The sequence below is a fragment of the Acinetobacter sp. NEB 394 genome (assembly GCF_013374795.1).
Taxonomy (GTDB): Bacteria; Pseudomonadota; Gammaproteobacteria; order Pseudomonadales; family Moraxellaceae; genus Acinetobacter; species Acinetobacter johnsonii.
This window is the reverse complement of record NZ_CP055277.1, coordinates 1,556,377-1,671,719: the sequence shown is the minus strand read 5'-3', so window position 1 is coordinate 1,671,719 and position 115,343 is coordinate 1,556,377. Positions and strand designations below refer to the sequence as shown.

110 protein-coding genes, 1 tRNA gene, 6 pseudogenes and 1 other annotated feature (2 of these 118 only partly in view) are annotated in these 115,343 nt (G+C 41.0%); of the genes and pseudogenes, 41 read left to right on the top strand and 76 right to left on the bottom strand.

Features of this window, described 5'->3' with window-relative positions; translation table 11 throughout:
- The 24 genes from cmk to HUK62_RS07840 all read right to left on the bottom strand — a co-directional run.
- A protein-coding gene (gene cmk, locus HUK62_RS07955) for a (d)CMP kinase (RefSeq protein WP_176537565.1) crosses the window boundary here: on the bottom strand, window positions 1-663 show its 5' portion. The gene continues 21 nt to the left of window position 1, outside the view; only the first 663 of its 684 coding nucleotides appear in the window; it begins with the start codon at window positions 661-663; its stop codon lies beyond the left edge, outside the window.
- A 17-nt stretch (window positions 664-680) separates the two neighbouring features.
- A complete protein-coding gene (locus HUK62_RS07950; protein WP_176537564.1) occupies window positions 681-1,112 on the bottom strand; it encodes an SRPBCC family protein in 432 nt (143 codons plus the stop codon).
- Window positions 1,113-1,187: 75 nt separating this feature from the next.
- The gene (tadA, locus tag HUK62_RS07945; protein ID WP_004984825.1) at window positions 1,188-1,688 is read right to left on the bottom strand and encodes a tRNA adenosine(34) deaminase TadA; all 501 of its coding nucleotides are present in this window, start codon (window positions 1,686-1,688) and stop codon (window positions 1,188-1,190) included.
- 5 nt (window positions 1,689-1,693) lie between these two features.
- Window positions 1,694-2,815 (bottom strand): enoyl-CoA hydratase/isomerase family protein, encoded by a 1,122-nt coding sequence (locus HUK62_RS07940; RefSeq protein WP_058951874.1) that lies wholly within the window; start codon window positions 2,813-2,815, stop codon window positions 1,694-1,696.
- Window positions 2,812-3,525 carry a uracil-DNA glycosylase gene (gene ung / locus HUK62_RS07935; RefSeq protein ID WP_176537563.1) on the bottom strand — a complete coding sequence of 238 codons (714 nt, stop codon included), beginning with the start codon at window positions 3,523-3,525 and terminating at the stop codon, window positions 2,812-2,814. Before ung ends, HUK62_RS07940 begins: the two co-directional genes overlap by 4 nt.
- A 41-nt stretch (window positions 3,526-3,566) precedes the next feature.
- Window positions 3,567-4,163, bottom strand: a complete 597-nt coding sequence (locus HUK62_RS07930; protein ID WP_004696854.1) for a 6-carboxytetrahydropterin synthase — start codon at window positions 4,161-4,163, stop codon at window positions 3,567-3,569.
- 122 nt (window positions 4,164-4,285) lie between these two features.
- Window positions 4,286-5,236 (bottom strand): type II secretion system minor pseudopilin GspK, encoded by a 951-nt coding sequence (gene gspK, locus HUK62_RS07925; protein ID WP_176537562.1) that lies wholly within the window; start codon window positions 5,234-5,236, stop codon window positions 4,286-4,288.
- A 78-nt stretch (window positions 5,237-5,314) separates the two neighbouring features.
- A complete protein-coding gene (gene gspJ, locus HUK62_RS07920; protein ID WP_004984837.1) occupies window positions 5,315-5,935 on the bottom strand; it encodes a type II secretion system minor pseudopilin GspJ in 621 nt (206 codons plus the stop codon).
- On the bottom strand, window positions 5,932-6,333 hold the full coding sequence (gspI, locus tag HUK62_RS07915; RefSeq protein ID WP_176537561.1) for a type II secretion system minor pseudopilin GspI: 402 nt from the start codon (window positions 6,331-6,333) through the stop codon (window positions 5,932-5,934). Before gspI ends, gspJ begins: the two co-directional genes overlap by 4 nt.
- A gap of 34 nt (window positions 6,334-6,367) precedes the next feature.
- Window positions 6,368-6,937 carry a type II secretion system protein gene (locus tag HUK62_RS07910; protein WP_176537560.1) on the bottom strand — a complete coding sequence of 190 codons (570 nt, stop codon included), beginning with the start codon at window positions 6,935-6,937 and terminating at the stop codon, window positions 6,368-6,370.
- 12 nt (window positions 6,938-6,949) lie between these two features.
- A complete protein-coding gene (locus tag HUK62_RS07905; protein ID WP_004696845.1) occupies window positions 6,950-7,564 on the bottom strand; it encodes a TetR/AcrR family transcriptional regulator in 615 nt (204 codons plus the stop codon).
- Window positions 7,565-7,609: 45 nt separating this feature from the next.
- Entirely contained in the window at window positions 7,610-8,383 is a 774-nt protein-coding gene (locus HUK62_RS07900; RefSeq protein WP_176537559.1) for a TatD family hydrolase, read from the bottom strand.
- 26 nt (window positions 8,384-8,409) lie between these two features.
- Window positions 8,410-8,751 carry a PilZ domain-containing protein gene (locus HUK62_RS07895; RefSeq protein WP_176537558.1) on the bottom strand — a complete coding sequence of 114 codons (342 nt, stop codon included), beginning with the start codon at window positions 8,749-8,751 and terminating at the stop codon, window positions 8,410-8,412.
- Window positions 8,752-8,765: 14 nt separating this feature from the next.
- Window positions 8,766-9,749 (bottom strand): DNA polymerase III subunit delta' C-terminal domain-containing protein, encoded by a 984-nt coding sequence (locus HUK62_RS07890; protein ID WP_176537557.1) that lies wholly within the window; start codon window positions 9,747-9,749, stop codon window positions 8,766-8,768.
- A gap of 19 nt (window positions 9,750-9,768) precedes the next feature.
- Entirely contained in the window at window positions 9,769-10,530 is a 762-nt protein-coding gene (kdsB, locus tag HUK62_RS07885; RefSeq protein WP_176537556.1) for a 3-deoxy-manno-octulosonate cytidylyltransferase, read from the bottom strand.
- 8 nt (window positions 10,531-10,538) lie between these two features.
- On the bottom strand, window positions 10,539-11,543 hold the full coding sequence (gene lpxK / locus HUK62_RS07880) for a tetraacyldisaccharide 4'-kinase (protein WP_176537555.1): 1,005 nt from the start codon (window positions 11,541-11,543) through the stop codon (window positions 10,539-10,541).
- Between the two features lie 3 nt (window positions 11,544-11,546).
- Window positions 11,547-13,274, bottom strand: coding sequence for a lipid A export permease/ATP-binding protein MsbA (gene msbA / locus HUK62_RS07875; RefSeq protein WP_176537554.1), 1,728 nt, complete (start codon window positions 13,272-13,274; stop codon window positions 11,547-11,549).
- Window positions 13,274-13,696, bottom strand: a complete 423-nt coding sequence (locus tag HUK62_RS07870) for a biopolymer transporter ExbD (protein WP_004696832.1) — start codon at window positions 13,694-13,696, stop codon at window positions 13,274-13,276. The genes msbA and HUK62_RS07870 overlap by 1 nt, the downstream gene beginning before the upstream one ends.
- An 8-nt stretch (window positions 13,697-13,704) precedes the next feature.
- On the bottom strand, window positions 13,705-14,355 hold the full coding sequence (locus HUK62_RS07865; RefSeq protein WP_176537553.1) for a MotA/TolQ/ExbB proton channel family protein: 651 nt from the start codon (window positions 14,353-14,355) through the stop codon (window positions 13,705-13,707).
- 36 nt (window positions 14,356-14,391) lie between these two features.
- A complete protein-coding gene (locus HUK62_RS07860; protein WP_176537552.1) occupies window positions 14,392-15,279 on the bottom strand; it encodes a ParB/RepB/Spo0J family partition protein in 888 nt (295 codons plus the stop codon).
- Window positions 15,276-16,058, bottom strand: coding sequence for a ParA family protein (locus HUK62_RS07855; protein ID WP_004696827.1), 783 nt, complete (start codon window positions 16,056-16,058; stop codon window positions 15,276-15,278). Before HUK62_RS07855 ends, HUK62_RS07860 begins: the two co-directional genes overlap by 4 nt.
- A 24-nt stretch (window positions 16,059-16,082) precedes the next feature.
- Window positions 16,083-16,715 carry a 16S rRNA (guanine(527)-N(7))-methyltransferase RsmG gene (gene rsmG / locus HUK62_RS07850; protein ID WP_176537551.1) on the bottom strand — a complete coding sequence of 211 codons (633 nt, stop codon included), beginning with the start codon at window positions 16,713-16,715 and terminating at the stop codon, window positions 16,083-16,085.
- 84 nt (window positions 16,716-16,799) lie between these two features.
- A complete protein-coding gene (gene murU, locus HUK62_RS07845) occupies window positions 16,800-17,489 on the bottom strand; it encodes an N-acetylmuramate alpha-1-phosphate uridylyltransferase MurU (RefSeq protein WP_078388676.1) in 690 nt (229 codons plus the stop codon).
- Window positions 17,486-18,502 (bottom strand): phosphotransferase, encoded by a 1,017-nt coding sequence (locus tag HUK62_RS07840; RefSeq protein WP_176537550.1) that lies wholly within the window; start codon window positions 18,500-18,502, stop codon window positions 17,486-17,488. The genes murU and HUK62_RS07840 overlap by 4 nt, the downstream gene beginning before the upstream one ends.
- A 121-nt stretch (window positions 18,503-18,623) precedes the next feature.
- On the opposite strand from HUK62_RS07840, the gene lptD reads away from it, so the two are divergent.
- Both lptD and HUK62_RS07830 read left to right on the top strand, forming a co-directional pair.
- Window positions 18,624-21,083, top strand: a complete 2,460-nt coding sequence (lptD, locus tag HUK62_RS07835) for an LPS assembly protein LptD (protein ID WP_176537549.1) — start codon at window positions 18,624-18,626, stop codon at window positions 21,081-21,083.
- A complete protein-coding gene (locus HUK62_RS07830; protein WP_176537548.1) occupies window positions 21,083-22,387 on the top strand; it encodes a peptidylprolyl isomerase in 1,305 nt (434 codons plus the stop codon). The genes lptD and HUK62_RS07830 overlap by 1 nt, the downstream gene beginning before the upstream one ends.
- A gap of 112 nt (window positions 22,388-22,499) precedes the next feature.
- Here HUK62_RS07830 and hfq read toward each other — a convergent pair whose 3' ends face one another.
- From hfq to tsaE, 4 genes are all read right to left on the bottom strand, one after another.
- Window positions 22,500-23,015 (bottom strand): RNA chaperone Hfq, encoded by a 516-nt coding sequence (gene hfq, locus HUK62_RS07825; protein ID WP_004984873.1) that lies wholly within the window; start codon window positions 23,013-23,015, stop codon window positions 22,500-22,502.
- 93 nt (window positions 23,016-23,108) lie between these two features.
- Window positions 23,109-24,053 (bottom strand): tRNA (adenosine(37)-N6)-dimethylallyltransferase MiaA, encoded by a 945-nt coding sequence (miaA, locus tag HUK62_RS07820; protein WP_176537547.1) that lies wholly within the window; start codon window positions 24,051-24,053, stop codon window positions 23,109-23,111.
- A 6-nt stretch (window positions 24,054-24,059) separates the two neighbouring features.
- Complete coding sequence (gene mutL, locus HUK62_RS07815) at window positions 24,060-26,000, bottom strand: DNA mismatch repair endonuclease MutL (protein WP_176537546.1); 1,941 nt, start codon at window positions 25,998-26,000, stop codon at window positions 24,060-24,062.
- Window positions 25,993-26,469: a tRNA (adenosine(37)-N6)-threonylcarbamoyltransferase complex ATPase subunit type 1 TsaE gene (gene tsaE / locus HUK62_RS07810; RefSeq protein WP_078388669.1), complete on the bottom strand. Its 477-nt coding sequence runs from the start codon at window positions 26,467-26,469 to the stop codon at window positions 25,993-25,995. Before tsaE ends, mutL begins: the two co-directional genes overlap by 8 nt.
- Before the next feature lie 121 nt (window positions 26,470-26,590).
- Between tsaE and HUK62_RS07805 the strand changes: the two genes are divergently transcribed.
- The 3 genes from HUK62_RS07805 to HUK62_RS07795 all read left to right on the top strand — a co-directional run bounded on the left by HUK62_RS07805 (window position 26,591) and on the right by HUK62_RS07795 (window position 28,487).
- Window positions 26,591-27,505 carry a pseudouridine synthase gene (locus tag HUK62_RS07805; RefSeq protein WP_176537545.1) on the top strand — a complete coding sequence of 305 codons (915 nt, stop codon included), beginning with the start codon at window positions 26,591-26,593 and terminating at the stop codon, window positions 27,503-27,505.
- Window positions 27,506-27,617: 112 nt separating this feature from the next.
- Window positions 27,618-27,953: a type II toxin-antitoxin system RelB/DinJ family antitoxin gene (locus HUK62_RS07800; protein WP_004696803.1), complete on the top strand. Its 336-nt coding sequence runs from the start codon at window positions 27,618-27,620 to the stop codon at window positions 27,951-27,953.
- Window positions 27,954-28,046: 93 nt separating this feature from the next.
- A complete protein-coding gene (locus HUK62_RS07795; protein WP_004696801.1) occupies window positions 28,047-28,487 on the top strand; it encodes a GNAT family N-acetyltransferase in 441 nt (146 codons plus the stop codon).
- A gap of 10 nt (window positions 28,488-28,497) precedes the next feature.
- Here the strand turns inward: HUK62_RS07795 and HUK62_RS07790 are convergent, their stop codons facing one another.
- Entirely contained in the window at window positions 28,498-29,232 is a 735-nt protein-coding gene (locus HUK62_RS07790) for a pseudouridine synthase (RefSeq protein ID WP_176537544.1), read from the bottom strand.
- A gap of 136 nt (window positions 29,233-29,368) precedes the next feature.
- Between HUK62_RS07790 and HUK62_RS07785 the strand changes: the two genes are divergently transcribed.
- From HUK62_RS07785 to HUK62_RS07775, 3 genes and pseudogenes are all read left to right on the top strand, one after another.
- Window positions 29,369-29,827 (top strand): DUF441 domain-containing protein, encoded by a 459-nt coding sequence (locus HUK62_RS07785; protein ID WP_062032888.1) that lies wholly within the window; start codon window positions 29,369-29,371, stop codon window positions 29,825-29,827.
- 443 nt (window positions 29,828-30,270) lie between these two features.
- Window positions 30,271-31,403, top strand: a protein-coding gene (locus HUK62_RS07780; protein WP_227554019.1) for an IS3 family transposase whose coding sequence is annotated in 2 segments (ribosomal slippage) — window positions 30,271-30,523 and window positions 30,523-31,403 — 1,134 coding nt in all. Because the reading frame shifts where the segments join, the coding sequence is not laid out codon by codon here.
- 61 nt (window positions 31,404-31,464) lie between these two features.
- Window positions 31,465-32,574, top strand: a pseudogene (locus tag HUK62_RS07775) (MFS transporter); the annotation flags it as partial.
- Between the two features lie 212 nt (window positions 32,575-32,786).
- Here HUK62_RS07775 and HUK62_RS07770 read toward each other — a convergent pair.
- The 3 genes from HUK62_RS07770 to HUK62_RS07760 all read right to left on the bottom strand — a co-directional run bounded on the left by HUK62_RS07770 (window position 32,787) and on the right by HUK62_RS07760 (window position 37,680).
- The gene (locus HUK62_RS07770) at window positions 32,787-33,770 is read right to left on the bottom strand and encodes an ion transporter (RefSeq protein WP_176537543.1); all 984 of its coding nucleotides are present in this window, start codon (window positions 33,768-33,770) and stop codon (window positions 32,787-32,789) included.
- A gap of 101 nt (window positions 33,771-33,871) precedes the next feature.
- Complete coding sequence (locus HUK62_RS07765) at window positions 33,872-35,587, bottom strand: AAA family ATPase (RefSeq protein ID WP_176537542.1); 1,716 nt, start codon at window positions 35,585-35,587, stop codon at window positions 33,872-33,874.
- A gap of 128 nt (window positions 35,588-35,715) precedes the next feature.
- Window positions 35,716-37,680, bottom strand: a complete 1,965-nt coding sequence (locus HUK62_RS07760; protein ID WP_176537541.1) for a hypothetical protein — start codon at window positions 37,678-37,680, stop codon at window positions 35,716-35,718.
- A gap of 239 nt (window positions 37,681-37,919) precedes the next feature.
- On the opposite strand from HUK62_RS07760, the gene HUK62_RS07755 reads away from it, so the two are divergent.
- Complete coding sequence (locus HUK62_RS07755) at window positions 37,920-39,131, top strand: iron-containing alcohol dehydrogenase (protein WP_062032875.1); 1,212 nt, start codon at window positions 37,920-37,922, stop codon at window positions 39,129-39,131.
- 192 nt (window positions 39,132-39,323) lie between these two features.
- Window positions 39,324-40,295 carry an alpha/beta hydrolase gene (locus tag HUK62_RS07750; RefSeq protein ID WP_176537540.1) on the top strand — a complete coding sequence of 324 codons (972 nt, stop codon included), beginning with the start codon at window positions 39,324-39,326 and terminating at the stop codon, window positions 40,293-40,295.
- 29 nt (window positions 40,296-40,324) lie between these two features.
- On the opposite strand, the gene HUK62_RS07745 is transcribed toward HUK62_RS07750, so the two are convergent.
- Entirely contained in the window at window positions 40,325-41,500 is a 1,176-nt protein-coding gene (locus HUK62_RS07745; protein ID WP_010326873.1) for a transcriptional regulator, read from the bottom strand.
- Window positions 41,501-41,698: 198 nt separating this feature from the next.
- On the opposite strand from HUK62_RS07745, the gene HUK62_RS07740 reads away from it, so the two are divergent.
- The 4 genes from HUK62_RS07740 (at window position 41,699) to eutC (ending at window position 47,221) form a co-directional block, all read left to right on the top strand.
- On the top strand, window positions 41,699-43,210 hold the full coding sequence (locus tag HUK62_RS07740; protein WP_078388662.1) for an aldehyde dehydrogenase family protein: 1,512 nt from the start codon (window positions 41,699-41,701) through the stop codon (window positions 43,208-43,210).
- 340 nt (window positions 43,211-43,550) lie between these two features.
- Complete coding sequence (eat, locus tag HUK62_RS07735) at window positions 43,551-44,996, top strand: ethanolamine permease (protein WP_228723751.1); 1,446 nt, start codon at window positions 43,551-43,553, stop codon at window positions 44,994-44,996.
- Window positions 44,997-45,009: 13 nt separating this feature from the next.
- Complete coding sequence (locus HUK62_RS07730; RefSeq protein WP_176537539.1) at window positions 45,010-46,395, top strand: ethanolamine ammonia-lyase subunit EutB; 1,386 nt, start codon at window positions 45,010-45,012, stop codon at window positions 46,393-46,395.
- 10 nt (window positions 46,396-46,405) lie between these two features.
- Entirely contained in the window at window positions 46,406-47,221 is an 816-nt protein-coding gene (gene eutC, locus HUK62_RS07725; RefSeq protein WP_176537538.1) for an ethanolamine ammonia-lyase subunit EutC, read from the top strand.
- 66 nt (window positions 47,222-47,287) lie between these two features.
- Here the strand turns inward: eutC and HUK62_RS07720 are convergent, their stop codons facing one another.
- Both HUK62_RS07720 and HUK62_RS07715 read right to left on the bottom strand, forming a co-directional pair.
- Window positions 47,288-47,884 (bottom strand): 2-hydroxychromene-2-carboxylate isomerase, encoded by a 597-nt coding sequence (locus tag HUK62_RS07720; RefSeq protein WP_176537537.1) that lies wholly within the window; start codon window positions 47,882-47,884, stop codon window positions 47,288-47,290.
- An 11-nt stretch (window positions 47,885-47,895) separates the two neighbouring features.
- Window positions 47,896-48,663 carry an SDR family oxidoreductase gene (locus HUK62_RS07715; RefSeq protein ID WP_176537536.1) on the bottom strand — a complete coding sequence of 256 codons (768 nt, stop codon included), beginning with the start codon at window positions 48,661-48,663 and terminating at the stop codon, window positions 47,896-47,898.
- A gap of 95 nt (window positions 48,664-48,758) precedes the next feature.
- On the opposite strand from HUK62_RS07715, the gene HUK62_RS07710 reads away from it, so the two are divergent.
- Both HUK62_RS07710 and HUK62_RS07705 read left to right on the top strand, forming a co-directional pair.
- The gene (locus tag HUK62_RS07710; RefSeq protein ID WP_176537535.1) at window positions 48,759-49,322 is read left to right on the top strand and encodes a TetR/AcrR family transcriptional regulator; all 564 of its coding nucleotides are present in this window, start codon (window positions 48,759-48,761) and stop codon (window positions 49,320-49,322) included.
- A 117-nt stretch (window positions 49,323-49,439) separates the two neighbouring features.
- Window positions 49,440-50,141: a glutamine amidotransferase gene (locus HUK62_RS07705; RefSeq protein ID WP_004696772.1), complete on the top strand. Its 702-nt coding sequence runs from the start codon at window positions 49,440-49,442 to the stop codon at window positions 50,139-50,141.
- Window positions 50,142-50,244: 103 nt separating this feature from the next.
- On the opposite strand, the gene HUK62_RS07700 is transcribed toward HUK62_RS07705, so the two are convergent.
- From HUK62_RS07700 to tkt, 4 genes and pseudogenes are all read right to left on the bottom strand, one after another.
- A complete protein-coding gene (locus HUK62_RS07700; RefSeq protein WP_004696771.1) occupies window positions 50,245-50,841 on the bottom strand; it encodes a YceI family protein in 597 nt (198 codons plus the stop codon).
- A gap of 168 nt (window positions 50,842-51,009) precedes the next feature.
- Window positions 51,010-51,415, bottom strand: a pseudogene (locus HUK62_RS07695) (GNAT family N-acetyltransferase).
- Window positions 51,416-51,529: 114 nt separating this feature from the next.
- Entirely contained in the window at window positions 51,530-51,745 is a 216-nt protein-coding gene (locus tag HUK62_RS07690) for a hypothetical protein (protein ID WP_004696769.1), read from the bottom strand.
- Between the two features lie 115 nt (window positions 51,746-51,860).
- Window positions 51,861-53,849 (bottom strand): transketolase, encoded by a 1,989-nt coding sequence (gene tkt / locus HUK62_RS07685; protein ID WP_176537534.1) that lies wholly within the window; start codon window positions 53,847-53,849, stop codon window positions 51,861-51,863.
- A gap of 719 nt (window positions 53,850-54,568) precedes the next feature.
- Here tkt and metK point away from each other — a divergent pair.
- Entirely contained in the window at window positions 54,569-55,735 is a 1,167-nt protein-coding gene (gene metK, locus HUK62_RS07680) for a methionine adenosyltransferase (protein WP_176537533.1), read from the top strand.
- Window positions 55,736-55,830: 95 nt separating this feature from the next.
- Here metK and HUK62_RS07675 read toward each other — a convergent pair whose 3' ends face one another.
- Window positions 55,831-56,076 carry a hypothetical protein gene (locus HUK62_RS07675; RefSeq protein ID WP_005401120.1) on the bottom strand — a complete coding sequence of 82 codons (246 nt, stop codon included), beginning with the start codon at window positions 56,074-56,076 and terminating at the stop codon, window positions 55,831-55,833.
- A 314-nt stretch (window positions 56,077-56,390) separates the two neighbouring features.
- Between HUK62_RS07675 and HUK62_RS07670 the strand changes: the two genes are divergently transcribed.
- Window positions 56,391-56,603 carry a hypothetical protein gene (locus HUK62_RS07670; RefSeq protein ID WP_058951840.1) on the top strand — a complete coding sequence of 71 codons (213 nt, stop codon included), beginning with the start codon at window positions 56,391-56,393 and terminating at the stop codon, window positions 56,601-56,603.
- Here the strand turns inward: HUK62_RS07670 and HUK62_RS07665 are convergent.
- Window positions 56,565-57,206: a LysE family transporter gene (locus HUK62_RS07665; RefSeq protein WP_078424993.1), complete on the bottom strand. Its 642-nt coding sequence runs from the start codon at window positions 57,204-57,206 to the stop codon at window positions 56,565-56,567. The genes HUK62_RS07670 and HUK62_RS07665 overlap by 39 nt on opposite strands.
- Before the next feature lie 131 nt (window positions 57,207-57,337).
- Window positions 57,338-57,919, bottom strand: coding sequence for an FxsA family protein (locus tag HUK62_RS07660; protein ID WP_176537532.1), 582 nt, complete (start codon window positions 57,917-57,919; stop codon window positions 57,338-57,340).
- A 122-nt stretch (window positions 57,920-58,041) separates the two neighbouring features.
- On the opposite strand from HUK62_RS07660, the gene ruvC reads away from it, so the two are divergent.
- Window positions 58,042-58,587: a crossover junction endodeoxyribonuclease RuvC gene (gene ruvC / locus HUK62_RS07655; protein WP_004984936.1), complete on the top strand. Its 546-nt coding sequence runs from the start codon at window positions 58,042-58,044 to the stop codon at window positions 58,585-58,587.
- Window positions 58,588-58,595: 8 nt separating this feature from the next.
- On the opposite strand, the gene HUK62_RS07650 is transcribed toward ruvC, so the two are convergent.
- The gene (locus HUK62_RS07650; protein ID WP_125281366.1) at window positions 58,596-58,922 is read right to left on the bottom strand and encodes a hypothetical protein; all 327 of its coding nucleotides are present in this window, start codon (window positions 58,920-58,922) and stop codon (window positions 58,596-58,598) included.
- A gap of 74 nt (window positions 58,923-58,996) precedes the next feature.
- Complete coding sequence (locus HUK62_RS07645; RefSeq protein ID WP_125274206.1) at window positions 58,997-59,623, bottom strand: hypothetical protein; 627 nt, start codon at window positions 59,621-59,623, stop codon at window positions 58,997-58,999.
- A gap of 232 nt (window positions 59,624-59,855) precedes the next feature.
- Here HUK62_RS07645 and HUK62_RS07640 point away from each other — a divergent pair.
- A pseudogene (locus tag HUK62_RS07640) lies at window positions 59,856-60,798 on the top strand (IS5 family transposase).
- 220 nt (window positions 60,799-61,018) lie between these two features.
- Here HUK62_RS07640 and hemL read toward each other — a convergent pair.
- The 3 genes from hemL to HUK62_RS07625 form a co-directional block, all read right to left on the bottom strand.
- Window positions 61,019-62,317, bottom strand: coding sequence for a glutamate-1-semialdehyde 2,1-aminomutase (gene hemL / locus HUK62_RS07635; RefSeq protein ID WP_176537531.1), 1,299 nt, complete (start codon window positions 62,315-62,317; stop codon window positions 61,019-61,021).
- A 42-nt stretch (window positions 62,318-62,359) separates the two neighbouring features.
- Complete coding sequence (gene thiE / locus HUK62_RS07630; protein ID WP_176537530.1) at window positions 62,360-62,980, bottom strand: thiamine phosphate synthase; 621 nt, start codon at window positions 62,978-62,980, stop codon at window positions 62,360-62,362.
- Window positions 62,981-63,498: 518 nt separating this feature from the next.
- Window positions 63,499-63,882, bottom strand: a complete 384-nt coding sequence (locus tag HUK62_RS07625) for a DUF962 domain-containing protein (protein ID WP_005401111.1) — start codon at window positions 63,880-63,882, stop codon at window positions 63,499-63,501.
- Window positions 63,883-64,167: 285 nt separating this feature from the next.
- Here HUK62_RS07625 and HUK62_RS07620 point away from each other — a divergent pair, with 285 nt between their 5' ends.
- Both HUK62_RS07620 and HUK62_RS07615 read left to right on the top strand, forming a co-directional pair.
- Window positions 64,168-65,628, top strand: coding sequence for a CYTH domain-containing protein (locus tag HUK62_RS07620; RefSeq protein WP_176537529.1), 1,461 nt, complete (start codon window positions 64,168-64,170; stop codon window positions 65,626-65,628).
- A 396-nt stretch (window positions 65,629-66,024) separates the two neighbouring features.
- Window positions 66,025-67,485, top strand: coding sequence for a CHAD domain-containing protein (locus HUK62_RS07615; protein WP_176537528.1), 1,461 nt, complete (start codon window positions 66,025-66,027; stop codon window positions 67,483-67,485).
- A gap of 69 nt (window positions 67,486-67,554) precedes the next feature.
- Here HUK62_RS07615 and HUK62_RS07610 read toward each other — a convergent pair whose 3' ends face one another.
- Entirely contained in the window at window positions 67,555-68,187 is a 633-nt protein-coding gene (locus HUK62_RS07610; RefSeq protein WP_176537527.1) for a hypothetical protein, read from the bottom strand.
- Window positions 68,188-68,301: 114 nt separating this feature from the next.
- Here HUK62_RS07610 and HUK62_RS07605 point away from each other — a divergent pair, with 114 nt between their 5' ends.
- A complete protein-coding gene (locus tag HUK62_RS07605; RefSeq protein WP_078424984.1) occupies window positions 68,302-68,697 on the top strand; it encodes a DUF3144 domain-containing protein in 396 nt (131 codons plus the stop codon).
- Window positions 68,698-68,818: 121 nt separating this feature from the next.
- Window positions 68,819-69,883, top strand: coding sequence for an amidohydrolase family protein (locus HUK62_RS07600; RefSeq protein ID WP_176537526.1), 1,065 nt, complete (start codon window positions 68,819-68,821; stop codon window positions 69,881-69,883).
- Window positions 69,884-69,971: 88 nt separating this feature from the next.
- Here HUK62_RS07600 and HUK62_RS07595 read toward each other — a convergent pair whose 3' ends face one another.
- The 3 genes and pseudogenes from HUK62_RS07595 to HUK62_RS07585 form a co-directional block, all read right to left on the bottom strand.
- Window positions 69,972-72,749 (bottom strand): pitrilysin family protein, encoded by a 2,778-nt coding sequence (locus HUK62_RS07595; protein WP_176537525.1) that lies wholly within the window; start codon window positions 72,747-72,749, stop codon window positions 69,972-69,974.
- 146 nt (window positions 72,750-72,895) lie between these two features.
- Window positions 72,896-73,723: a PhzF family phenazine biosynthesis protein gene (locus HUK62_RS07590; RefSeq protein ID WP_176537524.1), complete on the bottom strand. Its 828-nt coding sequence runs from the start codon at window positions 73,721-73,723 to the stop codon at window positions 72,896-72,898.
- A gap of 152 nt (window positions 73,724-73,875) precedes the next feature.
- Window positions 73,876-75,264, bottom strand: a pseudogene (locus HUK62_RS07585) (L-cystine transporter).
- Between the two features lie 159 nt (window positions 75,265-75,423).
- Here HUK62_RS07585 and HUK62_RS07580 point away from each other — a divergent pair.
- A complete protein-coding gene (locus HUK62_RS07580) occupies window positions 75,424-76,029 on the top strand; it encodes a flavin reductase family protein (protein WP_176537523.1) in 606 nt (201 codons plus the stop codon).
- Window positions 76,030-76,136: 107 nt separating this feature from the next.
- Window positions 76,137-77,339 carry a YbfB/YjiJ family MFS transporter gene (locus HUK62_RS07575; RefSeq protein ID WP_218015313.1) on the top strand — a complete coding sequence of 401 codons (1,203 nt, stop codon included), beginning with the start codon at window positions 76,137-76,139 and terminating at the stop codon, window positions 77,337-77,339.
- Window positions 77,340-77,543: 204 nt separating this feature from the next.
- On the opposite strand, the gene HUK62_RS07570 is transcribed toward HUK62_RS07575, so the two are convergent.
- The 4 genes from HUK62_RS07570 to icd form a co-directional block, all read right to left on the bottom strand.
- Window positions 77,544-78,110 carry a M23 family metallopeptidase gene (locus HUK62_RS07570; RefSeq protein ID WP_176537521.1) on the bottom strand — a complete coding sequence of 189 codons (567 nt, stop codon included), beginning with the start codon at window positions 78,108-78,110 and terminating at the stop codon, window positions 77,544-77,546.
- Window positions 78,111-78,360: 250 nt separating this feature from the next.
- A protein-coding gene (locus HUK62_RS07565) for an IS3 family transposase (protein ID WP_139113547.1) occupies window positions 78,361-79,580 on the bottom strand; the annotation gives its coding sequence in 2 pieces (ribosomal slippage) (window positions 78,361-79,304 and window positions 79,304-79,580; 1,221 coding nt in all).
- Window positions 79,189-79,305 (bottom strand) — a sequence feature (AL1L pseudoknot). (Overlaps the previous gene by 117 nt.)
- Before the next feature lie 191 nt (window positions 79,581-79,771).
- Entirely contained in the window at window positions 79,772-79,945 is a 174-nt protein-coding gene (locus HUK62_RS07560) for a hypothetical protein (RefSeq protein ID WP_164996884.1), read from the bottom strand.
- A 285-nt stretch (window positions 79,946-80,230) separates the two neighbouring features.
- Window positions 80,231-81,484 carry an NADP-dependent isocitrate dehydrogenase gene (gene icd / locus HUK62_RS07555; protein ID WP_005401098.1) on the bottom strand — a complete coding sequence of 418 codons (1,254 nt, stop codon included), beginning with the start codon at window positions 81,482-81,484 and terminating at the stop codon, window positions 80,231-80,233.
- A 197-nt stretch (window positions 81,485-81,681) separates the two neighbouring features.
- On the opposite strand from icd, the gene HUK62_RS07550 reads away from it, so the two are divergent.
- On the top strand, window positions 81,682-82,470 hold the full coding sequence (locus tag HUK62_RS07550) for a pseudouridine synthase (protein ID WP_176537520.1): 789 nt from the start codon (window positions 81,682-81,684) through the stop codon (window positions 82,468-82,470).
- A gap of 71 nt (window positions 82,471-82,541) precedes the next feature.
- On the opposite strand, the gene HUK62_RS07545 is transcribed toward HUK62_RS07550, so the two are convergent.
- Window positions 82,542-83,129 (bottom strand): DUF2971 domain-containing protein, encoded by a 588-nt coding sequence (locus HUK62_RS07545; RefSeq protein ID WP_228723750.1) that lies wholly within the window; start codon window positions 83,127-83,129, stop codon window positions 82,542-82,544.
- 234 nt (window positions 83,130-83,363) lie between these two features.
- Here HUK62_RS07545 and HUK62_RS07540 point away from each other — a divergent pair, with 234 nt between their 5' ends.
- Both HUK62_RS07540 and HUK62_RS07535 read left to right on the top strand, forming a co-directional pair.
- The gene (locus tag HUK62_RS07540) at window positions 83,364-83,768 is read left to right on the top strand and encodes a transposase family protein (protein ID WP_004691434.1); all 405 of its coding nucleotides are present in this window, start codon (window positions 83,364-83,366) and stop codon (window positions 83,766-83,768) included.
- A gap of 37 nt (window positions 83,769-83,805) precedes the next feature.
- Window positions 83,806-84,198: pseudogene (locus HUK62_RS07535) on the top strand (transposase family protein); the annotation flags it as partial.
- Window positions 84,199-84,370: 172 nt separating this feature from the next.
- Here HUK62_RS07535 and HUK62_RS07530 read toward each other — a convergent pair.
- Window positions 84,371-86,602 carry an NADP-dependent isocitrate dehydrogenase gene (locus HUK62_RS07530; protein WP_176537519.1) on the bottom strand — a complete coding sequence of 744 codons (2,232 nt, stop codon included), beginning with the start codon at window positions 86,600-86,602 and terminating at the stop codon, window positions 84,371-84,373.
- A gap of 513 nt (window positions 86,603-87,115) precedes the next feature.
- Here HUK62_RS07530 and uraH point away from each other — a divergent pair.
- Window positions 87,116-87,514, top strand: coding sequence for a hydroxyisourate hydrolase (gene uraH, locus HUK62_RS07525; RefSeq protein WP_148825897.1), 399 nt, complete (start codon window positions 87,116-87,118; stop codon window positions 87,512-87,514).
- 81 nt (window positions 87,515-87,595) lie between these two features.
- Here uraH and HUK62_RS07520 read toward each other — a convergent pair whose 3' ends face one another.
- Window positions 87,596-89,299 carry a M61 family metallopeptidase gene (locus HUK62_RS07520; protein ID WP_176537518.1) on the bottom strand — a complete coding sequence of 568 codons (1,704 nt, stop codon included), beginning with the start codon at window positions 89,297-89,299 and terminating at the stop codon, window positions 87,596-87,598.
- 179 nt (window positions 89,300-89,478) lie between these two features.
- On the opposite strand from HUK62_RS07520, the gene HUK62_RS07515 reads away from it, so the two are divergent.
- The 3 genes from HUK62_RS07515 (at window position 89,479) to slyD (ending at window position 92,838) form a co-directional block, all read left to right on the top strand.
- On the top strand, window positions 89,479-90,789 hold the full coding sequence (locus HUK62_RS07515) for a D-alanyl-D-alanine carboxypeptidase PBP6B (protein ID WP_078424945.1): 1,311 nt from the start codon (window positions 89,479-89,481) through the stop codon (window positions 90,787-90,789).
- A gap of 125 nt (window positions 90,790-90,914) precedes the next feature.
- Window positions 90,915-92,216, top strand: coding sequence for an NAD(P)/FAD-dependent oxidoreductase (locus HUK62_RS07510; protein WP_176537517.1), 1,302 nt, complete (start codon window positions 90,915-90,917; stop codon window positions 92,214-92,216).
- A 139-nt stretch (window positions 92,217-92,355) separates the two neighbouring features.
- Window positions 92,356-92,838, top strand: coding sequence for a peptidylprolyl isomerase (gene slyD, locus HUK62_RS07505; RefSeq protein ID WP_004696728.1), 483 nt, complete (start codon window positions 92,356-92,358; stop codon window positions 92,836-92,838).
- Window positions 92,839-92,907: 69 nt separating this feature from the next.
- On the opposite strand, the gene HUK62_RS07500 is transcribed toward slyD, so the two are convergent.
- On the bottom strand, window positions 92,908-93,186 hold the full coding sequence (locus tag HUK62_RS07500; protein ID WP_125281333.1) for an acylphosphatase: 279 nt from the start codon (window positions 93,184-93,186) through the stop codon (window positions 92,908-92,910).
- The gene (locus HUK62_RS07495) at window positions 93,183-94,652 is read right to left on the bottom strand and encodes an NAD(P)H-hydrate dehydratase (RefSeq protein ID WP_176537516.1); all 1,470 of its coding nucleotides are present in this window, start codon (window positions 94,650-94,652) and stop codon (window positions 93,183-93,185) included. The genes HUK62_RS07500 and HUK62_RS07495 overlap by 4 nt, the downstream gene beginning before the upstream one ends.
- Before the next feature lie 22 nt (window positions 94,653-94,674).
- On the opposite strand from HUK62_RS07495, the gene queG reads away from it, so the two are divergent.
- The 3 genes and pseudogenes from queG to HUK62_RS07480 all read left to right on the top strand — a co-directional run bounded on the left by queG (window position 94,675) and on the right by HUK62_RS07480 (window position 98,403).
- Window positions 94,675-95,769 carry a tRNA epoxyqueuosine(34) reductase QueG gene (gene queG / locus HUK62_RS07490; protein ID WP_176537515.1) on the top strand — a complete coding sequence of 365 codons (1,095 nt, stop codon included), beginning with the start codon at window positions 94,675-94,677 and terminating at the stop codon, window positions 95,767-95,769.
- Between the two features lie 301 nt (window positions 95,770-96,070).
- Window positions 96,071-97,060, top strand: a complete 990-nt coding sequence (gene bioB / locus HUK62_RS07485) for a biotin synthase BioB (RefSeq protein WP_004981788.1) — start codon at window positions 96,071-96,073, stop codon at window positions 97,058-97,060.
- A 105-nt stretch (window positions 97,061-97,165) separates the two neighbouring features.
- Window positions 97,166-98,403 (top strand): annotated as a pseudogene (locus HUK62_RS07480) (IS3 family transposase).
- 50 nt (window positions 98,404-98,453) lie between these two features.
- Here HUK62_RS07480 and HUK62_RS07475 read toward each other — a convergent pair.
- A complete protein-coding gene (locus HUK62_RS07475; protein WP_004693646.1) occupies window positions 98,454-98,633 on the bottom strand; it encodes a hypothetical protein in 180 nt (59 codons plus the stop codon).
- 217 nt (window positions 98,634-98,850) lie between these two features.
- Here HUK62_RS07475 and HUK62_RS07470 point away from each other — a divergent pair, with 217 nt between their 5' ends.
- On the top strand, window positions 98,851-100,077 hold the full coding sequence (locus tag HUK62_RS07470; RefSeq protein WP_176537514.1) for a pyridoxal phosphate-dependent aminotransferase: 1,227 nt from the start codon (window positions 98,851-98,853) through the stop codon (window positions 100,075-100,077).
- A gap of 340 nt (window positions 100,078-100,417) precedes the next feature.
- Complete coding sequence (locus HUK62_RS07465; RefSeq protein ID WP_176537513.1) at window positions 100,418-101,164, top strand: IS5-like element ISAba31 family transposase; 747 nt, start codon at window positions 100,418-100,420, stop codon at window positions 101,162-101,164.
- Window positions 101,165-101,186: 22 nt separating this feature from the next.
- On the opposite strand, the gene HUK62_RS07460 is transcribed toward HUK62_RS07465, so the two are convergent.
- The 3 genes from HUK62_RS07460 to HUK62_RS07450 all read right to left on the bottom strand — a co-directional run bounded on the left by HUK62_RS07460 (window position 101,187) and on the right by HUK62_RS07450 (window position 103,101).
- Window positions 101,187-101,555, bottom strand: coding sequence for a DUF2711 family protein (locus HUK62_RS07460; RefSeq protein WP_267314097.1), 369 nt, complete (start codon window positions 101,553-101,555; stop codon window positions 101,187-101,189).
- A 143-nt stretch (window positions 101,556-101,698) separates the two neighbouring features.
- Window positions 101,699-102,550, bottom strand: coding sequence for a DMT family transporter (locus tag HUK62_RS07455; protein WP_176537511.1), 852 nt, complete (start codon window positions 102,548-102,550; stop codon window positions 101,699-101,701).
- A gap of 131 nt (window positions 102,551-102,681) precedes the next feature.
- On the bottom strand, window positions 102,682-103,101 hold the full coding sequence (locus tag HUK62_RS07450) for a GFA family protein (RefSeq protein WP_148826274.1): 420 nt from the start codon (window positions 103,099-103,101) through the stop codon (window positions 102,682-102,684).
- Window positions 103,102-103,442: 341 nt separating this feature from the next.
- Between HUK62_RS07450 and HUK62_RS07445 the strand changes: the two genes are divergently transcribed.
- Complete coding sequence (locus HUK62_RS07445) at window positions 103,443-103,877, top strand: PaaI family thioesterase (protein WP_062032408.1); 435 nt, start codon at window positions 103,443-103,445, stop codon at window positions 103,875-103,877.
- A gap of 69 nt (window positions 103,878-103,946) precedes the next feature.
- On the opposite strand, the gene HUK62_RS07440 is transcribed toward HUK62_RS07445, so the two are convergent.
- Window positions 103,947-104,405 carry a hypothetical protein gene (locus HUK62_RS07440; protein ID WP_176537510.1) on the bottom strand — a complete coding sequence of 153 codons (459 nt, stop codon included), beginning with the start codon at window positions 104,403-104,405 and terminating at the stop codon, window positions 103,947-103,949.
- 251 nt (window positions 104,406-104,656) lie between these two features.
- Between HUK62_RS07440 and HUK62_RS07435 the strand changes: the two genes are divergently transcribed.
- Window positions 104,657-104,732, top strand: a tRNA-Asn gene (locus tag HUK62_RS07435).
- Between the two features lie 828 nt (window positions 104,733-105,560).
- On the opposite strand, the gene HUK62_RS07430 is transcribed toward HUK62_RS07435, so the two are convergent.
- The 11 genes from HUK62_RS07430 to HUK62_RS07380 all read right to left on the bottom strand — a co-directional run bounded on the left by HUK62_RS07430 (window position 105,561) and on the right by HUK62_RS07380 (window position 114,805).
- A complete protein-coding gene (locus HUK62_RS07430) occupies window positions 105,561-106,214 on the bottom strand; it encodes a tRNA-(ms[2]io[6]A)-hydroxylase (protein ID WP_176537509.1) in 654 nt (217 codons plus the stop codon).
- Window positions 106,215-106,238: 24 nt separating this feature from the next.
- Entirely contained in the window at window positions 106,239-106,964 is a 726-nt protein-coding gene (gene pdxJ / locus HUK62_RS07425) for a pyridoxine 5'-phosphate synthase (protein ID WP_176537508.1), read from the bottom strand.
- Window positions 106,965-106,977: 13 nt separating this feature from the next.
- The gene (gene recO, locus HUK62_RS07420; protein WP_159127674.1) at window positions 106,978-107,688 is read right to left on the bottom strand and encodes a DNA repair protein RecO; all 711 of its coding nucleotides are present in this window, start codon (window positions 107,686-107,688) and stop codon (window positions 106,978-106,980) included.
- Window positions 107,689-107,698: 10 nt separating this feature from the next.
- On the bottom strand, window positions 107,699-107,896 hold the full coding sequence (locus HUK62_RS07415) for an NF038104 family lipoprotein (protein ID WP_004693662.1): 198 nt from the start codon (window positions 107,894-107,896) through the stop codon (window positions 107,699-107,701).
- A gap of 35 nt (window positions 107,897-107,931) precedes the next feature.
- Complete coding sequence (gene era, locus HUK62_RS07410) at window positions 107,932-108,960, bottom strand: GTPase Era (RefSeq protein WP_004693663.1); 1,029 nt, start codon at window positions 108,958-108,960, stop codon at window positions 107,932-107,934.
- 6 nt (window positions 108,961-108,966) lie between these two features.
- The gene (rnc, locus tag HUK62_RS07405; protein WP_176537507.1) at window positions 108,967-109,659 is read right to left on the bottom strand and encodes a ribonuclease III; all 693 of its coding nucleotides are present in this window, start codon (window positions 109,657-109,659) and stop codon (window positions 108,967-108,969) included.
- Window positions 109,631-110,005 carry a DUF4845 domain-containing protein gene (locus HUK62_RS07400; RefSeq protein ID WP_176537506.1) on the bottom strand — a complete coding sequence of 125 codons (375 nt, stop codon included), beginning with the start codon at window positions 110,003-110,005 and terminating at the stop codon, window positions 109,631-109,633. Before HUK62_RS07400 ends, rnc begins: the two co-directional genes overlap by 29 nt.
- A gap of 21 nt (window positions 110,006-110,026) precedes the next feature.
- Window positions 110,027-110,854 carry a signal peptidase I gene (lepB, locus tag HUK62_RS07395; RefSeq protein ID WP_151837137.1) on the bottom strand — a complete coding sequence of 276 codons (828 nt, stop codon included), beginning with the start codon at window positions 110,852-110,854 and terminating at the stop codon, window positions 110,027-110,029.
- A gap of 20 nt (window positions 110,855-110,874) precedes the next feature.
- Window positions 110,875-112,692 (bottom strand): translation elongation factor 4, encoded by a 1,818-nt coding sequence (gene lepA, locus HUK62_RS07390; protein ID WP_176537505.1) that lies wholly within the window; start codon window positions 112,690-112,692, stop codon window positions 110,875-110,877.
- Window positions 112,693-112,837: 145 nt separating this feature from the next.
- Window positions 112,838-113,314: a thioesterase family protein gene (locus HUK62_RS07385; RefSeq protein WP_176537504.1), complete on the bottom strand. Its 477-nt coding sequence runs from the start codon at window positions 113,312-113,314 to the stop codon at window positions 112,838-112,840.
- Between the two features lie 111 nt (window positions 113,315-113,425).
- The gene (locus HUK62_RS07380) at window positions 113,426-114,805 is read right to left on the bottom strand and encodes a Do family serine endopeptidase (RefSeq protein ID WP_087010843.1); all 1,380 of its coding nucleotides are present in this window, start codon (window positions 114,803-114,805) and stop codon (window positions 113,426-113,428) included.
- A gap of 229 nt (window positions 114,806-115,034) precedes the next feature.
- Between HUK62_RS07380 and nadB the strand changes: the two genes are divergently transcribed.
- Window positions 115,035-115,343, top strand: partial view of an L-aspartate oxidase gene (nadB, locus tag HUK62_RS07375; protein WP_080543904.1) — the start only. It continues 1,326 nt past the right edge of the window; the window shows 309 of its 1,635 coding nt (coding positions 1-309); the start codon lies at window positions 115,035-115,037; its stop codon lies beyond the right edge, outside the window.

Below are 115,343 nucleotides of genomic sequence, written 5' to 3'. Positions count from 1 at the left end.
GATATAAGCCGTCATAAGCTGAAATACCTCATCAATGTTCAATTCAGAACTATCAATGATGTAGGCATCAGCTGCTGGTCTGAGTGGAGCAACTTCGCGCTCCATGTCACGTTTATCACGCGCCTCAATATTAGCTAAAATATCGTTTATTTTAGCATCCAGCCCCATACCCTGCAACTGCTTTACTCTGCGTTCAGCACGAGATTGGGCTGAAGCGGTTAAATAAATCTTGGCTTGAGCCTCTGGAAAGATGGTTGTTGCCATATCTCGACCATCTGCAACCAAGCCTGGTGCTTGTGCAAAAGCATGTTGGCGATCGACTAGCGCAGCTCTAAGCTCAGGAATTGTTGCAACTTTTGATGCAAACTCACCAACTCGCTCAGTTCGAATGGTTTGACTAACATCCTCACCATTGAGCAAGACTTGTGTGCCTTGTGCAGAACTTAAAAATTGTATGTCTAAATGTTTAGCAATTTCGACACACTGACTCAGTTCGCTTGACAAAGCATCTAACAAATCCTGTTGATGCAATGACAGGCCCAACAAGCGATATAACGCTCCCGAATCAAGTAAATGAAATTGATAATGAGCTGCTATTTTTGCAGCCAGTGTGCCCTTACCCGAACCACTTGGACCATCAATTGTGATTATTTGAACTGTCATTGCTTACCCAAAGTTTGTTATACAGATTTAGCGAGTTTCGAAAAACCTAGTTTAATCGCAGATTTAAGCTGTGCAAGGATTAATTTACTTACAAAAGGTGCACGTGCCTGTAATTCAATCGTATAAGTCACTAAAGTTTTATTCGAGTCAATCGGCTCAAACTCAATAATACCCAAATGATGTTTGATGAGTGGATTTTTAATAATCTTGTATTCAATACGCTCATTCACATTCATTAATGTAATTTGCTCTTGCAACGGTTTAATTGGACCAAAACCCATACGACGTATAGAACCAAGTCCATCTGGACGTTCTGGATCTGCTGAATCTTTCACTCGCACCACTTGAACTGGTGCAAAAGCGACGTTATAGGTTGAGTGTTTAGAAAGTAAATCAAATACCTGCTCTACGGGTGCATTAAATTCTTTTTTAATCTGAATATTATTCATGGTGGTTCCAACGCCTTATTTGACAATAATTATTGTCATTTCATTTTACATGAAATTATTATTTTACGAATTCATTCATCCCTTTTCTTGTAGACGGGATAGTCGCTTTTGTTCGCGGCGCATTTTAAAAAAGTGACTGAGCTGCTGTGAGCATTGCTCATGTAAACAACCCGACTCAACCAAGAACTGATGATTATAATAGCCCGTTTCAAATAATTTACGTGCACTTATAAGAGAGCCAGCTTTCGGCTCTGTCGCACCAAATACGACTTTTGAAACGCGTGCATGCACCAAAGCGCCCACGCACATAGTACAAGGCTCAAGTGTCACATACATGACCGCATCATCAGGTAAACGATAGTTTTGTGTATTTTGACAAGCATCGCGCAGCGCTTGAACTTCAGCATGCGCGGTAGGGTCATTTAGCGTAATAGGCGCATTAAAGCCCGAACCAATAATTTTATTTTGACTCACAATGACCGCCCCAACAGGGACTTCACCTTTTGACGCTGCAATAGCAGCCTGCTCTAAAGCAAGCTGCATCCATTCACTATCTGTTTTTAAAACATCAGTCATAAAGATTAGATTACATCGTAATGTTTAAGGAGTTCATTCCAGCTTTCAATGCTCGTTGTTGGTGGATTACCAGCGAAAATACCCTTTAAGCTATTACTAGCCCCTTGTTTCCATGCTGGTGACAAGTCTTTATCCACTAAACGCGCACGCACACCCTCAACAAAGTCTGCATGACGAATTTTCCAGTCCGAAATTTGGGTTTCAAGCTCGAATACTTCATTCCAAGAATGAACCTGCTTGCCCCACTGCCATAGCAACCATGTTAATGCAGCAGTTGTTGGTGAGCCTTTTTGTAAGTTCTCACTGGCTTGACGAAGCCAATCGCTACGCGCATCACTTAAACCAACAATAGCATCATAATCATGCTCGAAGTTCACACCACGACATACACTATGAATGACATCCAAAGAGTTCTGTAATGGGCCTGGGCCTACCGGACGATGCATACTGTTTAATGTGTCATCAATGGCTCTAAAATCACCTGCTGGATAATGACTCCAGTCTATATTGATGACTTTCTCAAGTACCGTATTACGCTGCGCATCACAGATATGTGTTGCCCAACCAATACCATATGCACCTGCTGCCGTCATGATTGAACCCGTTAAGCCTGTGAACAAACCAATCGCCCCACGATCCGCTAAGAAACGCGTTGCACCCACATCTGGGTACAAACCAATATTAATTTCAGGCATCGCTAAACGTGAATGCGGCGTCACCAAACGGAATGGCGCTGCCATAAACAGACCTAAACCACCGCCCATAACATAACCTTCACCCCATACCAAGACAGGCTTAGCATAGTTGTGTAGTAACAAATCTAAAGCATATTCTTGCTCAAAGAACTGATTAGCTGTTTCAACTTCATCGTTAATCACCAGTTGACGAAGTTTACGTACATCACCACCCGCACAGAATGCTTTTGGTGTGGTTGAATCCAACCAAATGGCTTTTACTGCGTCATCACTATGAAAATCTTGAAACACTTCAAATAAAGCTGAAACAATCGTTTCATCTAAAGCGTGAAGTGATTTTGGTCTATTCAGACGAACAATGCGCCAACCATTTTTTGCTTCTTCTACAATCAAATCTGGATGGTAGTTTTTAGAAACGGGAGAATATGTCATGCGTCCAGCTGCCAATCTATAGGCTCAATGCCATGTTGTTTAAGATAATTATTGGATTTTGAAAAAACTTTACAACCGAAGAATCCACCACGGTTTGCTGCCAAAGGTGACGGATGTGCCGCCTTTAACACCAAATGCTTTTCTTGATCAATCCGTTGTCCTTTTCGCTGCGCATATGCTCCCCAAAGAATAAAAACAATATGCTCGCGCTGTTCATTTAAAACATCAATCACATGATCAGTAAAGTCTTCCCAACCTTGTTTTTGATGAGATGTTGGTTGACCAGCTTCAACGGTTAATACACTGTTCAACAGCAAAACGCCTTGCTGCGCCCACCGAGTTAAATCCCCATGTTTAGGAATATCAATTCCTAAATCTTTATTTAACTCATGGAAAATATTACGTAAAGATGGTGGTAAAGCAAGCCCCTTTTGCACAGAGAAACTGAGCCCATGTGCTTGATTCGGCCCATGATATGGGTCTTGTCCGAGTATTACCACTTTTACATTCGCCAAAGGCGTCGTATTAAATGCATTAAAAATCAGCGCATTTGGCGGATAAATCACTTTATTCGCTTTTATTTCTTTAACAAGAAACTGCTTTAACGCATCCATCTTAGTACTAAGCAAAAAGTCACTTAATCCATGTTTCCAACTGGCATCCAGCTGAATTTTATCAAGCTTGGTTTGCTGTTGTTCTGTTAAAGACATACTTGCGCCTTATTCCCTTACTGTATATTCCGTGACAAATTTCACAGTTTGACTTGCAATTCTACATTCGGATTGTGAAATTGGATACCTTCTTTTAATTTGGTATACATTTCAGTGTCCGCCCATTCCGCTTGGATTTGTTCTGAAAACTCGATCTGGCTTAAATCTAAAAGCCCCATCTGTGTATTTTCAATATCTTCAATAAAACTCTGCGCATAGCCCGTATCAGTCTCATGCACAATCACCGAGTACACCTCCACATCGCCTTCACCGTTTTGAGTCACGGTCGACGCAAGTACTTGCTGTGCAAGATAAAAGAAAATACGAGAAAATTGTTCAGCCGATGGCGAAACAGGCAGCGACACCCAGCGTGCACTAAATGTTTTACATGCTTGGATATATTCTGGATCATCGTTTTGCCAAAAACAAATCGCATGATCAAAAGAGTCATAAAGGTCTTTAATCACCCCTTTCAGCAAACCAAAGTCATAAACCATTTGACCATGATCTAATTTCGATGCTTTGAGGAGTAATTCAACTTTATAACTATGACCATGAATGGAGCGTTTACAACGATCTGATGTACAGTTGCGTACAATATGGGCATTTTCAAACTTAAATAACTTACGAATTAACATATGCCGTAATGCAATCAAACTTTCTGAGAATTGACTTTAATTATAAAGCAAAAGTTAACCTATGCTCATTTATTTTATTGTTCAATCCAATTGGTAAATCATATCAGTCTTATATTTACCCTTTAAAACGGTGACATGCTCCGATAAGCCACATATACCGCTTGATCTTTTCGCACCAAATCACTACTAAACTGACGCTTACGCTCATTCAGCAATACTTCAATTCTGGCTTTAAAATAGTTCGATTGAACTCCGAGAAAATCATTAACAGCAGCCCGCTGAGCCTCGTCTACTTGTTTAAATGGATCAACCTCCCACAGTTCATTAACATTGGAAAAATGCTCCAAATTGGCCTGTCTTTGCTTTTGTAAATTTTGAATAGCAGATACATCCAGCTTAGGATCAATGCTAGCCAACACCAGCGCAGGTGCAGTATTTATATTCACCTTTAATTCATTGCTCGGCAAAGCACTCACATAAGGTGCAATCAGTTGATAGTTGCGCCCCTCAAAACCTCGTACCAATTTCAACTGTTCAACATTATAAAAAGTACGATTTGGCGCCAAGTAACCCTGAGCTAAACTTTGATAATAAGCAGATTCAGCACCCATCGGCCCACTGACTTCATCATCTTCATCTTGCCAATCAATCACTGCTTCTGAAAGCTGTGCAGGCAATCCAACACGTACCAACAGCTTTTCAAACCAAAGTTTTGCAGCCTCATTCGGCTTTTTATCCGACTTAACTAAAGCATTTAAATTAAATTTTCCTGACTCATCTTCTAAACGCCCAGAAAAAAAACCATCTTCCACTGGAAAAGCAGGCATGGGCTTCGCCCAGGTTTCTTGTAGATGATCGACTTCTGCTGCATTTTGAGCATCATCCACCAACAACTCAGAAAAAAAAGCTTCTGCACTTTTTGCGTATAACAGAGCTTGGTTTTGTCGCATTAAATAAGCCGTACTCTCTGCGGTATTGCGCTGATGTTTCGCAATCGTAGCCGCAAGGATAGTTGCTAAAGCCACCATCACCAAAATGGTGATCAATGCAATGCCATACTGAGAGCGCTTCAAAACATCCACCTATTTACAAAGAATACATTTAAGGAAAAATGGTTTTGCATAGAGTCCGTGAGTTTCATATCCTGCAACTTAATTTTTTTGTTTTAAAAAGTCTGTATTTAATAAACTAAACACCCATTCATAACTCACTTCATTGACAGTGAGGTTTATTTTTAACCCGCGCGGTAGTATTTTTGCCTGAGTCACATCATTTTCACTCAATGCCACCTCAGGCCATTGTGCCATTTCATTGGGATTGAGTAGCATAATTTGAAATTGATCAACTGAATCAAGTAGAACACTGGTTTCAGGTTGATCATTACCTGTTTGATTTAAATTTTTATATTTATAACGGTACAGTTTTTTTTCATCTGCTTTATAAATATATTCAACTCGCTCTTCAGGCGGTATGCCTTGCATTAAAGGATCAGTCACGCCAGTTTTACTAAAGGTCAACTGACCATTTTGCAACATGACTGCGGGTTGAACCTGCCCCGCAACATTGGCAGTAATTGGTACAATTTGCACCGTGTCACGTAATACTTGTTGATATGCTTCTTGTAGCTGACCTAAGCGCTGTTCATGTTGGGTATTACGCTCTTTAATCTTGATCAGATAATCAAAAACCTTCCAACCCAAAGCTGAAAGCACAGCAAAAATCGCGATTGCCACCAATAACTCAACCAAAGTAAAGCCTGAGCGTTTTGTCATGGTTGGCTTCTATCACGATGGTTAAAAAAAACTAAACTCGTAACACCCGAATCTACTTTTCCAGTTTCAGGATTCACCACGCTCACCTGTACATTGACGCGTTGCACATTAGCACTAATCGTTGCTTGCGCTGATTTATCAATTTGCCAAGTTTCACCTTGTTGGGTGATTTGTTTAGAGGCCGTGCCTTGTAGCCAATCACGATTGATTTCCATCATCGAAATTTCATTCAAGGCAACAAATTGTGCCTTGGTACGCAAGATGGCATGGGCTGTAGACTGAGTATATTGCATACCCACTTTGGTTAAAGCGACCGCTGCCGTAGCAAAAATAGCCAGAGCTACCATCACTTCCAGCAATGTAAATCCTGAGCAAGGATTAATGAAATAATATTTCATCCGAGCGCAAGCCGGCAGACTATTCTTTAAATCTTTAGCTCGCATTTATTTTACCCAAATGATCAATTTCAATTTCTGCACCCACGGGCTCATTGGCATAATAAAATTGAATACGAACAGGTTTGGCTTCACCATTCCCTAACCAAATCAGTTTTGGTGCATTCTCTTGGGTTAAATCATCGTTTCGGGCTTGGGAAACATCATAGTCTAAAGATTGCACAGCAAAAGAAACATTTTTGGCTAACACTTGCTGCGGGAACTCATTATATTTTTGCCATTTTTGATGATTCAGCATTGTATTATTTTGTTGTTCTGTTGGTATGGTGAATTGAGGGTTTTTATATTCAACAACAGTATAAGAAAAATCAGCCACATCGGTCGCAGGATGAACCTCTAGTGCCAAAACACGTGCTTGGTCATTTGCCTCACGTGCAATTTTCTGTACATCCATGATAAAAAAATCACGGGCTTGCGCTGCTTTACGTTGATCGACCCCATTGATATTCAACATCACCAATGATGCCATAATGGCCATAATAACAATAACCACCATCAATTCAACCAGTGTAAATCCTTGAATCCTTGAAGGTGGTTTCTGTTTCATACATCCTATCCGCTAAGCAAGATATCCTGCTGCGCCCGTTTGTTTAGGCATCGCCAGAGCTTGGTCAATGTAGGCCACGCGCAAAGTATCACGCGAACCCAAATACCGTTGATAAAAACTAGAGTTCAAAATCGCAGCTGCACCATGCGTTAAAGACCAAATCGATGCCAAATAATCACGAACTGTCATTTGACTCTCTATCGACTCCAAATACCGCTCAGTCATACGAATAATTAAACGTAGACGTTGCTTTCGAATTTGATAAAGTTCAGTAAATAAATGATAGATTCCAACACCCGTGGTCGATAATCGCTCTTCTATTTGATGAAACAACACCGTACGTTCAGGATGATGCAAATGATGTAACATAAAAAAAGCAAGATGTTCAGGGAACTGTTTATCTGTATCTTTAATCATTTCAAGCAACATTTGCTCATTACGAATAATGAGCAACATATAGAGTTCATCTTTACTTTGAAAATGTTTATAAAGCGTACCTTTTGCTAGATCTAATTCCGCAGCCAATGCATCAAGGGTCATCCCTGCTTCGCCATTTTCTAAAAGCAACTGTTCAGCCACTTGGAAAATTAACGCTTCTCTTGCTCGAAACTGAGCCTGACGATCCATTTTCACCCTAGTACTCTCTTATACACTTTTATCGTTGCAATTTATTTACTTCATGTTGAGAAGGTTTTCAAAGTTCTGTGTTGTGATGAACGCCATCTCTTCTAAGGACTTATCATATACATCTGCCAAGGCTTTGGCTACATAAGGTACGTACTTTGGCTCATTAGACTTTCCTCTATATGGCATCGGTGCTAAATAAGGACTATCCGTCTCAATTAATAAGCGATCTAAAGGAACTTGCTTCGCCACATCACGCAGGTCTTGCGCATTTTTAAAAGATACAATCCCTGAAAATGACACATAGTAACCACAGTCTAAGACAGCTTTAGCCGTTTCCCAGTCTTCTGTAAAACAATGCAAAATTCCATGGGTCGATTTTTCGGCACGGATAATATCAACAGTATCGTGCTTGGCAGAACGGGTATGTACAACAACTGGTTTTTTTAAGGCTTGTGAAGCATGAATATGTCGTGCAAAACAGTCTTTTTGCTCAGCGATGAAATCTGTACTATGAAAATAATCGAGCCCAGTCTCACCAATTGCCCAAACTTTTTCAGGCTGTGCCAACTCAATTAAATAGTCTGTGGTCGCGCGGGCCATGGTTTCAGTATCTTCACAAGGATGCACCCCGACGCTATAGCCCACATCGCCATGCCGTGCCGCAATTTTTGCTAGCTCAATATGATCATCAAGATCAACCGAGATGCTCATAAAGCGATGAACGCCCGCTGCACGTGCTTGCGCTAATGCTAAATCCAAATCCCCATCATAAGGGGTTAAATCTAGCATGGTTAAATGGCAGTGTGTATCTACAAACACAGGCGTTTCCTACTTCATGTACTTAATTACATAGTGTAACTAGTTCGCCCTTCAGACTTAAGACCTACAAGCAACTTTTCCGCTTCTGATTTGTAATAAACCCCTTTCTCCCCAGAAAGTTGAATACCAAATCCTTGGAGTTTGATTCCATTTTGCTTTTGCGAGATCCAAATCACTTTACCTGTGAGAGGAATTTTCTGTGCTTGCTCTGGCAATGTTGCCAAAACAAAGACCTCCTCTCCCATTTTTACAGGTTGTTTGGATGGAATAAATAAACCTCCACCAACCACAAAAGGCATATAGCTTGCATATAATGTTGCTTTATCTGGAATATTGGCTTGAATGATTCCGCCCATACGTGGTTGCATAAAATTCCCCTGTTTTAAACATCCATCAACCGAATACACAATTGGTCGAGCACTAAATTAGTTTGTACGTTTTGTTCAATATATTGTTTTGACTGTTGCAACTCGGTATAAATTGAAAACAAAGTTTCAAGTGAATACCGTTCTGCCAGCACACTAAAATCCAAATCAGTGTTTTTTAATTGCTGATTTAGCTTGACACAAATCAAATCTGACAACAAGTACTCAAACATTTGACTAAAATCACTAAATGTCAGCGCTTTATTCCACTTGGTCGCAATTGCCATCGGCATATTTTTATCCATCACCAACTTTTGCCAATCTTTTAAAAATTCAGCACGTTGAGGAATCCATTCACTCTCGGACAATGTAATTGCCTGCAACGGCATATGATTGGACAAGTTCATCAACAAATGTTGCTGTGCCAAATCGCTATGGGACAAATGCTGATTTAAAAATTGCTCTGCTTGCTGTTCATTTATGCGATCCAAAGCAAAATGTTGCAAACGACTGCGAATGGTTGCAGGCAGTTTTAAATAATGATCTGCCAATAAAATGATAACAACACGATCACCTGGTTCTTCAAGCGTTTTCAATAAAGCATTGGCTGAAGCTGTATTTAAAGCTTCGGCTGGTTCAATAATGATGACGCGCCAACCGTCTACCGTTTGCTGTACAAAAGGCAGCAGATCACGAATTTTCTCAATTTTGATCTTAGCATTTTGTTTCTTATTGTCTTCATCGGTAGTGATGTGCACATAATTGGGGTGTGTATCCGCCTTTAACCACTGACAACTTCCACACTCCCCACAGGCCAAATGATTTGGCTGCCGCTTCGCACATAAGACCCAAGCAAGAAACTGCTCAGCAAAAATCTCTTTACCACAACCTTTTTTGCCATAAAACAATAAGCCATGACCAATATTGGGAAATCGCGTGGTTAAAGTTTCCCAAACATTTTGATGCCACGGATAAATCTGCTCAGGCAGCGTTTGCTTCATGTATACGACCTAAGTTCTATTATACAAAATGAGCCACATCCATGGCATTTAAACGATCTAAATCTTCTTGTGTATCCACACCCGGTGGTAAGTTTGCTTCAGCGATATCAATGGCAATACGATGTCCATTTTCCAAAACACGCAGTTGCTCTAAGCTTTCGAGCTTTTCAAGTGTACCCATATCCCATGTCACATACTCTTGGAGCAATTTCACGCGGTAAGCATACAAGCCCAAATGACGGAAGGCTTGGTTATGCAACGTTTGTTGCACTTGCTTTGCAGCATCACGGTCATATGGAATAGTGGCACGACTAAAGTAAAGTGCTTGTTTGTACTTCGACATCACTACTTTAACAATACTGTCACGTTTAAATTCATCTAAATGCTGAATTGGTTCACACAAGGTCGACATTGAACAATCGGTTTGTGACTCTAAAAGTTGCGCGACTTGCTTGACCAAAGCTGCTGGCAATAAAGGCTCATCACCTTGAACATTGACAATGATATCTTCACTGGCCCAGCCCTTAATTTTTGCCACTTCACTTAGGCGGTCTGTTCCCGAAGGATGATCGGCTGAGGTCAACACCACATCCACCCCTTCAGCCATGCAAAGGTCATAAATTCGCCGATCATCCGTTGCGACGCAAAGATCATCAAAACCTTCCACTTTCTTCGCCTGATCAACGACCCGTAAAATCATTTCACGGCCATGAATTTTAAGGAGTGGTTTTCCAGATAAACGTGTGCTTGCAAAACGCGCAGGAATAACAATATGCTTCATAAAAGACCTTAAGAAATTTCAATACCTACAGCGGCGAGCTGTTGATGTAAGGTGTCATAACACGCCGTCGATAACACTGCATCGACAGGAACAACCCAAATATCGCGGGAAAAACTAGGATTTTGTTTGAGCAGCGCTAAAATTTTCACTGCATCTTTTTCAGTGGTAATAATGGGATTGGTATCGTCAAAAACCAAATCCTCTAACTCATATTCATAATGATCGGCAAACTCATGACACTGGAACTGCTGCACTCCCATACGCTCTAAAGTACGATAAAAGCGTTGCGGAAAACCTATCCCCACGACCGCATAAAAATCATCTTGCGGATTGAATGCTTTCGCTTCAGTACTGTTCAACAAATAAGGCTCTGCAACTTCTAAGTGCATGTGCATAGTACGAGTAGGATGATCTGCATGTTCGATCACTATGCCTTGATCCAACCTAGACTTTGGCTCTCGTAAATAACCTTCGGGCAATAACTTTTCATTGCCTAGTCCACGATTATTATCTAGAACAATCCATTCAATTTGGCGATTCAATGCCCAATGTTGCAGCCCATCATCACTAATAATCAAATCAATGGGATAGTGAGATAAAAGCAGCTCAATACTTTCTTGGCGATTTGGACCCACTGCCATCGGTACATCAGTGGATTGCACGATGAGAGTTGGCTCATCACCTACATTTTCAGGCAATGAGTTGAGATCCACCATAGTCGGAAATGGGCCTTTGGCACCATAACCACGACTGATCACACCCACTCGAATATTCTTACTTTGCAGATAACTCACCAAGTGAATGAGCAAAGGGGTTTTACCACTCCCACCCACGGTAATATTACCAATCACCATGACAGGTATAGGAGCCGTATAGGCTTTTTTAATATTACACCGATACAACTTACGGTTTAGAAGAAAACCGCCTCTATATAACCAAGACAGTGGACGAAGCACAATTAACCACTTTGCCTGTGAGTTCCAAGCATCCTGAATAAACTGTGCACCTGACATGACTTAGTTTTCCTCAAAATTACGCTGATGTAGCTGATAGTAAGCACCCTGCTTAGCAATAAGTTCAGCGTGTGTACCTTGCTCTACTATACGCCCTTTATCCATCACCACAATACGGTCTGCATTCTCAATAGTGGATAAACGATGCGCAATGACAATCGTGGTCCGATCTCGCATTGCAGCATCGAAAGCACGCTGGATAAAGTACTCTGATTCATTATCAAGCGCGCTGGTAGCTTCATCTAATATCAGCACAGGCGCATTTTTCAAAATCGCACGAGCAATGGCTATACGTTGACGTTGACCACCCGATAAATTAAGGCCTTGTGCCCCCAACTTGGTGTTGTAGCCTTGTGGTAAAGCCATAATAAAGTCATGTGCATAAGCTGCCTTTGCTGCTGCAATTACCTCTTCATCAGAGGCATTTTCAAGCTGCCCATAGGCAATATTGTCACGTACAGTGCGGTTAAATAAAACCACTTGTTGATTGACCATTGCCACTTGGGTACGCAGGCTATTGATTTCAATATCGTGAATATCGATCCCATCAAAGAGGATTTGGCCCGAGGTCGTATCTTGAAAACGCACTAGTAAATTTACTAGAGACGTTTTACCAGCACCAGAACGCCCTACTAAAGCAATCGTCTCACCTTCTTTGACACTTAAATTAAAATCATACAGCGCTTGATAACCATCCACATAAACTAAGTTCACATCTTTAAAGTCGATATTACCTTTCAGTACTGGAGTTAAAGTCCCAGTATTTTTTTCTTCAGGCAAATCTAAAAGTTCAAAGACTGAATGCGCTGCGGCCATACCTCGCTGAATCTTTTCATTCACATCAGTCAACGCCTTAATTGGCTTACTCAACATACCCGCTGCAGTAATGTAAGCGACAAATTGACCTGCGCTCGTATCCTGTAAAATCTCTGGGCGTAGTGCGATCCACATGACAATGCTCAAAGCAATGGACATGATCAACTGTACAATTGGGCTGTTTAGCTGTTGTACAACCACCATTTTCAGGCCGCGACGTAAGTTTTCTAAAGAGGTATCTCTAAAGCGTTGTTGCTCATAAGCCTGTCCACCGAAGCCTTTCACCACCAAGTGACCATTGACCGTCTCTTGTACCACGTGGTTGACATCCCCCATGGTATCTTGAACTTGAATAGAAAGCTTACGCATACGCTTTGCTGCTTTACGGATAAGTAAGCCAATCAACGGCGCAAAAATCAAAATACATAAAGTCAAACGCCAGTTGCTATAAATCAGGTAACCCAGCAATGCAATGGTGATTAGGCCTTGTTGAACAATAGTTTTTAATGATTCTGAAGATGCAGCAGTAAGCTGCTCCACATTAAACATAATCTTCGCAGTGATATGACCACTGTTATTGTCCAGATAATACTGCGAAGGAAGACGTAATAATTTAGCAAAGACTTCTTGGCGAATATTAAAAACCAAGTTTCTTGAAATAACCGCGGTAAAATAACCTCCCATGAACAAACCCAGGCCACGGAAAAACATCACAACAACAACTAAAATTGGGAACAAGGTTGTAAAGCCTTGATCACGATGTTGAATTGCTTCAATAATTTTTTCAAGTAATTTAGCAACAGAAACTTCTGTCGCCGCATTAATAGCAAAACCAACCACCACAAGAATCGCTACGCCCCAATACGGTTTTAAATAGCTCAGTAGACGTAGATAAACTTTTAAATCGTGTTTCACTAATAACCTCGAGAAGGCACTTTGGTACTAATATTGATATTTACAAATCCCAACTGACCGGCCACATCCATCACACGGATAACATCCTGATGGGTTGCTTTTGCATCCGCTGCAATCACAAACATTAGATCACGACGGTCATTGGAAATCTGTTTAATTGCGGTATTTAATTCTGAAACATCTTTCGATGCAATCGACTGACCATTGATTGAATAGTGTCCTGTGGAATCAACAACAACTTCAATTTTATGATCAAATGTCTTGGGCGGAACTCCCTGCGCATCGGGCAAGGTTAAATTCATACGGCTAAATTGATTAAATGTTGTGGTCAGCAATAAAAACACCAAAATAAACAATAAGCAATCAATCATTGGTGTGAGGTTAATATGAACATCTTCAACTTGTGAACGTTTGAATTTCATACTTCACCTTAGCTCGCTTGTTTCACAACAACATCATCATGGCTTTCAAGCACAGTTTCTGTTTGCTTATAAAATAAAGCCGCATGAAACAACGTCGATTGCTGCTCTAATTCAGCAACATACTCTTGAACCAAACGCTGAAAATAACGATAAGCAAATAATGCGGGAATCGCAATGAACATTCCTGCCGCAGTTGTAATCAGTGCTTTAGAAATCCCTGGAATCATCAGTGTTGGATTACTGCTGTTACCAATATCAATCATTAAGAACGACTCGATAATACCAAGTACTGTTCCTAATAAGCCTAACAACGGAGCAACAGCACTGAGTGTACCTAGAAAATTAATATTTTTTTCAAGATAGCCAATTTCCTGAGACGCTGTTGCTTCCATCTGTGCACGTGCAAACTGTTCACCTTGAGTTTTACTTTGGTAACCCACTTCCAAAATTCGCCCTAATGTTGTCGTCTGTAAATCAGACTGTTTAAGTTTAGGCAAAATGCTTTGTATGCTTTGTGATGGTGTCAAAAGTAAATCTTTAGGTAGAATCGTCGATTTTTTCAGGCGAATAAAACGCTCCAAGCTAATCGCAACAGTAAAGATTGAACAAAGTACAAGGGGAAGCATGAGCCACCCCCCTGCTTTTACCAATTCCCACATAACACTTCCCCAAGTATTTATAAATTGAAAATAAAATTATTCAGCCAAACAAATATTCAAAATACCATCCAACTCATCGAGTGAATGATAATGAATCGTGAGCTTACCTTTGCCTTGTTTATTATGATCAATTTTGACATTTGCGCTAAAACGATCCGTCAAACGTTGCGTCAACTGTTGAATATCAGGCGCAATTTCCGTTTTTTCTTTTTCTTGCTTAGGTGCATTAAAATCACGAACATATTGTTCAGTTTGGCGAACAGATAAACTCTTCTCTATCACCAATTCTGCGACTTTCAGTTGATCTTTCCCTTTCAAAGTCAAAATAGCACGAGCATGCCCCATGTCCAGCAAACCTTGTTGCATAAAGTCTTTAACTTGCTCAGCTAGACTTAATAAACGCAGCAAATTACTCACTGTGGTACGCGCTTTGCCTACCGTGTCTGCAATTTCTTGATGACTTAAACCAAACTCTTCATGGAAGCGCTGTAAAGCCATCGCCTGATCAATCGGATTGAGGTCTTGACGTTGAATGTTCTCAATCAACGCCAGTGCAATTGCAACTTGGTCTGTTAAATCACGAACAATGGCTGGGACTTGCGTTAAGCCAGCAAGTTGAGCCGCACGCCAGCGACGCTCACCCGCAATAATTTCATAGGGGTGCTTTTCATTATCAATTGGACGAATCACAATCGGCTGCATTACACCGTGTTTTTCAATCGATGCCGCTAACTCTTGTAAGTCTTGCTCATTAATAAAACGACGTGGTTGATATTCACCACGTTGTAATAGATGCACATCGATTTGTTTTAGCTGACCGTGATCAAGAGCTTGTGCTTCAAGTTGTAATTTCTCTTTTTGAATGGAACCGAGTAAGGCATCTAAACCACGACCTTTTGCCAGTCCACGTTTTTTAACGGTCATGCGTTACTTCCTTTTTTCACTTTGCTTTTCTTAATCATTTCAGCTGCTAAATGTAAATAAGCAACTGCGCCCTTCGAGCTTTTTTCAAAATAAATCACAGGCAAACCATGCGCAGGTGCTTCAGCTAGACGCACATTACGTGGAATGACGGTGTCATAGAGTTTTTTGCCAAAGTATTGTTCTAATTCTTCAGACACATCACGCGTCAGTGCATTACGTGCATCATACATGGTGCGTAAAACACCAATAATTTTTAACTCAGGATTTAATGCTTGTTGAATACGATCAATGGTCTGTGTTAAATCTGCCAAACCTTCCAAAGCATAGTATTCACACTGCATTGGAATCATCACACCATCCACCGCTGCCAGTGCATTAACCGTGATCAAGCTTAAACTTGGCGCACAGTCCACAATGATGTAATCATATGCTTGTTCAATTTCTTGCAACGCATCACGCAGAATAAATTCACGCCCTTCTTGCTCAGCAATCGCAAGTTCAACGCCTGCCAAATCACGGTTTGCACCTAAGACCTTATAACCCACTTCTGCTTTGGTAATCGCAGTCTCTATAGGTACTTCACCCAGTAAAACATCGGTCACTGAATACAGTAGGTCATTTTTTTGAATACCTGAACCCATGGTCGCATTGCCTTGCGAGTCCATATCGACCAATAAAACACGCTTTTTAAGTACTGCTAAAGATGCAGCCAAATTTACTGCGGTTGTGGTTTTACCTACACCACCTTTTTGGTTCGCAATCGCAATAATTTGTGCCATGACCCGCCCAATCCTTTGAATTTTTTAGATACGTTTTAATAAAAGTAAGTGGCGTTGTTCGTCCAAACGTGGAACCTTTAACGCAATAATTTCACAACTAAATTCGTTTTTGAATGCTTCAACTTCGTCATGCGGAACTAAGCCTTTCATCGATGCAATAATGCTGTCTTGGTGCATATAAGGCTTCGATGCATTGATAAAATCGGTTAAAGAAGCAAATGCCCGACTGGTAATCACATCAAACTGACCCAAATCATGGATGCTATCTTCATTCTCAACACGCGTTTGAACTGCAATTACATTGGTTAATTTTAAGTCTGCAATAAACTGCTTTAAAAAACGAATTTTTTTCCCATTGGAATCGAGCAAAACACATTGGCGCTCAGGTTGGCATAGAGCAATAATCATGCCCGGCATACCACCGCCTGTACCAATATCCAGCAAACGACCTTTCGGCAAATCTTTTAAAATACTTAAACTATCTAATAAATGCTTCACCAGCATTTCTTTAGGATCGCGAATCGCTGTTAAATTGTAAGCTTTGTTCCACAGCACAAGTGCGTCTTGATACTTCAGCAATAAATTTAATGCTTCTTCACTCAAATCTAAGCCAAGCTTTTGACTACCTTGCTTTAAGTCTTGAAAAAAAGGATGCATAAAGAAGACATCTCAATAAAATTAAACTGAAGTATACCGATTTCTCAGCCGTGGAACAGTAGCTAACGCTTAGTGATTATGCACTTAAACGTACATACCTTGACGAATCTGTAGATCTAGATCACTTAATCGCTCAGGTGTGCCAACATCCACCCATGCGGCTTGCATTTTCTCAGCAGAAACTTTTCCAGCAGACATCGCTTCTTTTAGCAATGGAGCCAATGGACGCTTACCTGCTTCCAAGCCCTTAAACATCTGTGGATGAATAACCGCAACACCACTATAAGTCAGTGCTTCACCTGACTGCTCTTGTTCAAAGGTATAAGCACGCCCTTGATTTAAGATAAAGTCGCCTTTGGGATGCTGTGTCGGGTTGGGTACAAATACGAGATGCGCAAAATCGGTGTCCAACTGCACATCAAGTAAAGCTTCGAAATCAAAAGTGGTCCAAACATCACCATTCACTAAAATAAACGGTTCTGTCCCCAGCAGTGGCAGAGCATTAATAATACCACCCGCTGTTTCAAGCCCCTCTTCTTCACGCGTCCAACGAATAGTCACACCAAACTGTGAACCATCGCCAAGCGCACCAATCAACACATCGGCCAACCATGCAGAATTGATCACAATTTCTGTGACCCCAATTTGCTTGAGTTTTTCAATATGCCAAACGATCAGTGGTTTACCACCAACTTCAAGCAGAGGTTTCGGTTTATAAAGTGTTAAAGGACGCATGCGGTTGCCAAGTCCCGCTGCCAAAATCATTGCTTTCATGCTGCAACAACCTCATATTTACCATATTTCGCTTCAAATTTCGGCATCACTTTATCGCAAATAAATTGCATGAAAGGTTGTAGTTCTGCATAAGGTTTGCTTTCTTCAAGTAAATACCACATCACACGTGGCAAATCTTTGAGATAACCTGATTTTCCGTCACGTTCAAATAAACGCACAAAAATACCTAAAATTTTAATATGCCGTTGAATTGCCATCAGGTCAGCGTCTTGCTTAAACTGTTCAAAGTCACGCCCTTCTTTGGCAGAAGCTGGCAATAGGTCATAAAACACTTTAAACCAATGATAAACGCGCTCAGGATTCCACTGTACATACGCATCACGTGTAATTGAGATCAGATCATAAGTATCTGCACCAATCACAGCATCCTGAAAGTCAATTACGCCTTGCTCTTGCTCATCTACCAAAAGCATGAGATTACGACTATGGAAATCACGATGTACAATCACTTGAGGCTGAGCCAAAGCAGCATTGGCTAAAATTGCAAATGTACGTTTAATCAACGCAGACTCATCATCAGAAGGTTGAATCTGTAAACTTGGCAATAACCAATCTGTCAATAGCGACATTTCGGTGATTAACTTTTCATAAGAATAAGCTGGGAAATGACCTGCACCATCAATAGATTGCAATTGAATCAACTGCTTAAAACTTTGCGCATAATGTGCATCGACAGTCTTGTCATCGAGCTGTGTAGACAGTAGCACATCACCAAAATCTTCAAGCAATAAGAAGCCTTGCTCCAAATCTTTCGCCACAATATGTGGTACACGAACACCGTTCGTATCAAAAAATTCATCAATCGTCACAAAAGGCACACAATCTTCTTTTTCTGGTGGTGCATCCATCAGCATAAATGTTTTATTATTCAACTTGATTCGTGCATAACGACGGAAACTTGCATCGCCTGCTAAAAAGTTAATTTCAAATTGATCTGAACCAAGTACAGATGAAATCCATGTTTGTATCAATTGTTCACGTTGTGTATTCATTTGCGATAAATTCTAATACAGGCTGAGTTTTTAAAGTGCTAAGTGTAGCCACTTATCAACTTTTTCTCTATGATGCGACAATAATTAATTGCGTTTTAAGCATACTTGGTAAATGAGACACATGAAGCATCAGTTTAAATTTAATCCTTTAGCGACTGCGATATTTACCCTTCTTTGTGGTAGCTCAATCACAAGCTATGCTGCAACACCAACCACGTCTATTTCAGACGAACAACAATCGTTAAAACAAGCACTACAAGAAAGCTATCCTGGGCAAAAGTTTTTCGAACAATACTATGTCGATAAGTCATCTCCTGAAGCTCAACAGCGCCAAGGTCGTTACTTAAGCTCCGCGTATTGCCAAGGCACATGGCTAACCCCTGTAAGCCCTGAAACCAAAGCCGCTGACGCAGCCAATGCGACATCTACCATTACAGCGGACTATGGTCACTACAACCCACAAGGTGACTCTGTTCTTGAAGGCAATGTCCTGATTGATCAAGAAGGTCGTCAAATCCGTGCCGATAAAATCACCATTGACCAGACTCAGACCTTTGCCAATGCTGAAGGTCGTGTGCAAATGGCGCAAAGTAGCTTATTAGCGCAAAGTGACCAAATTAATTACAATCTAAAAACTCAGCAAGGCGACCTGAAAAACAGTTTCTATATTTCAGAAGAACAACATGCGCATGGGCGGGCCGACCAAATCCTACGTGAATCGCAAACGACCACCACGCTAAAAAATGCAACTTATAGCACCTGCCCACCAGAGCAATCGCCAACGTGGAAAATCCAAGCAGACGAAATTAAGTTAAATCAAGAAACTGGACGTGGTGAAACACGTGGCACAAAACTTTATGTTAAAGATGTACCTGTTCTCGCTGTTCCTTATTTCAACTTCCCGATTGATGACCGTCGTACTACCGGTATTTTGACACCAAGTTTTGGCTTCACCAATGATGGTGGTGTCGAGCTTGCAGTACCTGTTTATCTCAACTTAGCACCTAACTACGACGCGACTGTTACGCCACGCTATATCAGCGACCGCGGCCCAATGTTTGAGGGTGAGTTCCGCTATCTAACCGAAAACTTTGGTTCAGGTCAAATTTGGGGGGGATACTTAGCTTCTGACCGAAAATATGACGATGAAGACCGTAAAGATTTGCACTTTTTACATAACTGGCAAATCAATGAACAGTTCTCAACCAACCTTGAATATAACTATGCTTCAGACAAAGACTACTTTACTGACTTAAGCAATAACCCAAACACCAAGACAGACTTAAACCTGCGTCGTGCTTGGGAGTTAAACTATAAAAATGGAATTCCTGGTCTAAAAGCCCAACTGAAAGTTGAAGACTTCCAAACACTAGACGAAACTACACCCTACGTTGACCGTCCGTATGCACGTTTACCACAGTTCTTACTCAACTATAAAGCAGGCAACGCTCTCGGTTTAGAGTACGAGTTCAACAACGATACGGCTTACTTTAAAAAGGACTTTGGGACTATCGATGGCGATACCAACGATAGCTTTGAACCAAGCGGCACCCGTGTCTATAATGACTTTTCTGTACGCTATAACTACCGTACACCGTGGGCTTTCGCCATTCCAGAAGTCTCTATTCGCAATGTGAACACATTCTACGATCAAGACACTATCAATGAGTTTGACAACACCAACCGCTCATCGAACGACAAATCTTATGTCGTGCCACAGGTGACTTTTGATGCAGGTTTAACCTTTGAAAAAGAAGGCACTTTCTTACAGACCTTAAGTCCACGCATGTTCTATGCCTACGCACCCTATAAAAATCAAGATGGCGCACCAAACTTTGACTCTGCAACAGCATCGATCAACTATGATCAGTTATTTAGTGCAAATCGCTTCTATGGCCATGACCGTCTAGAAGACAATAACTTCTTATCACTGGGCTTAAGCTATAGCCTATTTGATACGGTGGGTCTAGAGCGCTTAAAAGCCAGTGTGGGTCAAAGCTATTATTTCGAAGACCGTCGCGTAACGCTTGACCAAACAGCAGATGTCTTTGATAGAGAAAATCACTCTGGTCCGATTGTCAGCGTATCTAGCCAGCTCTCGCAAAACTTTACCCTCGGTGCAAACTCAGCATGGATGGCAAATGGCGATAATGCGCAACGCGACTTACAACTTTACTTTACGGGTGATAAGGGCAACCTCTATAACGTTGGCTATTTCTATCGTAAAGAAATTGCAGATCGTCAAGAACATTACGACCAAGTGGTTGCATCTTTTGTACAACCGATCCATAACAACTGGCGTATTATGGGCCACGCTCAATATGACTTAGACAACAATGTCGCTCGTGAATACCTCCTTGGTGTCAATTACGAGTCTTGCTGTTGGGGGATCTCCGTTTATGGTCGTGAGTACTATAACGACTTGGATGACGTCAATGCTGCAGGTGTAGAACCTAAACGTGCAATTATGGCCGAAATTACACTTAAAGGCTTAGGCGGACTCAACAGTAAACTTTCATCATTACTAGAAAATCGTATTCTAGGCTTTAACAATATTAATCAGACTTGGACAGACCGTTAATGAAGACAAAACAGTTCAAACAATTTTTTAAAGCGAGTGCTTTGGCTTTAGCTCTCGCAACCGCTATTCCAACTTTTGTACATGCGTCGGATGAAGTTGTTGCTGTAGTCGATAACAGTGTCATTTTGAAGAGTGACTTAGAAGCAAGCATGACTGAGCTCAAACATCAACTTGAGAGCCAAAAGAAACAAGTCCCACCAGAGCAATATTTGGCACAACAAGCATTAGAGCAACTGATTATTCGTCAGACTCAGCTTGAACAAGTGAAGCGTTACAACATTCAACCTGATGAAAAAAGCTTGAATGAAGCGGTTTTAAATGTTGCAAAACAATCCGGTAGCACAAGCCTAGAAGCATTCCAACAAAAGCTCGATAAAATGGCACCCGGAACCTATGCTTCTTTGCGTAGTCGCGTTGCTGAAGATTTAGCAATCAATCGTTTACGCCAGCAAATCGTTACCTCTCGCATCCAGATTTCAGACCAAGACGTTAAAAACTTCTTAAATACCCCACAAGGTCAAGCAGCACTCGGTAACCAAGTGCATGTGCTACATGTGCGTATTTCAGGTGACAATGCTGACGCTGTGGCGAAGCAAGTTAAAGCAATACTAGCAAACGACAACGATGTCGCTGCAATTGCTAAAAAGTTCAGCACTGCTGGCACCAAAGTTGAAGGTGCAGATATGGGCTTTAGAGCACTTTCTGACATCCCTAGCGAGCTTGCAGCACGTGTGAGTCCACTCCAAGTGGGACAAACCACAGATTTAATTACAGTACGAGATGGTGTACATCTTTTAAAATTAGTTGAACGCAAAGGGGCTGAGCAAAAAGCGATTGTACCTCAATACAAAGCACGCCATATTTTGATCCAACCGTCTGAAGTGGTTAGCCCTGAAAATGCTAAACAAATGATCGAAAGCTTGTATAACCGCGTACAAAAAGGTGAAGACTTTGCCGTTTTGGCTTCCACCTACTCCAATGACACAGGTTCAGCACGTGATGGCGGGAGTTTGGGTTGGGTCAGCCCAGGTGTGATGGTTCCTCAGTTTGAAGAAACCATGAAAAATACACCGGTAGGTCAAACCAGTAAACCTTTTCAAACTCAGTTTGGCTGGCATATTCTTCAAGTGACTGAAACACGTCAACAAGACATGACTGCTGAATACCAAGAACGTATGGCACGTCAAATTTTAGGTGAGCGTCAATTTGATGCAGAGCTTGATAGCTGGTTACGCGAAACACGCAACAGAGCTTATGTCGAAATTAAAGATCCTAACTTAGACCGTAAGAACAACAAGTCATAAGTTTGAACACATAAAAAGACCAGCATTCATGCTGGTGTTTTTTCGCTTGGACGAAAACTAAAAATTTGGCATAAAAAAAGCCTCTCATGTGAGAGGCTTTTTTAACAATCAATTAACGATTATTTTCGTCATCTTGAGTGTCTTCAAATTTTGATTCGCCATCAAAACCAGTCGATTGGCCACTGAAGCCACCTTGACCACCGAAGCCACCTTGACTACCGAAGCCACCTTGACCACCGAAACCACCTTGACCACCGAAGCCACCTTGACCACCGAAGCCACCTTGTTGACCACCAAAGCCGCCTTGTTGACCACCGAAGCCGCCTTGTTGACCGCCGAAGCCGCCTTGTTGACCGCCAAAGCCGCCTTGTTGACCGCCAAAGCTACCTTGTTGACCAGCACCAGCAGGTGCACCAGCAGGACGTGGGTTACGTGCAGGAACAACTGTAGAAATTGCATGCTTGTAAACCATTTGGCTTACTGTATTTTTTAATAAAACAACATATTGGTCGAAAGATTCAATATGACCTTGTAACTTAATACCGTTTACAAGGAAGATAGAGACAGGAATACGTTCTTTACGGAGAGAATTTAAGAACGGATCTTGCAAAGTTTGACCTTTAGACATGTTATAACTCCAAAAAAATTTAAAAATCAGCGCAAAAAACTATCTTTATTTTTCAATTAAAAATTATAAAAAAGATAGTAGCTAAATTTTGCTTTATCCGTAGCAGTTTCGCAAGTCTTCTTGTGCCTGCGTGATAGTAGAATACGTTGTAAATTTATGTGCCTCTTGCAAAGATCTTAACCAAGTGTATTGACGTTTAGCAAGTTGTCGTGTCGCAAAAAGTGCTTTATCCTCCATTTCTCGTTGTTTTTCGACAGTTTTATCTCCTTTCTGTAAAAATTCGAGTGCTTGTCGATACCCAACTGAGCGCATAGCGGGTAAATTTTCATCTAAATCGTATTTTTTCATAAGTGCTTCCACTTCATTCAAAAATCCGATGTCCCACATAATTTTCAAGCGTTGTGCAATTCTTTGGTGCAATTCGGCACGGTCTGGCATCAAAGCATAATTATGAAAATTATAGCGATAAGGCACGTTTTTAGGTTGTTCAGCTTGAAGTTTAGTAATAGGCTGCCCTGTCAATTTGTAAACTTCTAAAGCGCGAATAATCCGTTGTTTATCACTCACTTTAAATTTTTCGCCCGCTAGTGGATCCACGCTACATAATTCAGCATAGACCGCAGACCACCCCTCACTTTCACCTTTGGCTTCTATGTCAGCACGAACAGTATAATCTGCGCTCGGTAAATTGCTTGAAAGACCTTCTAAAAGTGCCTTGAAATAGAGCATGGTTCCACCCACCAAAATCGGGGTTTTACCTCGTGCATGCATGTCATCAATTAAGCTACATGCATCTTCAACAAAGTTTGCTGCCGAGTAGACTTCTAATGGGCTAATAATATCGATAAGGTGATGTGGATATTGCAGCAACTCCTCTTTGGTCGGCTTTGCTGTACCAATATCCATATCTTTAAAGACCAATGCTGAATCTACAGATATCAGCTCAAAATTTCCTTCCTCATAGAGCTGACATGCCAAAGCAGTTTTACCACTTGCAGTTGGCCCCATTAAATTGATGACCGGCAATTGAGTTGACATGTACAACTACTCTCCTCGAGCAAAAAGCTTATCTAGTTGAGCCAATGGAAACGCACGCCAAGTTGGGCGACCATGGTTACATTGGCTGGAAAATTCAGTTTGTTCCATTTGACGAAGCAAAGCATTCATTTCAGAAAGACCCAAAATGCGATGCGCGCGAACAGCACCATGACAGGCCATACCCGCTAGAATTTGATCACGTTTTTGCAGTAAGCCCTGCGCTTCATCATTTGGATCCAAATCGTTCAGTAATTCAGGTACCAGCGCTTCAAAGTTGGCTTTATGTAAAATCGCAGGCACACCACGAACAATGACCTGCTCATCGCCATACTGATCAATTTCAAGACCTAAACGCGCCAATTGATCTTTGAGCTCTTCCACGCGTGTCGCTTGCATTCGCGTGATATTAATCACTTTGGGAATAAGTAACTGCTGAGAAGTCCAAAACTCTGGTTTATCCCACGCTGACTTCATTTGCTGTAGCAGAATACGCTCATGCGCTGCATGCATATCAACAATAATCAGCCCTTCTGTATTTTGAGCCAGCACATAAATACCATGCAATTGTGCAATGGCAATTCCCAACGGATGTTCATCGACTTTAGGGCTTTGCACTGTAAAATCAGCCAAAGGCTGAGCTTGATCAACCCCAGATGATGTATCACGCAGAGGAGCTAAATAGCTTTGCAAGGCATTATTGAGCTGTTGTGAGCCCTGATAGCGTGAAGGTTGCACCGAATAGTTGATACCTTGCGGTTGATTTGAACTAAAGTCAGTAAGCACATCCAATGGGGCTTGCTCACCCGTTTGTGCAGGCTCAACACGACGATGCAACTGCAAAGGCTCTTGATAGCGAGGCTGCACAGACATCAAAGCTTGATTCTCTGCAACCTTCATTGCATCAGATAAATCTGCGGTTGCCGTTTGAAACTGCGATAAAGTCTCTTTGGCATAATGACGTACAAATTCATGTACTTCACGTTGATTCAAAAAGCGAATTTCATGTTTGGTCGGATGTACATTGACATCAATATTTTCAGGGTCTACTTCCAGAAAAAGCAAATATCCCGCATGCTGATGTCCATGCAAAATACCATCATAAGCCATACGCAGCGCATGAGAGATGGTTTTATCTTTAACAATTCGACCATTCACATAAACATACTGCAAGTCAGCCTGAGCCCGCGCATCAGAGGGATGTCCCAACCAACCTGTTAAACGCATGTTGATGCTATCTGCATCCATCCAATAAGCATTTTCAGTAAATGCGCGCCCTAGCAACTGCTGTACGCGCTGAAAACGTAGCTCACCACTATCTGCAATCGGCAAGTTTAGTTTGATGCTTTGATTATGTTCAAGCACAAAACGAATATCGAAATGCGTCAGCGCTAAACGCCGGACGATTTCCTCAATATGACCAAACTCTGTGCCAGGCTTTTTGAGAAATTTTCGACGTGCGGGCACATTGAAAAATAAATCTTGTACCCGAATATGCGTACCTTTCGGTGCAGCTACAGCCTGAATCTCTTGACGGTCAAATGCAGTTCCATTGACTTCAACTTGATAGCCAATTCCATCATCCGCTTGACTACTGGTCAAGGTTAAACGCGACACCGCTGCAATAGAAGCCAAAGCCTCTCCGCGAAAGCCTAAACTGACAATTGCATGTAAATCTTCAGCGGTTTGGATTTTACTGGTCGCATGTCGCATCACCGCCAAAGGGAGATCTTCAGCGTGAATCCCTCGACCATTGTCCATGATTTCAATTAAAGTACTGCCGCCGTGCTCTACCCGAATAATCAGCTCTGTCGCACCTGCATCAATCGAGTTTTCAAGTAACTCTTTGACCACAGACGCTGGACGCTCAATGACTTCACCCGCTGCAATTTGGTTGGCTAAAGCAGGATTCAAAGTATGAATACGGCGTATCTTTAAATCATCATGCATTGTTTAATTGGCTCTCTAAAGCTTGTAATAATGCTACTGAATGGAAACTTAAGGTAGCAGACCTTGTCAGTTCATCTTCCGATTTTTGAATATCAATAATTAAGTCTGCCTCAGGGATCTCATCGCTCCCTTTAGACGGCCATTCAAACAAAAACAGTGCATTGGGCGTTTCCAAATAGTCACGGATACCCATTAACTCCAGTTCATACGGATCGTTTAAACGATACAAGTCAAAATGGAAAATATCACGTCCTTGAACTTGATACGGCTCAACTAAGGTATAAGTTGGGCTTTTCACGGAACCTTGATGGCCTAAATGCTGTAAATAATGACGCGTTAAGGTGGTTTTACCTGCCCCCAAATCCCCAATTAAATACACCACACCCGTCGTAAAATGCTGTGCCAAAATTTGCGCTAAATTTTGGGTATCTTGTTCATTATTGAGCGTTAAATTAAATGAATACTGCATAATACTCACGACAAGTGAAAAAAGAACAATTATGATAGCACTGGACTCACAAAATGCCCAAGCTACAAGCTTGATATCTCGTAATTAACTGCGCCAACCGATTAGATATTGCCTGCACATCATGCTCAACATAAAACCTGCTGAATTTTGCCCTCCTATGCTCAATGGCGTGAGCGCAAGTAAAGTGTTCCTACCTAAAATGACGCCCGCACCACACACCGTATTGGCTTATTTATCTGACCAATTTCCGCATATTGAAGCAACTGAGTGGCAGCAACGTTTTCATGATGGCTTGGTCTATGACGCTGTAGGTAATGTACTCAATACAGATTCGGCATATCTTGAAAATCAGCATGTGTTTTATTACCGCTTTTTAGCGTATGAAATTGAAGTTCCATTTCAGCATGACATTTTATTTGCAAACGATCATTTCTTAGTGGTGGATAAGCCGCACTTTTTGACCATCAGTCCAACGGGGCAATATGTTCAACAAACCCTATTGGTGCGCCTGAAAAAACAAACAGGCATTGAGCATTTAACGCCCATCCACCGCCTTGACCGTGAAACCGCTGGCTTAGTGATGTTTTCCAAATGCATTCACAGTCGAGGTTTGTATCAGCAAATGTTTGCAGATCGACAGGTTCAAAAAATCTATCATGCGATTGCACCGTTTAACCGCGAACTCAACTTTCCACATAGTGTAAAACTACATATGCAAAAAGGTGAACCATTCTACACCATGCAAGTCCTAGACAAAGCACCGAACAGTGAAACCGAGATCTTGCTTTTAGAGCATGATACAACATGGGCAAAATATGAGCTTAAACCCGAGACAGGCAAGCAACATCAACTCCGTGTACACCTCAACTTCTTAGACCTCCCGATTAAAAATGATCCGTTCTATCCTAAAGTTGTACATAAAGCCGACGATGACTTTAGTCAGCCTTTACAGCTCTTAGCTAAGCATCTTTCATTTAAAGACCCAATAACTCAACAGCTTATGCAGTTTAGCTCCAATCTTGAATTGACATTGTAATCTGCTTGTCATTACAAAATAATTTAAAATTCCATTGTATGAATATTGAAATTACAATGGAATTGATTAAAATAACTTCTACCCTTAAGTCGTTCAAATTATTTAAAAAATCATGAGAAAAACAGAAGTCTATCAAATTCGACTCGATTCCCAAGAAAAGAAACAAGCTTTTGCGGTGTTTAAACAACTGGGAATTACGCCTGCGCAAGCCGTTCGTTTGTTCTTCAAACAAGTGGTTTTAACCAAATCCATCCCTTTTTCAATTGAAAACCAGAACATCAATCTTGAACAACTGATTAAACTACGTAAACTCAAGCAAGAACAAAAAGCGGTTGAACACATCACCAGTGCAGACTCAACTGCAACCAATGATTTATTTGCAGACGATGAACATATTGATCTTTTTGAGGAATTAGCGGCAATTTTGGGAGAAAGTGACAAAACTTAACAGTGTTGCATTTCTAAACAAATTTTAGAAATATCCCTTTCAAAACTTAGGTATGCTTCATGTAAACATTATAAATACAGCATGGAGTAATACATGATCGTTAGACGTGCCACTTTAGAAGACTTAGAAAAACTTGCTGTATTATTTGATGAATATCGCCAATTTTATGGTGCATCTTCCAACTTAGCACTTTCCCAAAAGTTCCTTAAACTTCGCCTTGAAAACGAACAAAGCGTCATCTTCATTCATGTCAAAGACGATGTGATTACAGGTTTTGTTCTGCTGTATTTAGGTTTTTCTTCTGTGGCCTGTGCAACTTATTATATTTTAGATGATGTTTACGTTTCTCCACCGCATCGTCGCCACGGCTCAGCAAAACAATTGATTGATACCGCGATTTTATTTGCGCGACATGAAAAAGCCATTCGTATTACGCTTGAAACGCAAAAGAATAATTATCAATCCCACAGCTTATATGAAGCCATGGGCTTTGTAGCGGATAATGAATTTAAGACCTATCATTGCTTTCTATAGCATTCAGCGTCTAAAGACCTTCTCTCTCAAGATCATTGCGTGTCTTGGCTAAAGCCACTTGTTCGGCATTTAAATAAATCCAACGTCCCTCGCCTAAATCTGGTATACCCGTTAAGTCGAGTGCACCAATTTGCTGACGGTGCAAACTCTCAACTTTATTTCCCACTGCCGCAAGCATACGTTTCACTTGATGATATACCCCCTGATGCACGGTCATTTGTAGTTCACATTCAGCTAAGCGTTTTACATCTGTTGCAGCAAAACTCCCTTTTTCATTTCGCAGTTCAACCCCTTGCTCCAGCTGTTGAACTTGTTCATCTGTAACGGGGTCGGCCGTTTGCATCCGATACACTTTTGCCACATGTTTTTTAGGGTGTGTCAATGCTTGTAAAAACTGACCATCATCGGTGAGTAACAATAAACCTGTGGTGTCTTGATCTAGACGACCTACACACTGAATGCCACGATTCAAGAGCACATCGTCAAACAAATCAAAAACACTAAAATGATGTGTCGCCTGATGTGAACATTCATAGCCTTGAGGTTTATTTAAGGCGATATAGACTTTTTCGCGGTATTCAAAGCTCTTGCCATGTACCTTGTAGTTCAAAGCATCCAATTTGAGTTTATATTTAGGGTCAGTAATGATCTGCCCATCAATTTCAATGGCTGCATTTTTAATCAACTGTTGGCAATGCTTTCGCGAACCAAATCCTTGCGACTGCAACATTTTTTCCAACAGCATCAGCACACCACATTTTTAAATAAAGGCTCATTTTATACTGAAATACAGGAACATCAATCAAAGGACTCGGATCATTCGGCAGAGTGGCTAAAAAAACGTTACAATGCACATGTTTTTTTGACCAGTCTCGCTCCCTATGCCGAACTTAGATTTGAACCTGATCGTCCTCCTGATCCTACTGGCTTGCGGTATTTTCAGTCACAACTCTGCGGTAACGATTGCTGCGGCAGTACTCATTATTTTACGGATGACGCCACTGAGTGAATACTTCCCACTCATCCAACAACATGGATTAAATATCGGGATCATCATTTTAACTATTGCAGTTTTAGTGCCTATTGCAAGTGGTAGAATTAGCGGTGAAAGTATTTTTAAATCTTTTTTAAGTATCAAATCATTACTTGCTATCGCCATTGGCGTTTTGGTTGCATGGTTAGGCGGGCGCGGCGTAAAACTGATGTCAAACCAACCCGATGTTGTTGCAGGCTTGCTGGTCGGAACCGTTGCAGGAGTTGCTTTACTACGTGGCGTTCCAGTCGGCCCACTCATTGCGGCTGGTTTACTTACCCTAATCATTGGTACAGGACAGCCCTAGCCTAGCGAATACAAATCCAAATTCTCAAGCTAGGTCGGATTAATCTGTATTTGCTGCTTTTAAATTTGATTTCTTATATAGAATGATCACTCAATGTAGCACTATGAATAAATATTCATCGTGCAGAATCTTCAGGGTTCGTATGAATATTATACTTACTTAGTTCACTTATAACTTTTTCGAACAACCAAATTTTAATGTGATAAAGAACGTATAATACTTTTCATTTTCTCCTCTATTTATGTCCTCTCAAGAAAATAGCATCTCTCCCACAAGCCACTTATCTGTCATTATTTTGGCATTGGCACTCGGTGGTTTTTGTATTGGGACTACTGAGTTCGTTGCGATGGGACTTAGAGGTGGATCAGGAAATTTGAACAACACTTATAAGTGATATTTTGCTCCCCAAATGATGTTATAAACATCAATATATGGAGTATTTTATGACACGTAGACCAAGAAGAAATCATTCAAATGACTTTAAAGCTAAGGTAGCACTTGCTGCGATTAAAGCAGAAAAAACACTTGCTGAATTGAGTGCTGAATTTGATGTTCATCAAAACCAAATTATTGACTGGAAAAATCAACTGATTTCAGCTTCCTCGCAAGCTTTCGATCAATCAAAAGCTCCAACAGAACCACCCATCGATCTAAAAAAACTACATGCAAAAATCGGTGAGCAGGCATTAGAAATTGATTTTTTAGAAGGTGTGTTGAAGAAACTGGGCCGCTTCAACCACAAAAGTTAATCGATGACTCACTTCAGATTTCAGTATCTAAGCAAGCTAAGCTGCTGAAAGTCTCCCGTGGTTGTTATTACTATCGCCCAAAACCTGTGAGTGAATCAGATCTGAAGCTGATGCGCTGTATGGATGAGTTACATATGCAATACCCTTTTGCAGGTAGCCGTATGATGCGTGATTTATTGAATCGTCAAGGACATCATATAGGACGACGTCATACACGTACTTTAATGAAGAAAATGGGCATTAATGCGTTATATCGTAAACCAAATCTAAGTCAGGCCAATCAAGCTCACCGTAAATATCCATATCTGCTCAAAGGATTGGCTATTCAGCGCAGTAATCAAGTGTGGTGTACGGATATAACGTATATCCCTATGGCAAAAGGCTTTGTTTATTTATGTGCTGTGATTGATTGGCATAGCCGCAAGGTACTTGCGCATAGGGTATCGATTAGTATGGAGGTGGATTTTTGTATTTCGGCTTTAAATGAAGCAATTGAAAAATATGGATCACCTGAAATATTTAATACAGACCAAGGCAGTCAGTTCACCAGTGATGCATTTATTGATGTATTGAAATCAAATGGCATTCAAATCAGTATGGATGGTAAAGGTCGATGGATTGATAATGTGATGGTTGAACGATTATGGCGGAGCGTTAAATATGAAGAGGTGTATCTCAAAGCTTATAGCAGTGTCACAGATGCGAAAAAGCAATTGAGTGCATATTTTGAGTTTTATAATTTGAAACGACCTCATTCGAGTCTGGACAAAATGACTCCAGATGAGTTTTACTATGACCAGCTACCACAACAAAATAAGGTAGCTTAACTAGAGCAGAATATCACTTATAAATAAGCTTTTAGTTGTTCAAACAAGTGGGACCACCTCTCTCATCCAAGAGATCTCACAAAGTTTCAAGCTCAGTATTCCTGTCACAGGGCATTTTATTAGTGCTTATGCTTTAGGCGTGACTATTGGCGCACCTGTGATTGCCATTCTAGCCGCCAAAGTTCCGCGTAAAACACTCTTAATTGGACTCATGCTGTTTTATGGTATCGCCAATGCCAGTACAGCACTCGCAAATAGCTATGAGTCTATGTTGGTCTCACGTTTTATTGCAGGTTTCCCTCACGGCGCTTACTTTGGTATTGCCGCTTTGGTGGTTGCAGAGTTTGCAGGAAAACAAAAGCGCGCTTCGGCGGTCGCCATGCTCATGATGGGTCTGAATGTCGCGACCGTGATTGGTGTGCCTTTTGCGACATGGCTGGGTCAACTGTATGGTTGGCGTGCAGGTTTTGAGTTTTCTGCATCTATCGCATTTTTGACTGTGGTCGCAATTTGTTTTGGCCTACCTAAAATGCAGCTGGATCACACAGCCAGCATTCAAAATGAACTACGTGGACTTAAAAATACACAAATGTGGCTCACGCTTGCTGTCGGTGCAATTGGATTTGGTGGACTATTCTCTGTATATAGTTATGTATCGCCTATTTTGACTGAATACACGCATGCTAGCATTCAAGTCATTCCGTTTGCGCTGGCGTGTATTGGCCTCGGGTTGGTCATTGGTGGTGTTGTCGCAGGACACTTTGCCGATAAAAACTTAAACAAGGCGATTATTTGGGTCTTAGTTTCCAATGCCTGCTCTTATGTACTTTGTGCCCTGTCTATGGATCACCTTGCCACTGCTTTCATTGCACTCTTCTTGGTCAGCTTCAGTATTGCAGGCTTGGGGCCTTTACTACAAACCCGCTTAATGGATGTCGCTGGTAATGCACAAGGCTTAGCCGCTTCGCTGAATCATTCTGCATTTAATATTGCCAATGCTTTTGGTGCCTTCCTGGGCGGCTGGTTAATTAGCCAAGGTTTTGGTTGGTTAGCTCCAATCTGGGTCGGAGTTTTACTAAGTTTGGGTGGGCTGATGATTTTATTGTTGGCTTTTCAGCATGAGAAAAAATCGATATCAGCATGTAAAAGCGATGCAAACCAGACTTGTTAACCCCCTATAAATGACTTTTATCTAAAAACAATAAGCGTGCATAAAAATTCAATCGTATTGTTATGCACGCTTTTACAATCCATCATTTAGATTAATATCAAGCCGTTAAGAATCTTACTGGCATTTTTTTAAATTCTAGGTTTTATTCGATACGCGATAACGTCATCCGCATTAAGAAGTTAAATACGAAACTCCTGAACTGACTGGCATAATCATTCAGGTAGTTTCTTGCCACAGTGTGGACAATAGGCATATTGCTCACGCTCTTGCCTTAAAGATTCTTCTTTTTGTTCACGAATGAGCTGTAAAATAATATCTTGTGTTTGCTCTTTGGTCAGCCCAACTTCTTTACGAACTTCTTCAATTTTTTCTGTCTCTAAGACAAAATCAATATCGCTATTTTGGATTAATTCTCGAAATCTGAGTTCAAGTTTTTCTTTACGCTGCTCAAGTTCATTGGCTAAACCATTGGCTAAAATACCCGCAGGCAATGCCGCTAAACCTACCCCTAAGATGGTAATAATCGCACCCAAAAAGCGTCCTAGCGGCGTAATAGGTGTCACATCACCATACCCCACGGTGGTCAGTGTGACTACGGCCCACCACATTGAAGCTGGAATGGAGCTGAAAACTTCAGGTTGTGCCTGACTTTCAATCAAATACACCCCTGCAGCCGCCATAATGATCATAATCATTAAGATGAAAATAACTGCTTGAAATGAGCCTTTTTCGCGCTCGATGACTCGTAATAAAATTTGTAGCGAGACAAAATAGCGGGTGAGCTTGAGAAGTCGGAGCAGACGAACAATTCTTAAGAATCGTAAGTCGAACTGAATAAAAAAGTTTAAATAGGCAGGTAGAATAGCCAAGAGGTCGATAATCGCCCCACCACTTTTGACCCAATTTAGACGGTTTTTCCAATCCGACTCAAAACTATTAGTTTCAGCAATTGACCAAAAACGTAAGAGATATTCGACGCTAAAAACGATGATCGAGAAGATTTCAAAATAATAGAAAAAGTCTTGATACAACACATAGTACTTTTGCACCGATTCCAGCAAGACCGCAGCAGCATTACTCATAATCAGTGCAATGAGAAAATAGTTCAACCCTCGACTTAAGGGCGTCTCATAATCCTCATTATGCAAATTGTTATAAACAAATTTGCGTAGCGTGTACCAAGCTGTCAATTTCATTACGATTCTAAGTTATTCTTATCCCTTAAAATTCAGTTTAACTGAAGTTCGGAGCAATGTAAGTAACTAATTTCTGCGCGAAATGCCCTGGTTTTAAGATGTTATTCAATATATAACAGCGCTAAGCGAACTTGGTCATAGCCCATACGTGGATTAGTCAGTTCCACAATTGGACGAAGCTTAATTGCACCATCCTCACTAAAGTGTTCTGTTTGCTGACGCTTCATTAAGCGTTTATAAATTTTCCGCACTTGCTCCACCACTTCTTCCCCAGGATGTGCCACGGAAATATCCAAGCCCTGCTCTTTATGCAACTTTGCCAAATGGTTGATAATGGTTGCAGCCGTTAAACCGCGCTCTTGTGCGATATCGGCAATTTCATAACCACCTTCAAACAATTCACGTGTTTCATCGAGTGTTGCAGAAGCATAGTTGGCTTTACCTGCATTACGAGCAATTTTCTTTTCATTACGCTCAATCTCAATCTCATTGAGTGTTCCACCACAGTGACGGATAAAGGCCTTGTGCTGTGGCTCAAGATCAATGGCTTCAAAGTGAGTCTCAGCTTCATCGGAGAGTTCTTGGAAGCGGCGGTCTGCCTTAATGGCAAGACTATCTAACTCCAACGCTTGTTCATTAAAACCCAGTAGCCTTAAACCTTCCAAAGTCTTTAAGCGAGACAAAGCCACATAACCCTGTCCTTTTTCAAAAGTATGACTAAGATTAATTTCCGCTGCCGCCAAAGTCATCCCTTGTGACTTATGAATGGTGATGGCCCATGCCAAACGCAATGGAATTTGCTGAAAACTGGCAATGGTTTTGCCCGCATCATTGTCCACTGACCAGGTTTCAGGCTCAACCACCAATACCGTACCATCAGTCAATTTCACTTTCGGCAAGATTCCAAAGTCATCATCTTCTTCAAAGCCCACCACTTCGCCTAAGCTACCGTTGATATAGCCCACATCAAAGTTGTTCTTTACAAACATCACTTTGGCATTTTTCTTGAGGGTTAGGTTTTCAGGTGCGCGCACAGAAGACTTTAAGGTTTCAATAAGCTTGTCATTGCCATCACACACTGCCTCAAACTGTCGACCTTCATTTTCAATTTCATTCAGATGTTTGAAGTTGATGGTGTCCACGTCCATATTATGCGTATATAAACGTGTAAAGATTTCCCCAATATCTTGCTGACGTGTAGCTTGTAAAGCCTGCAAGTGCTCAGAGTTAATACTCTGACTGCGAATGGCATTTAAAATATCATTGAGATAATCATTGCCCTGACGGTGCTGCTCGGTCAAATAACACACGCGGAATTTAGCTTCCACCCAAGCATCAGACATAAAACAGAATTTATCGCGGTTACGCTCTTCATTTTTACCGACTGGCGGTAACTGGAAGAAATCACCAGCAACAATCACTTGAATTCCGCCGAATGGCTCTTCACTTTCCTTAAAGAACTTGAGGACTTTATTGACCAAATTGAGTTGCTTGGCATGTAACATCGAAATTTCATCAATGATTAAGACTTGGGCATTTTCTAAATGCTCTTTTAAGTATTTACGTTCTTTCATGCGTTTGAGTTCATCTTCCCCCAACGCATCTTTAATTCCAATGCCAGCCCAAGTATGAATAGTCATACCATTCATATGCGTCGCGGCAATACCTGTAGAAGCGGTAATCGCCACAGGCACTTTACGGGCTTTTAAATAGTTAATATATTGGTTCAGCGTATAGGTTTTTCCTGCACCAGCGGAACCGGTTAAAAAGACATTTTCGCCCGCTTTTAAGAGTTTGAGTGCAGTTTCTTGCTTCATAAGACCTATACCATTGATGAACGGCTATAGCCTACCGAGTTTTTGCAAAAAAGTTAAGCAGATCTCGTCACACAGTAAATGATGTGCGACAAATTAAGTCCATTGTTGTTTAAATTTTAAGAGCTTGTTTATTGGGTTTGATTCAGCATAGCAATGAATTGTTCAGCGACGACAACATCATCGGGTAGTGCTTTTTGGTTATTTGGATATTCAAGCTGATCAAATAACAGTTGCCCTGCAATATAATGACAACCGAGCGTCAAGTGCCGCTGTGCGTCGGTATGACTCATATGAAATGCAGCATATTCACGTACAATGATTCGCTCAGCAAAACTGGCTGCTAAACAATGTTGAAAGCGACGTGACTCAGCAATGATGCGATCAATATCTTTGAGCTCCTCAAGCACCCAACTCTCAATAAAATAATAAGCTTCATGACTGATCGGTTGCCATGAGACACAACCAAGCTTTCGTTTCAGTTCAGCGAGTAACTCTTGGCTATGCAATTGATCATGCCACTGCACAGCCTGATGAAATAGGCTCTTCCATGTGACATTTTTTAAAACCTCCTTTTGCGTCTCAAAATGTTCAGGCAAGTAATCGCGCACATAAGCATCAAACACCGAAACTCGTAAAGGCGGCCGATTTAAATAAAACAACTGTCGAAAGCTTTCAATATGCAGTTTATGTTGCTTTAACTGAAGATAAAAATCACGGTATTGTTGCTTATCTTCGCTAAAATAAATCACTAAGTCTTCAGGAAGTTCCTGCGCAATTTTATCTAGATGCTGAATATAGGCCTGCATTACGCGACTTAATTTTGTGTAGACCCGTTTCCCCCATTCAGGTTGTTGTTCGACCACACGGTGCAGCAGTTCAAGCCATTCATCTAAATACAAAATAGATGGGCTGATTGCTATCCGCTGATCATCCATATCTTGGCGTCTATTTTTTAAGACCACATGCTGGTTGGCCTCCAGCTCAAACCAATGCTGTTGTAAGGCATGTTCATAGCAACTTTGTATAAATAAGCGCGCCGCCACATGTTGGAAGTACTTTAAGGTGGTCACAATAATTTCAGGATGATAAGACTGCGTATCGAGATAACTCAAGGCCGTTACGGCAACGCGTATACTACTGTGCTGAATATTTTGACTCACCCAGTCTGTCACCACCGCTTTTTGTTTGAATAACCAATTTACGGTACGGCTTTCATCAAAAATCGGGAGTTTGGCGACCTTCTTTTGCCATAGCTTGGTTTCAGTTTTTAAAAAATGCTGCTTTGACAACAAATCACGCGATGTCCAAAGATCCCGATGCATAAGCCGCACAAAGCCAAGCATATTGGGCTGCTCTTTAGCATGCGGATATAACAAGTGAATGTCATGCGTATGATCCACCAACTCTTGTAAAGAAAACCGTTCAGGAAATGCCGTTTGTACAATGCGATAAACATACGGATCTAAGAGTTGACTAGCACTACAACACAGCTCGTCATAACTACTCATCAAAGACTGTAAGGGTAAAATATCTTCCGCCTGATCTGCATCTAAGCAGCATAAGCGCTGCAACTCGGCCAGCAAACTTCGCTCAGAGGTTGAATCATCTGTATTGAATTCAACTTGCTGGCACAGCTGTTGAAAGAGTTCTGATTGCGTTTGCCGTATTTCAGTCAAAATTGTTTGTACGCGACTCGGTCCATCGAACAAAAAAAACAGCTGTTGAAGAATCAGCTGACGCAACTGTTTAACTTTATTGCGCAAATACAAAGAATGTTGTGGAGATTGATCACCCACTAAAAACACAATGTCGTGTAAACAAAATTCTTCGAGCGCTTCTGCATAGTGCCCTTGATAGATAAACTGTGGAACACACAGCTCCGCCTGTTCCGTCGGTGTATAAAACTGAATATGAAAACAATGATTTAAAATTTGAATCCGTTGTTGTTTTGCATCGACACTTAAAACGTTTTGCACATTGAGTGTGGAAAGAAAAGCGAATTGCTCGTGATAAAGCTGCTGAATACTCGGAACAACTTGTCTTAACTGTATAGCAAGACTTTGATATTGCTTAAGCTTATCGTTTTTCTCCACGGCTGGCCCTCTTTGAATTTGGCTATTTTCACCACAACTTCAAAACCAATATAAACAAATCCTGAACCACAGGCTATGCCTTTTATCGATAGCCATTTTGTTCGGTGAAGCCATTTTTCCTCATTCCCTTACTCATGGTAGGTATTTGGTAGGTACACAAGTTTTTTGAATCATTCGATACTCTAAAAACGGTAATGAGCACCGATAACAACATAAATAATGGTAGAAGGAATCGCACCATGGCTTTTAAAAATATTGCAGATCAAACGAACGGTTTTTATATCCCTTGTGTTTCACTTTTTGGCCCAGGCTGTGCCAAAGAAATTGGTGGCAAAGCACAAAACCTCGGTGCAAAGAAAGCACTGATTGTAACCGACGCAGGTTTATTTAAATTTGGCGTAGCCGACACCATTGCAGGATATCTCAAAGATGCAGGTGTTGATAGCCACATCTTCCCAGGTGCAGAACCGAACCCAACTGACATCAATGTCCACAACGGCGTGACTGCGTATAACGAACAAGGTTGTGACTTTATTGTGTCCTTAGGTGGTGGTTCTTCGCATGACTGCGCTAAAGGTATTGGACTCGTGACTGCGGGTGGCGGTCATATTCGTGACTACGAAGGGATCGATAAAAGTACGGTTCCAATGACCCCTCTTATTGCCATCAACACCACGGCAGGTACAGCATCAGAAATGACACGCTTCTGTATTATTACCAATACAGATACGCACGTAAAAATGGCAATTGTAGACTGGCGCTGCACTCCACTAATTGCAATTGATGACCCTAAACTGATGATTGCAAAACCTGCAAGTTTAACGGCAGCAACAGGTATGGATGCCTTAACCCATGCGGTAGAAGCCTATGTTTCAACAGCCGCAAACCCAATCACCGATGCCTGTGCTGAAAAAGCCATTTCGATGATTAGCGAATGGTTAAGTCCAGCCGTTGCGAACGGCGAAAACTTAGAAGCACGTGATGCCATGAGTTATGCACAATATTTAGCAGGTATGGCATTTAATAATGCATCTCTAGGTTATGTCCATGCGATGGCTCACCAACTCGGTGGCTTCTATAACCTACCTCACGGCGTATGTAATGCAGTCCTACTTCCACACGTCTGTGAGTTCAACTTAATTGCCTGCCCTGACCGTTATGCACGAATTGCTGAACTGATGGGAGTTAACACCACAGGTTTAACTGTGACAGAAGCTGGATATGCTGCAATTGACGCAATTCGTGAACTATCTGCATCGATTGGTATTCCATCGAGCTTGTCTGAGCTGGGTGTGAAAGAGCAAGATTTGGGTGTTATGTCTGAAAATGCGCAAAAAGATGCATGCATGCTGACGAACCCACGTAAAGCAAACCATGCTCAAGTAGTCGACATCTTCAAAGCGGCACTCAAATCTAGTGCTTCAGTGGTCGATTTTAAAGCAGCGGTCTAAGTTCTCTCTTTAACTTTTTGTTTGCTTTGACAATTTAAGTGGAATGAAACAGACGTCCATACTGTTTCATTCAGGTAAGCCTAATCCTTGCTTACCTGTGCACTTAAATTGTCTTTTTTTATTTGTGGTTGACAAAGTTTTGCAGTTCATCAAGGATAAGAAAACTCATGACAATAACAACCAGAGCAAATTATGTCAGCAACTCAGACTCATCCTGCGTATCAACCTGATGTCCTCGGCGAAGGCTATGAACAATTAAAACTCAGTTTTCCAGACGATTATGAAGGTGCAGTCTGCGCAACCCTCGTGCGCAAAAAAGCCCCGCAAAATACTCAAAAAGCTGTGCTGTATATCCACGGCTTTATTGACTACTTTTTCCAAACCGAAATGGCTGAACAATTTAATCAGCATGGTTATGATTTTTATGCGCTCGATTTAAGAAAATATGGTCGTTCTCACCTGAGCCATCAAAAATACTACAACGTCCGTGATCTCAACGAATATGATGCTGAAATTACCCAAGCCTTAGAGATCATTGGCAATGAAGGCCATAATACGGTGCTACTTGCAGGGCACTCTACGGGTGGCTTAATCACGACTTTATACGCTGCACACAACCCTAAGCATCCGCTGATCAAAGCACTTTGGGCCAATAGCCCTTTTTATGATTTTAATATGCATCCCATGAAGCGCAAACTTGGCGTGCCGCAGCTCAGTCGACTCGCAAAGCATTTTCCTGACCTCAAGTTTCCAAGTGAACTGAATAAATGGTATGTACCGAGCCTACATCAAAACGAGCATGGTGAATGGAACTTTGATTTGGAGTGGAAACAACCAAGCTATTCTATGGTTCGGATCAGTTTTGTACTTGCAATCCATGAAGCACAGAAAGAAATTCATCGTGGTGATTTGAAGCTCTCTGTTCCTGCACTCATTATGCATTCACATCAAACGCTTAACCCGAAGAAATGGGGCCTAGCCGCGCAAACCAGTGATGTGATTTTAGATGTTAAAGACATTGAAAAGCAGGCTAAAAATTTACAAGGTGACGTCAGTGTCGTGACTATTCAAAATGGTTTACACGACTTAGTCCTCTCCGCACCTGAAGTTCGTGCCGAAGTTTATACTGAGCTGTTCCAATGGCTCGAGCAAAAAATAGTGTAACTACACCTTTCCAACACAATTCATAATTTTTAAATTTTATATTTCTCAAGTAGCTGATGCGCAGGATGTCCATCCGGTGTCAGCTCAATGAGTCGCTCAACGGCATCAATCGCCTCTGGGTAACGTGCGACATGTTTAAACAGCATATCGGTTTCATTGGCTTTAAAAATCGCACTGCTTAAACGTGACTCCAAACAATCGCGCCATGCACATAGAAATGGACTTTCTGTTTTAGGCAGTAAAACCCCTGAACAAAGTTTTAACGCGGTCTCGATATACGCAGCATCTAAGGCCTGCTCGGCTTGTAAAAAATCGGCCTCGATATGCGCCAAAATACGATAGGGACGAGAACCCAACATTCCACCGAGCAAGTCACGCAATTGTGACATTTCAGCCTTAAGTGTTCCCACACTCACCTTGCGCTCACCATATAAAGCCTGATGCAAAGTGTCTAAAGTCATGCCCTGTGGGCACAGCGCCAAGATGGTCAAAATTTCAATTTGCCGCGGTGTGAGGACCATCACTTTGCCATTGAAATGTACTTGTGGCACACCAAAAGCACGGATATACAACTGTTGACGCTGGTATTCTAACAGTGCCGTTTGAATGATGGATGCACAGCGCTCTGCTGCGAGTAGACCAAGGCTATTATGGTTTTTCCATGTGGTGGATAAATCAATTACCCCAAGGACGTGTTTTGAGTAAGGGTCAATGATCGGCGCAGCATAACAAACCCAATCATGAATGGAGCTCATATAGTGTTCATTTGAAAAGACACAACTGGATTGTTGGGTTTTTAAGGATAAGGCCAATGCATTGGTCCCCACCAATTCCTCTCGCCACTGCCCGCCTTCAACAAAATGTACACTTTCTGCCGCATTACGCATTTGTCTGCTAGATGCACTCCAAATAATGGTACTACCAATATCGCCTACAGCCACCACCATAGACGACTGTTGTGCAATATGTCTCAGTTCATCTGCGCAATAACTCAAAGCATGTTGCAACGCTGAACCTTGTGACATGGAACCCTCAGAAATGGGCGCAGCAAAGCGATCTTTTGGAATTTCTGCGGAGTTAGAGCGCTGCCATGAACTTGCAATACTTTTTCCCAATTGTTCAGCTTGTACCGTCGAAATACTGCTACTGGTTCTAAGCTTTTCTATTTCTTGTCTTTTCTGTATTAAATGTTGCATTGCCATCATTCCTTATACTCAAAACAATTCCTGATATACGTCCACTGTATTACTTGGTTGTAAACATTTGTCAAAGCCGTGTAAACCTCCTTCCTTCCAACCTTTTTCCAACCTTATATTAGTTATGCTACTTAAATATTGTACAGATGTACCTTATACCAAAGCTGTAGATGCTTTTAAAAAATCAATAAGCAAAGGAACTTCAATATGCGCTATGTAGACCCTAACCAATCTGGTTCTAAAGTAGAATTTAAAGCACAGTATGACAACTTTATTGGTGGCGAGTGGGTTGCGCCAGTAAAAGGTGAATACTTTGAAAATATCTCTCCTGTCGACGGTAAAGTTTTTACAAAAGTCCCTCGCTCATCTGTAGAAGACATCGAGCTTGCACTGGATGCTGCGCATAAAGCCAAAGAACAATGGAACAAATCTTCTCCAACTACACGTTCAAATTTACTCCTTAAAATTGCAGATCGTCTAGAACAAAATCTAGAAAAATTGGCTGTGGCTGAAACATGGGATAACGGTAAACCGATTCGTGAAACACTTGCAGCGGACATTCCTTTAGCCATTGACCATTTCCGCTATTTCGCAGGTTGTATCCGTGCGCAAGAAGGTGGCATTTCTGAAATTGATGAAGATACCATTGCCTATCACTTCCACGAACCATTAGGCGTGGTAGGACAAATCATTCCATGGAACTTCCCAATTTTGATGGCAACATGGAAAATTGCTCCTGCTTTGGCTGCGGGTAACTGTATTGTACTTAAACCTGCAGAACAAACCCCTGCGAGCATTTTGGTTTTAATTGAACTCATTCAAGATTTATTGCCTGCAGGCGTACTAAACGTAGTCAATGGTTACGGCGTAGAAGTTGGTCGCCCATTGGCAACCAATCCACGTATTGCCAAAATTGCATTCACAGGTTCGACTCAGGTCGGTCAATTGATCATGCAATACGCCACTGAAAACATCATTCCAGTGACTTTGGAGCTTGGTGGTAAATCTCCAAATATTTTCTTTGAAGATGTTATGGCGCAAGATGACGACTACCTAGACAAAGCACTCGAAGGCTTTGCTATGTTTGCGCTTAACCAAGGTGAAATCTGTACGTGCCCATCGCGCGCTTTAGTTCAAGAAAGCATTGCGGATAAATTCCTTGAAATGGCAGTTGAACGTGTGAAACGCATTAAAACGGGTCACCCGCTCGATACAGAAACGATGATTGGTGCGCAAGCTTCACTGGAACAACAAGAGAAAATCTTGGGTTGTATCGCAACAGGTCGCGGTGAAGGTGCACAAGTACTAACAGGTGGTAGTGAGCGTAATGAAGTGGGTTCTGGTTTCTATATTGAACCAACCATTTTCAAAGGCACCAATGACATGAAAATTTTCCAAGAAGAAATTTTTGGGCCTGTACTTTCAGTGGCAACATTCAAAGACTTTGACGATGCAATTAAAATTGCCAACGACACTATTTATGGTTTAGGCGCTGGTGTATGGTCACGTTCAGCACATACCTCTTACCGCGCAGGTCGTGCAATTCAATCGGGTCGCGTTTGGACCAACTGTTACCACATTTACCCTGCACATGCCGCTTTCGGTGGCTATAAAAAGTCAGGGATTGGTCGTGAAAACCACAAGATGATGTTAGAACATTATCAACAAACTAAAAACTTACTTGTGAGCTATGCAACCAAGCCTATGGGCTTCTTCTAAGTACTTAGCTTATTCGCACACAGTTCTCTATGTGTTTAGGGTGATTCGTTACCCTAAACATTTCTCCATCAAACATCAAACATCAAACATCAAACATCAAACATCAAACATCAAACATCAAACATCAAACATCAAACATCAAACATCAAACATCAAACATCAAACATCAAACATCAAACATCAAACATCAAACATCAAACATCAAACATCAAACATCAAAACAATAATTCAAAACTGTGTCATATAAATATTAGATAGGACGTCTAGTCGCTTGGTAGTGAAATTGCATAAATATTGCATCCATCAAGCCATCTATAAAACTTAAGATATGGAGCTTCACATGACAGATTCTCCCATTAACAGCTCAACGACTCCGCTCTCTACTTCAACAGTAAGCACATCTGACGACTATTTTGAAAAAAGGCAACTGAAACAAGGTGCTGTAGGCTGGCTATTATTAGTCGGTTTAGGCGTGGCTTATGTCATTTCAGGCGACTTTGCAGGCTGGAACTTCGGTCTTGCTCAAGGTGGCTGGGGTGGTATGTTTATCGCAACGGTTGTCGTAGCCATCATGTACCTATGCATGTGCCTGTCGATGTCTGAAATGGCCACCATGCTGCCCACTGCGGGCGGTGGCTATAGCTTTGCGCGTACCGCATTTGGTCCATTTGGCGGCTATCTCACTGGCACGGCGATTTTAATTGAATATGCCATCGCCCCTGCAGCCATCGCATGCTTTATTGGTGCCTACTGCGAGTCCTTATTTGGTGTCGGTGGATGGATCATTTATCTCATCTGCTATCTGGTTTTTATGGGTATTCATCTTAAAGGTGCAGGTGAAGCCCTCAAGATTATGTTTGTCATTACCGCCATTGCAGCCGTAGCTCTTTTTGTCTTTATCATCGCAATGGCACCACATTTTAACAGCGCCAACTTATTTAACATTGCACCAACTGAAAATATCGGTGCAAGTAGCTTCCTCCCGATGGGTTATATCGGCATTTGGGCGGCGGTACCCTATGCCATTTGGTTCTTTTTAGCGGTGGAAGGTGTTCCACTGGCAGCAGAGGAAGCCAAAGATCCATCCAAATCCTTACCACGTGGTTTGATCGGTTCGATGCTGATTTTGGCCGCTTTTGCCCTACTTATTCTGTTCTTAGGTGCTGGTGCCGCTGGCGCTGAACAACTTAAAGAATCAGGCGCACCCTTAGTTGATGCACTGGTAGCCGTCTATGGTCAAAACAGCTGGTTAGGCAGTTTTGTCAATTTTGTCGGTCTAGCAGGTTTAATTGCGAGTTTCTTCTCCATCATTTATGCCTATTCACGTCAAATTTTTGCCTTATCACGTGCGGGGTATTTACCAACCTCGTTATCACTGACCAATAAAAACAAAGCGCCCTATTTAGCGATTATTATTCCCGGCATCATTGGCTTTTTATTGTCCCTAACAGGTGAAGGTGATCTGCTCATCCTGATGGCGGTATTTGGTGCGACCATTTCTTATGTCTTGATGATGCTTTCTCACATTAAACTGCGCATCAGCCGTCCAGAATTACATCGTCCCTATAAAACCCCAGGTGGGATTGTCACCTCATCAATTGCTTTGATTTTAGCCAGTATTGCGGTGATAGCTGGTTTTGTGGTGGATCCTAAAGTTTGGTTTATGGCCGCAGGCATCTATGCGCTATTTATTGCCTACTTTATTTTCCATAGTCGCCATCGACTCGTTCAAGGTACACCTGAAGAAGAGTTTGAAAGTATTCGTAAGGCCGAACAAGACTTATAGAAGGACCTATGACATGGCTTATAAAACGTTGATTGGACATCAGCACTATGTGTTTAATGATTTAAAAACTTTAATGGCAAAAGCAACCCCGCTGCGCTCAGGTGATCAACTTGCAGGTGTTGCGGCGGAAAATGCCACTGAACGTGTTGCCGCACAAATGGCATTGGCCGATGTTCCATTGAAGCAGTTTTTAACTGAAGCGCTAATCAGCTATGAACAGGATGAAATAACCCGCCTGATTATCGATGAGCACCGTAGTGATTTATTTGCGCCGATTTCACATTTTACCGTAGGAGACTTTCGTAACTGGCTACTCAGTGAAGATGCGACTACGCAGAAATTACAACAACTTGCGCTCGGTTTAACCCCTGAAATGGTGGCTGCGGTGAGTAAGATTATGCGCAATCAAGACCTCATCTTGGTTGCGAGTAAATGTGAAGTCGTCACCCAATTTCGCAACACCATTGGTTTAAAAGGTCATCTCTCGACCCGTTTACAACCGAATCATCCGACCGATGATCTCTTGGGTATATCAGCCAGTATTTTGGATGGCTTGATGTATGGCAATGGTGATGCTGTCATTGGGATTAATCCTGCAACCGATAACCTACAAAATTTATCGGAGCTGCTCAAACTACTCGATCATGTGATCCAAGAGCATCACATTCCAACCCAGTCCTGTGTGCTGACGCATATCAGTTCGGGGATTCAACTGGCTGAGAAAAATGTGCCGATTGATTTAATGTTTCAATCGATTGCAGGTACACAGCGCGCCAATGAAGGCTTCGGTATTAATCTCGGATTACTGCGTGAAGGCTATGAAGCAACACTGGCTCTCAAGCGTGGGACTGTGGGACAAAATGTGATGTATTTTGAAACAGGTCAAGGCAGTGCTTTATCTAGTAATGCACATCACGGTGTAGATCAACAAACCTTAGAAGTCCGTGCCTATGCTGTGGCTCGTAAATTCAAGCCGCTGCTGGTGAACACTGTAGTTGGGTTTATTGGCCCAGAGTACTTATACAATGGTAAACAAATTATCCGTGCAGGCTTGGAAGACCATTTTTGTGGCAAGCTCCTAGGCTTACCTATGGGCTGCGACATTTGCTATACCAACCATGCCGATGCCGATCAAAATGACATGGATGTACTACTCACCCTTTTCGGTGCAGCAGGTTTGAACTTTATTATGGGCATTCCGGGTTCGGATGACGTCATGCTGAACTATCAAACCACGTCATTTCATGATGCGCTGTATTTAAGGCAACTTTTGGGCTTAAAAGCCGCACCTGAGTTTGATCTGTGGTTGGCGGAACAAGGCATCTTTAAACAACAGCAGCAGCACATTCTCTGGCCAGAACATATCCCGCCACAATTTGAAAAACTTTTGCATATATAAGGAGCAACTTATGTCACTTGTTCCTCTAGAAAACTATCAATCTGAACAGCATCAGGATGTTTGGGAAAATTTAAAGAAATTTACCGATGCTCGTATCGCCATTGGACGTGCAGGCTGTAGCATCCCGACCCATGAACTGCTGAAATTTCAACTGGCGCATGCGGAAGCGCAAGATGCGGTACATCAAGCTTTAGATATCGAACACTTAGTTGCAAGTTTTAATACACTAGGTTTGGATAGTCTGACGGTACACAGTCAAGCTGAAAATAAACAAGAATACTTAAAACGTCCTGACTTAGGCCGCCTGTTAAGTCCAGCTTCACAGCATGGCTTAGAAGTTTTTAAATCCAGTAACCCACAAAACTATGATGTCTGTATTGTGATTGGTGATGGACTATCAGCACGGGCGATTGAAGAAAATGCAGTTCCTTTTATTCAGCACCTTATCCCGCAGCTGCAAGCGGAGCACTGGAGTATTGCACCGATGGTTATTGCTACTGGAAGCCGAGTCGCTTTGGGTGATCCAGTCGCAGAGTGCCTACAAGCCACTATGCTCGTGATGCTGATTGGCGAAAGGCCCGGTCTGAGTTCACCTGATAGTATGGGCATTTACTATACATGGAAAGCAGCCTCAGGCACGTTGGATGCTAAACGGAACTGTATTTCAAATGTTCGACCTGCGGGCTTAAGCATTCTTGTTGCAGTACAACGACTAATGTCTCTCATGCGTGGCTCTAAGAAACTCGGTTACTCAGGTGTAGACTTAAAAGATGAACATGAAATGGTCAGTCTAGACACGGAACATACGCCTAAGCGTTTATTTTAATTTGAAGCAGATCAGCCGTGATTTTACGGCTGATCTTAAATAGCATGTTATGTTGATTTAGTTTTTTTAGCTTGCTTTATTCAGCGCTTGTTCTACAAAATGTAGGCGATCTTGGCCCCAATACATTTCATCACCCACAAAGAATGTCGGTGCGCCGAAAATGCCACGTTGAATGGCCTGTTCTGTTTCAGTGATCAGTTTTTGTTTCACCACCTCCGACTGAACCATACTCATAATATCTTCTACAGAAAAGCCACTTGGTTTTAGCACTTCTGCCAAGACAGTAGGTTCATTCAGATTTTGTGGTGTACCAAACATCGCATCGAATAAAAGTTTCAAAACTTGCTCAAACTTTTCTAGATGCAACAATTGAACGCCTGTCAAAATGCGCATTAGGGTTAAAGTGTTCATCGGGAAATGCGGATTCATTTGCATTTGGATCTGGTAATACTCCGCCCAGCGCTGCATATCTAAGATTGAATAAACCCCTTTAACAGGAACCTCAATCGGACTACGATTGCCTGTTGCTTTAAACACCCCGCCCAATAAAATAGGCTTATACACAACCTGAATCTCTTGCTGTTCTGCTATTTGCAGTAAACGATAGTAGGCCAAATAGCTATATGGGCTGCCCAAATCAAAATAAAATTCTACGCTTTTCATGCTTTGTCCTTTTACCACGTTTCCATCCAAGGTCTTAAATCTAACTCATGCGTCCATGCATCGCGCGGTTGCTGCGACAAATGCCAATAATTTTCTGCAATATGCACGGGATTTAATATGCTATCCTGTTCTTTGCGCGCGTACATTTCAGGAAAAGTGTCTTTAATAAAATCGGTATCAATTGCCCCATCCACCACTACGTGTGCCACATGAATATTTTTCGGGCCAAGCTCACGTGCCATACTTTGCGCTAAGGCACGCAGTGCATGTTTCGCCCCTGCAAAAGCGGCAAAGTTTGCTGCACCTCTTATGCCTGCGGTTGCACCTGTGAAAATAATACTTCCGTGCTCACGCACGACCATACGCTTTGCCACTTCACGCCCTGTCAAAAATGCACCGAAGCAAGCCATTTCCCAAATTTTAAAATATTTGCGTGCAGTTTCTTCTAAAATGCTACATGGCACATTCGCCCCAATGTTAAACACTAAAACATCGATTTCACCAATATTGGCTTCAATTTCCTCTACCAAAGTGATGACTTGCTCTTCTTTACGTGCATCAGACGCAAAGCCATATGCAAGGCCACCTTCAGCTTCTATCTCTGCAATTAAGGGCTGGAGTTTTTCGGCATTTCTTCGCGTCATACAGGCGATGTATCCACCACGTGCAAAACGTTTTGCGATTTCGCCCCCTGTGGCATCTCCTGCGCCAATCACTAACGCGACTTTCTTTTTAGAAGCAGTCTTTTGCAACTGCTGTTCTGGCTGTAATTCATCCATAAATACACTCCCTTCATAAAATAACGATCGTTATCATAACGATCACTATGTTATTAGTTTTTAGCGTCAGTCAATTTTATTTTGATGAAACTCCTATGCGCTATAAAACAGGATATAAAGAAGAAAAACGTCAAGAGCTGCTTAAAATCAGTGCTCAACTGGCCAAGAAGCAAGGCTTTACCAATACAGGTGTCGACGGTTTTATGAAAGCGGCTCAAATGACCAGCGGTGCTTTTTATTCGCATTTTTCATCAAAACATGAATTGTTTGAAGCACTGATCGAGTCCGAGTTACAACACAGCTTTCAAGCATGGCAAGCCAATCCGCATGACAATATCGAAGAGTGGATTGACTTCGATATTGAACGTTATTTAGCGCTGTCTCATGTGCAACGTCCAGATCTAGGCTGTGTTATTCCCTCTCTTGCAGCCGAGGTAGCACGTAGTAGTGAAACAACAAAACTGTGTTTTCAACAGGAAATGCTTCGTGGTCACGCACTCTTTACACAACATCTAGGCAGTGAAATACAAGCTTGGGCGGTTCTATCTCAACTGGTCGGCGCAATCGTCATGGCGCGGAGCATGGCTGATGAACATCTACAACGAGAAATTTTAAACTCAAGCAAATGGATGATTAAAAACATGCTACAGCTCAAGTAAAATCTTGGATTGGATTTATAGTTTTTTTCTACATATTTTCTGATTTTTTGCCTTCAACTTCTGCGCATTTCCCTGTACATTTTTACACTCCTTTACCCCCCTGTGAACGAGCCTGCTATGACGACACTACCCGATACCATTTACGCGATTCAGCATCTTGCTTTTGAAGATTTAGGTGCATGGGAAGATGTGTTATATCAATTGGGTTATCGGGTACGCTATTTTGAAGCCGGCAAAGATGACTTAGCTAAAGCGTTGAACTATACAGGTCTAACCATCATTTTAGGTGGCCCGATTGGGGTATATGAAACTGATGATTACCCTTTCTTACAACAAGAAATAGACTTACTCAAAGTTCGCTTAGAAAAGAATTTACCCACTTTAGGCATTTGCTTAGGTGCACAGTTGATTGCACATGCACTCGGTGCAAAAGTATATGCAGGTCATAGCAAAGAAATTGGCTGGAGTCAGTTACAGCTCAATATCGTTGAACATAACCCATTACAAGCACTGGTAGGAACTGAAGTACTACATTGGCATGGAGACACCTTTGAACTCCCTGCTCAAGCTGAACCGTTGGCCAGCTCAGAAGTTTATCCCAACCAAGCTTTTCGTGTAGGCAAAAATATTCTAGGCTTACAGTTCCATCCTGAAGTCGCAGCGGATGGTTTAGAAAAATGGCTAATTGGGCATACTGCTGAACTTCGTCAAGCGAACATCAACATTCCAGCATTACGTGCAGACAACCAACGCTGTGCAGCTCAACTAGAACATGTTTCTGGACAAGTTTTGACAGCATATTTAAAAGCCTTGGTTTAATAATTCAGCCATAATCCGCTCCATGCGCCTATTGCTCTAAATTTTAAGTTTACAGCAGACATAAAAAAGCACCTCTATGAGGTGCTTTTTTAGTGGATACCGCTTATTTCGCAGCAGCTTTAGGCTGTGGAACTGATGCTTCAGTGGTGATATTTACAGTGATTTTATCACCCACGTTAGGCACATATGCGCCTACACCAAAAGCAGAACGGTCAAATGAAGTGGTTGCGTTGAAACCAATTGACTGTGCTTTGGTCATTGGGTGCTCACCTTGCTTATTCAACACTGCATCTAAAACGACAGGCTTTGTCACATTTTTAATGGTTAAATCACCTGTGATTTTGTACTTATTCGCGCCAACAGCTTGAACTTTTGTACTTTTAAAGGTAATGGTTGGATACTTTGCTGCATCAAAGAAATCAGCCGCTTGTAAGTGTTCATCTAAAGCTTTTACGTTAGTGTTTAAGCTAGATAAAGGAATCGTTACATTCACCGATGAATTTGCAGGTTTTGCATTATCGACATTAATCACACCCTGAATGTCGCTGAAGTTTGCAGATGGCGTTGAAAAACCAAAGTGGCTCCATGTGAAAACTGTTGCTGTATGTGTAGGGTCAATTTGATATGCCACAGGTTTTGCCATAGCAAATGTAGTCGCAGTTGCAACAGCCAAACCGATTGTTAAAGCTTTAAAGTTCATGTTTTTATCTCACATTGGAATACTGCTTAGTCTATAGAGTTCTACAACGAATACACCTATAAAGATAAAACGATATGTTGCAACTTTAGAACGATATAATTGTTTTTAAATGTAGCAACTTAGCTACGCCCGATATTGAATGAAACCAGTCTTCTTCGCGACTTTATTCTAGATTTGCTGTGAGACTAAATTATCCTGATGGGTGAGCCAATAAACCCGATCACATGCTCGCTTTTCGGTGCACATTTTGACGTGTTCGATTAAAGCTCTTGCAACCCCTAGCCCACGATAGTCCTCATGTGTAAATAGATCTTGTAAGTATACGTAAGGCTTTAACGTCCAACAGCTATTATGCTCTATCACATGCACAATCCCTACAAGCCGACCTGCTATATAAGTGCAGCAAACCATACATATATTCACGCTTAGAATCAGTCAGTTTATGCCACGTGTTTTCAGATATCTGCTCCAATAAATCAACCTGATAAAATGCCTGATAAGCTTGCCATAGTGTAACCCAGATCGACTGATCGATTTCTGTCAGTGGCACAATTTGAATATTTCGTACTTCCATTTGGCTCTCAAAGTACTATTTATTTTTGTAAGGCTTATATTTAAGCTGAAATCACCACAAAGAAAAAGCCTTATTGAATCGCTTCAATAAGGCTTCTTTTAGACGTGACAACTATCATAGTTTTTCAATCAGAATCCGATCAATCAACTTCATACCTGTCTGCTTTTCATGGTTTTTACGACGGATCTTAATTTGCTTATCTTCTGCTAAATCTTGCAATAACAGTTCCACAGCAACCATCGCCTCCAAAGGTAGATCTGGTCCAATCCACTTCTGTTCGCCCGCATCCATCAATACAACTTCATCATGAATTTGATCGTACAAGCTCATATCATCACCTAAAATTTATGCAGCTACTTCAGCAGCAGCTCGCATATTATATACACCATTCAAAATAAAAGACGCCCCTAAACTGGAGCGTCCTTCAAACAGTTAATTTTAAAAATTAAGCTGTCAATTCTTTTACCGCAGCAACAACTGCTTCAGTGGTAATACCGAAGTATTGGTATAAGTCTTTCGCAGGTGCAGATTCGCCATAAGTCGTCATACCAATTACACGACCATCCAAACCTACAAACTTCCACCAGTAGTCTACATGTGCTGCTTCAACAGCAACACGCGCACGAATGTTTGATGGAAGAACCGCTTCACGGTATGCTGCATCTTGCTTCACAAATTCTTCAGCACATGGCATAGACACGACACGCACACCTTCAAGTTGTGCATGTGCTTCCATTGCTAATGATACTTCAGAACCCGTCGCAATAATAATCGCTTTTAATTCGCCTTTTTCTTCAGCCAATACATAACCACCTTTCGCTACATTTGCGATTTGTGCATCTGTACGTGTTTGGAATGGTAGGTTTTGACGAGAGAAGATCAACGCAGTTGGGCCTTCTGAACGTACAAGTGCAGATTTCCAAGACACAGCGGCTTCAACTGTGTCACATGGACGCCAAGTATTTAAGTTTGGTGTACCACGTAAAGACGCAATTTGCTCTACAGGTTGATGCGTTGGACCATCTTCACCCAAACCAATTGAGTCATGTGTATATACATGGATTACACGTTGTTTCATTAACGCAGACATACGTACTGCATTACGCGCATATTCCATAAACATGAGGAATGTTGCAACGTAAGGAATGAAACCACCGTGAAGCGCAACACCATTTGCAATTGCAGTCATACCAAACTCACGTACGCCATAGTGTACGTAGTTACCTGCAGGATTGTCTTGAACGCCTTGGCAACCTTTCCAAAGTGTTAAGTTAGAGCCAGCCAAGTCCGCAGAACCACCTAATAATTCAGGCAATAATGGACCGAAAGCTTGCAGTGTATTTTGGCTTGCTTTACGTGTAGCAATGGTTTCAGCTTTTGCATTGGTATCAGCAATAAACGCATCTGCTTGAGCAAGGAATTCAGCAGGTAATTCACCTGAAAGGCGACGTTTCAATTCAGCTGCTTCAGTTGGATATTTTGCTGCATATTGAGCAAATAATTCATTCCAAGCCGCTTCAGAAGCTGTCCCTTTTGCTTTTGCATCCCATGCTGCATAAACGTCAGCAGGAATTTCAAATGGACCTTCAGTCCAGCCCAATGCTTCACGTGTTAATGCGATTTCGTCATTACCTAGCGGCGCACCGTGGCAGTCTTCTTTACCTTGCTTATTTGGTGAACCTAGACCAATAATCGTTTTACAGATGATGATCGTTGGTTTTTTCGTTTCAGCTTTTGCTTGCAAAGTTGCAGCACGTAATGCATCTGCATCATGACCATCAGCTTTAAGGACTTGCCAACCGTAAGCCAAGAAACGTTGCTCTGTATCGTCAGAGAACCAACCTTCTACTTCACCATCAATCGAAATACCGTTGTCATCATAGTAAGCAATCAGTTTACCCAGACCTAAAGTACCTGCAAGTGAACATGCTTCGTGAGAAACACCTTCCATTAAACAGCCATCACCTAAGAAACAGTAAGTGAAATGGTCAACAACACTTAGGTCATCTTTATTGAACTGCGCTGCTAAAGTTTTTTCAGCTAGAGCGAAACCAACTGCGTTTGCAATCCCCTGACCAAGCGGGCCAGTTGTCGTTTCAATACCTGGTGCATAACCTAATTCTGGGTGACCCGGCGTTTTAGAGTGCAGTTGACGAAATGCTTTTAAATCTTCAATTGATAAATCATAGCCCGTAAGGTGCAATAACGCATATTGCAACATAGAGCCATGACCATTTGATAGTACAAAACGGTCACGGTTCGCCCATTGTGGGTTAGTCGGGTTATGGTTGAAAAACTCACGCCATACAACATCAGCGATATCAGCCATCCCCATTGGCGCACCTGGATGTCCAGAGTTTGCTTTTTGCACAGCATCCATTGCCAATACACGAATTGCGTTTGCAATACGACGTTCGTTAAGCGGGGTTGTCATAGGTCAGAGTCCAAACAAATGATTTAAAGAGTAAGATGAATAGAATTCAAAGATAGGTGTATTGTCTTAAAAAAAGAGGAATGGGTAAAGCCTAATGGACAATATTTCGCTATTTATTCATCATCCATGTCTAATAAATGCGGGCATTGCCTAAAATCACAACAATTTCACTCAGAAATGCCTCTCCAGATTTTCTCCGGTTCAAATTCTACACAATAGAATCATCAATTTTAAAAACATAGTTCGGCCACACTATTCACTAATCAGAACAAACCGTTATCCTTGAGTATCAAACACATCACAAGATACATTTGTATTTTTTACATACAATTAAACATTCATGGTGAATTTTATTCACTTTTTTAAATTATTCATGAATTACTACAGATTATCGATTATTTTCTGATGCATATTTTGAGCATTTTTTCTTTACCAACTTAACACCCAAACCAACAAAAATTCAAACAAGCTATTGTTTTAAAATTAGATATAATCAAAGTACAAAATCTCATGATACGCACCCTTAAACTTTGAACCAAAAGCCTTTACTTTGTCATTTCGAACTAAAAATAAACGCTATATCAATTTTTTAGATGCTTATATCAGATAAAAAGTCGTTGAATTGAAATAAATTCAGTCATTTTGGTCGTGTAGAACTGGCTCAAATGTCTAAGTCGATGTACCATATTGCGTCTTTTAAATTAACTGTGATAGGACTTATGCGCGAGTACGCTGTATTTACCTCGGAATCTGTAAGCGAAGGCCATCCAGATAAAATGGCTGACCAAATCAGTGATGCTATCTTGGATGCGATCTTAAAAGAAGACCCTTATGCGCGGGTTGCTTGTGAAACGCTTGTAAAAACGGGTGCGGTAGTACTTGCAGGTGAAATCACAACAACTGCAAATGTTGACTTCGAAGCGATTGTTCGTCAAACCGTAAATGGCATTGGTTACCACCATTCTGACCTTGGTTTTGATGGTTCAACATGTGCTGTGATCAACATGATTGGTAAACAGTCACCAGAGATTGCTCAAGGTGTTGACCGTCAAAAGCCTGAAGATCAAGGTGCAGGTGACCAAGGTTTAATGTTTGGTTATGCAAGCCGTGAAACTGACGTGCTTATGCCTGCTCCAATTTCATATGCACACCGTTTAATGGAAAAGCAAGCTGAACTACGTCGTAGTGGCGTTTTACCATGGTTACGCCCAGATGCAAAAAGCCAAGTGACTTTTGCTTATGAAAATGGCATGCCTGTTCGTTTAGATGCAGTCGTATTATCTACTCAGCACGATCCTGAAATTTCTCAAAGCAACTTAAAAGAAGCTGTGATTGAAGAAATCGTGAAAAAAGTGATCCCTGCTGAAATGTTCCATGCAGACACCAAATTCCACATCAACCCAACAGGAATGTTTGTGATTGGTGGTCCAGTAGGTGACTGTGGTTTAACAGGTCGTAAAATCATTGTAGACACTTACGGTGGCATGGCACGTCACGGTGGTGGTGCTTTCTCTGGTAAAGATCCATCTAAGGTTGACCGTTCTGCTGCATATGCAGGTCGTTATGTTGCGAAAAATATCGTAGCAGCGGGTCTTGCAGACAAATGTGAAATTCAAGTGTCTTATGCCATTGGTGTGGCTGAGCCAACATCTATTTCAATCAATACCTTCAATACAGCAAAAGTATCTGAAGAGCTGATCATTGCGTTAGTCCGTGAACACTTCGACTTACGTCCATACGGTATCACTCGTATGCTTGACCTCATTCAACCGATGTATAAGCAAACTGCTGCTTATGGTCACTTCGGTCGTGAAGGTTCAGATACTGCATTTACTTGGGAAAAAACAGATAAAGTGGAAGCGCTTAAAGCTTCAGCTGGTCTATAAGTTTGATCCAAAAAGAAACCCGCTTAATGCGGGTTTTTTTATTTTAACTGATGGAAAATAGCCCATCAGTTCAGTCGTGAAGTCATTGAACCTCACTACTTAGGTTTGTTGTCATGATTGAGCACATCAAAGAGCGAAGTCACAGCAGCGGGTTCGCTGTTTCGGTCAGCCAAATAGACTTGTACAGATTTAACGATAATCGCTGCTGCGAGACATGCAACAATACAGAAAATCCAAAATCCAAAAGGACTTCGAATATTATGTGATCCACAGTTTGGACAGTCTTTATCTGTTGATGCGACAACTGTTTCACAACATGCGCAGTGGTATTGATAGAGCATGGCTTTACCCCCTTGTTTTTGTCCTTTCTTGTTTTTATTGTCCATCACCCTGCCTCACAGAATGTTAGATTCATTTATCTTATGTGAGTATTTGTTGAGACTCAAGCGCCATTCACCTGAAGTGATGTCAGCAACGGCTTACACTGAAAGATTAATCAATTGATTTAACGCATATTCCTCTTTATAACACCGAATCATGACAATTTCATTTTGTAACATAATAGTTTTTGACGTATTCCGTCATATTTGCTTAAAACCCTTTAGTTTTCTCGCGATTGTTTATTAAAATAAGATGCAACGATGAGGAAGAAAGAATGGTTCAGTTGATTAAAAAAGGCGGTTTACGCGAACGTGCCAACCGCAGTCGTAGCTATAAGGGCTCAGAAAATACCGAAGCGACATTACAGCCCAACCGCTATGCGCAAAGTAAAAAAGACGAAGTGTCTAGCTTGGAACAGGCTCAATCATCTCAAGAGCTTAAAAATGACTTAGATGTAGATTGCGAGAGCATCGTACCAAAGCCATAAAGCAAAAATCAGAAACAACCCGCCAGAAAAAATGTCAATATAACTTCCTGAACGCTGATATGCCGCTTTAATTTTAGGTAATGACAAAAGCAGCATCAGCAGTGCAAAAGTCATAAAAGTTTGGATGGGAATAATGACCGCAAGTTGCATTTTTAAATAAGGACTTGCACTAGAACTTAAGGCTAGTGAAAACACACTACTGAAATAAATCAGCGTTTTCGGGTTAGACAAGTTAGTCAGCAAACCTGACATGAAATAATGGTTGGCATTGGGTGTAGGCAGTTTTTGACCATCATCTAGCAAGGCTTCTTGCTGCATTGTATTGAAACCAGCTTTCAACATTAGCCACCCCATACGTGCAAGGAACACACCACCAACTACCATCAATACCTGTTGAATCCATGGCATTTTTTCGATGAGTACGGTAAAACCTAACAAGGTTAAAACCACCCAAACGACGATGCCAACAGAAATACCTAAGATCGTTTTTAAAGTGTTTTTTTGTGTGGTCGAAGCTGAACTTTTGGCAATCAGTAAAACATCAGGACCAGGACTTAGCTGCGCAACAAAATGCAATGCGCAAATCGTGAAAAGCAATGACATAAAAAACGGCATAAATTTTAAAAAATAATTATATCGTTTGTTATATTTATTTTAAATCATAAGCACTTAAAACATTTTCATAAAGATAAAAAAAGCCGAGTTAGAACTCGGCTTTAAAATTAGGTATGAAATTATTTATTCACATCTTTCATTTCAATTTTTTTCGCATCTGGCCTGACTTCTCGTGCTTCGCCATCAATAATACTCGAGTCACGATAAGCTGAACCGCCCTGCTGTTGCTGCATTTCTTGCATCTGACGCATGATATCTGCAAATGGGTTTTGACCTTGAGCACCACCGCCCATGCCATTCATATCCCCCATCATGCCACCCATCATTTTTTCCATCATCGCTTGCTGACGTTTCATCATCACGTTCATCAGTGCACCTGTCATGGCTTTTTGCACTGCAGGAATAAGCAATAACACGGCAACCACGTCTGTCACCAAGCCAGGAATCAATAAAAGAAAACCCGCAATGATTTTTGGCAGATTGTTTGTTAATGCAGGATCTGCACCCATCTGGCCCGCTTGCATTTGCTGCATTTGTGGCATTAAACCTGCTGAATACTTACGAATCAGGCTCATACCAATAAAGAAAGCGGCAATAAACCAGAAGAACACGTACCACATGCTACCAACGAGGTCACCCACGCCAATCCATACGAAGACTTCGAGAATGACACCAGCTAATATAAAAAGAAATAATTTCATGAAAATTAATCTAATCTCAATAAAATGAATAAGGTGCAAGAATCAAGTGCTCAATCTACATCAAGCTTTTTTGATACGCTTATGTAACAATATGGGCATATTATTTTTTTTAAAGGGCAAGCATGTCATTAATTATTGGTATTGACCCCGGTTCTCGCCTCACAGGCTACGGTATTATTCAAAAAGAAGGTCAAAAACTAATTTTTGTCGATGCTGGCACCATTCGTACCGAAGCTGCTGATATGCCTGAACGGCTAAAACGTATTTTTGCAGGGATTGATCGTATTGTAAAATTTCATGGCCCAACCGAAGCCGCAGTTGAGCAAGTATTTATGGCACAAAACCCTGACTCCGCACTGAAGCTAGGGCAAGCACGCGGGGCTGCTATTGCTGCACTGGTAAACCTTGACCTACAAGTTGCAGAATACACCGCACGCCAGATTAAACAGTCGGTAGTCGGTTATGGCGCTGCGGACAAAGAACAAGTACAAATGATGGTGATGAGACTCCTAAACCTGAGCATCAAACCACAGCAAGATGCCGCCGATGCTCTCGCTGCTGCTATTTGTCATGCACATGCTTCAGGCAGTATGACCAAGCTTGCTGTACTCAATGCTCTAGGCGGTATGGCGCGCGGACGCAGCCGTAGTAGCTCTCGTCGACGCTAAGCTAAGTGTTAAGTGAGATGGTTTTTAAAGTCTTTACGCATTTCACGTACCGACGGTGCTTTGGGATAAGTTGCTATCAGCATTCTTCCTGAAATGCGTAAATTTTTCTTTTGGGCAGGATCGATACGAATAAAGACCAATTCTTCTGGCTCATTGCGGTGATTGATCTCACAAATCATAATGGTGTAGTTTTTTTCGATCACTTTATAGCGACCAAATGCCTGCTGTACGATTTGCTTAAAATTTTTCTGTCCACCTGCTGGTGCAAGTTGAGTATAAATCACCAACAGTATGCATGCACCAACCACCAAGGCCACCAGTAAGTATTTATCCATTCTTCCTCCTCTTTAATTAATAATTATCATCAATATATAACGATTTGATTTTTCCATTCATTAAGATAAATAAATTAATTCGGATGTATAAACTCATTCTTATTTATTCTTTCAGGCGTATAACCATTTGGAGCATTTAGAATAATTCCAGTTCCATGAATTGTATAACCATTTTCATGGTCATTACGGTAGACCCGATGTTGAGTATTACTTCTATAAAATTGAGTTGAGTATCCCCATAACCGCTCTAAGCCTTGCCATTCGCCATCTCCTGTTGCATATTCAATTATATACTCGCCTAGAGGCACCTTCATTTCTGTATTGCTAAATTTTGGAAGTTGAATGACTGCTTGTAGATTATTCGTAAACTTATCTCTTACCAAAAATACAGCATCTTTGTCACTTGTTTGAAATTGTAAAGTGCCTTTTTGAGCACCATCACTAGGAAACTTGATCATAATATTTTTTTCAAACGGTTGTGCATATTGAGTCTCAGATTCCTTTCTTTTTTGATCAAATATTTCAACTTCTTTCAATCCATTAATTGTTTCTTTTCCAGAATCTTGATTTATATAATTTTGTTTCGAATAATTTATAAGGTTCTTTTCATCATTTTTATAGAAAAATATAGCCAAGATAATAATCGCAATAAACAATCCGCCAAACTGATTTAGTAAATTGTTTTTATTATTCTTTTTCACTTCAGCCCCTTCAACATTCAAGCAAACAAAATTTAGTTAAGTGTATATTTTATAAAATAATATTAAAAGCCATAGATCTTATTTCTTGTCAAAATAATTAAATTAACAGCTCCATCATTTCGCATTTAACCAAGCCTTACCAAACACTCATAAATGATAGGTGAAGATAATTCAGTAGGGCTTTGTTGCACAAAGCTGTTCTTAAGGGCTTCTTCAGCAATATAATTTCCACATGAAGAAGCCTACACACAAAATCTACCGCACAACCAATTGGCCCGCATATAACCGAGCGCTCATTAATCGTGGGAATATTGCCATTTGGTTCGATCCAAAGACCCAGTGGTATGCACAATCACAAGGCAAGCATGGTCGAAATCAAACTTATTCCGACACAGCCATCCAATGCTGTTTAATGATCAAATCTTTATTCAGACTCTCTTTACGCATGGTCACAGGTTTTGTTCAAAGTCTGATTAACCTTTGCGGATTAAATTGGGCAGCACCAGATTACAGTACGCTTTGTAGAAGACAAAAGCATATTGATATTCAAATTAGCTATGAGAAGAGTTGCAATGGACTGCCTTGCGCAATATATTGCTCATCGTCGATTCCATGGGCTTGAAGTTTTTAGGTGAAGGTGAATGGAAACGTAAGAAACATCAGCCTGAATATCGTCGCCAATGGCATAAATTACATATTGGTATAGATGCTAAAACCCTGCAAATACACGCTATTCAGCTTACAACCAATAATGTCAGTGATTCACAGGTACTGATTTACTTAATCAGATTCCACAAGATGAGCGGATTGACTCTGTTTATACCGATGGAGCTTATGACACCAAGCAATGCCGTCAGATCATTGCAGATCGGCAAGCGCATGCGGTGATTCCACCTAGAAAAAATGCGAAACCATGGAAAGATACAAAGAGTAGCTCGCTAGAGCGAAATGAATTACTTCGAACAATTAAACGTTTAGGCAGGACACTATGGAAAAAATGGTCAGGCTATCATCGGCGAAGTTTGGTTGAAACTAAGATGCATTGCATCAAGTTATTAGGCGATAAACTCAGTGCTAGGAATTTTGACAGCCAAGTCAATGATATCCATGCACGCGTAGCCGTATTAAATAAATTTACAGAATTAGGCAGACCTCATACCCAAGTTGTAACCTAAATTTTAGCAACTTAGGAAAACTCTGTCATCAAAGGCTTTATGCAACAAAGCCTATTTAACATATCTCAGCTTTATTTAAACGTATTGATAAGTTTGATGAACTATAAATTCAGTAGTTACCAACATTAAGTAGCGCTTAATTTTCATATTGAATTCCACAGTTAAAATGCTATAAAAAAGCCCATCAAATGAGATGGGCTTTTTTAGTAAGTACAAATACTTACTTCATGCTTGCAAAAACTTCTTTCGCTGCTTGCAGGGTAAATTCAATATCTTCATCAGAATGAGCAGCTGAAATAAAGCCAGCTTCAAACGCAGATGGTGCAAGGTTCACACCACGGTCTAACATACCGTGGAAGAACTTACGGAATGCATCGATATCACACTTCAGCATTGAGTCGAAGCTGGTAATGTCTTCTTGATCGGTAAAGTACAAACCAAACATACCGCCTACTTGTTGCGTTTTAAAAGCAATACCCGCTTCATCAGCCGCGGCTTGTAAACCCACAAGCAGTTTTTCTAGCTGCGCTGTCAATTTTTCATAGAAACCATCTTGGCGCAGGTGTTTAAACATCTCAATCCCTGCACGCATTGCAAGTGGATTCCCCGACAGTGTTCCAGCTTGGTAAACTTTACCCAGTGGAGCAATACACTCCATCACTTCTCGTTTCCCACCAAAAGCACCAACGGGTAAGCCTGCACCAATAATTTTACCCAAGGTGGTTAAATCTGGAGTCACACCATAATGAGCTTGCGCACCACCCAATCCAACACGGAAACCAGTCATCACTTCATCAATGATAAAAACAGAACCATGTTCATCACATACATCACGAATCGCTTGTAAGAAGCCTTCGATTGGTTTGACTAGGTTCATGTTCCCTGCCACAGGCTCCACAATCACCCCTGCAATCTCCGAACCAAACTTTGCAAAGCACTCTTTTAAAGTGGCTATATCGTTATACGGAAGAGTAAGTGTGTGTTTGGCAAAGTCGGCAGGAACACCGGCTGAAGTCGCTTCGCCTTCACCGCTGGTTAACAAACCTGAGCCTGCTTTGACCAACAGTGAATCTGAGTGACCGTGGTAACAGCCTTCAAATTTTACAATCTTGTCACGACCTGTATAACCACGTGCAAGACGAATGGCTGTCATGGTTGCTTCAGTACCTGAGTTGGTCATACGAACCAGCTCAATTGACGGCATAATTTCGCAAATAATGTCAGCTAAAGTCGTTTCATGTACCGTAGGTGCACCGAAACTTAAACCATCTACTGCAGCATTTTGAACTGCTTGAATAATTTCAGGATGAGCATGACCTAAAATCATTGGTCCCCATGAGCCCACATAGTCTACATAGCGCTTACCATCCACATCGTACAAGTATGCACCTTGTGCCTTTTCAATAAAGACAGGCGTTCCACCTACGCTATTAAATGCACGTACAGGTGAGTTCACTCCACCCGGAATATGTTTGCTTGCTTGTTTAAACAATTGTTCTTGCTTTGGAGATAAGCTCATGAAGTTACTCAACTCAAAAAATAAAAAAACATCTAAAAACACTTAAGCTTTAGATGCAAATAAATCAGCCCACTGTTCTATACGATCAGGAATCGCAGACATTGATAGCCCTAATATATCACTAATCACTGCGCAAAGGTCGGCACCAGCTTCGATCACTTCACCTGAATTTTCAACTGTTAAGCCACCAATCGCACAAATCGGCACATTCAATTTGGCTTTGGCTTCTTTTAAAGTCTCTAAGCCAATATTGCCTGCTTCTGGCTTGGTCTCAGTTGCGTAAATTGCACCAAAAGCGACGTAAGTTGCACCTTCAGCAATCGCCTTTTCAGCCAGCTCAATCGAATTCAAACAGGTACGACCAATCACCGCATCTTTTGGCAGGCGTGCGACAGCTTCGGCAACTTCGCCATCACCTTGCCCTAAATGTACACCAACGCCATATTTAACGGCCATTTCTAAGTCATCGTTAATCACAAAAGGAACACGATACTCAGCGCACATCGCTTTCATATACTCGACTTCGTAAGCCTGTTCTTCTTTGGGTACTTTTTTACGGCGATACTGCAAAATGGCAACCTCACGTGTTGCCATTGCACCTTCTAATTTAGCCAAAAGTAGCTCTAAAGGATCATCATTTGTAATTAAATATAAACCGCGCATTTAACTCTACCTTTGGGTTATGTCGTTCTATTATAAAGCTAAAGGCTACTGATGCTTTAATGAATTGGAACTGAAAATGCGTTGCTTTGCACAAAAATCCCGCGACCAAGCTCAGGCTATGTAAAAATACCTATTGTCAGTGATAGTCGCCCCACCGCTTTCGCAGTTTAATGGATACAGAAAGCAACAAGAATAAAATAAAAATAACAACTTTATAACAAGAATAAGAGACACGCAGCGATCTGATACGGCTTTTTAGCTTTTTAAACCAGTGATGTTGAAATAACATCATAAAAGCTAAAAAGCCGCATATTTTATTTAAAATCCACATAAAAAAAGCCTAGAGAAGGTCGCTCTAGGCTTGGAAAACTAAAAGCACTTTAAAGTTCAAAGCACTTATATATTATTTGATGAAAATATAATCAACGACCTCATTATTAGAACATTAACTCATACTTTGCAACTGTTAATTTCAAGCTTTTAATAAAACTTTCATGATGACGTCACAAAGTGCTTCACTAACTTGGAATTTTATCCAAAGCACGATCTTGTAAGCTTAAATTTCCACGTAAAACATCGGAAAACATGCGCCAGTCAGAAATAAAACTATACAAAGGCTGTTTAAAACTAGCTGGCTTATTTTTTTCAAAAACAAAATGACCTACCCACGCACAGGCATATCCAGAGACTAAGCCATATATAAAATAACGCGGCTTGCGTTTAAGTATAGCTTTAGAGAAAAAGTACAGCCCAATCGAACTGCCCGCGACGTGTAGCCGACGACTCATGATGTTGCGGTGCTCTGTTAGATAAAAACGATAAAATTGGTGATAGTCCTTAATCGGCAATTGAAAATTAGGTTCAGCGTCATGTTCCTGTTTCGGTTCAACCTGAGCATTCATCTGTCATCATCCTGATAGTTTTTTACCAACATAGCTGAAAATATGCAATCTGCAAAGTGCAATCGCCTCTAGGCGCGTGTCCACTAAAAACAGAATTGTATTTGATCAATCTCACGCTGCAACTTTGTTTTATTGTGTCGTCAAGTCTTACATACTGTCTCTTTTTCGCTACAATCCAGTGGTCCATTGGTGTGCCTTTAGCGCACATAAAAACAAACTACAGATCATGCATCTCAATACATAAAGGCTTGGCATTGACCTAGCCCCTCAAATTAGGAATTTTTCATGGTTGAAATTGAATTAAAATTTCAGATTAGCGAAGCACGACGTACCGCCCTTCTTAAAGCTTTAGATCCTAAAAAATCTGAAACGATTCAACTTCAAGCCAAGTATTTTGACACGCCTGATCGCCTCTTGGCTCAACACGGCGCTGCTTTGCGTCAGCGTCTTGAAGGTACTCGCTGGATCCAAACACTCAAAGCCGCAGGTAAAAGTCATTTACACCGTTTTGAACATAATCATAATTTGGGTGAGTTAGAGTCATCTCCTGAACTGGACTTAAGCATTTATCAAGCTATTCCAGAGGCTCAGCAAATTTTAACCCAAGCTTTAGGCTCAGATGCAGCTGCGTTAAAGCTCACCTTTGAAACGGACATCCAACGTACCTATCGCGTCATTCAGTTTGAAGACGCTGAAATTGAAGTCTGTTTGGATGTAGGAGTGGTTCGTGCATCTGGTCGAGAACAGACCATCCATGAGGTAGAATTCGAACTCAAATCTGGCTCTGTTCAGTCACTTTTGGCCTTTAGTTTTGAATGGGTGAAAAAGTATCAACTATGGTTAGATGTCCGCAGCAAAGCCGAAATGGGTAACTTACTGGCGCTTGAGCAAACAGTGAGTCCAGCACGTTTTGAAAAAGAGTTTGTCTTATCGAAAAAAGAAAGTGCAGCACATAACCTGAGTTTGTTGATTGGCCAGCAAATGCAGCATTTACTGCCGAATATTGCTGCAATTTCAGCAGGTGTTGCTGAGCAAAGCCATATTGATCAAGCACAAACTGCTTTAGAGCACTTACAACTAACCTTAGCTTTGTTTAAGGACTGGAATAGCAATATTTCTGATAAATGGGCGATGCAACTTGCCGCATTCAAACATCAGTTTGATCATTTACAACATTTGCAGCATATGCAAAGTACCCTAGGCGCTTTTCTTCAGAATCCAACCACTACAGAAAATCTTGCCAAAGACATCCTATATGCTCAAGAAAAGCTTGGAAATTTAGTTAAATCGACCCAAAACGTCCATCATTATCTTGAGTTATTAACCTTTAGTTTAAGTTCACATGATCAGGTGCAAAAGCAGGATTTAAAAACCTATGCGCACAATACCCTGCAAAACCAATATCGACAGCTACAGGAAAGCTTAAATGCTGCGGATATTAGTCACTTTGAAAGCTTAGATGTATTGGCGCAGAAAATTAAGGAATTGAAGTTTAGCTTTCCTATTTTAACGTCAATTTATGATGTGAAAAATTTGCAGAAATACAGTAAAGCGTTGAATGATGCCCAACAAGCCGCACATGAATATCAAATCTTGGCGACTTCTGCTGCGTACATTCAACAGACAGAACTTGAAGCCAGTGATTGGTTTGTTTTGGGTTGGCTCACGGCAAAGCTTGAAGTTTATGCCGATAAGCTTTTAGAAGCGACAGAACAGTTCTTAGTCAGCCGTAAATTCTTAAAATAACGCTCTATATACCAAAGCAGTCATGTTAAATACATGACTGCTATCCATCCTCCACAAGGCCTGACAAGCCGAAAACCACGATAGAAGATCGTGGTTGGTATATCTAAACCACTAATTTATCTATGACAAAGCGGCCTATTATCAGAACAATACAGGCTTTATATTCATTTTTATTCTTAAAAAGTAAACCTATACATTCCTACTCAATGTAAATTTATTATCACTTCGATGTAACCATCTGTACTTATTAACTCTGCATATTTCTGACCACCATCTCATTTTAAAAGTGCCATCTAGCCCACTATTTCTGCTCTTTTAGCTGATACCTATTCAAATCTGGTCTTTTTTTACTCAATTTAGCATATAGTAAAACGTAGATTGTCATGAGTCAGGGCTATGCAAGAGATTGAGTTTAAGTTTCAAGTTCCAGTTAAGAAGCGTAAGGCATTGCAAAAAGCTTTTACACTGCTCAAGGCTGAGCCGATTCATTTAGCAGCCCAATACTTTGATACAGCGGATCAAACACTTGCTAAGCATTGCATCGCGATTCGACGTCGGCAGGAAAATGATGAATGGAAACAAACCTTCAAAGCAGTGAACAGCGCAAAAGTATTGAGTCGCTTGGAACTTGAATTTGATATAGCGCCACCTGAGACGACTACACTCGACTTAGATAACTATAAAGATTATTCCGCTATCTACAAAAAATTAAAACGCGCTTTGGGGCTTCCACTTCCAACCCTTGAATTACTCTTTGAAACCAACATCCAACGTTTACGCATTTTGCAGGATGTTGGAAATAGTACAGTTGAAATTGCACTTGATATTGGAAAAATTTTTGAAGCACAAAACAATGTTGATATTTTCGAGATCGAATTTGAATTAAAACAAGGATCAATAGAAGATCTGATCGCATTTATACGACCTTGGGTTCAAAAATACCAACTGAGTCTCGACACACACAGTAAATCTGACTATGGCCTTCTAGCTGTTCGTCAGCAAAGTTACTTTTCTGCGCAGTATCAAACACCTCTTGTACTGAACAGAAGCTCAAGCGAAGTTGAGGCTCTACAAAGCATAGTGGCCAATTGCTTACAGCACTTACTTCCCAATGCCAGTTCAATTGCTCGACAGCAGTACTCCAGCGAGCATATACACCAAGCCCGCGTGGCAATTCGCCGCTTGCGTAGCGCACTAAAAAGTTTTGCTGCATGGTCGGACGCCATTCAACCACACTGGAAAGCGGAACTCACCACTATTTTTCAAGCCTTAGGTGGAACACGTGACATCGATGCCTTAAATGAAGATTTACTCCCCCAACTGATAGAGGCTGGTTATCCTTTAGACCATCTTGCTCCAAGTACAGAAGCCATCACTGATGTCTGTGCCCTGTTCCAACGACCAGAAACGACGCAACTTTGGCTTGAATTAATTTTATTTACAGAGCAAGAACTAGATTCGCCTTCAAAAACCAAACTGAAAAAACATGCACTCAAATTGATACATGCTTTACACCATAAAATATGCGCACATGCCGAGCACTTCAGCCAGCTTGAGGATGAGGAAAAACACCGCATTCGTAAACAAGTCAAACAACTGCGTTATAGCATTGAGTTTGTGGCATTTTTACTCGATGCAAAAGCATTAAAAACCTATTTAAAAAAACTCAAAGCAGTTCAGGAAAACTTAGGGCACTATAATGATTTAGTGGTTGCAGAAGCTTTATTTCAACAAGCCCCTGAACCAGAAGCCGCTTATAGTTTTGCCACAGGATGGATCGCCGCGGAAAAAAATAGAATGCTGAAATTGGTTGAACAACAGCTGTTGCTGCTCAGTCAAACCAAAAAGCTGAAATAGCCTTTAAACCAAAATATACATCAACAGTGAAAAGCTCTTCTATAAGTGAATTTCCTGCCGACACTTAAGTTAACGATACTTTCCGTACACCTTCCACGTATTGTTGTCTGCTAAGGGGTCGTTATAGCTATCACTGCGCTGTTTACGTGGTTTGTCTCGAGCATCGACCAATTCAAAGTGTGCTTCGGTACTTAACACGATACCATTTACATAAAATCGGGTACGGGTATATTCACTCTGTCCGTGTTGAAAGACATAGGTTCTGAGATCAATAAACTCACGATGAGCAACCAAGGCGGCATTATCATCGCTGTCCAACCAAGCGCGCATGGCTTGGACTTGCTCTGGTTCAAACTGCCCACATTTTTCGATTAAGCTCGCAATGCCGCGAAAACTTTTAGACTCTTTGGCGCGGGTTTTATTAATCCGAATACGATCGACATGAAAATAAAACAGCGGTAAATTCAAATGACTAGGTAAATGAATTGCATCCAATACATCTTCTTCCATAAAGGGTTGGAACAAGTCTTGTGCCCGCTCAATCAAACCCGTCCACTGACGGTAGTAATCCTCAACTTCCGCTTTCGTGCCGTAATAGATTGGTAAGCCTTCAACATTGGCTAAATTTTGTGGTGGCCAAATGTTTTGACGCAATAATGCAATATCACTTTTTAAACTTTGTACCGCAATCGCGTCTTGCATGGATATTCTCTATTTTATTGCTTAGGCTATTTTTAGATTAAGGCAAAGGTTTAGTTTCTGCAAGGCTTTGCCTATAATGCAGTCTGAGTTATTTATGTATTTTAGGACAAGTTCATGGTTCAGAAGATTGAAGCAACAGATGTAACCGAAGAAGAAGCGTTGAATGCTGCTTTTTTTGAACGTGCAGATGAATTTATTAAGCAAGCCAACGATTTTTGTCGCACTGAAAAAGGTTCACAAGTGAAACCTGCTGAAATACGTGGCCAAGTAAGTGCCGCGATGTTGTTTGGTACAGCCCGTTTTAACACGTGGGTGGCAGCCAACAACTTTAAAGATGGCGATGAAATGCGTGAGGCCAAAGAGCAAGTGATGTCTTATATTTTGCAGCAGTTCCAAATGATGCTTGAAGACAACTATGACGAATATTGTGAACAGTTTGAAAACTACCTTCGTTTCCGTCATAACGAAGAATTTCATGCCAACAAGCATGACCACAAACACGATCACTGATCAATCAAAGCCTGCCTTGCGCAGGCTTTTTTCATTTCGTCGTATTTGAAACGAAATACAATGTTGCAACACCTCAATTTACAGTAAGGTAATCGCTAAGGAATATGACTTAGGGAAGAACATGCAGCATTTGGACTTTGCACTCATCGATCCACACATCCACCAGTGGGACCCCTATAACATGCCACATGCAGCGGCTTTGGCAGTTAAATTATTGGGCAAGCATCCTAAGCTTTTGGACAAAATGGTTCGTTTGGTGAAACCTAAAGACCTGATTGAAACCATCGGTCTAACCCGTCATATTACACGTCCTTATTTACCTCATGACTATAAACGCGATACTGGCCCATATATAGTAGAACAAGTGGTGCATGTCGAAGCCAGTTGGCATCACAGCAAAGGCAAAGGTGTGGTTGAGGAAACTCAGTTTATCGAGTCTTTAGCTTTTGGGGTAGATACCGTCAAATTGGGTGGCATTGTCGCAACAGCTGACCCACGTGATCGTAACTTTAAAAAGATCCTAAAATTACACCATAAAGCTTCACCATACTTTCGTGGTATTCGTAAAATGGCGTCTTTTCATGAAGACAAAGCAATCCATGCGTGGACAGATGAGCCTCACTTATATCGCAATAAAAAATTTCTCAAAGGCTTCGAAGTACTGTCCCAATACAACTTGAGTTTTGATGCTTGGGTTTATTCGACACAGCTTGAAGATGTGATTTATCTGGCCAAGCAGTTCCCAGAAACGTCCATTGTGCTGGATCATTTGGGTACACCCGTAGGTTTATTTGGCCCAATTGGTGCGAATACAGGCATGACACAAACAGCGCGGGAAAATATTTTCTTCCGTTGGAAAGATGACTTCGCTGAACTTGCAAGCTATCCGAATGTCTATACCAAAATGTCAGGGCTTTTCATGCCTGTATTAGGACATCGTTTTCATAAAGAAGGTCGACTGGCTTCCAAACAAGAAGTCTTTGATCTTGCGCATCCCATGATTACACATGCCCTCGCCTGTTTTGGCACCTATCGGGTGATGTTTGCCTCTAACTTTCCCATGGATTCGGTGAGTACATCGTTGGTGAATATTATTGATGCCTTTAGTGATGTTGTCGCAGCCTATGACCCTGAGGCTTTAGAGCGCGTATTCCATCACAATGCCAAACAGTTTTATCGGCTTTAATTGAAAATAAGAAAACTAATTCCTAAAAGCTATAACAAAAAGAACCCCTCAATTTTGAGGGGTTCTTTTTAGATGAAAACTGAAATCTTTACTTTTTCAGCGCTGGTTGCACTTTGCCATATTGGTCAGCCATCACTTCAACCAACTGATCCAGCTTAATATACTTCTGAATCACCGCATCAACATCGGCTTTACTGATTTTAGCCAATGCTAAATCACGTTGTTCACGATCCAGTAAAGTACGATTACGCTTCATTTGAGGAATCAGCATGCGATGGATATTGCGACTATCTTCAAGTGCAGTCACACGCTTTTTCAAAATATCAGCCTTGGCAGCTTCTACTTCCTGTTCAGTAACGCCTTTTGCCAATAACTCATTCAACACTTTATACACTGCCTGAGACACTTGAGCCGATTTACCTGCGCTATAGTTTGCATCAATCGTCAGCGCTCCTGACTCCGTCCAGTCATCCAACGAAATACTACTGCCAAAACCATAGACCAAGGCATTCTTTTCACGTAGCTCTTGCGCCAAACGAGAAGATAATTGCGACTCGCCTAAGATGTGCTCGAGTACCTGTAAAGCAGGTGCATCTGGGTGGTATGTGCCCACAGGGAACGTCATAATACTCTGATAACTACCAAACTCACGCTGCTCTGACAGTGCATGTACACGCTGCGCTTTATATGCAGTAAAGTCAGAAGTAATCCGCTGATAAGGTGCTGCCGAATTCCAGTTTGCAAAAGCCTGATTTAGAGTCTTTTTCATCTTTTTCGTATCAATCACGCCCGTCACCGAAATTTGCGCATGATTCATTGCAAAAAACTGCTGATACAGCTGTTTAACCTGTGCTTGCGTTGCTGCTTGATACTGCTTCTTGGCATATTCAGGTTCAAAGTGATGTCGAATATCCCCAATTGGATAAGTTTCAAGTAAACGCGCAATGGTTAAAGCTGCTACAGTTTCAGGCTCAGTATAAGGTCGATCTAGACTTGCTAAGCTTTGTGACTTAATCAAATCAAACTGGCTTTGTTCAAAAGTTGGATTTTTAAGGACATCTACAACAAAGTTAAAAAATTCATCAAACTTTTCTTTCTTCGCCACGATTGAAATATTGATGCCGTTACCATTACTTGCTGCACTTGCACCACCACCTGCGTCGATCGCCTGATCAGCAATGTCTTGCAAACTATATTGAGTTGACGCTCTGAGCAGTAAATAAGAAGTCAGGTCTAACAACTCTGCTTTATTAAACAAACTTTCTGCCGTACCAAAGTCAATTGAAATAGTGGCATAGGTCTTATCGTCACGCGTGGTATTTGGGTACAGCGCATATTGCATCCCATTTTTCAACTTGCCACGCTGAATTTGTTTTTCAGCACTTTCTAAATATTGCTTTGAACTTTTTACATACTCAGCAACTTCCGCTTTATACACACTTGCATCTTTCAATGGCTCTTCAGCCACTGCTTGTTGGTCTAAAGTTTTTGCTGGGGTCGCTGCTACCGCTTGTTCAAGTGCTTTTTTCTGATCTTCTGGGGTCGGTAAAATAGTGCCTGAAATACGATGCTCGGGTACTAAAAAGTCATCTAAACGTTGGTTCACATCAGTAACGCTGAGCTGTTGTAACTGTTGCTGATCTTTAAAGTATTGTGTCCAATCACCATTGGCAGAAACCACATAGTCACTGAGCATGCCTCCGACCGCCGTTGCGCTGCTAAACATGCTTTCTTGAGCATTTTTAATCATACTCTTTACACGGTTGAGCTCAACCTCATTAAAGCTTGGTGTCTTTTCTACCCCAGTAATCAAAGCCGACTCGACTTTTTTCACATCATGGTTGGGGGCATAAACTGCGCCCATAAACACCATATTGAAATCTTGGTCTAACCATGTGGTCGACTGAACAGCTGTCGCCGTTCCCGTTTCTACAATGCTTTGGTACAAATGTCCACTGGGTTGCATGGTGTATAAATACGGTGACACCGCCAGCGCAGTCTTAATGTTCTCATTTTTACCATTCAGGTAAATATTATATTTGGCTAAGTTACTGCCTTTTTTCACCACAAACTGGCGTTCTTTAATCTTACTGGCATCTAAGACAGGCACTTTAACTTTCGCAGGCACAGCACGCGCTTTAATCGCACTAAACTTTTCATCAATCTGCTTCAATACAGCTGCTTGGTCAAACTTACCTGAAATGACAAACACCGCATTATTCGGTGCATACCAGTCACGATAAAACTTATTCAGCTCAGCCATTTTGATTGACTGTAACTCATTTAAATCACCAATCGGTAAACGCCCTAAATATTGATTGCCATAAGCGGACTTCCACATCTGATCCATGAGTACCGAAAATGGCTGATCCATACGGACTTCACGCTCACGTTTCACAATCGCGATTTCAGACGGTACATATTTTTCTTGGAGCACCAAACCATCCATACGCTCGGCTTCAAGATGAATCAGCTCATTAATCGCATTTTGTTCAGGACGAACTACATTAATATATTTGGTTGAATAATAGTCCGTGCTGGCATTATTCATTAAACCGTATTGATCTAAACGACGCTGAAACTCGTCCCCTGGAACATTTTTAGTTCCCTTGAACGCTAAGTGTTCCAATAAGTGCGCTAAACCACCCTTACCTTTTGGGTCGTTCAATGAACCAGTCAAATAGACCATATTCATATACACTTTATTTTCTTTATCGTTTGGCGCAAGAATAATGCGTAAACCGTTATCTAATTTATATTCTTCAATTTTCTGTTCCGATTTTACCAATACGGGTTGTGCCCATACTGTGCCCCCAAAGCCAAGTAGCAATACCGACAAACTCAATGTTTTAAAACGCATTAACATTATTTTTCCAAATAATTCGACAAAATATGAATGATTCTCAACATCATAGAGGAAAGTTAAATTATTTTTATAGTAATTTGGTGAAAAATAGCATTTTAATCAATGCTTATTTTTCACCAGTAGTTTTAATTTAAAAGAATTACAACTTAATCTAAGTAAAGTTCAGCCGTCATATATAACTTGGCATAGCCAGAAATTTGGATCCGTGTTTCAGACTGAATATCACAGTAAAGCAATCCACCACGGCTCGATGCCTGATAGGCAATCAATGAGGTTTTACCCAACTTCTCCGCCCATAGTGGTGCAAGACCTGTATGCATGGAGCCTGTCACAGGGTCTTCATTGATGCCTTTATGCGGTGCGAAATAACGCGCGATATAGTCATAGTCTTGAGACGTTGAAGTCAGGGTAACATCCAAGTTTTCAGCAGTAATCGCAGTACTGACTTTATGCTTTTCTGCCAGTTGACGAATTTTATCTAAGTTCGGTTTGGCATCCTTAACAGCCTGCTCAGACTCACACACTAAAATATAAGCCTGTGGGTTTAAATAGACTTCTTTAATTTCACAATCGACCAATTCATGAATTTCCGCAGGATAGTCTTCTAACTTTTGCGGTGCACGAATTGGAAAATTCATATGAATCTTGCCATCAGCATCTTGATCAATGATAAAAACACCCAAGTCTTTTACATGAAACTGGATACGTTTAGCATCGGTATAATCCCGAAACAGGACGAAACTACTAGCTAAAGTCGCGTGCCCGCAAAAGTCCACTTCAACCTGAGGGGTGAACCAACGAATTTCATAGTTTTCAGCATCAATCACTTTCACAAAAGCCGTTTCTGCCAAATTATTTTCCAAAGCAATATTCTGCATCAAATCTACTGCTAACCATTCATCACGTACAATCACAGCGGCAGGATTACCTTTAAATAATTCAGTTGTAAAGGCATCGACTTGATACATTTTCATCGTTTTTCTCCTAAATTGAAGCTTTATTTTGCAAAAAACTGAGTAAAAAAGTAGATACAGTTTTTAGTCATTTATGGATACACGCCCAATAAAAAGAAGCCTAATCATGAAGATAGGCTTCTTTTCAGTTCATAAGCTATATATTTCTCAGCTTAGACTTCTTTTAAGTCCACATTGTCTTGCTCAAAAATACGCTTATCCGTTTGACCTAAGACTTGGCTGGTCACGACACCTGCGGTCATAGAACCATTCACATTCAAAGCCGTACGCCCCATATCAATTAAAGGCTCAATTGAAATAAGCAGTGCAACCAAAGTCACAGGCAAGCCCAGCATCGGTAGGACAATCAGTGCTGCAAATGTTGCTCCACCACCTACACCAGCCACCCCAATCGAGCTCAAGGTCACGACACAAACCAAAGTCAAAATCCAAAGTGGATCGAGCGGATTAATACCCACTGTCGGTGCAACCATAACAGCCAGCATCGCAGGATACAGCCCTGCACAGCCGTTTTGCCCAATGGTCGTACCAAATGATGCTGAAAAGCTGGCAATCGACTCTGGTACACCCAGACGTCGTGTTTGCGCTTCAATATTTAAAGGAATACTGGCAGCACTTGAACGGCTAGTAAACGCAAAGGTCAGCACAGGCCAAACCTTTTTAAAGAACTGAATTGGGTTCACGCCTGTGAGCGCCAAAATCACGGCGTGCACGATAAACATAATCGCCAAGCCGATATAAGACGCAACCAAGAAGCCACCTAAGTTTAAGATGTCCGCCATTTTAGAGTTGGCCACAATATTGGTCATGAGTGCGAACACACCATAAGGCGTGAGCATCATAATTAGACGCACCAACTTCATGACCCACGCTTCCAAGATGTCAATTGCAGACAACAGTTTTTGCCCTTTCTCAGCATCCGCTTTCATGAGGTTCAAGCATGCAATGCCTAAAAACACTGCAAAAATGACTACACTGATAATTGAGGTTGGATGTGCCCCTGTCAGCTCGGCAAAAGGATTGCTCGGAATAAATGACAGAAATAAATCAGGCACTTGTAAGTCAGCGACTTGCCCGACATAGTCAGTTTGAATTGTATTTAAACGTTCAGTTTCTTGTGTGCCTTGGACCAAACCTGCCGCAGTTAAGCCAAACAGATTGGTCACCGCCACACCGACAAACGCAGCAATCGCTGTGGTAAATAGCAAAGTCCCAATACTGATAAAACTAATTTTACCCAATGAACCCGCATCGTGCAGCTTAATCACAGCGCCTAAAATGGAAACAAATACCAAAGGCATCACCACCATTTGTAGTAGTTTGACATAGCCTTTACCGACCAAATTAAACCACTGTACCGACTCTTGCAGTACAGGCGAATTCGTACCATAAAACCCATGTAAAGCGAGACCAAAAACAATACCGAGACAGAGACCTGCCAGTACTTTCTTCGCTAAACTCCAATCGGTTTTACGGGTTTAGCCCAGTAAAAAAAGCAATGCAATAAAAATGATGACATTGACGATTAAGGGGATATTCATATTGTTTCCCTAAATGATGCTGTCATAATTATAAATCAAAATTTAAACGGGCTTACTGTTTTGCGCCATATTCCACACTGAATGTACAAATTTAGACTGAATTGGCAGTTTTAGAATGTGGTATAAAGCATTTAAACGGCTGTTAAAGTGTTCTTTTACATGAATCAATCTCTGCTTAATCCTCACATTCTACCCGTCCCTTTAGAAAAAGCATATCGGCTACTCAACCACGGCCCAACCGTGCTAGTTTCCAGTCAAGATGATAAAAGCACCGATGTCATGGCCGCGGCTTGGGCATGCGCTCTAGAGTTTAGCCCAGCCAAAGTGACGGTTGTACTGGATAAATCGACAAAAACCCGCAGTATCATTGAAAAATCGGGTTTGTTTGCGCTGCAAGTCCCTACACTTAAACAGCTGAAAATGGTCTACGCACTAGGCATGATCAGTCAATATGATGCTCCTGAAAAGTTACGTCAGTGTGGGGTCGAACTTTTTCAGTTTGGTCACAGCCCAATTCCAGTGGTTGAAGGCTGTAGTGCATGGATTCTGTGTGAACTCATTCCTGAACCGCATAATCAGCAGCAGCATGACTTATTTATTGGCAAAGTCATTGCCGCTTATGCCGATGATCGGGTTTTTAGAGATGGGCATTGGTACTACCATGAAGCCGCAGATGAATGGAAAAGCATCCATCATGTTGCAGGCGGGCATTTTTATACCATTGGTGATGCCGTGGATATTAATGTACTTAAAGATACTGATTAAATTGACTTCGCCTTTACTCGCTCGACTAAAGGCAGACATCACCCGATTGTTTTATTGTAAATTTCATCTTATAGTTCAAGTGTATTTTTTAAACAAATAGTCAAATTATGATGAACAGGACGTTCTCAAGCACCGTACAGCTTAGTCTCTTTCTCTGCCTGAGTATGTGCTTGGGAATTGGCATCTTACGTTTTTCTTATACCGCTCTACTGCCGTCCACTCGCGAAGCCTATGAATGGTCACACAATTTCGCCAGCCTACTCGGTAGCGCCAATCTGCTGGGCTATCTGATCGGCGCATTTTGGGCGATGAAGTTGCCACAAAATGCAAAAATGCCGATCTATATCATTTTTGCTGCGCTCTTTGGTTCAATCAGCCTGTTTGCCTGTGCATTTGCGCATTTTAACGAAGTTTGGTATTTGGTGTGGCGCATCATTTCAGGTATAGGCGGTGGTTTGCTGATGATTCTATCGCCCAGTATTGTGGCGCAGTGCAGTGAGTTACAGCACCGTTTTAAAATTAATCTCATTGGATTTAGCGGAATAGGAATTGGTGTATTGGCAGCCACGCTGTTTATGCCGTATTTAGACCGTATTGCAATCAGTAGCGCATGGTTCATTCTCTGTAGCTTTGCATTTGTCATTACATTGTTATTATGGATACTGGTTCACCCTTTCCAAAAGCAACTACACAGTATCCCTACAAGCCAGCCCCAAACTCATACAGTGAATAAAATTTACTATAGTTTACTCATTGTTTATGCCTGCAGCGCCTTTGCGTATATTCCCCATTCTTTGTTTTGGATTGATTACTTAAGCCATGTTTTAACGCTAAATTTATATTGGATCAATTTTAACTGGATTTTATATGGCCTAGGCAGTGCTCTAGGTGCTGCGACAGCTTATGCTTTAGCGCGTAAATTTGGCAACTTTCTGGCTTTAAAGATTTTATACAGTGTCTATATTGCGGCAGTTTTTATTGCGGTTCTGAGTTTTTCGCCTGTATTTACGCTCCTGTCTTCATTTCTCACAGGTCTACTGAACCCTGCGGTAGTCTTTCTCACCTCCTACACCATCTTACAACTCTACGGCTTGGCCTATAAAAAGTTGTGGAGTATGGCGACACTTAGCTTTGCAACGGTCCAACTGGTCGGTGGTTTAAGTTTTAGTACCTTGCAGCATTTGGGTTGGTCATATCACTTTCAGTTTATGCTTGCTGCGGGAGTTCTCGGTTTAGGAACATTGCAACTATTTTACTTTACCCGTAGGACATCCACCTCCAATCCAACAACTAAAAAAGAGGCCTTTTAAGCCTTCGCATTGAAGAGAATCAAAAAAGAATTAACCTACTTGCGTTAGTCGGGCGCGTTATAGAGGGTCATCCATGTTAAATACGTAGTGATATTTTTAACTTACTCCTAAATATTACAAACGTAAGGTGTAAGAATAAGAAAAGAACCTAATTGATATACCCTCTATGACCAATACAATGAACGCATTCAAACTTTTACAGCTTTAGATGAAAGCTCTGTTATTCAATGCATTTAAAGTTAAATACGGATAAGGATTCACAGCTCCTTTTCCATTCCTATAAATTCCATAGTGCAAATGTGGTGGCGTATTCTTGGCATTGCCAGTGTTTCCGACATAACCCAACACCTCTCCTACTTCAACCCAATCACCCGTTTGAATATTAGGCGCATAAGCATCTAAATGTGCATAGTAGTGACGGCTTAAGTTTGGTCCCATTACCCATACCACTTGTCCACCTAAACTATTGATGCCGACATCCAAGACAATACCTGATGTGGCACTTAAGACAGGTGTACCACGTTTAGCGAAGATATCGATACCTTGATGTTTTCGTCCCTGACCACGTGCAGCCCCCCAAGTATCTTGTATCTGCTTATGACTTACACCTTGTACAGGCACATTTAAATTTTTCTCTAAAGGTGTCTTATATAACTGCCAATATAAATATGGATAACTCAAACCTGCTGCTTCACCCGAAGCGGGTGGCTGACATCCACTCATCAACAGACTTGTACTTAAAATAGCTCCACTCAGAACTAAACGAGACATGATTCAACTACTCAGCTAATTTTTAGATATTAAAATAAGATAAAGTTACCTTTTCATACTAAATGCCTCATATATTGAAAGATATCTTATATATGTAACGGCAAAGCCCTCATATAAAATGAGGGCTTTGCTTCGAATAAACCACGTAAAACTACTTACGCTTCTTCAGTTTTTTCTCTAAGGCTTTCAGCTTAGACTGATGCTTAGAGATCTGAACCGTACCGGGTTTGTCGGAGACTTTTTATTTAAGTTAGGCCACCTGACCTAACTGGTTAATTTTATCATAGTACATTGCTTCAAAATCAAAAGGTGATACATAATCTAGCGCACTATGTACACGTTCTTTATTGAACCAATCCACCCAGTTTAGTGTCGCAAGTTGTACATCCGCTAAACCTTGCCAATCTGCTTTTAAATATTCAATCACCTCTGTTTTGTATAAGCCATTCACCGTTTCAGCCAAAGCATTATCGTATGAGTCACCCGTTGTACCGACTGATGCTCGTAAATTTGCTGCTTCTAAACGATTGGTATAGCGAATGGAAAGATATTGAACACCTCTATCGGAATGATGAATCACATTCTTTGGCATGCCTCGATCGTGCAATGCTTGCTCAAGTGCATCGAGTACCATATCTGTATTCATCCGTGTAGATACTTTCCATCCAACAATTGCTCGTGAGAACACATCAATAATAAAGGCGGTATAGACCCAGCCTGAATGAGTTTGAATATACGTAAAGTCACCCACCCATAGTTGGTTTGGATGATCAGCATTAAAATTACGTTTCACTAAATCATCTGCCCGTTTTTGGTCATCTCGGCTACGGGTGGTTTTTTTGTTCTTACCACGCCAAACACCTTGTATACCTAGCTTTTGCATTAATCGAGCAACAGTACAGCGCGCAATAATATAGCCTTCACGTTTCAGTTTTTGCCAGACTTTACGTACACCATACCGACCTGAACTTTCCTTCCAAATTCGTTTAATTTGTTCAGCATGATGCTCATCATGTAGATCTCGTTTCGCTCGATGTTCTGGATTGTCAGCGAGATCTAAAGTCCGGTAATAGGTTGAAGCTGCAATCGGTAAAATTCTACAAATCGCTTCAACACCATATCGATCTTTATTGTTATGGATAAAATCCACCATTATTTGTGTGGGCGGTCGAGCTCCGCCTGGGCGAAAAAAGCGGCTGCTTTACGTAGAATTTCATTGGCACGCTTTAATTCTTTAATTTCACGTTCCATTTGCCTCATTTTTTCTTGATCAGATATCTGTTGTACTTTAATAGGATTTTGCTGATCTAAATGCTTTTGATGCCAGGCACGAAGTGTTTCAGGAGTACAACCAATCTTAGGCGCAATTGCTGTGATTGCAGCCCAAGTAGAAGGATAATCTTTTTCAGATTCAATCAATAATTGAACCGCTCTTTCTCTGATTTCAGGGGTATATTTTAATTTTGTCATCGGGGTAGTCTCTCAGAATATTGACTCTCCGACAAACCCGGTACGGTTCAATCTTTTTTAAACGTGCTTTGATCTTCTGTTTTAATGTTTTCACAACATTATTCGACATAGGGTCCTCCTTTGGTTCAACTCCCTTTGATCGATTCTTCCTTGAAATGCCTTTAACATTCGTTCATGAAATAGCAATACGCCTAGCGTTGTTGCTGATCTGGGTTGGGCTGTTTTTGATTCGGTTGTTTTTGCGGATTTTGCTGTTCTTGTGGCTGGTTCGGCTGTTGCTGTTGTTGCTGCTGATCTTGCTGTTCTTGGGGTTGATTCGGCTGCTGTTGACGTTGTTGCTGATTATTTTGTTGTTGATTAGCCATGAGACTACTCCTTTTTCATCATTTGCCGTAGTTGACAAGTCCCACCTTACAGTAATAGGGAGAAAACCCAAGCCATAAGCTGTATCAAGGTGATTCAATGTAATTACATATATAAATTATGGTTAAGAATCAACTCCCCCTTATTATTCAGCCTTACCTATACTCACTGAAAGCACGAATCCTTTAACCTAGTTTTACATTGCAATCATATTTCCACAGCTATTCTCAAGCCAACAAAAGAGAACCCGCAGTATATGCGGGTTTCTATCATTTTTAGCTTAAGGCTTATTCCATATTCGCAATAATAGCCTCACCAAACTCCGAACAACGCAATAAGGTCGCATTCGGCATTAATCGCTCAAAATCATAAGTGACTGTTTTCGCCTCAATTGCCCCTGAAATGCCTTTAATAATCAAATCTGCCGCCTCTACCCAGCCCATATCCCGTAGCATCATTTCAGCAGAAAGAATAATGGAGCCTGGATTGACTTTATCTTGACCGGCATATTTTGGCGCTGTTCCGTGCGTGGCTTCATAAACAGAAATCGCCCCACCAATATTCGCACCCGGCGCAATACCAATCCCTCCAACTTCTGCAGCCAGTGCATCAGAAATATAGTCACCATTCAGGTTTAAAGTCGCAATCACTGAATAGTCCGCAGGACGCATTAAAATCTGCTGCAAGAATGCATCGGCAATCACATCTTTAATGATGATGTCTTTACCATTTTTTGGATTTTTAATTTTTACCCATGGCCCGCCATCAATGAGCTCACCACCGAAACGGTCCATCGCAAGTTCATAACCCCACTCTTTAAATGCCCCTTCGGTATATTTCATGATATTGCCTTTGTGAACCAAGGTCACACTCGGCTTATCATTATCAATCGCAAATTGAATGGCTTTACGCACAAGGCGCTGCGTTCCCTCTTTCGATACGGGCTTAATCCCAATACCACAGTTATCTTCAAATCGGATTTTAGTCACGCCCATTTCTTCTTTGAGGAACTTAATCACTTTCTTCGCTTCAGGAGAGTCGGCTTTCCATTCGATTCCTGCATAAATATCTTCTGAGTTTTCACGGAAAATAACCATATCGGTCAGTTCAGGATGCTGAACAGGTGATGGTACCCCTTCAAACCAACGTACAGGGCGTACACAGACGTATAAATCTAATTCTTGGCGTAGCGCCACGTTCAAAGAACGAATGCCCCCGCCGACGGGTGTGGTTAAGGGGCCTTTAATTGAAACCACAAACTCGCGTAGCGCATCAAAAGTTTCTTCTGGCATATAAGAGCCATAAATTTTATTGGCTTTTTCACCGCAGTAGACTTCCATCCACTCAATCGAGCGTTTACCACCATATGCTTTTTGTACTGCAGCATCCACTACAGTTTTCATGGCTGGTGTAATGTCAACACCAATACCATCGCCTTCAATAAAAGGAATAATCGGTTGATTTGGAACATTTAAGGATAAATCTGCGTTTACGGTAATTTTACTACCATCCGCAGGAACGATGATCTTCTGATAACCCATTTTGCAGGCGCTCCCTTTTATTATAATTGGCAAATTTAAAAAATAATTGCCGATAGACAATACTTTCCACTCTTCTTATCGCATAATAGCTTAATCGAATTCCGCTGTTTTTGAGATTTATACGAGAAATAACTACATTTCTCTATTAAATAAATCTTGATATTTCTTATTTTATGTAATTACAGAAGTTATTGACTATGAAAATCGTCATCCTGAATAAGCCCTATGACGTCCTCTCCCAGTTCCGTAAAGATGAAGCACATATGACGATGTCTGACTTTGTCAGTGACTCTACTTTGCGCTTGGCTGGTCGTTTGGATATGGACTCTGAAGGCTTGGTATTTTTAACCGACCATGGTGGTTTGAACCAATACATCACAAACCCTGCCAATAAAAAATTTAAAACGTATTTGGTTCAGGTCGATGGTGATGTCACTGAAGAAGCCCTTGAGCAGTTGCGTAAAGGTGTGGAATTGAAAGATGGTATGACTTTACCTGCTGAAGCATCTAAAGTTGAACAACCTGAGTGGTTATGGGAACGTGATCCTCCTGTACGTTTCCGTGCGTCTGTGCCGACTTCTTGGGTCGAAATTTCAATTTGTGAAGGCCGTAACCGTCAAGTACGTCGCATGACTGCTGCTGTAGGTTTTCCAACTTTACGTTTAATCCGTACTAAAATTGGTGCAATTGATTTGGTTCAAATGGGTTTACAACCAGGTGAATCCAAAGAAATCGAGCCACTTTTATACCCTGACTTTCAAAACATTCCTGCGGAAGAACCTTACCGTTCGCGCTCTTATGTGAAAAAACCGGGTGGTACAGGTGGTAAGCCTATGGTTCGTAAGAACAAAGATGGTTCCGTGAAAAAGTCAGGTACAAAGCGTATTTGGCAAATGGATGATAGTGAGAAACCAAAGCGTAAAACCAATGGTACAACACGTCCAAATACAAAAGCACCACGTGGGCGTAGCCGTAATGGTCGTTAAAAGTTGATTTTTTAAAGCCCACGGAAGTGGGCTTTTTTATTAAATAAAACTTAATAATTTCATAGCATCATCTAAAATATTCTTGTATTTGTATTTTTAAACAAATCCTCAATCTCAGTATATTCAAACTCATAGGAGTTTGATTTTAACTTCATTTGGAAATATTTGATTCCACGCCCTTTCATAGCCTCCATGACTTGCTCTTGGCATACCGGAGATAACTCATTAGGCAGTTTCATATTATTTTCATGTAAATCTAGATATGTTTTTGGCATTTTAAAACCAAAATAAATTGCCTTCACGGCTCTAGCATCATATTCAACCTTACCAAAATGATTGATAATTATTCTTATCTCATCCTCATGCAACCACCTCTTTGATTTTGTACCAAGAATTAACTTGGTCAATTTAGAAATACTATTATGATGAAATACTGAGCTAAAATTCAATTTTGGTAAATTTTCATCATATTGCACAATACAATTCAAATTAACACTTTTGATTTTCAATAATATTTCTAGATCATATTCAATACAAAAACCTTTATGTGAATTAGCGTAATACGCCCATAACAACTCATCTTTTTCAGTTTTACTCAAGGAGTAAATACCGTAATTTTTAACTTCTTTATAAAATCGAGAGAAATCATTTTTAAACAAATGATGTAGTCCAGTTGCATCTAATATCTCATCAATAAATATCCCTTCGTAAGGATCATTTAATTCTAAAGAATTAGGGGCATAAAAATAATTCTGTTGTAAAGAATCTAAATCACGTTTTGAACCAAACCTATATTTATAAACATTAGACTTCCGTCATAAATCAAAAAACGTACAATTTATTTGATCTTAAATTAATCAGCAAAATTATTTAATTCAAGAGATAATCCTTGGATGAAATTCAAAGATATTCAAAAATTATCAGACGTTAAGTTTCGTAGGCTTACCGGTGTTAGTTGGGCTACATTTAACCTCATGTTGGCCGAGCTAAATAAGCAGTTACCTCGTCATATTGGTAAAGGACGACCGCATAAATTACCGTTGGAAGATCGTTTGCTCTTATGTATAGAATATTGGAGAGAATATCGAACATTTTTCCATCTTGGTATGAGTTACGGTGTATCTGAAACGAGTGCAATTCGTATCACACGTGTTATTGAAGATACCTTAATCCGTTCTGGAAAATTTAACTTGTCAAAACAACTTCCTAATCGAGATGAAGTGGATTGGGAAGTTGTTGTGATTGATGCAACTGAAATATTAGTTCAACGTCCAAAAAAAACAGAAGAAATGGTATAGCGGTAAAAAAAAGCGACATACCTTTAAATTTCAGCTATCTATGCACTATACAACAGGTGAAATACTGAGTGTATGTGGAAGTCATGGAAGCATGCATGATTTTAAAATATTTAAAAAAAGTATGAGGAAATTAAAATTTAAGCCCTTTTTTATCGTTGATAAGGGGTATTTAGGGATAAAAAAATTGGGTTTTGGATGCCTCATGCCATCTAAAGCAAAGAAAACTGAAAAATTAGATTCTGAATTAAAAAAGTTAAATAGAGAGATTGGTCGTAGACGAATTCAAGTAGAGCATGTATTTGGAAGGATGAAATGTTTTAAGATTTTATCTTGTGTATATAGAAATCGTCGTAAAAGATTAAACCTGCGGTTTAATTTACTTGCTGGCATATACAATTTAGATTGGGTGAAAGATAAACAATTAAATTGATTGAAAAATGATTTATGAAGGAAGTCTATTCATATTTTTATAGAAAATAATATTAAAAATTAATACTAACTTCAGATCAAACTTAATTCAAATAAATCAACTTTAAAAAAACCGATGCTTTTGCATCGGTCTCTTTACATTACCAACAAGTTTGTTAGTTCTGTATTAAAACTTAAATCGTTTCAAGCGTAGCATTAAGCGTTGAACTTGGACGCATTACAGCATTTACTTTAGCTGTATCTACAGCATAGTAACCACCGATGTCAGCAGCTTGACCTTGAACTTGAGCAAGTTCAGCAATGATTTTGTCTTCGTTTTCAGCAAGTGCTTTCGCAAGTGGAGCAAACTTCGCTTTCAACTCAGCATCTTCATCTTGTGCAGTAAGCGCTTCAGCCCAGAACTTCGCTAAGTAGAAGTGGCTGCCACGGTTATCTAACTCGCCAGTACGACGTGATGGAGACTTGTCGTTATCAAGTAATTTGCCTGTCGCTTGGTCTAAAGTCTTCGCAAGAAGTTTTGCTTTCGCATTATCTTCTTTAATACCCATCTCTTCTAGAGATACAGCAAGTGCCAAGAATTCACCTAAAGAATCCCAACGTAAGTGGTTTTCTTCAACAAGCTGTTGTACGTGTTTAGGTGCTGAACCACCCGCACCAGTTTCGTACATACCACCGCCCGCCATAAGCGGAACGATAGACAACATCTTCGCAGATGTACCAAGCTCCATAATTGGGAACAAATCAGTGAGGTAATCACGCAGGATGTTACCCGTTACAGAAATCGTATCTAGGCCACGCGCTACACGTTCAAGTGTATAACGCATTGCACGTACTTGAGACATGATCTGAATGTCTAAACCAGCAGTGTCGTGGTCTTTCAAGTATTTTTGTACTTTCTTGATCACTTCATTTTCGTGCGGACGGTATGGGTCTAACCAGAAGATTGCTGGTATACCCGAGTTACGAGCACGGTTTACTGCAAGTTTTACCCAATCTTGAATCGGTGCATCTTTCACCTGACACATACGCCAGATGTCGCCTTCCTCAACATTTTGAGTCATTAACACTTCGCCAGTTTCTAGGTCAGTGATGTTTGCAACACCCGCTTCAGACATTTCGAAAGTTTTGTCGTGCGAACCGTATTCTTCAGCTTTTTGCGCCATCAAACCAACGTTAGGCACAGTACCCATCGTACGTGGGTCAAAGTTACCATTCCACTTACAGAAATTGATCATTTCTTGGTAGATACGCGCAAAAGTTGACTCAGGCATTACTGCTTTACAGTCATAAGGTTTGCCGTCAGCACCCCACATTTTACCGCCACCACGAATCATTGCAGGCATTGAAGCATCTACAATTACGTCGTTTGGTGAATGAAAGTTTGTGATGCCTTTCGCCGAATCAACCATTGCAAGTGCAGGACGGTGTTCTTGGCAAGCGTGTAGGTCTTCGATGATTTCTTCACGTAAAGATGTCGGTAAAGTTGCGATCTTCTCATAAAGACCAGCCATACCATTGTTTACGTTAATGCCTAGCTCATCGAACAATTTACCGTGTTTTTCAAAAGCATCTTTGTAGTAAATTTTCACACAGTGACCGAAAACGATCGGGTGTGAAACTTTCATCATGGTTGCTTTCACGTGTAAAGAGAACAAAATGCCCGCTTCTTTACAATCATCAAGTTCTTTTTCATAGAAATCGCAAAGCGCTTTCTTGCTCATGAACATTGAGTCGATGATTTCGCCGTCTTGAAGTGCAACTTTTGACTTCAGAACAATCGTTTCACCAGACTTGGTGATGAGTTCCATTTTCACATTACGTGCACGGTCTAAAGTCATCGACTTTTCACCGTGGTAGAAGTCGCCTTCATCCATGTGAGAAACGTGAGTTTGAGACCATTGCTTCCACTCGCTCATAGAGTGCGGGTGTTTTTTCGCATAGTTCTTCACTGCAGCTGGTGCACGACGATCAGAGTTACCTTCACGCAATACAGGGTTTACAGCTGAACCAAGACATTTGCCATAGCGTGCTTTAAGCGCTTTTTCGTCTTCAGTGGTTGGGTTTTCAGGATAGTCAGGAATCGCGTAGCCTTTTGATTGAAGCTCTTTGATGCATGCTGTTAACTGAGCAACAGAGGCACTAATATTCGGGAGTTTGATGATATTAGTATCTGGATCTTGGGTAAGACGACCTAGTTCTGCAAGATTGTCTGGGACTTTTTGCTCTTCTTTTAGGTATTCAGAGAATTCTGCGAGAACACGTGCGGCAACAGAGATATCAGTTTTAACGATCTCTACACCAGCAGGTTTAGTAAAGGTCTCAATGATCGGCAGTAGCGAATAAGTCGCTAGCAATGGCGCCTCGTCGGTCAGTGTGTAAATGATGGTTGACTTTCCACCAGCCATATATAGCCCCTTGCGTTAGATTGAGTTTTTTAGGGTGATGAGCTTCTGGCTCAACCCCTGCGAACCGATGTGCTTGAATAAAACCCTGAAAGTATCGTCCCTCAGGGCTTTACAGTCAACGTAATATCCAGTGATAACGACATTTCGCCAGAAAATACCACTACAGCCTTCGTTTTTCAAAATTACGCCTTTCCACAAGGCTTTAGCTTTTGTTTAGCAAATAAACAAATTTTTTAGCGAAATGTGTTATTTACCTCATTTAAGCCACAACAACAGATACTTTTCACATAATACAGTCTTCAAATCGTTTTACAGTCTTGTAGCCCTACATGCATAAGCATGACTTTTCTCAGCGCTAAATTTAAACAGGCAAAGCAACCCAACATGCCGAAGCTTAAATATTGATACATAAACCCTCTACGCCTACTCCTCCATTTTTACATTTTTAAACCTATGATTTTTATCTGGTTGGTTAAACTGAATCTTTTTCCTGCAACGGTAAGGGTCAATTCAATGCTAAAAATGCTGCTTCCGCTCATTGGACTTGGTTTTTCTTCTTGGTGTTTTGCTCAAAATCCATTGAGCGTCCATGTGCTGAATTTGGAAAATGGTCTCCCTTCTGCCAATGTCAAAGTGACACTTGAAGCCCAACAAAATGATAAATGGACAGAAATCAGCTCAAGTACGACCGATGACCAAGGTCGAATCAACGATTTATATCCCAAAGATACGGCCTTACAAAAAGGTGTATACAAAGTTACCTTTAAAACGGGTGATTGGTTTCGCCAAAAAAATCAGCGCTCATTCTTTCCTGAAGTGCCCGTGGTATTTGTAATTGATGGCTCATTAGATCATTACCATATTCCTCTATTAATTAGCCAATATGGCTATTCCACTTATCGTGGTAGTTAATGCACATAAATAAGCGCATAAAAAACCGATGCCTAAGCATCGGTTTTTGTCTGTACAGAATCAAATAAAGTGGCTTAGGGACTAAGCCTTGAACCACTTCTCTGCTTTTGCTTGGTCTTCAACTTTCAATTCAACTTCAGTCAGCTCTGAGCCAGAAGCTTTTACGTCAAAGCTCATCAACTCATCACGGCGGAATGCCAATATGCTATACGAGCCTTCTTGTTTGGCATACTTTTCTACCAGTTTCATCGTTGCTTTGAGACCATCAATCGCAATGATCACATCATGGGCAGAAAGGCCAGCTTGAGCAGCAGCACCATCACGACGTGCGCTTTGTACCAACACGCCTTCTGGCTTCTCTACAAGCTTTAAACCTAACGGTAATGACTTATCATTTTTCAGGCTATAACTTAAACCAAACTCTGGGAAAAGTTGATCCAGCGGTAACTCATCTGTGGTGTTAATTAAGTGATTAATTTGCTCAATCCAGTTATCACCCGTCAGCTCATTACACAACTCAACAATCGTACGCTCATGTACTTGTATGCCCTTTTGCGCGTTCTCATAAAGTTTACGCATAAGTGCGTCAAGACTTGAACCACGTAAGCGCAAACCTAAGTCTAGGCATAGTGCAACCAAACAGCCTTTGTTGTAATAGCTGGTGCCTGCATTGTTCGAGTTTTCATCTTGGCGGTAAAATTTCACCCATGCATCAAAGCTGGACTCAGACACAGACTGAACAAAACGACCCGGATTTTGCAAATAGCGATCAATCTGCGTTTTGAGTAGTTTGATATATGAGGCTTGGGAAATCACATCACTACGTAGCAAAATCAGGTCATCATAATAAGACGTGAAACCTTCAAAAATCCAAAGCAAAGAGGTATAGCCTTCTTTATTTAGATCATAATTGACAAAGTTTTCAGGACGAATGAATTTGACCAACCATGAGTGGAAGTATTCATGACTACATAAACCTAAGAAACGTTGATAGTCTTCAGACGGCTCTTCAGGCTCATTGGCTTTTGGTAAGTCTTCACGTGGACTAATCAAACTGGTTGAATTTGGGTGCTCCAAACCACCATAGCTATTTGCTGTTGCCATCGTCATAAAGGTGTAGTTTGAAAATGGTGCTGAGCCGAACATTGAAATTTCTGTTGCACAGATTTTTTCAATGTCTTGCTGCATACGTGCAGCATTCATGGCATGTTTACCTGACACCACAAACTCGTGTGGAATGCCCTTGGCTTCAAAACTAAAATGAGTCTGCTCTGCCAACTCAAATGGTGCATCAATCAGCTCGGCATAGTTTTTGGCTTTTAAGGTAAAGCGACCTTTAACGAGGCTTTTTGAAGCCATACCAGTAGCCAATTGGAAGTGTTCTAGCTCATCAGGAAGGAACAATTCAACTTCAACTGCTTTGTCCTCTTGACCCTCCAAACCTAAGCAAGCACATGCAGGGTTTACATATAAACGGGTTTGATCTACATACGCACCGCGCACCGACAGATCATAAGCATAGACATCATATTCAACCGTAATCAGTTCATGGTCAGTATTAAAAAGACGCCATTTATTCTTTTCAAATTTTTGAATTTCTAACAAACGCCCTTCTTCATCATAAGCACGAACCGACTCTATATGCTTTGAAAACTCGCGAATGAGGTAACTACCAGGAATCCAAGTTGGTAATGAAAGTACCTGTGTTGGGTCTGCTACAAAACGTAAAGTCACGTGTATAAGGTGCTGACGATAATCGTCAAATTCGATCTGATAATGCAACATAATGGGCGATACAAAATAAAATGAAATGAGTTATAAGTTAGCTTAGCATTATTTACGCCAGTTTTGCGTCACAGTCACATTTGTCTGCATTTTTGACTGGTCATTGAGGAAAAAAAGGCATAGCATTTGCAGCTGTTTTAGGTTTAAAAGTCACGGAATGGCTTGGTTAGGGAATTTCATTGAAAGCTGTCATCTACTTCATCGCTACACTCTTCGCCTTATGTTCAAGTTTCACTCAAGCGGCATTGCTCAATATTGTTCCTGAAACAGTTGAAGCTCAAGCTTGGACAGTTTTTGACAGCCAATCGGGGCAAGTCATTGCAGAGCATAATAGTCATGTTCAACGTGCGCCCGCTTCGCTCACCAAAATGATGGTGGCTTATATTGCACTCAAAGAAATTAATGCAGGGAAGCTCAATAAGAGCGAAATTCTTACCGCAACACCTGTGGTCAGTACTGTGATGTGGGATGAGTCCCAAATGTACTTAAAACAAGGTGAACAGATTTCTGTGGATCAGCTTTTAGCGGGTTTAGTGGTCATGTCTGCCAACGACGCAGCAGTGACTTTAGCGGAACGCATCTCTGGTGATATTCCAAACTTTGTTGCACGAATGAACCAAGAAGCCAAAGCACTGGGAATGACTGAAACGCATTTCCAAAACCCTGCGGGTATCACCATGCCAGAGCACTATTCGACTGCACATGATTTAGCGCTATTAGGCCAAGCCTTGGTGAATGAAACACCAGACTATTTACACTATTCAAAACAGCAAAGTTTTAGCTATAACCAACGCTTTCACCGTGCAACCAATATTCTGTTAAAACAAGACCCGACAGTAGATGGCTTAAAAACAGGTTATACCAAAGCAGCGGGATATAACTTAGCACTGACAGCAAACCGCCCGACCATGAATCCAGACAATCCAAACCGTCGTTTGGTGGTCATTGTTTTGGGTACAGAAAGTGCAGCTAAGCGTGCTGAAGTTGCACACAACCTCATGAATTTGTCTTATACCTATACTCGCAATGAAGTTGCACTGAAAGATAAGCAAATTATCGCTGAACTGCCAGTAGTCAAATCGACGTTGAAAATGTTCAAAGTGGAAAGTAAGCAACCGAAAATTGTGACCACATCATTGTACGATCAACCATATGCCATTGACTTACATGCCTTTGACCAGACCAACCAACGCATTATGCTCAATACAGGCAATGGTACTATTCAACGCATTGATCCATTAGAGTCCACAAAAACGCATTTCAATATTGAAGTGTTGCAAAACAAGCTGACCGCTCCGCTGGCTGAAGTGATGCAACTGGCGAAAGTGCAGGTCTATCAAAACAATCAGCTCATTCAAACGTTCACCATTGAAGAAGATGTACAAATTGAAGAAGCCAATATTTTCCAGCGTCTAATGTTTTGGTTCAAAGGCTTGTTTCCATTTTTATCAAGCGATGAACCTAAAGTAAAAACCTATACACTCGGTTAAGTTCGAGCAGAATCCCGAGTTTTATACTTTATGTAACTTGTAAGACAATCTAATTATCAATAAATCAAGAAGATGGCATATTCAATGTCATCTTCTTTTTTTTAATAATAAATAGGTTGCTTTATATGGCTGTACAAACAGAACAAGTGCCACACCATATTGTTATTATTGGCGGTGGAGCTGGTGGTCTAGAGTTAGCAACGCAACTCGGTGACAGCTTCGCAAAATCCAAATGGGTTAAAATCACCCTCGTCGATCAAAACCTCACCCACATCTGGAAACCCTTACTCCACGAAATTGCGGCAGGTACACTCAACCCAGGTGTTGAAGAAATCAATTATTTTGCACATGCTTCTAAACATCATTATGAGTTTGTTTTGGGTCGTTTTGTCGGCTTAGATCAAGAACATAAAAATGTAAAACTTGAAGCACGCCAATATGCCAAACAAAGCACGGAAACCACACAGTTTGAACTCAACTACGACACCTTAGTCCTAGCAGTCGGTTCGACCTCTAACGACTTTTCGACCGAAGGTGCTAAACATTACTGCCACTTCCTCGACAGTCGCCAGCAAGCTGAAATTTTCCAGCAAGACCTTCTACATTTGTATTTAGATGCACAAAACCGCCCTGAAACACGCGCACTAAATATTGCGATTATTGGTGCAGGTGCCACAGGAGTCGAGCTTGCAGCCGAATTGGTCCGTGCGAAAAGTACTTTTTTTAAATACGGTCTCAATAAAATTGACCCAAATAAAGTCAAAGTGACCTTGATTGAAGCAGCGGATCGTATTCTTCCCGCCCTATCCACTAAAATGGCAACACACACACATACTCAATTGCAAAAGCTTGGCGTTGAAGTCCTCACCCATCACCGTGTTGCCAAGTTAGACAAAGACCATGTCTATTTTGCTGACGGCTCACAAATCGATGCCGATCTAAAAGTTTGGGCAGCGGGCATCAAAGCACCTGTCGTTTTAAATGCGCTTGAAGGCTTTGAAAAAGATGCGATTGGACGTCTTAAAGTCTATGCGACTTTGCAAACCCGGTCCGACCCCAACATTTTTGCTTTTGGCGATTGTGCTCACTGCCAGCCCGCGGCCGATGAACCAGTCCTTGGCCCACGCGCTCAAGTGGCCAGCCAACAAGCGGCCTTTTTGGTTCGAGCGCTTAAAGCGCGCATTCGTGATCAGTCTTTGCCGATGTTTAAATTTTCTGACAAAGGCTCTTTGGTTTCCCTCAGTCAATACAAAGCTGTGGGCGAACTACTGGGCCAAGTTAATGTGCAAGGCGTGCTGGCAAAAACCATGTATGTTTCTTTATATCGACTCCATCAGGCCACCTTACATGGCTATACCCAAGCTGGGCTGATGACCGCAAAAGACCTGATGAATAAAAAAGTCGGTCCGAAAATAAAATTGCATTGAAATCTAAAAATGCGTCCCCACTAATAAAAAAACGCCATAAGAACGTGGAAAATGCAGTTTTTTTGCTAAATTTAGTCTACAAAAGCTGCTTTTCACTTTATGATATACCCCTTAAATTCTAAATGAATGGACGAAAAACATGACTGCTATCGCAAATGATCACGTGGTTTCTTTCAACTACAAATTGACTAACGCTGAAGGCGAAACGCTAGACCAATCACAAGGTGAACCACTTGCATATTTGCACGGCGCAGGTAACATCATCCCAGGTTTAGAAAATGCATTGCTAGGCAAAACTGTAGGTGAAAAATTCACTGTTACTGTTCCTGCTGCTGAAGGTTATGGCGAATACAACCCTGAACTCGTTCAAGAAGTTCCAGCGCAAATGTTCCAAGGCGTAGACAACATCCAAGCGGGTATGCAGTTCCAAGCTCAAACTGATGATGGCGTTCAAATCGTAACTGTAAAAGCAGTTGAAGGCGAAAACGTAATTGTTGATGCGAACTTCCCACTTGCTGGTCAAGACTTAACTTTCGAAGTTGAAATCGTAGAAATCCGCGATGCAACTGAAGAAGAATTACAGCACGGCCATGCGCACGGTGCTGGTGGTCACCACCACTAAGATTTAACAATCTTAAAAAAAGGGCGAAAGTTTAACTTACGCCCTTTTTTTTATTTTTTGCATACTTAGTCATTCGCGACGTATTTGAAAATCTGTAAATGTTTGCTGTTCTGAAGCAAGTTCTACGATGACCACATCCGTGACTACCGCATGAGTTGGCCCGACTTTAGCACGATTCACCAGTTCGGCAACCACACCATCATCCCCCAAAAGCAACGCTTCAACTGCACCTGAAGCCAGATTCTGTACATAACCTTTTAAACCTAAAGCAACAACATATTGTGCAAACCAACGTCGATATCCAACACCCTGAACTTTTCCCGATATGGTCAGTTTTACTGCTTTCATACTGTATGCTCTCGATTCACGACCGTATAAATAGCCTGACTCATTTGCTGTGCTTGTAAACCACGCTCACCTTGTTGAGCCAAAAGATCGCCTGCTTGGGCATGTAAGGTCACAATTTGATGTAACGCAATGTCATCTTGCAACTGTGCTTTTAAACTGGCAATCATGCCTGCCAATACATCTCCCATACCACCTGTTCCCATCCCTGGATTACCTGCGGTACAAATCCAAAGTTGCGTATCTAAAATCAAGCTTCCCGAACCCTTAAGCACCCATTGTCCTGCATATTTTTCTTGTAAGGCATAAATAGCTGCAATACGGTCGGACTCCACCACTGAGGTACTGATACCGAGCAAAGTCGCGGCCTCCCCAGGATGCGGTGTTGCGTACACCTGCTCACCGAGTTTTACTGGCTTTTCAGCCAAAAACCATAAAGCATCCGCATCCAATACCACCTGTAAAGCACTGGTTTGAATGAGTGGAAACCATGCATCAAACTGCTGCTGAGCCCACGAGTTTCTCCCCAAGCCCATACCAAAACTGACTGCATCCACATGTGCCACCAATGCTTCACGCTCTTGGAGCGACATTTGGTTAATATCGCGCAGCATAATATTCGGTGCACGGGATAAAATCGCAGTATGGTGTTTTGCATCACACACCACCGTCACCTTGCCAGCACCCGCATGAAAGGCAGCTTCAGCGGATAACATCACCGCACCGCCCATCTGTGCATGTCCCCCAATCACCAGTACATGCCCATAACTTCCTTTATGCCCAAAGGCTTGACGCGGTACAAGCTGCACATGCTGTGGAGCAAGTGAAGCTAAAGGTTTTAAAGCACTGTCTACAGGAAGTAGCGAAATAAGCTCAACGACTCCTGCATAAGCTTTACCCTGCCCAGTAAATAAACCCGCCTTTAAGCCCAGAGCCGTAAAGGTATAATCGGCGATAACTGCACAAGGTAAAGCTTGCCCTGTGTTGGCCTGTAAACCACTTGGAATATCAACCGCAATTTTTAAACCTGTTTGACTATTGATCTGCTGAATCACTGCCTGCCAGTCTGAACTGAGTTCACGGTTTAACCCAATGCCAAACAAAGCATCAATATACGCATCATATGAATGTTGAAAAGTAAAACCGGTATGAATCATTATCCCCTGTTGCACAGCTGCTGCATGTGCTTGTTGCAGTGAAGTAGACTCTCCCAAAGCAGCTGCATAAATTTCAACGTCATAACCTTGCACTGCTAGATACGATGCAATCAAGTAACCATCACCTGCATTGTTGCCTTGACCACAACACACCGCAACGCTTTTGACTTGCTGCTGTTTAAGCCTAGGCAGCATCTGTTCAGTTGTTGACCATGCGACTTGTTGCATCAGCCCATAAGCACTATTTTGCTGCGCGAACCAACGCCCTTCCCATGCTTGAATCTCACTGCTGTGGTACACTTGCTGATGCATGATTTTTCCTTTGTTCTTGGTTATGACAACATCCACATCTTCCTCAAAAATCCCTGTAGATCAATATGATCCAGAGCAGCTTAAGGCTTGGATTAAAGCTGAAGCACTGGCTTTGGGGTTTTCTGATTGTGTCATCGCTAAACCGGATGCTCAAGCTGAATTGCCGCGTTTTAAAAAATATTTAGAACTTGGTTATCATGGTGACATGCATTTTCTTGCTGAAAACTTAGAAAAACGCGCAGATCCAACACTGCTTGTTCCGGGCACCAAAAGTATTATTTGTGTGCGTATGGATTATTTGGTAGCCGTTCCTGAACCACGTCTTGTGCCTTTTGCACCAAATAGCGCCATCATTGCGCGTTATGCACGCGGACGTGACTATCACAAAGTCATGCGTGGGCGTTTAAAGACCCTTTCTCAGAAAATCAAAGCCAAAGTTGGCGATTTTGAATCTCGCCCCTTTGCAGACTCGGCACCCATTTTTGAAAAATCATTGGCTGAAAATGCGGGCATGGGCTGGGTCGGTAAACACACCTTACTCATTCATAAAACATCAGGCTCATTTTTTGTCTTAGGCGAACTCTTTACCTCTTTAGAGCTACCTTTTGACCAAGCCACCACCAAACACTGTGGTTCATGTAGCGCGTGTATTGATATTTGCCCGACCCAAGCCATTGTTGAGCCTTATTTATTAGATGCGCGTAAATGCATTGCCTATTTAACTATTGAGTTTCAAGGCATTATTCCAGAAGAACTACGCCGCGGTATTGGTAACCGTGTGTTTGGTTGCGATGACTGCCAGCTCATTTGCCCGTGGAATAGCTTTGCCAAAACCACACCAATTGATGATTTTAACCCGCGTCATGGCTTGGATGACATTCAACTGATTGACCTTTGGCAATGGGATGAAAACACCTTTATGGCAAATACAGAAGGGAGTCCCCTACGTCGTACAGGCTACCAAAGCTTTATGCGTAACGTCGCGATTGGTCTAGGTAATGCACCATTTTCAGATGAAATTTTGCAGCAATTACAAGCATCTCGCCCAGAGCTTAACGATATTGTGCAAGTCCATATTGACTGGGCCATCCAAGAGCAACTGATAAAAAAGCACTAAAACGTGCTTCAAACAGACTCAATCTATAAAAGTTCAATCAAACAGCTATTTGCTTGCATAATTTTATTTATTTTATCTATTTAGCTGCATTTTCAGTGTAACTCAAAATCCAAATAAATAGAATTTTGCGGCCAAATTTCCGAAAAAACGCTCAACTTTGCAACTATTTTTACAATCTCATAAAAAGATAAAATTAAAAACATAATCGGGAGATACTATTAAAACTGAGCAATAATGCCTTTTAAGTTGGCACGTTAAATGTATGATGTATACAAGTTAGAATTAAAAATGGATCGCCATTATGAACCTACGCAATGATTGGACGCGTGAAGAAATCGAAGCTTTGTATGATCAGCCTTTTCTTGATCTCGTCTTTCAAGCGCAGACCGTACATCGCCAACATTTCCAAGCCAACACCATTCAAGTCAGTACTTTATTGTCAATTAAAACAGGAAAATGTCCTGAAGACTGTAAATACTGCTCTCAGTCAGCACGTTATGACTCAAAACTTGAAGCCGAAAAGCGAATTGCTGTAGACAAAGTGATTTCAGAAGCCAAAGAAGCTTTAGCCTCAGGCTCATCTCGTTTTTGTATGGGCGCAGCTTGGCGTAACCCACATGAACGTGACATGCCTTATGTACTAGAAATGGTTAAAGAGGTGAAAGCTCTTGGTTTAGAGACTTGCATGACTTTAGGGATGCTGAATGAGTCTCAAGCTGGACGTTTAAAAGATGCAGGTTTAGATTATTACAACCATAACCTCGACACTTCACGCGAGTATTATTCACATATTATTAGTACACGTACCTTTGACGACCGTTTAAATACCTTAGAATATGTCCGTCAAGCAGGCATGAAAGTGTGTAGCGGTGGTATTGTTGGTCTAGGTGAAAAGAAAGAAGACCGTATTGGTTTATTGCAAGAACTTGCAACGATGCCAATTCACCCAGAATCTGTGCCAATCAACATGTTGGTTCCAATTGAAGGCACACCACTGGCAGATGTTGAAAAACTCGATGTGACGGAATGGATTCGTACCATTGCTGTTGCGCGCATTATCATGCCGCACAGCTATATCCGCCTATCTGCGGGTCGTGAAGCACTTTCTGACTCAGACCAAGCACTTGCATTTATGGCGGGTGCAAACTCATTGTTCTCGGGTGAGAAACTATTGACCACACCAAATGCAGGCGAAGGTAAAGACCGTCAACTGTTCACCAAATTAGGTTTAGTGGCAGAAAAGCCAAAACCAACAGTGGCAGACCTTAGCTTAGATGCCATGGCAAGCTAATACCTAAGAGCTGCTAAGCACAAAAAAGCCAACATCACGTTGGCTTTTTTTATCTTTATTATGTCCCGTCCTGAAATAAGTTTACACCTTTAAGAGGCTTATTTTATGGAACATGAACGAGAACAAAGAGTTAAACGTACACAAGGTGATTATAGCTTTGCCTTTAAAATGATGGTTGTACATGAAGTAGAAAAAGGGCAAATTACTTATAAACAAGCTCAGGCAAAATATGGTATTCAAGGAAGATCAACTGTGCTGGTATGGTTACGCAAGCACGGACAACAGGACTGGACTTCGAATATGCCGCCTTCTTCTAAACGCCAATTAACACCCCAACAACGAATCCGCCAATTAGAAAAGCAGTTAGCCGCAGAAAAGCTTAAAACTGAATTTATTCAGGATGTGATTTATCACATTGATAAAGAATGCGGGACTGATCTTGGAAAAAAGTATACCGAGCACGTTTCAAAGATTGGCAAAGCCAAAGAGGACTAAGCGTTTCACGTTATTGTCAGTGGTTGGGAATCACCCGACAAGCTTATTATCAAGCAGAAAAACGTGCTCAAATGACTGCACAAGCAACTGAACAAATACTTGAGTTGGTTATGGAATATCGTTGTCTCATGCCAAGTATCGGAACACGTAAGTTGTATTGGCTTATTAAAGGCAAATTGTTGCAGCGTGGTTTAAAGTGTGGACGGGATCAGTTATTTAAAATATTGAAAGAGCATAATTTATTGATTCGCCCCAAGCGTCGCTATACAAAAACTACGGATAGCAAGCATTGGATGAAGAAGCATCCAAATTTATTAAAGGATTATTCAGCAGTGCAAGCCAATGAAGTCTTTGTCAGTGATATTACCTATGTTGAGAGTGCTGAAGGCGTACATTATTTATCCTTAGTGACAGATGCTTATACCCGCCAGATTAAAGGTTATAAGTTATCGAATGATATGCGTGCAGAGAATGTTGTGCAGGCACTACACATGGCGATGCAGCATGTGACAGATCGGGCAGCCAGGATGATTCACCATTCAGACAGAGGCTCTCAGTAATGCTCTGAACTATATCAATCGGCATTACGCCATTATGGGATATGTCCTTCCATGACAGATGGCGCACTTGCGAAACAGTGTTTCTCATATCAAAATGCATTAGCAGAGCGGATTAATGGAATATTAAAGCAGGAGTTTTTAACTACACGATGTCAAACCATGAAGGAGTTAGATCACTTAATTACGGAATCTATCATGATTTATAATTGCTATAGACCACATTTAAGTTTAAATATGAACACCCCGAATCAGATGTATGAGCAAACTAAAACCGAGCTAATTGCTTAACTCGGTTTGAAGTGGAATACTGTCAATCTATTTCAGGACAAGACAGCGAATCAACGTTTACCCATTGAACGACGGGTGCCACGTGGTGGCATCCAAGTACGATCTGCATATTGTTCAGGTTTTGGACGAACCTGATTATGTGCAACATCGTCAGCACTTTGTTCTGCATTTGGCATTGGGAATGGGAGATTCACCAAAGGTTTTTTTGAAGTAGGCTGTTGCTTACTCATGACCATCACTCTCATCAAATTGCGCTTATTTTAAAGTTTTTTTCATAAAGATGCGAGAAACTTCCTAATTCTGTACATTTTTGAAATCATTAATTCAAAATTGAATTTTTTTTATGTTTTTTGCAGAAAATCTGTGTTTTTAAACGCCTTGCTTGAGTTTTTTAAGCTAAGATAGTGTGCTTTTTATTTTTTAAACCCTATAAGAAGGAATACTGCCGTGGACGTACGTCTCTCTGATCGTGTGAATGCCATCAAACCGTCCCCAACTCTTGCTGTTACCAACAAAGCTGCTGAATTAAAAGCGGCTGGCAAGAACGTTATTGGCTTGGGCGCAGGTGAACCTGACTTCGACACCCCACAACACATCAAAGATGCAGCAATTGCAGCGATTAACAACGGTTTCACAAAGTACACCGCTGTAGATGGTACGCCTGGCCTTAAAAAAGCGATTATTGCAAAATTCAAGCGTGACAATAACCTTGATTATGCTGCAAACCAAATTTTGGTTTCTTGCGGCGGCAAGCAGTCATTCTTTAACTTAGCATTAGCTTTGTTAAACAAAGGTGATGAAGTGATCATCCCTGCACCATTTTGGGTAAGCTACCCAGACATGGTGATTATCGCTGAAGGTGTTCCTGTTATTGTAAAATGTGGTGAAGAACAACGTTTCAAAATCACCCCTGCTCAACTTGAAGCAGCGATCACAGACAAAACTCGTTTAGTGGTTTTAAATAGCCCATCAAACCCAACAGGTATGATCTACACTAAAGCTGAATCAGAAGCTTTGGCTGACGTTCTTCGTAAATACCCAGAAGTTTATATCGCTTCTGACGATATGTACGAACCAATCCGTTGGGATGAGGAATTCTACAACATCGCAACAGTTGCACCAGACCTTTATGACCGCACAATCGTGTTAAACGGTGTGTCTAAAGCGTATGCAATGACTGGCTGGCGTATTGGCTATGCAGCGGGCCCTGCAAAGCTTATTGGCGCAATGAAAAAAATCCAATCGCAATCAACTTCAAACCCAACTTCTATTTCACAAGTTGCTGCTGAAGCTGCATTGAATGGCCCTCAAGATGTTCTTGAGCCAATGATTGAAGCATTCAAACGCCGTCATGACTTAGTTGTTAGCGGTTTGAACGACATCAACGGTATTTCTTGCTTACCTGCTGATGGTGCATTCTATGCATATGCAAACATCCGTCCATTGATTCGTGCGAAAGGCTTAAAATCTTGCACAGAATTCTCTGAATGGTTATTGGAAGAAACTGGCGTAGCTGTAGTTCCTGGTGATGCATTCGGCTTGGGCGGTTTCATGCGTATTTCTTATGCAACTGCTGACGAAGTACTTGTAGATGCGCTTGCACGTATCAAGAAAGCGGCTGATTCAATCGAAGGCGTAGATGCTGCGATTGCTTCAATTGCTGCTGAAAAATAATTTAACCCTTTAAAGTTAGATTAGAGAAACCCGCGAACTTCGCGGGTTTTTTTATGGCTTAAATTTGGTGAAGTCCCCAATATACTTCCGTATTCGGTGTACAGAAAAATCCTTCAAATGGATGAATTTTTAAAATTTGATCAATGATTTTTTTGGAAGAACATAAAAAGGTACAGTGACTGTCCCAATGTGTAGCAAATAAAAGTTGATGATCTTCAGTGTAATTGCATACATCAAGAAGATCATTTGCGATCAAATCATTAGGGTGTGTTGACACTTTTAGCTTAAAAAATAGCGAAGTAGTAAAATCAAATCGCCAAACCCAATTTTACTATTCGCTATGCCTCGTACCATGCTGACAGATCAACACTGGCAAAAGTTGAAAGCTATTCTGCGTAATTTATCCATTCACCACAACTCAAATTTACGCAATTTTATTGAAGCTATTCTCTATAGAATTAGAACAGGCTGTCCGTGGCGAGATATTCCTTGTTGTTTTGGTCATTCAAACTCTATTTTCAAACGTTTTAATCGTTGGTCAAGCAGCGGTAAGTTACTTAGATTATTCAAATTGCTAGCCTCATGCCCCGATATGGAGTGGATTTTTATTGATGGCTCTCATGTACGTGCTCATCAACATTCTGCTGGCATAGCGAATCAATCTATTTCTAAAAGTGTAGGAGGAAACTCCTCAAAAATACATTTGATTGTTGATGCACATGGCAATCCTATTGATTTCATAATTACCGATGGAACCACACATGATGTTAAAGTTGCACCTGATTTAATATCAACATTAGATTTAAAAGAGACAAAAGTGGTATGCGCAGATAAAGGCTATGATTCAGAACCACTGCGTGAACAGATCAGGAAAACAGGGACTAAAGCGAATATACCAAAGAAAACGAATAGCCAATCTAACAATGACCATATGGACTGGTATTTATATAAAATCAGGCATTTAGTTGAAAATATGTTTTGTAGATTAAAGCAATTTAGAGGAATAGCTACTCGATATGACAAGCTCAAAAGAAATTATCAAAGTTCTGTTGCTTTAGCCTGTATATTTTTATGGCTACCTTTATAGGGTTAATTATGAACAGTAAATGTCAACAGACCCTAATATGTATTTTTTTCGGTTGATTTATTCCATGTTCATCAACAGTCAACAAAAACTCATAACCCAGCTTTTTTATTGCATCTAAAAGAGGATTCTCTAAAAATGGAGAAATATGCCCATTATCACATGGATTAATAATTTCACTCTGCTTGTATAAATCAAGGACTAGCTTTTCCCAAGTTATATTTTCATATTGTTGTTTAATACCGCCGATCATCGTTCTTAATGCAACATCTATTTGAGAGATATTATCTAGCCCAACTAAATTTAAAATTTCATGCCATGAAATCGGATAACAGCCTTCGATAAACTCATTTTTTTCAGGCCACGTTTCAACATTATAACGTTCCAGTTCCAATGTGACCGCTTTATAAAATGGATGCAAAACGATATACACCGATTCAAAACGCCCTGATAATATTCTAAAATCTTTCCATCATAAGGATAAGAGGCGTAAATTTCAGGAATCAATACATTATTCTCTTTCATTATTTACATCTTCTAATTTTCAATTTTATTAGGAATTTCCTTTTTATTCGACACCCAAATCACTAAACCTATACCAGCCAGCACAATAACTGCAGACAAAATAATCCGCCAGCTCAAAGGCTCACCAATAAACAATGCCCCACCCAGAATCGCCAAACACGGCACGGACAATTGCACGCTACTGGCCGTGACCCGATCAATTTTTTTCACTATGGCATACCAAAGTACATATGCTCCACTCGATGCCAAACCACCAGATAAGAGTGCCAACAGCATACCTTTTGGCTGGATAAAACTCTGTGTGTAAAAAAACAAATAGACCAAGATAACAAAAGGAATCGCCACTACAAAATTTGCCAAGCTACTGGTCAGTGGATTATGCATATTCTTACCCGCGATGCTATACATTGCCCAACCCATGCCTGAAAGCACCATCAATGCAGCATAACCCAAAGGAGGTGCCGAAGCCCCTGGTAGCAATAAAATCAAAAGACCTAAAATAGCGATCACCAGCCCCAACCCGCGTCGCAAATTGATTTTTTCACCATGACACAGGCCATAACTGACCATACTTAACTGCACTGTCCCAAACAGTAGTAATGCACCTACACCCGCGTCGATATGCAAATAGGCCAGTGAAAAAGCCACAATATATAAGGCAAGAAAAAATCCATTTTTTACACTCCACTCTATTTTGGCCTTATGAGTAGAGAGCATATACAGTAGAAATAACACCATTGCACCGCTACAGACCCGAAGTAAGCTAAAACTCATCGGATCAATCTGCTGCTCAGCCAACGCTAAACGACATAGCACCGAATTGGCTGCAAAGGCCAACATTGCAATGGAAATTTTAAGCAGCATGTTTGAGCGTCCTTATTCAACAGCCTGCTTTAGATATATCGAATATATCTTATTAAATCTAGAGAGTTTTTCTCATGAAATTTATCAGCAATATCAATGTGCAACTCAGATGATTCAACCTAAATACCTTATTATTTAGCATCATCTGGTGAAAATAAAGCAATCACATCCGCTTCCGTGAGCTGCTCCGTAGAATACTTGAATTGGTAAAAATCAGGCTTATTATCAATATAAATTTCTGTTGTAAGTTTTAAATCTTTTGGCTGTTCTTCCATCGCAAATACATTGATATTGCAATAGCTGCCGTCCTGAGTTCGCCAAAAAAGCGACGTGCCACATTCGCTACAAAAACCTCGCTCACCCCAGTCTGATGATTTGAATAATTTTAAATATTCTTGATTGTCAAACTTTAAACTACTGGGTTCGACATCAATACTCATGAGCACCCCGCTCGACTGCTGGCGGCACATAGAACAATGACAAGCATGGACATCATGATTTTTGAGTGCGGCTTGGAACTTGGTTTTACCGCATAAACAGGACACGTTCATTGTGAGTTCCCTCTTCATGTGAAGACTGTGTAAATTACTAAAACCTTGTTTATCTTATATATAAATAAAAAACAAAAGAGTGTATAAATTTTGTGCACCATTTTAAAACAATGCTCACGTTTAGGCTGCTCTGTTCTATCAACACTCAAATTATCAAAATGAATAATCCTAAATCTTTTCCCTACAATATGTTCATAGCATGAGCTCAATCCATGATTACGATTTCGTTGATTTTTGTACTGATCAATCCAATGCTGAATCTTGACGAAAAGACTGAATTTTGTTTAATTGGACAACAGGTTCCAAAAAGGAACTCATAGATAAATATAGGAATGAACAAGATGAATCCCAAAGAAATGACAGGACTACAACTCTTAGAAGCCATGTGTACAGGAAAAATTCCACCTGCAAGTATCAGTGAAACTATTCCCATGCAGCCTTTTGAAGTTTCTGAAGGGAAAATTAGCTTTAAAGCAAAAGCAGATCATCGCCATTTAAACCCGCTTGGTGGCGTGCATGGTGGCTTTGCAGCAACAGTACTCGACTCAGTGACGGGTTGTGCCGTACATACTATGCTTGAAGCTGGTGTTGGCTATGGCACCATTGATCTGAATATTAAAATGTGCCGACCGATTCCAAGAGACAAAGAACTACTTGCCATCGGCAGCGTGATCAACATCAGTAAGAACCTAGGTATTTCTGAAGGTAAAATTGTAGATGAAGACGGTAAACTCTACGCCCATGCAACAGCCACCTGTATGATTATTCGTCCCTAAAAACGAAAGGCACTGATAATATTCAGTGCCTTTTTCACGCCAAAGTAAACTTTACTTCAGCATGACAGATCAAATTGCGGTTTTAAACGTCTTCAGCGTCTGCAATTTTGAGGCATCGGGACGTTCAGCCCCTTTATAAATACAATAGTATTTAAACGCACTGTCTAAACTCACCTCTAAGCTTTTGCCTTCAGCAGCAGACCAGACTTTTGAATGATTACTGCCTGATAAAGTACTGCCTGACAACTGATACAAATACAAATCATGCTCTCGCTGCACAGTCTTTTTAAGAGTAGTCGTCGACTGTGTTGAAAGCAACTGACAAGGACTGTTGACTAGCCAACGCTCACTAAACCAAAGTTGTAATAAATCACCCAAATACAAGTCTGTACAACCGACTGGCCAAACATCAATATAGGCTGACTCTACAGGGGTATAGTATTGTTCAGGGTTTGAAATAATAGAGAGATACTGATCTTGATAATCAGCTAGGTTTGCAAAAATATCGGAAATGGTAAGCGTATTCATTCGCTTTCTCCTGTTTAGCCATTTTAGTGCTGGCAAGTTGGTTATAAATCCACACTGTTTAAGTTTTCACTTAAACGCTCTGTTGTTAAAATCAGACTATCAACGACTTTTCAACATTGCAAGCACTTCAATACGTTTTTTTTTGAAAATGATTTTTTTGTTCAAATAAAAAGCATCCAATATAAAAATGACAGCAACATGACATTTTAGACTTGACCCACTATGAAATGTCCTTATAATCACATGCAGATTCTCCAATAGCTCAGTCGGTAGAGCGACGGACTGTTAATCCGCAGGTCCCTGGTTCGAGCCCAGGTTGGAGAGCCAAATTCAAGAAAGCCCACACTATATGTTGTGGGCTTTGTTCTTTTCTACGTCTTAAAAGTTTCGCTGCTTAAGATGTAAATCTTCCAGCTAAACCCAACAGAAAGCCAGAACTAGACCATTCTCGAAAAATAACTTATCTTAAAAACACTAAAAAATGATTCACAATAAAAATAATGGGCACATTTAAAACACACGTGGATGTTTGTTCAGATCACTTCCCGATCACAGCAACTGAAATAAAAAATGGGAGGGACAAATTACTAGTGAATTATTAGCCCAACATCTTGCTGAACAATTCAATCAACAACAACTCGAAATCGCTGCAATTCACAATGAAGATTGGGGATACCAGCTTAGTTTTAGTGATTCCGCTTATAAAGATATTTTTATTGAATATAATCGCTATGAGCAAAATGACAACTTATTTTTAATTTTTATTCACCCAGCACAGCCAATCATTAAAAAATATTTTTTTAAGAAAATAGATCTTTCAACCCAATTAAGTCATGTCTCTGAGACTTTGCGAAATACTCTTTCTGATGCAACAATTTTTCATGATGTGCAATGGTGGAACGTGGAAGATATAAAAAAGTACAATAAATCATCCTCAAAATCACTAAACATCCATACTTAAACAACTCATTCCACTGACTCATATTTCGCGATTTTATGGAAAGGAATTACAGCTCTCAATACATCACATTTACCCTTCTTTAATTAAAAAGCCCAATCGATAAAATTGGGCTTTTTAATGAGTCAAGGCTATCTACACTGAGAATCTGTAAATTTTGAACAGTTTACAAACTGTGACATTCACCCGCTTTATTCCTAAGCCGCTTCCGCAGGCACGCCACTATGGAAACGGAACACATTATCAGGTGTACTAATTAGCTCTTTTTCGACATTACGGATATGATCAATACGGGCTTGAATATCTTCTTTCGGATTTTTCAATTTCCCCGTTTGCGCAACCTCTAAAGCCAAAGCCAAGTAGTCTTCAAAATGGCGTGATTCAGACTTCAGCAAGTAGCGATAGTAACGACCTAATTCTTCATCTACCAAAGGTGCTAACGCGTAGAAACGCTCACATGAACGTGCTTCTACAAAGGCACCAATGATTAAAATATCAATTAAAGCCTCAGGCTCATAAGTCCGCACTTCTTTACGTAAACCACCCGCATAGCGACCTGCACTCAGATTGCTCCACTCTAGCCCGCGCTTTTTCATAAATTCAAGCACTTGCTCATAATGCAGCATTTCTTCACGAACCAGTTGTGCAAGCTTGACTTGCAAATCGGTAAAAAAACTATAGCGAAACATCAGGTTCATCGCTGTACCTGCAGCTTTCTTCTCACAATTCGCATGGTCTTGCATCAGCACATCAAGATTAGTCAGTGCTTCAGCCAACCAAGCTTTTGGTGTTTCACAGCCCAAGAAGTCCATGACGGGCTTCATGAGTTCATCATAATTGATATTCGACATATTCAAATCTTAAAAACTTTAGAATTAACGTGCAGCTTTAATCACTGCTTTCATTTCACGTACAGCTTGTTCCAAGCCCACAAAAATAGCATCCGCAATTAGGGAATGTCCGATGTTTAATTCGTGAATCTGTGGAATTTGCGCAATTGGCGTTACATTTTCAAGGTTGAGTCCGTGCCCAGCATTGACTACCAAACCTTTTGATGCTGCATATTCAGCACCTTTTATAATACGCTCAAGCTCATGTTGCTGAGCTTCAGCTGTTTCTGCATCAGCATAAGCGCCTGTATGAATTTCAATGGTTGGTGCACCACAAGCAATTGCTGCATCAATTTGTGCAAAGTCAGCATCAATAAACAAGGACACATCACAGCCAATCTCAGACAAGGCTTGAGTTGCCGCTTTGACATCGTCAAAATGTCCAACCACATCTAAACCACCTTCGGTCGTCACTTCTTGGCGTTTTTCAGGAACGAAACACACATGGTGCGGTTTAATTTCTTTGGCAAATGCAATCATTTCTTCTGTAACTGCAAGTTCCAAATTCATACGTGTTTTAAGTGCTGGGCGCATACGACGCACATCATCATCTTGAATATGACGACGGTCTTCACGTAAATGCAAGGTAATCCCTTCCGCTCCTGCTTGCTCACAGATCAATGCTGCATTGACTGGATCTGGATAAAAAGTCCCACGCGCTTGTCGTAAAGTTGCCACGTGGTCAATATTTACACCAAGTAATGCAGCCATATTCATTTCCTAATTACGATTGAGTTTGAGTGTTCTGAATCCACAACTGACGACTTTTTAAGGGGCGATCGCCCAACAAGGAACTGATCATTTGTCGATACAACTTGGTCAGTAATTGTAACTGTTCCAAACCAAAATCCCTACCCTTTTCATATTGGCACATGCTTAAAATTTGCTGTCCATTTAAGGTCGCTCGCGAGGCTTGTGCAGTAGGAATAAAGCCTTCATTCAGCTGGAATATATAGTTGAGTGATGCCTGAATTTCCAATTGATTGGCATCGGTCGAAAAATCTAAGGCATAGCCCAAATCTTCCAGCAGTTCGTGCTCAAACTGTCTTAGAATTTGTTTTAAAAATTGATTAGGATTTGCTTGCTGCGCTAGTTGTTGTAATTGCGTTAGCGTATGCGCATATTGAGCAAAACTTTGCTCCATTTGTACTTCGAGCGGACACAGCCTGAGTAGGATCTCATTGAGATAAAAACCTGAAAAAAAAGCATCCCCGAAGAAAAAAATCGGCTGATTGACAATTTCAAGTTTTGTAAAATTTTTGAGTTCAGATTTACCCGAAGCTTGTAAACAAATCGGCTGATATTGTGGCGGCGGGGTTTGCCTTAGAATGCCATCAACTCGCCCATGCTCTTGGGTAAATAAATGCACAATATGACTACGTTCACGGTATTTTCTATGGTGAATTAAATAACCATGCAGTACTTCATTGCGCATGAGGAATTAACTAATCTTTTTTATCTTTATCATTCTGTTCGCTGTCTTCATCATCCCCATCTGGGATAACAGCGCCAACCACCGCTGCGGTTCCTTTCACCACGCCTTTTGTGGTTTTATAGGCAATCTTTACAGGAACGGTGACGATCTTGTGTATACAACCTTGCAAAAACAACATACAAGCCATTACTGCGAACACTTTGACCATAACACCATCCCTATAAAAATTTGTTTTCTTAAAACTTAGATATCGCTATAACCTAAGCTTTTCAATGCACGTTCATCATCAGACCAACCACCTTTCACTTTAACCCAAAGCGTCAGCATGATCTTTTGTTCAAACATTTTTTCCATATCGATACGCGCATCCATACCAATTTTCTTAAGCTTAGCGCCTTTTTCACCAATCACAATCGCTTTTTGACCTGGACGGTCTACAAAAATCGTTGCATCAATATACGTACATGCTGGTTTTGGACGACCTGTTTTTTCATTCACCGTTGCTTCTTCAGTCTTAAACGACTCAATTTGCACGGTTAAATCATAAGGTAGCTCTTCACCCAACTGACGCATAATCTTTTCACGGATAATTTCTGATGCCAAGAAACGTTCAGAACGATCTGTCAATTGATCCAATGAATACATCGGTGGCTGGAAAGGTAAATATTTTTCAATGGTATCGCGCAGATGGTCTAAGTTTGCACCACGTAGTGCAGAAACAGGAACAATCTCAGCAAAATTCATTAATTTTGCACGTTCTTGAATCAAGGGTAATGCATGGTTTTTATTTTCAAGTGTATCAATTTTATTGATCACAAGAATCACAGGCATCTCAGCATTTTTGAGTTTTTCCAAAACGAGCTCATCGTTTTGAGTCCACTTGTCTGCATCTAGAACAAACAATACCAAGTTGACATCACGCAATGCAGAAGACGCAGCACGGTTCATCATTTTGTTGATGGCGCGTACTTCTTTTTTATGCATCCCTGGTGTATCAACAAATACTGCTTGAGATTTTGCACGTGAATCAATTCCCACAATCTTATGACGTGTGGTTTGTGGTTTACGTGAAGTAATCGATAATTTTTGACCCAACAAATGGTTCATCAACGTAGACTTGCCTACGTTTGGACGACCTACAATTGCCACAAAGCCGCTACGAAAATCCGTTGGGATTTCTGTGCCTTGTTCGCTAAAAAATTGGCTAATTAAATCATTACTGTCGCTTTGCGACTCGTGATCAGCATCGATGTGATCGGAAGAATTTGACATGGCAGATTACTGCTCCAAAAGTTTTAAAATATCCGCCGCAGCAGCTTGTTCAGCAAAACGGCGACTGGTGCCCTCACCACTTACAACGGACAATCCATCCACTTTACATTCCACTTTGAAATGCTGATTGGGTGCATCACCTTGAATATCAACCACATCATAAACTGGGAGAGCTTTTTTTCGTGCTTGAAGATATTCTTGTAAACGAGATTTAGGATCTTTGAGTTGATCGGTTGGCTCGATATGGTCTAAATATGGCTCGTACCATTTTAACACAATCGGCTCTAACACCATTAAATCACTACAATCCACATAGATTGCACCAATAATCGATTCAACCGTATCCGCAAGGATGGACTCGCGATGATGTCCACCTGATTTTAACTCGCCTGTACTTAAAATGAGTGACTGGCTCAGTTTTAAATCATTTGCAATTTTACCTAAAGCTTCCTGACGAACCAAGGTTGCACGCATACGCGTCAAACGACCTTCGTTCTCAGCTGGATAAGCTTTATAGAGATAATTTGCAATAATCATCCCTAACAAAGAATCGCCTAGAAACTCTAGGCGCTCATAGTTGTATTTGTGGCTCACCGATCGGTGGGTCAGTGCAAGCTGAAGTAATTCAGGTTGTTTAAACTGATAACCGATACGGCTCGCTAAGCGGGCTTCACTTAGCTTGGACTGAGCTTTGATCAAAACTTTTCTCGAACTTTAATACTAAATCTATATTCAGCAAGAAGGGTTTTCTTACCTCATACTCCTTTTTCACCTGCAACCCTTCGGTATTGGTGACTTGCATAATTTCTTTAATCTTCACATCGCGAATACTATTCATTTCCAGACGTTTTGAAAGTTGCTTTTCAAACTCCGCAGGCTGAATGCTTTTCGGGCTGCTTTGAAATACTTCCTCAATTTGGCTATTGATCATCCGATCATCAAAATAAGGAGCCCAAACTGCAATTGCCACTTTCGCCATAAATGCAAACCCCATGATTGCAAATAAAATGGCGATATAAGATGCCCCTTGTTGATTCTTGCGCATTTTTTATTTTCCGAATCGATATTAGTCAATGCTACCGTTACGGTTAAATGACGGCAACTTAAAGCCAGGCTCTTTATGCATCCAAATATAGAATGCACGACCTGTTAGGTTCTGTTCAGGAACCATTCCCCAGAAACGACTGTCAGCACTTTGGTCGCGATTATCCCCCATCGCAAAGTACTCACCTTCTTTTACTTTCACTTCCCAATATAAACCATTTTCAGCAGAGTATTTACCATTTTCTACAAAGTTAATATAGGGTGCTTGGCGTGCAACATTGACACCTTCTAACTCACGCATAGTAAAGGTATGCTTGCCAATGGTTTCTTTATGATATATCGAAGTAGGCGTATCTAAACTATCTTTTTCACGGCTAAATTCTACAGGCACTTTAGCAATTTTTTGACCATTAATAGTTAATTGGCCATGATCAAAAACAATGTGATCGCCAGGAATACCAACCACACGTTTGATATAGCTGATCGTCGGTTGCGGTGGATAACGGAAGACAATCACATCACCACGCTCAGGCTCACCCACATCAATCACTTTTTTATTCACAATCGGTAGGCGAACACCATAGTCAAACTTATTGACCAAGATGAAGTCACCAGTTTCTAAAGTCGGCACCATCGAGTCGGAAGGAATATTAAAAGGTTCATAAAAGAATGAACGTAAGCATAGAACAATCGCAAGGACTGGCCAGAAATCATAAGCCCATGTAATGACAAAATTTTCATTTCCCTTGCCTTTCGTCGCTCGTTGTTTAAATACAAACTTATCGAGCAACCACACCAAAAAGAAAATCAGTGTGACAGGAACAAGTATCAAATTAAAATCAAAATCCATGGGCTTATATTCCTACCTTTTTATCTTTCTACTTTCAACACAGCCAAGAACGCTTCTTGTGGGATTTCTACACTTCCCACTTGCTTCATGCGTTTTTTACCTTCTTTTTGCTTCGATAGCAGTTTCTTCTTACGAGAAACGTCACCACCATAACATTTCGCCAATACGTTTTTACGCATTGCCTTTACGGTTGAACGAGCAATAATTTGTGCGCCAATGGCGGCTTGAATTGCCACATCAAACATTTGACGTGGAATCAAATCTTTCATTTTTTCAACCAATGCAATACCTCGGTGACGGGCATCTTGACGGTGACAAATCATTGCCAAGGCATCGACTTTATCGCCATTGATTAGAACATCGACTTTTACCAATGATGAACTCTCAAAGCGTACAAAGTTATAATCAAGCGACGCAAAACCGCGTGAACACGACTTCAATTTATCAAAGAAGTCCATCACCACTTCCGCCATTGGAATTTCAAAGGTAATTGAAACTTGGTTCGCCATAAACTTCATGTCTTTTTGAACACCACGGCGTTCCACACATAAAGTCATGACATTACCCAAATACTCTTGTGGTACAAGGATATGGCACTCAGCAATCGGCTCACGTAGGTCTTCGACCGTTGAACCATCTGGCATTTTAGATGGGCTATCGATATAAATCGTTTCACCATTCTTCATCACCGCTTCATAAATCACAGTTGGTGCAGATGAAATGAGGTCTAAATCATACTCACGCTCTAAACGCTCTTGCACGATTTCCATATGTAGCATACCTAAGAAGCCACAACGGAAACCAAAACCTAAAGCATCTGAGCTTTCAGGTTCAAAGAATAACGCCGAGTCATTGATCTGAAGTTTATGCAAAGCTTCACGGAACGGTTCAAATTCACTTGAATCAATTGGAAACAAACCTGCATAAACCTGCGGCTTCACTTTTTTAAAGCCTGGCAAAGTTTTGACATCTGGTGTGCTGGCAAGGGTAATGGTATCACCGACTGGCGCACCAAAAATGTCTTTAATCCCGGCGATAACGAAACCAACTTCACCCGCTTCAAGAATGTCTGTTTCTGTATGCTTAGGATTGAAAATACCGACAGAGGTAATAATATGCGTTTGGCCTGTTGACTTCATCAACATCTTGTCGCCCTTACGCACCCGACCTTCTTTCACACGGACCAAAGAAACCACGCCTAAGTAGTTATCAAACCAAGAGTCGATAATTAAAGCTTGTAATGGCGCATCACGATCACCTATAGGTGCAGGAATAACATTGACTAGGGTTTCTAAAACGCTATCAATCCCAAGCCCTGTTTTCGCAGAACAGGTTGGCGCTTCCGTCGCTTCAATACCAATAATGTCTTCAATTTCTTGAATTACACGTTCAGGTTCAGCCTGTGGTAAATCAATTTTGTTGAGCACTGGTAGAACTTCAAGACCTTGCTCAATAGCGGTATAGCAGTTCGCAACTGACTGTGCTTCCACACCTTGCGCCGCATCTACAACCAACAAAGCACCTTCACAAGCAGCCAGTGAGCGTGATACTTCATACGAAAAGTCAACGTGCCCTGGTGTATCAATAAAGTTCAATTGATACTCTTGCCCATTTGGATGAGTATAATACAAAGTAACCGACGCAGCCTTAATAGTAATACCACGCTCACGTTCAAGTTCCATGGAGTCTAGTACTTGGGCTTGCATTTCACGATCTTGCAAACCACCACAGGTCTGAATAAAGCGATCGGCAAGCGTCGACTTACCGTGGTCGATATGCGCAATAATCGAGAAGTTACGGATATTTTTAATATCAACAGATTTTTTAGCTTGCGCCATGGGCTACCTTGAACAAAATGAAGCGTTATGCAGACAAATTTCGATGCATAACAAAAGCCGAATAGAAATTGCGAAGGATTATAGCAGATGGTTTTTTCAAAGTATCCATATTAATACGCTTCCTTTTCACAACTCTGACGCTTTTTTACGTGTTTTCGCTTTTCACTGGGCTTTTTGAATAATCCATTGAAAAATCTAAGGCATTCACATCTTTTGCAAGCGGTTGGTAAGCTTGGGTAAAACTAGGTGACATACGTTTTGCACGGCCTGTTTCAATCTCTACGCAAGCCCACTTGGTTTGCGCAACAAATAAAATACTATTGTCTTTCGGTCTATAAAACACATATTGGCGTGATGAATATAATGCGTTTATATCATCAAACCATGTACGTAAGATTATTTCATCTGCTTCAAATGCAGCCTTTCGATACTGCACATGATGCTCAACCGCAACCATGGCATGTTTTAACTCGATATACTCTTTTAAGCCTAAACCCAGTGCATCAATATGTGCTGTTGCAACATCCTGCATCCAATGTATATAAACGACGTTATTCACATGGCCTAACTGGTCGATATGTTCTGCTTGTACTTGAAGCCTTAAGTCAAAAATACTACTCATAAACACTCTATTGAATCTAAACATCCTTATGAAGATGGCAGTGTACGCAAATAACAGGCATCATCAAATTGCAAAAAATAAAAAACCACTCCGAAGAGTGGCTTTTTTCGCTTATTGGATGCGCATCCCTAAAATGGCTGGTGTGCCTTGTCGGATAATTCCAACGCGGGCAACCTGACCTTTTTTCAATTCAGATGCCGCTTGGACAAAATCATTGGTGTCTTTTACGACTTTACTATTAATGTGAGTGACCACATCACCAGCCGCCATACCTGACTGTGCTGCTGCGCCGCCACGTTTCACTTCTTGAATTAACACACCACCTTTCACATTGAGTTGTGACAATTCAGCAGGTGCTAAATTTCGGATAGCAATACCTAAGACAGGCCCTTTACTTTGTGTAACTGTATCTGATTTTGCAGGTGTATCATCTGGTGCAGTGGTTAATGTTGCCGATATATTACGCTTTTTATCATCACGCAGTACTTCTAGCTGTACCGTTTGATTTGGCATGGTACGATTTAAATAGTTCAATAACTCAGAGGTACGCGAAATCGGCGTTCCATTGAATTTTAAAATAATATCGCCTGCTTTTAGCCCCGCTTTCTGTGCAGGTGAATTTGGCTGAACATTGGTAATCAGCGAACCTTCAGGTTTTGGCAAATTATAAGACTCTGCCAAATTTCGATCTAAATCTTGTAGATTGAAGCCTAAATAAGAACGCGTAACTTTGCCGGTTTTCTTAAGTTGATCAGCAATATCCATTGCGACATCAATTGGGATCGAGAAAGACAGCCCCATATAACCGCCCGTACCACTGAAGATACGCGAGTTCACACCAACTACTTCACCCTGTTGGTTGAATAACGGACCACCTGAGTTTCCAGGGTTGAGAGCTACGTCTGTTTGAATGAAGGGTACTGATGTCTCCCCCATCATATTACGCATTTTCGCACTCACGATTCCCGCTGAAGCAGAATAGTCGAAACCAAACGGTGAACCGATCGCAAGTACAGGTTCGCCTACACGCAGTTGATCAACATTGCCTGCACGCAGTGATGGAAAATTTGTACCATTCACCTTAAGCAAGGCCACATCCGTTCGTTCATCACTCCCCACCACAGTCGCATCCAGTTCACGACGGTCATTAAACATAATCGTGACTTTCGATGCATCTTCTACGACGTGGTGATTTGTCAGTAAATACCCATCTTTACTAATAAAAAATGCGCTGCCATAAGCCGTTTTTTCTTGCGGCGCTTGCTGCTGCGGAATAATGACTTGATTACCAAAAAAACGCTTCAAAATCTCAGGTATTTGCTGCTGCAGTAACTCTTCTTGAGTCATCTTTTTAACCACATTTACACTAACTACAGCAGGGCTGACTTGCTCAACCAAGTTTGAGAAATCAACAGGTGCTGCTTGTGTTTGTACCGCAGCCATTGTGCATGCAACAGCAAAAAAACCAGTTTGTATCGCGCGACTTTTCATATCAAGTATTGACCTATATGTTTGTTATCAATTTATGTATTAGCGTTTTTAGCATAAAGTTTGTCTATCTTGGGTAATAATATGTTCTATTATGTTTGTATAAACAAGTGCTTAAACTTTGCTTAAAAAATACGTTCTTTATTTATATTTCCCATCAATTGTAGAGATTTTACCCTTGCCTTTTCGTGAAAAAAGCGCTGTCATTAGCGAACTTTTTCCAAATTAGCTGATGGACATGTCTAATTTAAACACAACACATCATTTTGATGTGATTATTGTGGGAAGTGGCGGTGCAGGCCTGAGCTTAGCCTTATCGTTGCCTCAACATTTCAATATTGCTGTTCTTGCAAAATCAAACCTGACCGATGCAAGTACCTTCTATGCACAAGGTGGCGTTGCCGCTGTTTTAGATGAAACGGATTCCATCGAACAGCACATTGATGACACCATGATTGCTGGCGCTCACTTGTGTGAGACCGAAGCCGTAAAGCAAACCGTTGAAGGCGGTAAACCTTCTGTTGATTTTCTACTGAAACAC

What these genes read in the sequence shown, in the direction of transcription:
- HUK62_RS07950 (WP_176537564.1), bottom strand. Translation starts at nt 1,112, where the DNA reads ATGAATAATATTCAGATTAAAAAAGAATTTAATGCACCCGTAGAGCAG.
- tadA (WP_004984825.1), bottom strand. Translation starts at nt 1,688, where the DNA reads ATGACTGATGTTTTAAAAACAGATAGTGAATGGATGCAGCTTGCTTTA.
- HUK62_RS07940 (WP_058951874.1), bottom strand. Translation starts at nt 2,815, where the DNA reads ATGACATATTCTCCCGTTTCTAAAAACTACCATCCAGATTTGATTGTA.
- ung (WP_176537563.1), bottom strand. Translation starts at nt 3,525, where the DNA reads ATGTCTTTAACAGAACAACAGCAAACCAAGCTTGATAAAATTCAGCTG.
- HUK62_RS07930 (WP_004696854.1), bottom strand. Translation starts at nt 4,163, where the DNA reads ATGTTAATTCGTAAGTTATTTAAGTTTGAAAATGCCCATATTGTACGC.
- gspJ (WP_004984837.1), bottom strand. Translation starts at nt 5,935, where the DNA reads ATGACAAAACGCTCAGGCTTTACTTTGGTTGAGTTATTGGTGGCAATC.
- gspI (WP_176537561.1), bottom strand. Translation starts at nt 6,333, where the DNA reads ATGAAATATTATTTCATTAATCCTTGCTCAGGATTTACATTGCTGGAA.
- HUK62_RS07910 (WP_176537560.1), bottom strand. Translation starts at nt 6,937, where the DNA reads ATGAAACAGAAACCACCTTCAAGGATTCAAGGATTTACACTGGTTGAA.
- HUK62_RS07905 (WP_004696845.1), bottom strand. Translation starts at nt 7,564, where the DNA reads ATGGATCGTCAGGCTCAGTTTCGAGCAAGAGAAGCGTTAATTTTCCAA.
- HUK62_RS07895 (WP_176537558.1), bottom strand. Translation starts at nt 8,751, where the DNA reads ATGCAACCACGTATGGGCGGAATCATTCAAGCCAATATTCCAGATAAA.
- HUK62_RS07890 (WP_176537557.1), bottom strand. Translation starts at nt 9,749, where the DNA reads ATGAAGCAAACGCTGCCTGAGCAGATTTATCCGTGGCATCAAAATGTT.
- kdsB (WP_176537556.1), bottom strand. Translation starts at nt 10,530, where the DNA reads ATGAAGCATATTGTTATTCCTGCGCGTTTTGCAAGCACACGTTTATCT.
- lpxK (WP_176537555.1), bottom strand. Translation starts at nt 11,543, where the DNA reads ATGTCAGGTGCACAGTTTATTCAGGATGCTTGGAACTCACAGGCAAAG.
- HUK62_RS07870 (WP_004696832.1), bottom strand. Translation starts at nt 13,696, where the DNA reads ATGAAATTCAAACGTTCACAAGTTGAAGATGTTCATATTAACCTCACA.
- HUK62_RS07865 (WP_176537553.1), bottom strand. Translation starts at nt 14,355, where the DNA reads ATGTGGGAATTGGTAAAAGCAGGGGGGTGGCTCATGCTTCCCCTTGTA.
- HUK62_RS07860 (WP_176537552.1), bottom strand. Translation starts at nt 15,279, where the DNA reads ATGACCGTTAAAAAACGTGGACTGGCAAAAGGTCGTGGTTTAGATGCC.
- HUK62_RS07855 (WP_004696827.1), bottom strand. Translation starts at nt 16,058, where the DNA reads ATGGCACAAATTATTGCGATTGCGAACCAAAAAGGTGGTGTAGGTAAA.
- rsmG (WP_176537551.1), bottom strand. Translation starts at nt 16,715, where the DNA reads ATGCATCCTTTTTTTCAAGACTTAAAGCAAGGTAGTCAAAAGCTTGGC.
- murU (WP_078388676.1), bottom strand. Translation starts at nt 17,489, where the DNA reads ATGAAAGCAATGATTTTGGCAGCGGGACTTGGCAACCGCATGCGTCCT.
- HUK62_RS07840 (WP_176537550.1), bottom strand. Translation starts at nt 18,502, where the DNA reads ATGAATACACAACGTGAACAATTGATACAAACATGGATTTCATCTGTA.
- lptD (WP_176537549.1), top strand. Translation starts at nt 18,624, where the DNA reads ATGAAGCATCAGTTTAAATTTAATCCTTTAGCGACTGCGATATTTACC.
- HUK62_RS07830 (WP_176537548.1), top strand. Translation starts at nt 21,083, where the DNA reads ATGAAGACAAAACAGTTCAAACAATTTTTTAAAGCGAGTGCTTTGGCT.
- hfq (WP_004984873.1), bottom strand. Translation starts at nt 23,015, where the DNA reads ATGTCTAAAGGTCAAACTTTGCAAGATCCGTTCTTAAATTCTCTCCGT.
- miaA (WP_176537547.1), bottom strand. Translation starts at nt 24,053, where the DNA reads ATGTCAACTCAATTGCCGGTCATCAATTTAATGGGGCCAACTGCAAGT.
- mutL (WP_176537546.1), bottom strand. Translation starts at nt 26,000, where the DNA reads ATGCATGATGATTTAAAGATACGCCGTATTCATACTTTGAATCCTGCT.
- tsaE (WP_078388669.1), bottom strand. Translation starts at nt 26,469, where the DNA reads ATGCAGTATTCATTTAATTTAACGCTCAATAATGAACAAGATACCCAA.
- HUK62_RS07805 (WP_176537545.1), top strand. Translation starts at nt 26,591, where the DNA reads ATGCTCAACATAAAACCTGCTGAATTTTGCCCTCCTATGCTCAATGGC.
- HUK62_RS07800 (WP_004696803.1), top strand. Translation starts at nt 27,618, where the DNA reads ATGAGAAAAACAGAAGTCTATCAAATTCGACTCGATTCCCAAGAAAAG.
- HUK62_RS07795 (WP_004696801.1), top strand. Translation starts at nt 28,047, where the DNA reads ATGATCGTTAGACGTGCCACTTTAGAAGACTTAGAAAAACTTGCTGTA.
- HUK62_RS07790 (WP_176537544.1), bottom strand. Translation starts at nt 29,232, where the DNA reads ATGCTGTTGGAAAAAATGTTGCAGTCGCAAGGATTTGGTTCGCGAAAG.
- HUK62_RS07785 (WP_062032888.1), top strand. Translation starts at nt 29,369, where the DNA reads ATGCCGAACTTAGATTTGAACCTGATCGTCCTCCTGATCCTACTGGCT.
- HUK62_RS07770 (WP_176537543.1), bottom strand. Translation starts at nt 33,770, where the DNA reads ATGAAATTGACAGCTTGGTACACGCTACGCAAATTTGTTTATAACAAT.
- HUK62_RS07765 (WP_176537542.1), bottom strand. Translation starts at nt 35,587, where the DNA reads ATGAAGCAAGAAACTGCACTCAAACTCTTAAAAGCGGGCGAAAATGTC.
- HUK62_RS07755 (WP_062032875.1), top strand. Translation starts at nt 37,920, where the DNA reads ATGGCTTTTAAAAATATTGCAGATCAAACGAACGGTTTTTATATCCCT.
- HUK62_RS07750 (WP_176537540.1), top strand. Translation starts at nt 39,324, where the DNA reads ATGTCAGCAACTCAGACTCATCCTGCGTATCAACCTGATGTCCTCGGC.
- HUK62_RS07745 (WP_010326873.1), bottom strand. Translation starts at nt 41,500, where the DNA reads ATGATGGCAATGCAACATTTAATACAGAAAAGACAAGAAATAGAAAAG.
- HUK62_RS07740 (WP_078388662.1), top strand. Translation starts at nt 41,699, where the DNA reads ATGCGCTATGTAGACCCTAACCAATCTGGTTCTAAAGTAGAATTTAAA.
- eat (WP_228723751.1), top strand. Translation starts at nt 43,551, where the DNA reads ATGACAGATTCTCCCATTAACAGCTCAACGACTCCGCTCTCTACTTCA.
- HUK62_RS07730 (WP_176537539.1), top strand. Translation starts at nt 45,010, where the DNA reads ATGGCTTATAAAACGTTGATTGGACATCAGCACTATGTGTTTAATGAT.
- eutC (WP_176537538.1), top strand. Translation starts at nt 46,406, where the DNA reads ATGTCACTTGTTCCTCTAGAAAACTATCAATCTGAACAGCATCAGGAT.
- HUK62_RS07720 (WP_176537537.1), bottom strand. Translation starts at nt 47,884, where the DNA reads ATGAAAAGCGTAGAATTTTATTTTGATTTGGGCAGCCCATATAGCTAT.
- HUK62_RS07715 (WP_176537536.1), bottom strand. Translation starts at nt 48,663, where the DNA reads ATGGATGAATTACAGCCAGAACAGCAGTTGCAAAAGACTGCTTCTAAA.
- HUK62_RS07710 (WP_176537535.1), top strand. Translation starts at nt 48,759, where the DNA reads ATGCGCTATAAAACAGGATATAAAGAAGAAAAACGTCAAGAGCTGCTT.
- HUK62_RS07705 (WP_004696772.1), top strand. Translation starts at nt 49,440, where the DNA reads ATGACGACACTACCCGATACCATTTACGCGATTCAGCATCTTGCTTTT.
- HUK62_RS07700 (WP_004696771.1), bottom strand. Translation starts at nt 50,841, where the DNA reads ATGAACTTTAAAGCTTTAACAATCGGTTTGGCTGTTGCAACTGCGACT.
- HUK62_RS07690 (WP_004696769.1), bottom strand. Translation starts at nt 51,745, where the DNA reads ATGAGCTTGTACGATCAAATTCATGATGAAGTTGTATTGATGGATGCG.
- tkt (WP_176537534.1), bottom strand. Translation starts at nt 53,849, where the DNA reads ATGACAACCCCGCTTAACGAACGTCGTATTGCAAACGCAATTCGTGTA.
- metK (WP_176537533.1), top strand. Translation starts at nt 54,569, where the DNA reads ATGCGCGAGTACGCTGTATTTACCTCGGAATCTGTAAGCGAAGGCCAT.
- HUK62_RS07675 (WP_005401120.1), bottom strand. Translation starts at nt 56,076, where the DNA reads ATGCTCTATCAATACCACTGCGCATGTTGTGAAACAGTTGTCGCATCA.
- HUK62_RS07670 (WP_058951840.1), top strand. Translation starts at nt 56,391, where the DNA reads ATGGTTCAGTTGATTAAAAAAGGCGGTTTACGCGAACGTGCCAACCGC.
- HUK62_RS07665 (WP_078424993.1), bottom strand. Translation starts at nt 57,206, where the DNA reads ATGTCATTGCTTTTCACGATTTGCGCATTGCATTTTGTTGCGCAGCTA.
- HUK62_RS07660 (WP_176537532.1), bottom strand. Translation starts at nt 57,919, where the DNA reads ATGAAATTATTTCTTTTTATATTAGCTGGTGTCATTCTCGAAGTCTTC.
- ruvC (WP_004984936.1), top strand. Translation starts at nt 58,042, where the DNA reads ATGTCATTAATTATTGGTATTGACCCCGGTTCTCGCCTCACAGGCTAC.
- HUK62_RS07650 (WP_125281366.1), bottom strand. Translation starts at nt 58,922, where the DNA reads ATGGATAAATACTTACTGGTGGCCTTGGTGGTTGGTGCATGCATACTG.
- hemL (WP_176537531.1), bottom strand. Translation starts at nt 62,317, where the DNA reads ATGAGCTTATCTCCAAAGCAAGAACAATTGTTTAAACAAGCAAGCAAA.
- thiE (WP_176537530.1), bottom strand. Translation starts at nt 62,980, where the DNA reads ATGCGCGGTTTATATTTAATTACAAATGATGATCCTTTAGAGCTACTT.
- HUK62_RS07625 (WP_005401111.1), bottom strand. Translation starts at nt 63,882, where the DNA reads ATGAATGCTCAGGTTGAACCGAAACAGGAACATGACGCTGAACCTAAT.
- HUK62_RS07620 (WP_176537529.1), top strand. Translation starts at nt 64,168, where the DNA reads ATGGTTGAAATTGAATTAAAATTTCAGATTAGCGAAGCACGACGTACC.
- HUK62_RS07615 (WP_176537528.1), top strand. Translation starts at nt 66,025, where the DNA reads ATGCAAGAGATTGAGTTTAAGTTTCAAGTTCCAGTTAAGAAGCGTAAG.
- HUK62_RS07610 (WP_176537527.1), bottom strand. Translation starts at nt 68,187, where the DNA reads ATGCAAGACGCGATTGCGGTACAAAGTTTAAAAAGTGATATTGCATTA.
- HUK62_RS07605 (WP_078424984.1), top strand. Translation starts at nt 68,302, where the DNA reads ATGGTTCAGAAGATTGAAGCAACAGATGTAACCGAAGAAGAAGCGTTG.
- HUK62_RS07600 (WP_176537526.1), top strand. Translation starts at nt 68,819, where the DNA reads ATGCAGCATTTGGACTTTGCACTCATCGATCCACACATCCACCAGTGG.
- HUK62_RS07595 (WP_176537525.1), bottom strand. Translation starts at nt 72,749, where the DNA reads ATGTTAATGCGTTTTAAAACATTGAGTTTGTCGGTATTGCTACTTGGC.
- HUK62_RS07590 (WP_176537524.1), bottom strand. Translation starts at nt 73,723, where the DNA reads ATGAAAATGTATCAAGTCGATGCCTTTACAACTGAATTATTTAAAGGT.
- HUK62_RS07580 (WP_176537523.1), top strand. Translation starts at nt 75,424, where the DNA reads ATGAATCAATCTCTGCTTAATCCTCACATTCTACCCGTCCCTTTAGAA.
- HUK62_RS07575 (WP_218015313.1), top strand. Translation starts at nt 76,137, where the DNA reads ATGATGAACAGGACGTTCTCAAGCACCGTACAGCTTAGTCTCTTTCTC.
- HUK62_RS07570 (WP_176537521.1), bottom strand. Translation starts at nt 78,110, where the DNA reads ATGTCTCGTTTAGTTCTGAGTGGAGCTATTTTAAGTACAAGTCTGTTG.
- HUK62_RS07560 (WP_164996884.1), bottom strand. Translation starts at nt 79,945, where the DNA reads ATGGCTAATCAACAACAAAATAATCAGCAACAACGTCAACAGCAGCCG.
- icd (WP_005401098.1), bottom strand. Translation starts at nt 81,484, where the DNA reads ATGGGTTATCAGAAGATCATCGTTCCTGCGGATGGTAGTAAAATTACC.
- HUK62_RS07550 (WP_176537520.1), top strand. Translation starts at nt 81,682, where the DNA reads ATGAAAATCGTCATCCTGAATAAGCCCTATGACGTCCTCTCCCAGTTC.
- HUK62_RS07540 (WP_004691434.1), top strand. Translation starts at nt 83,364, where the DNA reads ATGAAATTCAAAGATATTCAAAAATTATCAGACGTTAAGTTTCGTAGG.
- HUK62_RS07530 (WP_176537519.1), bottom strand. Translation starts at nt 86,602, where the DNA reads ATGGCTGGTGGAAAGTCAACCATCATTTACACACTGACCGACGAGGCG.
- uraH (WP_148825897.1), top strand. Translation starts at nt 87,116, where the DNA reads ATGCTAAAAATGCTGCTTCCGCTCATTGGACTTGGTTTTTCTTCTTGG.
- HUK62_RS07520 (WP_176537518.1), bottom strand. Translation starts at nt 89,299, where the DNA reads ATGTTGCATTATCAGATCGAATTTGACGATTATCGTCAGCACCTTATA.
- HUK62_RS07510 (WP_176537517.1), top strand. Translation starts at nt 90,915, where the DNA reads ATGGCTGTACAAACAGAACAAGTGCCACACCATATTGTTATTATTGGC.
- slyD (WP_004696728.1), top strand. Translation starts at nt 92,356, where the DNA reads ATGACTGCTATCGCAAATGATCACGTGGTTTCTTTCAACTACAAATTG.
- HUK62_RS07500 (WP_125281333.1), bottom strand. Translation starts at nt 93,186, where the DNA reads ATGAAAGCAGTAAAACTGACCATATCGGGAAAAGTTCAGGGTGTTGGA.
- HUK62_RS07495 (WP_176537516.1), bottom strand. Translation starts at nt 94,652, where the DNA reads ATGCATCAGCAAGTGTACCACAGCAGTGAGATTCAAGCATGGGAAGGG.
- queG (WP_176537515.1), top strand. Translation starts at nt 94,675, where the DNA reads ATGACAACATCCACATCTTCCTCAAAAATCCCTGTAGATCAATATGAT.
- bioB (WP_004981788.1), top strand. Translation starts at nt 96,071, where the DNA reads ATGAACCTACGCAATGATTGGACGCGTGAAGAAATCGAAGCTTTGTAT.
- HUK62_RS07475 (WP_004693646.1), bottom strand. Translation starts at nt 98,633, where the DNA reads ATGAGTAAGCAACAGCCTACTTCAAAAAAACCTTTGGTGAATCTCCCA.
- HUK62_RS07465 (WP_176537513.1), top strand. Translation starts at nt 100,418, where the DNA reads ATGCCTCGTACCATGCTGACAGATCAACACTGGCAAAAGTTGAAAGCT.
- HUK62_RS07455 (WP_176537511.1), bottom strand. Translation starts at nt 102,550, where the DNA reads ATGCTGCTTAAAATTTCCATTGCAATGTTGGCCTTTGCAGCCAATTCG.
- HUK62_RS07450 (WP_148826274.1), bottom strand. Translation starts at nt 103,101, where the DNA reads ATGAACGTGTCCTGTTTATGCGGTAAAACCAAGTTCCAAGCCGCACTC.
- HUK62_RS07445 (WP_062032408.1), top strand. Translation starts at nt 103,443, where the DNA reads ATGAATCCCAAAGAAATGACAGGACTACAACTCTTAGAAGCCATGTGT.
- HUK62_RS07440 (WP_176537510.1), bottom strand. Translation starts at nt 104,405, where the DNA reads ATGAATACGCTTACCATTTCCGATATTTTTGCAAACCTAGCTGATTAT.
- HUK62_RS07430 (WP_176537509.1), bottom strand. Translation starts at nt 106,214, where the DNA reads ATGTCGAATATCAATTATGATGAACTCATGAAGCCCGTCATGGACTTC.
- pdxJ (WP_176537508.1), bottom strand. Translation starts at nt 106,964, where the DNA reads ATGGCTGCATTACTTGGTGTAAATATTGACCACGTGGCAACTTTACGA.
- recO (WP_159127674.1), bottom strand. Translation starts at nt 107,688, where the DNA reads ATGCGCAATGAAGTACTGCATGGTTATTTAATTCACCATAGAAAATAC.
- HUK62_RS07415 (WP_004693662.1), bottom strand. Translation starts at nt 107,896, where the DNA reads ATGGTCAAAGTGTTCGCAGTAATGGCTTGTATGTTGTTTTTGCAAGGT.
- era (WP_004693663.1), bottom strand. Translation starts at nt 108,960, where the DNA reads ATGTCAAATTCTTCCGATCACATCGATGCTGATCACGAGTCGCAAAGC.
- HUK62_RS07400 (WP_176537506.1), bottom strand. Translation starts at nt 110,005, where the DNA reads ATGCGCAAGAATCAACAAGGGGCATCTTATATCGCCATTTTATTTGCA.
- lepB (WP_151837137.1), bottom strand. Translation starts at nt 110,854, where the DNA reads ATGGATTTTGATTTTAATTTGATACTTGTTCCTGTCACACTGATTTTC.
- lepA (WP_176537505.1), bottom strand. Translation starts at nt 112,692, where the DNA reads ATGGCGCAAGCTAAAAAATCTGTTGATATTAAAAATATCCGTAACTTC.
- HUK62_RS07385 (WP_176537504.1), bottom strand. Translation starts at nt 113,314, where the DNA reads ATGAGTAGTATTTTTGACTTAAGGCTTCAAGTACAAGCAGAACATATC.
- HUK62_RS07380 (WP_087010843.1), bottom strand. Translation starts at nt 114,805, where the DNA reads ATGAAAAGTCGCGCGATACAAACTGGTTTTTTTGCTGTTGCATGCACA.